The organism is Clostridium fungisolvens (assembly GCF_014193895.1).
Classification (GTDB): Bacteria; Bacillota; Clostridia; order Clostridiales; family Clostridiaceae; genus Clostridium_AR; species Clostridium_AR fungisolvens.
In genome coordinates, this window is record NZ_BLZR01000001.1 from 4,844,396 (window position 1) to 4,959,738 (window position 115,343).

Below are 115,343 nucleotides of genomic sequence, written 5' to 3' on the forward strand. Positions count from 1 at the left end.
TTTTTTTGCAGGAATTAAAGCCACCTCCCCTGACATGAAGAACTCGATGGATCTATACTACGACAAATATAATCTCATGGATATCCGTATAATGTCAACGCTTGGACTTACAAAAGATGATATAAATGCAATCAGTAATACCTCTGAAGTTGAAGCTGTTCAACCTGGTTATTTTACTGATGTGGTTAGTACCATTAATTCTACCGAATTTGTTTTTACAGTGCATAGCCTACCTTCAGATAAAATCTATAATTCAGATAACAATTATATTAATGCAATTAAGTTAACAGAGGGTAGATACCCTGAAAAGTCTGGTGAATGTATAATTGAAGATTCTTCTTCTATAATAGATTCAGGTCTCTCTATTGGGGATACAATTAAGGTAAGCTCCGGAAAATCTAAATCAATTACTGATGGAACCTTAACTACAGATGAATTTAAAATAGTTGGTAAAGCAGTAACTCCTTATTATCTTTCCTTTGAAAAAGGTTCTTCAGAAATCGGCAGTGGAAAAGTTAACTTTTTCATGATGGTTTTAGATAAAGACTTTGCCTTACCAGTTTATACAGAAGCTTTAGTAACAGTTCAAAATGCAAAACAATTAGACTCTTTTAGTACTGAGTACAAAAAGCTTATATCTAAAGTAGTTACACCACTTGAAAACTTAGGCGAAGACAGGAGTATGATCAGACTTGATGAAGTAAAAAAAATGGCAATGGATGAACTGGAAAGAAATAAGAGAGAATTCGATGCCCAAAAGCAACTTTTTACAGATAAAATAAAAAAAGCCGAAGAGGACTTAAATCAAGCTCAAATAAAGTTGGTTGCAGGAAAAGCTAAACTTGAAACCGAAAGAAAAAACTTTCTTAATAACTACACTCAGGCTTCAAAACAAATTTCTGACGGCGAAGTACAGTTAGCTCAAGGCAGACTTAAATATGAACAAGGCCTTGCTGAATATAATAAAGCTATATCAGAACATGGCAAAGATATAGACAATTTAAACAAAGCAACACAAGCGGTAAATGATCTTCGTAGTCAGGCTAATGCTCAAATACAACAACTTAATAAAAGCTTGAGCGACCCTACTCTCTCTGAGGGGGATAAACAATCATTAACACAACTTATTCAATTTTATAAAGCTTTTCTTTCCATTATGGATTTAGGAATAAACCCACTTAATGAACTTAACGATTATACTCAAGGACAAGTAGCCCGATCGAAATCAGAACTGGACAGTGGAAAAAAAGAGTTAGATCAGAAATCTGCTGAACTTGCAGTTGCCAAAAAAAGTCTTGAAACTGGAAAAAAACAAGCTAACGCTCAATTTGCTTCGTCTGAACAACAGTTAAAACAAGGAACAACAGAATATGAAAACGGAAAAACTGAACTTGAAAAAGAAAAAGCCGATGGTCAAAAAAAGCTTGATCAAGGTCAAGAAAAGATCATTCGTGCTGAAGATGAAATAGATAAAATATCAAAACCTCAATGGTATGTACTAGATAGAAACTTCAATTATAGCTATGTAGATTATGAAAAAACAGCTGATAGAATAGATGCTATAGCAAAGATATTTCCTGTATTTTTCTTTTTAGTAGCCAGTTTAGTATGCCTCACTACTATGACAAGAATGGTTGATGAACAAAGAGGTACTATTGGTGCCTATAAAGCGCTTGGCTACGGAAATAAATCAATAGCACTAAAATATGTACTATATGCAGCAATTGCAAGTTTTCTAGGAGGTGTACTAGGGCTTTCCTTAGGAATGAATATTTTCCCATCAGTTATTTATAACGCTTGGTCAATGATGTACACACTTCCTCCTCTTAAAACAGTTACTCAAATTCCATTGATGGTTATCAGTGTTCTTATAGGTGTTTTAGTGACCACACTTTCAGTGCTAGGAGCCTGCTACAAAGAATTAAGAGAAACTCCAGCACTACTTATGCTCCCTAAATCACCAAAGCCAGGAAAAACAATTTTTCTGGAGAAAATTTCTCCTATTTGGAAGAGATTATCCTTCTCTCAAAAAGTTACTGCACGTAATCTATTTAGATATAAAAAACGTTTTTTCATGACCATAATTGGTATTGCAGGTTGTTCCGCTCTACTACTTGCTGGATTCGGTTTAAGTAATTCTATAAGTCAGATTGTAAACAAACAATATAAGGAAATATTTACTTACGACTTGAACATGAACTATAAACCAGGATCCACCGAAGAAGATCAATCTCGTGTGATGGATACTCTTAAGGATAATAGTAATGTGAAATCATATCTTCCTGGCACTGAATTGAATGCTAAGATTAAAAATGGTAAGGACGACATTTCACTTACACTTATTGTTCCAAGTGATAATTACAAATTTAGAAACTATATTACTTTGAGAGAAAGAACTACTCAAAAGCCAATAATAATTCCTGAAAAAGGAGTTGTTATTAATGAAAAGCTGGCAAAAGAGTTAAATGTTCATATAGGGGATGCTATAGAACTAGACAATGGCGATGGTGCTACAAAAAAAGTAGAGATTGCAGCAATTACTGAAAACTATGTATTCCATTATGCATATATGTCAGCAGAATACTATAAAGAAATTTACCGTCTTGCTCCAAAAACAAATAATCTTATGATTAAGCTAAATAAAACTAGTGCCGATGCAGAGAGCACCTTAGGAAGTATACTGATTAAAGATGGCAGCGTTGCATCTGTTGAGTTCTATTCTTCTGCAGCTGACAAATTTAATGATACTGTAAAAATACTAAATAACATTGTTATTGTCATAATTTTATCTGCAGGCCTGTTAGCATTTGTAGTTCTTTACAATCTTACTAATATAAACATTGGTGAAAGAATCAGAGAAATAGCTACCATTAAGGTATTGGGATTTTACAACAAAGAGGTTTCAACTTATGTATACAGAGAGAATATAATACTTTCCATTATAGGTTCTGGTATTGGCCTTCTCATGGGTATAATTCTTCACAGATTCATAATGGTTTCCATTGAACAAGATGGAATAATGTTTGGAAATCACATTGATGGAATCAGTTTTCTATATTCATTCTTGATTACATTAGGTTTTGTTATTCTGGTAAATATCTTTATGTATAGAAAATTAACAAATATCCCAATGGTTGAGTCTCTGAAGTCGATAGAATAAGTTATCATCACAATTTAGACTTGGAGGCAAATATGGAAAGAAAATATTATGACTTAAGCGCAGCTCAAAAAATATTACTTCTTAGCCAAAAATATACTCTTCATAAGCAAGTGAATAATGTCTGCACATCGATATTGATGGATACAGAACTTGATTTTGAAATGTTAAAGAAGGCTATACAAAAAGCATATGAAAGAAATGATTCCTTAAGAGTTAGACTTATAAAGTTAGACAAGGAAATTAAACAATATTTCCTGGAAAATGAAGAGCCCTATATAGGTTATCTAGATTTTAGAGGCAAATCCTTAGAAGAAATGGAAAATAAATTATATAAGCTAGCCAGCAAACCAATAACAGGCTTTGAAAAACAACTTAGTAAGGTATATATGCTTCATTCCTTTGATGGAAGATGTGGAATTTACTTTGCAGTAAGTCATATGATTTTAGATTCTTGGGCAATAACTACATTTTTTAAAGATGTTTTAGCTGTATATGATTCACTAATAAATCATACTGATTTGCCTAAGCCATTATATTCTTATGAAGAACTCCTCATAAAAGATTTAGATTATAAAAATACTGAAGCCTATAAAAAAGATCTTGAATTCTGGGAAAAAACTCTCAATATATCAGAACCAATCTTTACTGATGTAAATGGAGTTTCTGTACTTGAAAAATATCGTGCAAAGCATAAAAATCCTAATTTACGTTATGCACCGATATTTAGCTTGTTTACAAAAGCTAAGAATGTAATGTTGCCAGTCCCTAAAGAATTAGTAGTTTCTATGGAAGCCTTCTGTACCTCAAACAAACTTCCAATGCAATCGTTAGTGCTACTAGCGTATTCCAACTACTTTTCAAAAGTAAATAATAAGGAAAATGATATTAGCATACACACAGTAGTTGCAAGAAGAGGTACCTTAAAAGAAAAAAATTCTGGTGGAACTAGAGTTCATTTTATGCCTTTAAGGATTATTCTTAAGGGAGATCACACTTTTAAAGAAGGCTGCGAAATCATAAGTGAAAAGCAAAATGAAATCTATAGGCACTCATCAATTAGTCCACTTGAAGTTATGGATCTATGGCATAAGTTGTTCAATATTCCCCAAATCGGCACATACCTTTCAACAGCATTAACTTTTCAACCAGTAAAATTGGTAGCTCCTAATGGAGTTAGAATTGAAACAAAATGGTACGGAAATGGTGCTGCTGCAAATCCTTTATATTTGACAGTAATGGATGGTGATGGCACTGGATCACTTAAGTTTTACTATGAATATCAAACCCATAGAATATCTTTTGACACAGTACAGAGACTTCATGCTCACATGATTAAAGTCTTTGAAACTGGAACAAGTAATCCCGAGGTAACCATAGATGCATTGCTAAATATCAATTAAATTAATAAAGGCCAGTAGCTACTTTTGTTTTATCAAATCTAGCTATAGGCCTTTTATACTTATTTATCATTCTGTATTAGTCTTAATCACGTTTTTCCTTTGCTGACCAATAATCCTTCTTATACTTTTATCTGAAAGATAATATTCCTTAGCTAAATCAAAGATTGCCACACCACTTATATACTTCAGATAAATTTCTTCATTTCTTCTTTTTAAAGTACTTCTTGAACCGCTATTTTCTCCCCATTTCTTTTGCTCTTCTTCTCTTCTAGGTATATATAAATATTCACCATTCACATATTCTTGAATAATTTTTACTATATCATCTGGTAAAACATTGTATGCATTACTATATTTCATATCTTTACTCCTCCAAAAATTTATTTTTTGTTGAAGCAAAGACCAAAAAAACTGCTACAAAGCTATGTTTGCAACAGTTTTTATTCTTAATATAAAGGAATAAATGTATGAAATCATCTATTAAATCACCTAATGCTGAATAATTGAACGATAATTAAAGCCCTTTAATGAAAATCAAAAAGAACTTAATAACACCACATAATTCAGCATCAGCTATTTTAACAAATTAATCTCCAAGCAAAGCATAGCCGATTTAGTTTTTATGGCCTTCGCAAGGAGTGTTCCTTAATCCCAATTCATGTTTATAAATCATACTGTTTACACCTTTCATACATAATTGCATCTAATTATTTTAATAAATTACATTTATATTATACAGTTTTTTTATAAGGTTCTCAATTAGAATTTTATGCCTTTATACAAAAGGATACTCTATTTTTTATCATGCTTTGCAAATACCTCTCCATTACTGGCAGGTATCATACAACAAAAATAGTTGAATATAACTTTCTGTGCTCATAATCATTACAGAACTATAAATTAGATTGAGCCCTTATTTTAAATCATGTTATTATTTTATTATAGAAATTCAATGAATATTATCATATTTGTTCAAACTAATGATAAAAAATAATATGTCTTAGAAAAGAGGTACTGAATCTTATGAAAGTTTTTATAAAGAAACATCAATATAATTATATAAAGAGATGCTTAAATGACTTAAGTAATACTTACAAAACTTGTTCAGACAGCAATGTCATTGATGCTTTTAAAGCATATACACAGGACAAAATCTTCAATCTTTTTGCCAATTTAACTGAAGAAGAAAAAGAACTACTAAGCCTTAACAAAATAACTGAACCATCTCATATCAATAATTATTTATCTAATTTAGATGAATACGTGTATGGTATGCCTGTAATCACAAATGCGCAAATCAGTAAATTGTTTAAAAAAGAAAAGAAACTTAAACTGCCAGACTTAAATCAAGAAAATTCAAAGAATGTATACCTAGGTTGGATCGATAAATCCACTAACAAATTATTTGTAGCATACAATATGGGCGAAAAGCTAATAGGCATGGCCTGTAGAATAACAAGCACTGACTCTAAGAAAGCTAATATCTGTTCCTTATGCAATTGTATACACGTAGAAAACGAAGTAGCCTTTGTTTCACCTATCTGTAAGACATCTAATGCTTCAGAAGGTGGCTATAAATCAATAGGATTTACAGTATGTTTGGATAGTGTGAAATGTAATGAGCGAATAGAATCTGTGGAAAAACTTGAGGATATCTTAAAAGAAGTTAACAATATAAAGTTATAATGATATGTACCACTTCATATTGAAACTTATTATTTTTAAATTTTCTCACCTGAACCCGTGAGAGTTTTAAAAATAGATTTCGGATTGAAGTGGTACATCTTTATCAAGACTTGATTTATTGGCATTAACATAGAGCTTAATAGCAAAAAGCACCGTTAAGTAGTTAAAAAGGTATCTTTCTAACTACTATAACGGTGCTATTTTAACTACTCATTACTTTCTGCTATTATTGAACCATTCAATTGTTTCTCTTTCTATATCCTTAGGAAGTTTTTTATTATATACCTCATCATATAACCATGCTAATGTCTTACTATTTAGGTGTTTTCTCATTTCATCTTCTGCTTCTAGCATTACAACTTTTATTAGGCAAGGGCATTTCGTATGTGAATCTGGTAAGTTATCCTTATCTAATAATATATTGTTTTGCCTAATTTCTGCACATTGGAAGAAAGGCTCACTTCCTTCTACAGCTTCAACAACATTCCAAAAGGTTATCTCTTCTGCACTACGAGCTAATGCATAGCCGCCCTTTACACCTGGTATAGATTTTATAATTCCTGCCCTACTCAATTTTGCATATACCTTTGATAGATATGTTTCTGAAACACCTTGAAATGTTGCTAAATCTCGTATACCCACAGATTTACCTTCTTCTAGTTTTACCATATATAATAAACAATGTAGTGCGTATTCTACTCCAATTGAAAATTTCATTCCATTTATACTCCTTTAAACATCTTGTGACCTTCTTTTATAATAGCTTATTATTTATTCTCATTCAAGATATAGCTTTAACAGTAAATATATACATTTTTACAAAACATTTTTATTGACAACATAAAAGAAAAATTATATTATAATTCTAGACAATAGTTGTCGACGATAAATGTTATCCATAATTTTAGGAGGAATATAATATGTTTACAGAAAAATTTCTTGAAGTATTAAATCATGAAGGTGTAGTTTCTATTGTGACTTGTGCAAATAACAAGGCTCATGTTGCTAACACATGGAATAGTTATTTAGTTATCGTAGAGGGTAATAAAATTTTGATTCCTGCAGCTGCTATGCTTAACACAGAAGAAAATATCAATTCTAACCCTGAGGTTAAATTAACTCTTGGTAGTAAAGAAGTAATGGGTTATAACTATATGGGAACTGGTTTTTTACTTGAGGGAACTGCTAAATTCTTAAAAGAAGGCGAACACTTTAAGATGATGAGAGAAAAATACCCATTCCTAACAAGAGTATTAGAAGTTACAGTTAACTCTTGTAAACAAACACTTTAATCAAAGGAAAAAACTATGCCTAGAAGAATTAACAAATCAGATTGTGTTGGTTGTGGAACTTGCCAAAGAGTATGTATTGTTGGATGTATAACAGAAGAAGCTGATAAAAAGAGATTAATTAATGAGTCTGCATGTGTTGACTGCGGAGCTTGCCAGTATGCTTGCCCTAAGAAATGCATATCTCAAAATTAATTAAGATGGTAGCTCTGAAATGAATTAACAAAAGGATAATATATCTAATAAGTTTTGTATAAACTAGTTAAATGACGCTGACTATTTAAAACTCACCACAGAAATCTTATTCCTGTGGTGATTTTTTATCATTAAAAAAATTAATAAACTCACTTACTTGTGGTACGGTTCACCCTTCATTATCCTATAAGCTCTATATACCTGCTCTAGTAGCATAACTCTAAATAATTGATGAGGAAAAGTCATCTTAGAAAAACAAAGCTTGTAATTGGCTCTTTGTATAACTTCCTTTGATAAGCCTAGTGATCCTCCTATCACAAAGCATAACTGACTTTCACCTTTAACTCCTAAGTCACCTATAAGAGTTGAAAATTCTTCTGATGCTATCATATTACCCTTCAAATCTAAAGCCACAACATACATTGTATCCTTTATTGATTTTAGTATAAGCTGCCCTTCCTTTTCCTTTATTTGAAGCTCTTCTTTTTCCGATGCATTATCTGGAGTCTTCTCATCAGGAAGTTCTATGATATCAAGCTTACAATATCTTTTTAATCTCTTTGAATATTCATCTATAGCATCTTTTAAGTATTTTTCTTTTATTTTACCTACTGTTATTAAGGTTATGTTCATAAATCTATATCTCCTAATCTACTTTTATCGCTTAGTTAATAAATCCATACTTAATATTATTTCTTATTCATTATATATTTACTAAGCAAAAGAGTAAACAAACCATTTCATAGTAAAATGTGTTTTTTGAATGGATCTCACCATACTTCCTATACACTAAAAGGATCTTTAACATACTGTTCAGCTATTAAAGATCCTTTTATTATAAGTTATGCTTAAAAACATTATTGAAATTAAGTGGTTATGCCGGAGATGCTATATGAGAGGGCTATTAAAAGCCTAAGCTCTCATTCAGTATTAATACGTGCATTCTTGTACTATCACCTTGTCTTTTTATCACAGTGTATTCATTGCATATTCTATCATTGCTGCTGCAATTCATGCAGTAACCAACCTTAGCACAAGGAGTATTCCTATTAAGCCTTTTTGCATTTATAGGCGCTGATACTCTCTTATTTCTCTCTACAGCTTCTTCAATATTCTTAACAATCTTATTTACTCCACACACAACTATAACTTTATCTGGGCCAAAAAGCATAGCTGCTATTCTGTTTCCTCCACCATCTACATTAAATAGTTCTCCAGCTTCAGTTAAAGCATTAGTACTTGTTAAAAAGGCATCTGCACTAAAGGTTTTTCTATGAACTTCCTTCATTTCTTCCTTTGTTATACCTTTAATTGCTCTATCTAGAAAGTTGTATCTTCCACTTCTAAGATGATCAAGTAATCCTGTCTCAGTAAGGGTTGCAGAACCTCCACAGCTAACAGTTTCACCTTCTGAAACCAAATCGCAAACCTTTTCCAGAAGCTCTTCTCTGCTCTTTATATAATATCCATTGATATTATTCTTGTTTAAAGCTTCAATAGTTCTTTCTATCTTTTTTTCATTTGACCAACACACATTTAAATCCATAGCAAACACCCCCAAATATTATAATTACGTTTAATCTAAAATAATTATATCATAAGTTTATGCTATTCAATGGGGCATACAGGCATTAAATTCATCATTACACCCAAGTTTTGACTTGCAGTTATAAATGCTATAGGAGAATAAAAAAAACACCGAACTGACCTTCTTCATACAGAAAAAAAAATTTAGCATCGATTAATATAATCGATGCTAAACTCTATTATTATATAATTATTCTAATTTAAACTTATCTATCTTTTCTTCTAATGTAACTGATATTTCTTTAAGCACTTCTGCATTCTGATTAAATTCATCCATTGTAGCAGATATTTCTTCTGTAGATGCAGAAACCTCTTCTGTACTTGCTGCTGTTTCTTCAGATATTGCTGACATACTCTGCATGTTTTCCATTATCTGATCCTTGCTCTTGTCTACTACATCTATAGATGCTTTAACACTGTTTATAGACTCAGACAATAGGCCCATGAATTCAGATATAGTTTGAAGATTATTTTTAGTCTGTTCAACCGCTTCTGATTGACTGCTAATTGCCGTTTTTGTATTTTCCATTGCATTAAGTGCATTTCTTGATTTTGAATCTACTAGATCTATTATTGAACCAATTTCCTTAGTTGATTCTGTTACTTGTTCAGCAAGTTTTCTTATTTCATCAGCGACTACTGCAAATCCTCTTCCTGCCTCACCTGCTCTAGCTGCTTCAATCGCTGCATTTAAAGCAAGTAAGTTAGTTTGTTCTGCTATCTCATTTATGATATTAGTGAAAGATTTGATAGTTCCTACTGAACTTGTCATATCATTTACTGCTTCTTCAATGTTTTGCGATGACTTGTTTGTTTCTACGGATTTTTCACTAAGCACATCCATAGTGGTTATTCCATCATTAGTCATATCTTGAGTTACCATTGCTAAGCTCGTCATGTTCTCTATTTGGTCATAAGCAACCTTAAGTTCACTTATAAGCTGTTGAAGCTCATAAACTCCCTCTTCAATATCTTTAGCTTGCTCTGAGCTACCGGCAGCAACCTGATCTACAGTTTTTGCTACATCACCAATTGCAGTGGTTACATCTTCACTCATTGTTGCTATTGTTACAGCTGTATTTTCCATTGTTAAAGATGATTCTTTTACTCCTGATATTAATGTATTCATACCAGTTGTCATCTCATTAAAGCTATCTGCTAATTGGCTAAACTCATCCTTAGTGTTTATAACAACCTTATGTGTTAAATCACCGTTTGCCGCTTTATTTAATCCTAATCTTATCTTATTTATATTTCTTGCTATATATGTACTGATTCCATATGCAACAGCTATATTAATTACTAAAGTTATTAACATATCCATTATAGAAGTATTTATTAAAACTTTAGTGTCTTTAGTAAGCTCACTTTCGTTCATAGATGCGAATATAATCCATCCAGTTACTTTATTCTTATCATAGCTTACATATTTTTTAGCTCCATTAAATGTATAGTCTTCAAATCCATTCTGATTTTTTTCAACATTACTCCAGAAGCTTTGTTTCTTAGCTTCATCAGTTCCAACTAAACTTGCAGTAGGATGAGAAATTAACACCCCTTGATTGTCAGATATGTAAACATAACCTTCTTCTCCTACCTTTACATTTGAAAAAGTTTTAGCTAGGTTTTCTAAACTTAAATCTATAGATACTACCCCTATAACTTGTCCATCTTTTTCAATTGTTTTTGATAGAGAAATAACTAACTTACCTGTAGCTGCATCCTTATAAGGAGAACTAAAGGAAACTTTTCCTTTATTCTTTATAGCATCTGTATACCAAGGTCTTGCAGTAGGATCATACCCACTAGGCATAGTAGTTTGCGGATATATAGTCATCTTTTTATTAGCCAAGCCTACATAATCATTTATTATATCCGGATTCTTGTCCTTAAATCCCTTAAGTATGTTTAATACAGTAGCATCATCATCACTTTTTATATCATCCAATTCAGACATAGTATCTATAGAACTAGAAAATATTGAAAAGTAATTATCAATTATCTTGTTGGTTAAATCAATTTCTTGGGTAGTAGTCACTTTCAACTTACTATATAACGTACTTTTCGACTGATAGTTTGCTATTAAAGCGAACGCTAATAGCGGGATCTGACATATTAAAATAAAAAATATTATTAATCTTACTCTTATACTTCTAAATCCTAAACTATTCTTTTGCTTTTCCTTATTCATATCCTTCCTCCTGACCATTATTTGCAAAATTAAAATAAAACTACAATATGTTTCATCTTTAATTATCGTTATTTTTGATAATTTATTAATACTTTCTTATTATTTTTATTACTATATCACTAATATAAAACATGGAAAAGGTTCAGTAGATGTATCTACCGAACCTCTTTTATCAATACCTAGTTTAAAACTAGTATCTATTCACCTTTGCCACAGCATTTTTTATATTTCTTTCCACTTCCACATGGACATGGATCATTTCTACCAATCTTGTTTTCATTTCTTGCTATTTTTGATTCTCTATACTGAACAGCTATCTCTTTTCTCTTCTCTACTGAGAATATTCCATCCCATTGAGGAAGATCGTAAAGATAGTCAGCTTTAGCGTCTAACATATTAAAATATAGTTGTTCAAAATCTATATCGAACACTAATTCTTGATCAGCAGCTATATTTTCAAGATCATAAGGATTTTTAAGACTCTCGTTTATACCATCAACGAATCCCATTACAAATTCTGATGTTGTGTTATAATCTTTTGCTAACTTTTCAATTGTAGCTTTCTTTACTGTATTGTGACTACCAAGCAGTTCAGTGTATATTCTTCTTTCTATATCACTATATTCTGACCAAAAAGCTGCTTCCCCCTTAGTCTTAACATAATCTACAACCATATCTGTCCATTGACTATATAAACTCATTATATTATCTCCTTCTTAATAGTATTCTATTGAAATTATACTAATTACTTTTATGTTTTTCAAGATTATAATTTATAATTTCCTATTTTTCCCCACTAATCTTATATACAGCCTTAGAATTGCAGTAATCGCAGTTTCCTGTATCAGTATTTTCTAGAGTAGGAAATTTCTCGAATTGATCTATGTACTCATCTATTGCCACATCTACATGGTCTTCACAGCTTAGCTTTTCAATATAATCGCTCATTATATCATACCCTTCCTATGTTAAGTTATTTAAGCTCGATATAACTACTTGGTTTGTGCCTATCTGCTAAAGTTAGATAAACATCCTTACCATCTTTTATATTGTTATCATTCAATACATTTAATACTGTTTGGAACGCTAAATCTGGATGATTATTAGTATTACTTAAATGTCCTAATATTATCTTCTTAGGCTCATCTCCTCTAAGTATATCTACAATTGCTTTACCACAATCTTCATTTGAGAGATGCCCTATCTCACTTAGTATCCTTCTTTTTAAAGGATATGGATACGGTCCATATTTAAGCATCTGTATGTCATGATTACTTTCTAGAAGTATAACCTCAGAGTCTTTAATATTTTCCTTTATTTCTTCGGTGAATGTACCAAAGTCTGTTGCAACACTCACTGATCTTCCTTTAGATCTTATAGTATACCCCATAGGACCTGCAGCATCATGAGGTATATTAAAACACTTAATTTCTAAGTCTTTTACTTCAATTGTACTTCGTTTATCTATAATTCTTATATTCTCTTCTTTTATTTTGCCTACTTGATTCTCCATGGCATTCCAAGTAGCTTCATTTGCATATATAGGGATATTATACTTCCTAGATAAAACTCCTATACCTTTAATATGATCTGAATGCTCATGGGTTATAAATATTCCATCTATTTCGGAAGGATTCTGTCCTATTTCACTTAAAGCTGAATCAATTTTCTTCCCTGGCAGCCCAGCATCTATTAGTACTTTTCCGCTATCTGAACGCACAAATATACTATTGCCACTACTACCACTGTATAATGAGCAAAATATCATGCCTTTTCCCCCATGATTCTATTTTTTATTCCTCTTGTATCCTGTATATATCTGCACCTAATTCTCTAAACTTCGTTTCTATATGAGGATATCCTCTATCAATATGTTCAATACTACATATCTCAGTTTTTCCTTCTGCAACCAAACCTGCAATAACCATTGCTGCTCCAGCTCTAAGATCTGTAGCCTTTACAATTGCTCCAGTCAACTTACTTACGCCTTCTAAAACAGCAACTCTACCTTCAACCTTTACAGATGCACCCATCTTCTTAAGTTCATCAAGGTGTTTTAACCTACTTTCCCATATTGTTTCTGTTATCATACTTCTACCATCAGCTACACAAAGAAGTGTAGACATAGGCTGTTGAACGTCTGTTGGAAATCCAGGATATGGCGCAGTCTTTATACTAACCCCTCTTAATGGTTTATCCACTGCAACTCTAATACTGTCATCGCCTTCTTCAATTATTGCACCCATCTCTAAAAGTTTCGCAGATATTGACTCAAGATGCTTTGGAATAACATTAGTTATTGTTACATCACCCTTAGTCGCAGCAGCAGCTATCATGAAAGTACCCGCTTCAATTTGATCAGGTATAACACTATAGTTATGTCCCTTCATGGACTCTACTCCTCTTATTCTTATTATATCTGTTCCCGCACCTTTTACATCAGCACCCATTGAATTAAGGAAGTTTGCTACATCTACTACATGTGGCTCTTTTGCAACATTCTCTAATACTGTTACACCTTCAGCCATTGTTGCTGCTATCATAACGTTAATAGTAGCACCTACACTTACAACATCAAAGAATATGTTAGCTCCAACTAACCTATCTGCTTTGATATTTACAGCACCATGCTCTATGATCACCTCTGCACCCATAGCCTCGAAGCCCTTTATATGTTGATCTATAGGTCTAACCCCTATAGGACATCCTCCTGGTAGATCTACCTTTGCTCTCTTAAATCTTGAAAGCATAGCTCCTATAAAATAGTAAGAAGCTCTCATAGCTCTAACATCTGCTGTACATGCTTCTACTGTATTAATATCTGATGAATCTATCTCTAAAGTATTATTATCTATCTTATTTACAGTACATCCTAAACCTTTAAGTATTCTCTCTAAGCAGTGAACATCTTCTATATCAGGTATATTGTCTATTATAGATTTTCCTTCACTTGCCAATATAGCTGCAGGTAATATAGCCACAGCCGCATTCTTTGCACCAGCAATTTCTACTACTCCCCTAAGCTTGTAGCCTCCATTTATAACTAACCTTTCCATACTAATTCACCCTTGCTCACTTATTTTATATATATAAATTCCCCTAATTAAAGAACAATTATCCAAATAATGCCTTACAATTTTCAACAAAATAATACACATAACATTGTTAAAAATCACTAAATAAAGCACTTGTCCATAGTTTCCATTATATCATAACGTAATAATAATTAAAGTGATTTTTTATCTTGATACCGTGGAAAAATGTACCTTTACGAATTTTTCAAATAAACTTCTATATTTATGTAATAATTTTAATAAATATTCATTTATTTTACAAATAAAAAATCACTAATACATAATTTTATAATAAAAAAAGGCAATACCAAGTCGCATTGCCTTTTTTTATGATTTCCTATCTTCCTTCTTCTTCGAAACTTCCACAATCTGTACATTCTACATCTTCAGCTTTTGGAGTATGTTTTACAACCATTATTTGATCTAGGCTGCAAAAATTTTTATCCTTAGCATGATATTTGCACTCTGTAACTACACATCCTATGCTATCATTATGTTTCATGGCTTTATCCTCCTAGATAATACTAAATTTAAATTTTTGCAAAATTACAATTTGCATATCTATTTTAAGTATTCACATATTTTTTTATACCTTGTAATATGTTATAATTTATAACAAAGTCTGTATATTATATAATGAGAATTGTATTGAAAGAGGTTAAACATGAGGTATTATTTAGTTGCGCTATTTGATGATGACTCCTATAAATCAATAGAACCTATACAAAAAAATCTTTCTAAAAAATATAGGTTATATAAAAACTTACCAACCTTACACATTACATTAGAAGTAATAGAAAATCCCAATTTAGATAAATTAGATGAAGTAATTTCTAAGATAATTAAGCCTTACAAAAAATTTAAAGTTGAACTTAAAGATATTATTTGTTTTGGCGAACCTCATAAGTCTGTGAATTTAAAAGTAGAAAATAAAGGCTATATAAAAAGACTAGCGAGAAATATAAACGATACCTTAAAACTACATGGTTTTTCAGTAAGAGAAAATATAAGTGATTGGGATCTACATGTTTCACTTGCAAATACTAACTTCGCTCAGAGAGAATGGAAGAAACAAGAGTATGAAATAGCTTGCAGTACTGCAAAAATAGAAGGTTTCTATAATATGGCTAAGATAAATCGGATAGAATTATGGAAGCCAGTGAACAACAAGAAAGACATGGTTATTAAAACTTATAACTTAAAAACTTATTAGTTATGCCTAATCTAGTTTCTTGTACTGTTCAATGATATCGTTTCATAAAAATATTAAATTCAATATATTTATAAAACTCTAAAATCTAAGTTTTAAAAAGCTACATTGTAAACATTGTAGCTTTTTTTGATTATATATCTTATTATTTATAAAAACCTAAACTTTTGGAAAATATAACTTTATAATTTAAAATTAATATACTTGACCTAATCTTAATAGTTTATGATTTATTAGTCTAATTTATATATTTTTTTAGAAAATAAAATATTTTTAAATTGTATTCGTTTACTGAACTTTTCATTTGTCAAAAGATTTTGTACAATATTATCGTGGCATTTGCCCGAGAAGATAGGGGGATATACATATGAATCTTAATAAGTTTTTTACAAAACAAAAAGAACTAAATAAGACATTACTCCTCGACCCAAATTTAAATGACTATAAACTTACTCAAAGAAAGTTTTTAGAACTTCAGATAAAGATAGGCGTATTAGCAGAAGAAACTAAATGTTATAAGTATTGGGTTGAAAAAGATGTAAAGTTAGTAAAATCTTCAGTGTTAGACAATTACATAAATTGTTTAAGCAGTATTCTAACAATTGGAATAGATGAGAAATATGATGAAGTAGAAGAACTAGTAATTAAACCTAATGATTATTGTTTAAGCGACCAATTTTTAAACTTATTCATAGATGTTAATGACTTAATAATCTCTCCGTCAAAAGACCACTATCAAACATTATTAGAAGATTATCTAAGTCTTGGAACAAGCCTTTGTTTCTCAGAAAAACAAATTGAAGAATTATTTATAAATAATAGTTTACGTAAAGTAGCCCTTTAAGGGCTTTTTTTTTATTCTTTAGGAAAATATATCTCAATTATATCTGTGGATAAAGATGTACCACTTCGATCCGAAATCTATTTTCAAAACTCCTCTGGGTTCTGAGAGGAGAATTTGAAAATATAGATTTTATTACGAAGTGGTACATCCATAATTATGCGAACAGACTTAAGACATAGTATAAGTTAAAAAATAAAAAAGTAGTTTGCATATGTTCTATATTTTAATGGTTACAATAATTGCTGAGGTGATTTTTCTATGGGAATTATTTTTTCTATAATAGCTGGAATTGCTATGAGTTTACAAGGAGTCTTTAATACTAGAGTTGAATCAAGGATTGGTACTTGGGAGACAAATGCTATTGTCCAAGGATCTGCCTTTGTGATTACCATTATTTTAGCTTTAACTATAGGGAAAGGAAGTTTTAAAAATATCAAAGATGTTAGCAAAATATATCTCCTTGGCGGTGTTCTAGGTGTAATAATAATATTTACCGTCATAGAAGGTATAAAGAGTCTTGGAGCAACCTACTCTATAGCAACTATATTAGTAGCACAACTTACAGCTGCCGCATTAATAGATGCATTTGGTCTGTTCGAATGCAAAAAAATTTCCTTCGGCCTAAATGAAATACTTGGAGTAATGATAATGATTGCTGGTATAATAATATTTAAATGGAAAAGATAAAAAAGGTAGGATACTTATTATGATATTTTCTAATTTAATATTTTTATCTAAAATGGCTTGGAAAAATATAAAAACCTATTCTAAACCAATGGAGGAAGCTCATAAAGAGCAGATTAAAGAAAACTCTGTACGTTGGTTAGGTCATGCAACTTCACTAATAAACATAAACAATAATATAATTATAACCGATCCATTATTTAACTCATTTTTAGGTCACATAAAAAGACAAGTAAAAGTTCCAGACGACATTAACTATCTAAAAACTGACTACATATTATTATCTCACGGTCATACTGATCATATAAACTTTCCATCTCTAAGAAAACTAAATAAAGATGCTGTTGTTCTCTGCCCTAAAGGGTATAAATATATATTAAAGCTTATAGGTTTTAAAAGAATTTTTACTATAAGCCCTGGTGAAATTTACTCTGATGCCAATATATCTGTAAAGGCATTTGAAGCAAAACATGATGGCAGAAGATTCTATATAGGGAAAAATAGTTATTCTAACTCTTATTTAATAAATTCAGGCAATAAACATGTTTTTTACGCTGGAGATACTGCATTTACAGAGGAATTTAAGAACCTAGATGCTAATATAGCTTTAATGCCTGTAGGTTGCTATAAGCCTGATAGATTTTCACAAATGCATTGCACACCTGAAGAGAGCTATAAAATGTTTAAGATGATGAATTGTTGTAAGATGGTACCAATTCATTACAAGACCTTTATGTTATCCTTAGAAGACTTCAAAGAGACTTATGATAGATTAGTTTCTTTAAATGATACAAATATAAAAATAATTAACGTGGGTCAATGTATAGATTTTTAGAATCTTATATAATTTTTAAACTATATCCTATGTATCGTATAGCAAATTTACACTCCTACATATAATATATTGTATGAGATTTTCAAATTCATAATTTAAACTATTTTGTAAGTCTTATAGACAGTTATGATACGAGAAATCTTTTAACAATATTAAAGGAGTGTATAATGTTTTCTTTAAAAAGCAAGCTTGATACTTCTCTGAGATATTATATGTCAAAAGAATATTTTAAAAAATATAGAGTTATTATAAAATATAAATCTTTTAGCGATACTATCTTAAAAAGAATATCCTCATTTAAAGGTACTATCATAAATAAGATCGATTGGCTAAGCCTTATAACAGCTGAAGTGTCTCCTAGAGCTATAGATAGACTTATTGAATATCCTGAAGTTGAATATGTCAGTTTAGATGGATATTGTTTACTATGTGGAACTAGTGTAGCTTCAGCGAACAACGTAAACTTAAGTGGAAGATATAAATTCACAGGACGAGGAATAGGTGTAGGACTAGTAGATAGCGGTGTATTCCCTCACCCTGATCTTCTAAGCCCAATGAATAAGATACGGGTTTTTGTCGACCTTATAAATGACTTTAAGTACCCATACGATGATAATGGCCATGGAACCTTTATAAGTGGAATATTGTGCGGAAGCGGAGGTAATTCAGACGGTTTATATAAAGGTATTGCTGATAAAGCTAATCTTTATTGTTATAAAGCTTTTAATAGTACTGGAAAAGGATATGTTTCAGACATACTTTTTGCTATTAATTCTTTAATAGCATCGGCTGAAGATGAAAACATAAGACTAATTCTGCTTCCATTTGAACTAGCAAATGATAACATATTTTATTTAGAACAATTTGATAAACTCTTAGGATTGGCAATATCTAAAAATTTAATTCCAATAGTTCCTTCTGGTAGTAATCCAAACAAAGAATATTCAATAAGAGGGTTAGCTACATTAAGTAATTGCTTAACTATAGGAGGCTTAGATACATCTAAAACTATTAAACCTTATTCTTATTCGTCAGCTGGTCCTGTAGGCAAATTACAGAAACCAGAGGTTTCTGCAGGTTGCGTAAATATTCAATCCTTAAACTGTGATAAAAACTATATCTCCGAAAGAAATGGATTAAAAATATATCCATCAAAACTCACAGAACCTTATACAACATATTCTGGAACATCATGTTCTGCGGCATATGTTTGTGGTGTATGTGCCTTAGTACTAGAGAAAAATCCATCACTTACCTTTAATGATATTAGATCATTATTACAAATATCTGCAGACTCGCACGAACTTCCAAGATATGCTGAAGGTGATGGAACATTAAATCTAGATAAATTATTGACATAATTAAAAGCACTAAGTATTTAAAAAGCTTAGTGCTTTTTTACTGCAAAGGAAAATTTAAAACTTTTGAGTTATATAAACCTAATCATTTCAATGTTTTTAGAAGTTTTATATGGCAATACAGTAAAAAATAAAACTTATTCGCCTGCCAAATTTCCCTCATATACATTCGGAAAGGCAGATGCGTAAAAAAACTCACTGAAGAAGGCCACTTCAGCGACTTTTTTACTACTTTATGTACTTATTAGGGTTTATAGCAGTTCCATTAACCCTTAACTCAAAGTGAAGATGTGGTCCAGTACTTCTTCCCGTAGTTCCTACTTTACCTATTATATCTCCTCTTTTTATTTTCTGACCAGGCTTCACTAATACCTTACTGCAGTGCCCATATATAGTTTCTATACCACCCCCATGATCAACTACTATCATATTGCCATATACACTATTATATGAAGTTTCTTTTACCGTACCGTCTAGTGCAGCACCTATTGGGTCTCCTACATTTGAAGCTATATCTATCCCGTGGTGTACTTCCCCCCACCTAGCTCCAAAATTTGAACTAATACTACCTCTTGAAGGCTTTGATAAAAAAGCTATTCCAGATGGTATAGGATTTTTTATTCCTGTATGTATAACAGTATCTATTGGTTTCACTACAATCTTCTCACTTATTTTCTCTGTATTGATTTTCTTACCATTTATATATGTACTTTCTTCTTCTACTTCATTCTTCCCATTAGTGCCTTTATCCACCTTAGATTCACCAATAAATAAATCTTCGCTTGAATTTATTATCGTAGCTGGTTCTACATCTATCATGGTCTTGTCTTTTGTCTTTACTTCAACTTTTACTAATGGTTCTTCACTATCCTTATCTGTTTCAATTATTTTATTTACTACCTCATCTGTAGGCAAAACATTTGATACAGATGTCTTTTCTTCTATATACTCACTATTAGTATCAATGCTTACTGATACTATATCGCTTTTATCTATCTTACCTATATCGATGTATCTATCTGCTACCTTCTCTAATATCTGTTTGCCTTCTTCTTTATTAGCTATATATCCTATATTATTTTTTCCTATAACAAATCTAAATGCAGTTATATTTAAATTTAAATTTTTAACTATGTTCTCTTTTAGTTCATTTAGTGTATATTCAGATACTACATTTCCACTTGATTTTTTAAAAGATATATTATTAGATTTCTCTATAGTAGTGCCAAACCTCTTGTTTATATCACCTTTTACCTGATTGAAGGCTTCCTTTGCTTCCTCCTTATCATTTACACAAGCAATATATACTCCATTTTCATAAAAGCAATAGTAATCTATTTTATTAAGTACATTTATATAAATCGCAGATGGTACTGCTAATAAAATTATTGCTTTTATTAAGAAAAGTTTAATATCTCTACTACCCATTTTATATACCTTCTACCTTTCTTGTAATATATTATTAATGATAAAAAATCAACATTCTTTTTTAATATCTCCTATAGTTAGCTTTCTTATGCATGGCTTTATGTATCATTTAATACCATAACGAGCAAACTAGTATTAGTTATTAATTGGCAGGCTATCATTATTGAGAGAACCTTTCCCCTCTGTTATAATATAATTACATCAAAGTTTATCATTTCATAATGATAACGGCATACAAACTACATTGAATGGAGGGTTATTGCCCTATGAGTACATTTATGCTTAAAAATTCTCCTGTACAATTTACTCCTGTAAGCAATATTTTTCTAGAAAAATATATGCCAAAAGCAAGAGGTGAATTTGTGAAAGTTTACCTAATGATGCTAAAGTATAGTATTTCAGGTGAATTAGGAGTTAGCTCATCCATTATAGCTTCTAACTTAAATCTTTTAGAATCAGATATAATGAATGCCTTAAACTATTGGCATGATGAAGGTATAATACAATTGGTTCCTATAGACAAGATGAATAATTTCAATATAAAGTTTATGGAATTAAGCGGTGATGAAAATACTGAATCTACACTTAACTTATTAGATGAATTAAATAAAAACAATACTAAAGATATGCTTAAGGAAGTTGAAAGGCTGCTAGCTAGACCACTATCCCCTAAGGAAATGTCAACATATCTTGGGTTGCAAAACGATTTTTCTTTCTCATCAGAAATGATATTAATGCTTATAGAATACTGTGTATCTAAAGGAAAGGCTGACTCTAGATATATAGAAAAGGTTGCATTAGCTTGGCATGATAGCGGAATAAAAAATATAGAGGATGTTCATGCTTATATTACTAGAAGTGAAGATAAGTGGGTAAAAATAAGAAAAATACTAGCTTATCTAGGGATAAAAAATGCAGAAGTCATGAAGCCTCAAGAGGAACTTATGGAGAAATGGATGTTTACATACAACTTTTCTAATGAAGTTATACTAAAGGCTTGTGAAATATGTTTTGAGAGGTTAAATAGAGCTGACTTTAGATACATTGATGGAATATTAACCCGCTGGAATAATGACGGTATAAAAACCCTTGAAGATGTAGCAACTAAAAACTTACCTTCAAAAACTAGTAACAATAGATCTAACAATTATGATAACGGCAAAAAAAGTAATTTGAAATTTACAGATTATGAACAAAGAACTTACGATTATGATTCATTAGAAAGAAAGTTATTAGGATGGGATAATAATGATTAACGAATATAAAGGTCAACTGACAGATATTTATGCAAAAATAAGAGAAGAAGAAGCTGCTGCTTTAAAGAAACGTAGAGAAATAATAAAAAATGAACACCCTGAAATATTAGATTTAGATAATGAAATAGGTAAAATGTGTATAAGACTATCTATAAATGCATTAAAATCAAAAGATGAATCTGAACAAAGCTTCGACCAATTAAAAGATGCAATAACTGAATTAAGAGCTAGAAAATACGAATTGCTAGTGTCCCATGGATATAATCCAGAATACTTAAATTTGCATTATAGATGTAGTAAATGTAAAGATACTGGTTATATTGTAACAGAAAGATGCTCATGCTATAAACAAAAATTAGTTAAACTTCAATACAAAGCCTCTGGACTTGAGAACGCTATAAAAGAGGAAAACTTTGATACTTTTAACTTAAACTATTATCCTTCTCATAGGATTGGAGATGAAAAGTTTTCTCCTAGAAAAAACATGGAGACTATACTTAATTCAATTACAGCTGATTATCTCCCTAATTTTTCTAAAAAGGATGATAACTTATTATTTTATGGTACATCAGGAACAGGTAAGACATTCCTTTCTAACTGTATTGCAAAGGAGCTACTAGACCAAGGCTTCCTAGTAGTGTATAGAACTTCTGACGAACTTATCAAAGACTTAAAGGAAATTAGATTCAATAACAATCTATCTGTGGAAGACCTTTTAATTAATTGCGACTTACTTATAATTGATGATTTAGGCGCAGAGCAGATAACTGAGTTTTCTGTTACAGAACTATTCACACTACTAAACAAAAAGTTATTAAATAAAAAGAAAATGCTCATCTCAACAAATTTGTCGCTACAAACATTGACTAAGTACTATGCAGAGAGAATAACTTCTCGTCTTTTTGGAAACTTTAAACTGTTCAAATTCTACTCCGAAGATATACGAGTTAAGAAAAACTTAGCTAGATAAATTAATAGGTACACATTATAATTTTTTAAAGAATGAAAGAAGCAATGATTCTAATATCACTGCTTCTTTTATTTATAGAATATTACTTTTTCTTTATATATTTTCTGATATCAATTGCAACTGCACTTACTATAATTAATCCTTTTACGATGTATTGGTAATAAGGATTAACACCTATAAATGCTAGTCCATAGTTAATAACTTGGAATATTAATACTCCTGTTATTATACCTGGAACTGTACCTATACCACCTGCTGTAGAAACACCACCAACAACGCAGGCTGCTATAGCATCAAGTTCATACATATTACCAGTATTATTTGTAGCACTACCAACACGTCCTGCTTCTAGAGATCCTGCAAATCCATAAAGAGCTCCTGCTAAGAAGTATATTAATAATAGATACTTAACTACATTAACACCAGAAACTGTTGCAGCTTCGGGATTACCACCGATTGCATACATGTTCTTACCAAATCTAGTCTTGTTCCATAAGATCCATACTATAAGTGTTACTATGATAGCATATATAATCAAATAAGGTATTTCAAATTTTGTCCCTGTACCAATACTACCTAAAACAAAATTAGAGAAATCCTTGTCCAAACCACCTATTGGTTGAGCTCCGTATGGAGGACGGTCAAAGTATATTGAGTTAAGTCCATAAACTATGATCATCATACCCAAAGTCGCTATAAAAGGTGGAACTTGAAAAATTGAAACTACAACACCATTTAAAAGACCTATTATACCGCATGCTAGCATAGCTATTAATATAGGCACTACTACCGGTAGTTTTTGTAGATGAGGATACATACGATACGCATAATCAGTTGCTTGAAGCATTGATGCAGAAAGAACTGCTGATAAACCTACCATACGTCCTGCTGATAAATCTGTACCTTGCGTAATTAATATACCACCAACACCTAAAGCTATTATAATACGAGTAGATGCTTGAGCTAATATATTACGAAAATTATTTATGCTTAAAAAATCAGGAGATATAGCTACTATAACTACCAATAATGCAATTAGAACTATATAAATAACATTATTCATTAACCAAGTCTTGTCAAACTTACCTTTTAAAGAAAATTTTTGTTTTTCCATATTCAATTCCCCCTACCCTATAAGTACATTGCTGATAAACGCATAATTTCTTCTTGTGATGTATTTTTTGTTTCGACTATACCTGCAAGTCTTCCATTACTCATTACTAAAATTCTATCTGTTACTCCTAGTAGTTCTGGCATTTCAGAGGATACCATTATAATTCCTTTTCCTTCTTTAGCTAGTTCATTCATTAACTGATATATTTCAAATTTAGCACCAACGTCAATACCTCTAGTTGGTTCATCTAGCATTAGTATTTCTGGTTTTGTAAGCAACCAACGTCCTATTATTACCTTTTGTTGATTTCCTCCAGATAGTTTTCCTATATGTGTCTTCTGCGAAGGTGTTTTTACTCTCATGGAATCTATTACCCACTGAGTATCTTTTTCTATGTTCTTGTCTGATAATATTCCAAACTTGTTTATATAGCTATCAACATTTGCTATTATAGAGTTGAAGCTTATAGGAAGTCTATCAAATATACCTGTAACACGTCTTTCTTCAGTAACTAATGCAAATCCGTTTTGCATGGCCTTCTGAGGAGATTTATTACTTATCTCTTTTCCATGAAGAGTTATCTTTCCTGATTCAATCTTTCTCATCCCAAATAAACTTTCTATAAGTTCTGTTCTTTTTGCTCCAACAAGCCCAGCAACCCCTAGGATTTCTCCTTCTCTAAGATTAAAACTTATATCTCTTAATGATGGTTGCGTTTGTGCAACTAAGTTATTAACTTCTAGTATTACTTTACCTGGCTTGTTCACTTTTTCAGGGAAACGATTCGATAGATCTCTACCTACCATCATTTTTATGATTAAATCCATTGTTAGATCCCTAGCATGCTCTGTTGAAATCCATTGACCATCTCTCATTATGGTAACCTCATCAGAGATCTTTAAAATTTCTTCCATTTTATGTGATATATATATGATAGCAACATTCTTTTCTCTTAATTTATTAATTATTTTAAATAAGTGGTTTACTTCCTTTTCAGTTAGTGATGATGTAGGCTCATCCATAACTATAATTTTTGAATCATAAGATACTGCCTTAGCTATTTCAACCATCTGCATTTGAGATACTGATAAAGTATTTACTTTACTTCTAGGATCAACGTCTATCTCTAATTCATCAAATATCTTCTTTGTATCCTCATACATCTTATTCTCATCTATAAAAGGTCCTTTGTGAGGATATCTGCCAAGCCAAATGTTGTCCATTATATTACGCTGTCTAACCTGATTTAATTCCTGATGAACCATCGAAACTCCATTATCTAAAGCTTGTTTAGAGTTTTGAAATTGAACCCTTTGACCATTAAAAAATATTTCTCCTTCATTAGGATGATAAATACCAAAGAGGCATTTCATTAGAGTTGACTTTCCTGCTCCATTTTCGCCCATCAATGCATGTACCGTTCCTGGTCTAACGTTTAAATTTACTCCCGCTAATGCTTTAACACCAGGAAATTCTTTTACTATATTTCTCATCTCTAGAATAAATTCTTGCTTTGATCCTGCTTCAACCGCATTGCTCATGGTTTACACCTCCATATAATTCATTACTGAAATAAGTATGAGACACACCTTATGTGTGCCTCATACATGGTGTTTTTATTTGTAAGCATCCTGTCCTACAGATATATTATCTTTAGTTACGATAATATAAGGAACACGAACTGCTTTATTATCATCTAATTGCCACTTTGTTCCATCAGTAGGGTTCTTTCCATTTGCTGCATTTATAGCCAAGTCAAGAGTTGCTTGACCTTGGTTCTTAGCATCATTAAGTACTGAACCAACCATCTTACCTTCATTTATCTTTGTTAATGCTTCTGGTATAGCATCAACACCAACTATTGGCATAAATTTGTTAGCATCTTTGAAATATCCTGCTTTTTCTAGTGATGCATAAGCACCTAAAGCCATCGCATCATTATTAGCTATAACAAACTCTATCTTGTCACCGAATTTTGATATCCATGCATCCATCTTGTCAGTAGCCTTTGCAGTATCCCACATAGCAGTATCTATAGCTAATTCTTCAACATCTATACCTTTTTTCTTTATTTCATCAACAACATATTTAGTACGAGCTTCTGCATCTGGATGTCCTGGCTCACCTTTTAATAATACGTATTGAATCTTTCCATCCTTATTCTTGTCCCATTTATCCTTATTCTTTGTCCATTGATCTACTACTAAATCACCTTGTAGTATACCTGATTCTGCTGATTTAGTTCCAACATACCAAGCTTTATCGTAGCTCTTTAATGCAGCTGCTTCTGGTTCTTTATTAAAGAATACTACTGGTAGGTTTGCTTTCTTTGCTTTGTCAATTATAGTTGGAGCAGCCTTTGGATCTACTAAGTTGATTGCTAATGATTTTACTCCCTTAGAAATCAAAGTATCAACTTGCTCATTTTGCTTTGATTGGTCATTTTGTGAGTCATTCATTGATAATGTAGCTTTTCCATTAGCACCTGTATCAATTGATCTTCTTACATATGACATAAAGTTATCGTCATATTTATATATTGTAACTCCGACCTTTGGTAGTCCACTATCCTTGCTTGTCTCAGTCTTTGTTGATGAGCATCCAGCTAAAGTTAGCGAAAGTGCTGCTGTAATAGTTAATAATAATACTTTTTTGTTCATAAATGATCCCCCCATAAACTATTCTCAATTCATACCCGTTTGTAATTGTTTACAAATTTATTTTAGTAAAATTTAGTTATACTGTCAATATAATTTTTTGTATTTTCACACAAATATTTTTTTATTAATTGTTGATATCAATAAAATTATCTGATATCATTACATATTTAATGTATTTTTCTTACAAGTAATCTTTTACATAGTAGTCTTTTTACTAAATCTATCGCATTTATTTACTATTTTTTACGTAAAGTATTATTTAACTATAATAATTGCTATAAATTTTATCTATTTTACTAAACATATAAATCACTTCATAATCTAATTTATATTTTCAAATTGAAGTGTTTCATCTTTATGTAGGAATAAGGATTTATTTTTTATGCTTTGTGAAGTTTTTTCTGATGTTTTATTTGTATACGACAAAAAAGACATCTTACTATCGTAAGATGTCTTTATCTTGGAGCTGGCAATAGGAATCGAACCTACAACCTGCTGATTACAAGTCAGCTGCTCTACCGTTGAGCCATGCCAGCATCAAATTGGCGACTCAGAAGGGGCTCGAACCCTCGACCTCCGGCGTGACAGGCCGGCACTCTAACCAACTGAGCTACTGAGCCATATTTTTGGTGGGCACAACAGGGATCGAACCTGTGACCCTCTGCTTGTAAGGCAGATGCTCTCCCAGCTGAGCTATGCGCCCAAAAATATGATAATGGTGACTCCTAGGGGAATCGAACCCCTGTTACCACCGTGAAAGGGTGGTGTCTTGACCGCTTGACCAAGGAGCCAAATATTTTGTTTTTTAGTGGAGCTGGCAATAGGAATCGAACCTACAACCTGCTGATTACAAGTCAGCTGCTCTACCGTTGAGCCATGCCAGCATTTAAAATGGCGACTCAGAAGGGGCTCGAACCCTCGACCTCCGGCGTGACAGGCCGGCACTCTAACCAACTGAGCTACTGAGCCATATTCTTGGTGGGCACAACAGGGATCGAACCTGTGACCCTCTGCTTGTAAGGCAGATGCTCTCCCAGCTGAGCTATGCGCCCAAAAATATGATAATGGTGACTCCTAGGGGAATCGAACCCCTGTTACCACCGTGAAAGGGTGGTGTCTTGACCGCTTGACCAAGGAGCCAAATATTTTGTTTTTTAGTGGAGCTGGCAATAGGAATCGAACCTACAACCTGCTGATTACAAGTCAGCTGCTCTACCGTTGAGCCATGCCAGCATTTAAAATGGCGACTCAGAAGGGGCTCGAACCCTCGACCTCCGGCGTGACAGGCCGGCACTCTAACCAACTGAGCTACTGAGCCATATTTTTGGTGGGCACAACAGGGATCGAACCTGTGACCCTCTGCTTGTAAGGCAGATGCTCTCCCAGCTGAGCTATGCGCCCAAAAATATGATAATGGTGACTCCTAGGGGAATCGAACCCCTGTTACCACCGTGAAAGGGTGGTGTCTTGACCGCTTGACCAAGGAGCCAAATTAAATTTTATGTTTTAAATTTATGTCGTCTTTACGACCCAACAATAGATATATTACAAAAAATAAGACTCAGTGTCAACACTTTTTTAAAAAAATTTAAATTTATCTTTAAAATTTAGTTATTTGAGGTTATCAAATAATAGCTTCTAATTGCTTTCCAAAGCTTATTTTTATATATAATATAGCAACTTTTACTTCTATTTTTAGATAATAAAGGTGGCTATATTTTTTATATAGCCATATCAATTTATAGAAACTTTTATAGCTTATCCTTCTTTGAAATTATATTCCTAGAATTAAAATAACCTTTATATAATTGATATATATTTTATTAGCCACCTTTAAATATGATTTAATATTGTCCGCTATGATCTTTATGTCTATCCTGGTAATCACCCTTACCTTTATTCTTGTCACCTATATAAGCGCCTTCTTTTGGAAACATTTTTCTGAGTTCTGCATTACTTTTAGGTCTATCTTTTTGTCTGTATTTATTATCATCCATGGATATCCCTCCTCATACTTTACTCATTGTAAAAATAGAATTCCCTTATAAATATCTTTATATACTTATCCTAATTCTACTAACGCACAACCTTCAACAGCTTCTATGCCATGTTCCTTGCAGTAGCTTAATATTTCTTCACTTTCTGCTCCTGGTTGTATTAAGATATGTTTTATTCCAAGTTCATCTGCTTCTTTTACAAGCTCTATACCACTCTTTGGATTTATACACAAATCTACTGCATCAATATGATAAGGAACTTCTTTTATACTCTTATACGCATCCTTAACATTTGCCCTAGGATTTACTCCGCTGACATTATATCCATTAGCACTAAATTTTGCTAATATTTTAGAAGCATATTTTTCATTATTTTCTACATCACCCACAACAATCCAGTTGTCATATTCCATTAAATCTTTTGCACTCATATCATACACTCCTTTATATGCTTATAATATATAGATATACTAATTTAAGCTAAATAGAGATTAAACTATAAAAATATATTAGTTGTAATCTTGCATACCTATCTACTATAGTATGTGAGTTTTAAAATTATATATTACTATGATAATAATTACATAACATATACACAATTTAGATATTTAGTTAACATTAAACTTATTATTTCATCAGATTTTTAATTTTTTTTAATTTGCATTGGGTTTATAACAAAAAGATATAATAATCAATTAATTATTGTTTATATTTAATTGTTATTTAACAAACTTTTATGTTAAAAATATAATTATAGGTTTTTTACAAAAAAACTTAGCCTATGTAAAAACCCTTTTAAACTTATACTCACAAACTATTATAGTTTTAAGAATAGATTTTTCATTAAAATTGTACATTTTTAGATATTCATAATATTAGTTAAAAGGAGATTGTAAGCAAATGAGTAATATACATCATGATATAGTGGTAGTAGGTGGTGGTGCATCAGGTCTATTAGCAGCTATTACAGCAAAAGACTATGGCGCAGACGTGGCAATTATAGAAGGTACTGATAGGGTTGGCAAAAAAATCTTAACCACTGGTAATGGCCGTTGCAATATAAGTAATTCGCTAATTGGTTTTCCATTTGAAAATTATCATAGTGAAAACCCAAACTTTTTTAATTATTGTTTAAATAACTTTTCAGTGGAAGACACAAAAAATCTATTTCTATTGCTGGGTTTACCTATAATAGAATTAGAAAAAGGAAAGATGTATCCACAATCACTTCAAGCTTCTTCAGTTGTGGATATATTAAGATTTGCTATAGAAGATAGAAATATACCTGTGTATAATTCTTTCAAAGTAAAAAATATTGTCCACAATGATGATATTTTTAAGTTATCCACATCAGATTTATCTTTAGGTACTATAAGCTGTGGAAAAGTTATATTAGCTTGTGGAGGAAAATCAGCACATAAAACCGGATCAGATGGTTCAGCATATAACTTGGCTTATCATTTGGGTCATAGTATAATCGAGCCAATTCCAGCGTTAATACAGCTTAAGCTAGAGCATAGAAGTTTAAAAGCTCTTTCTGGCATAAAGTTCGATGGATTTAGTGAAGTAGTAGTAAATGGACTTCCGTTACGAAAAGAATTCGGAGAAATACTTTTTACAGACTATGGCATATCAGGACCTCCAATTTTACAGCTTTCTAGGATAGCGTCCTACTCTCTTTCAAAAAATAAAGAAGTGGTGATTTCTGTAGATATGATGCCTGAAAAGTCTATTGAAGATATACATAACTTTTTTGAATCACATTGGGCTATGGTATCACATAGAACCCTAATGGAATCATTTATAGGCGTAATAAATAAGAAGCTAATTCCAATCTTATTAAAAGAAGCTGGAATACAAGATATCCATAAACCTTGTTATAGCCTAGACTGGAAGGAAAAGAATAATATAATTAATTTATTAAAAAACTGGTCTTTCAAGTGCATTGGTACTAATGGTTTTGATAGTGCTCAAGTAACAGCTGGAGGTGTTAATACCAAAGAGGTAGATTCTAAGACACTTCAATCAAAAATTGTTCCTAACCTATATTTCTGTGGAGAAATCTTAGATGTAGATGGAGATTGTGGTGGTTTTAACTTGCAATGGGCTTGGAGCTCAGGTGTATTAGCTGGAAAAAGTGCATCCAATTAAAATAAAAAATCGCTAATGTGAATATATTAGCGATTTTTTATCCATTTATTTTATTCCCAAACACATCTTACCGTAGCTAGGATTTTTCCTTCTTCATCTTCTATCTTATGAACGCTTTCTACACTATCCTCTAGGTTATTTATGCTACAAGAAGAAGTTATCTCATGTCCAAAAGTTGTTTCTTTTAAGAAGTTAACAACTATTCTTTTAATGCTATTTTCTTTAACAATACCAATTGGTAGACTCTCTACTGCCCATTCTATGTATTTTACATTATTAACATGAAGATTAGAATCTATATCCCCGTACCTTACTCTAAAAGTCTTTATAAAATCATATTCTTTAATTGGCTTAACGTCATCAATATTTATTGAATAATTTAAGTCACCCTCTACTCCATATACCTTATACTGCTGATCAGGTATTCTTATTGCTCGCCTCTTTTCTAAGTCAACAAAGAAAAATATACTTTTTCCCTCAATAATTACATTCCCATCAACATCCAAAACAATATATTTTCTGTAAGCATAAAACTTTCTAAAACCTATTGGTTCAGTAATTACTTTTATCTTTTCTTCTATATCTGGATATCTGTAGACTTCTATATCATATTTATAAAATACCCATGACTGCTTATCTTTCATCATGGCCTTAATTCCTGCTCCAAGGCTTTCAGATTGCCTAAATCCTATATCACATAGGAAATTCACTATAGTGGAAATAGACGCCTTTAGATTCCATGCTACATCGTGATAATTTATTTCGTATTCTTTTTCAAATTTTTTAAGCATAAACCCTCCATCACTACTCATATAGTATAATTTTAACATCAATGTTAAATATTATACCATACTGGCGTTTTATGACCTATTATTATGATATATAATAAAAAACTTTTAAAGCCATTTAGATTCCTAGATTTAACTAGTTTAAAATTTTTACGTTTTTCTAAACATCAAAAACAAGGACGTCTTAACAAAGACGTCCTTAAAAGTTCTTATTTATTACTTATTTAATGCAACTACTAATTCATCAAGGTTTAATCCATGTACTAAAGCAGCTTCTTCAATAGTTTCTGCTTGAGCTGATGGACATCCAACACAACCCATTCCAAAGCTCATCAAAACTTCTGCTTTTTGTGGATATGTTCTAACTACTTCACCTATTGTCATGTCCTTAGTAACCATTACTATCAACCTCACTTTTAAATAATTTTATGTTACAAGCTTACTTTAATTATTATACTAGATTATTTATATAAATTCAACCAAAATGGTCGGATTTAAATGCAAACTTATCTAGTATATTTTTCAAGCTGTTTTTCACTACCTATGAGTCTATTTTACATAAAAAAAATCTTTTTTTCAGTAACCTAAGTTACAATAAAATAAAATCTTAATATTTTTATATAGTAAAAAAGTCGCTGAGGTGATCTTCTTCGGCAAGCTTTTTTTGCGCATCTGTCATTCAGAATGTATATGAGGAAAATTTGGCATACGAATAAATTTCACTTTTTTTACCGTATAACAATAAAAAACTCCAAAAGCATTAAAATATCTAGGCTTAACTGGCATAAAAATTTTATATTTTCCTATACAGTAAAAAAGAACCTACTTTATAAATAGGTCCTTTTTCAATATAAAAATATTAATTATCTTATAGTTCTCTAACTCTCATAGTTTGGTCTCTTCTAGGTCCCACAGAAACTATTGATATCTTTGTATCAGTTATTTCTTCTATTCTAGTTAGGTACTTCTTAGCATTTTCAGGAAGTTCCTCATAGCTTCTAGCATCAGCTACAGATTCATCCCATCCATCAAATTCTTCATAAACAGGTTCGCATTTAGCTAAATCTTCAAGACTTGCTGGGAAGTAATCAATAATAGAACCGTTAAACTTATATCCAACACAAACCTTTATTTTCTCTAGTCCAGCTAAAGTATCAATCTTTGTAACAGCTAAAGAGGTTAATCCACATACTCTTACTGTTGTCTTTAATATAACTAAATCCAACCAACCACATCTTCTAGCTCTACCAGTAGTTACTCCGAATTCATGTCCTTTTTCTCTTATCCATTCTCCTGTTTCATTTTCCAATTCTGTTGGGAATGGACCCTTACCAACTCTTGTTGTGTATGCTTTCGCAATACCAACAGCATTAGTAATCATTGTAGGTCCAATACCTACACCATTAGACACTCCACCAGAAGTAGTATTTGATGATGTTACATATGGGTAAGTTCCATAATCTATGTCAAGCAGCATTCCTTGAGCACCTTCAAATAAAACTTGCTTATTACTCTTTATAGCATCATAAACTTTTACTGATGTATCTTGTATATATGGTCTTAATCTTTCTGCATAAGCTATATAATCATTGTATATCTCTTCAAAACTTAGTGCTTCTCCATTAAGAACATTAGTTATATACTCATTTTTTGCTTCAACATTTATTTTTAACTTTTCTGTAAACACATCTTTATGTAGTAAGTCACAGATTCTTATTCCACTTCTTTCATACTTATCAGTATAACATGGACCTATACCCTTACCAGTAGTTCCTATATCATTCTTTCCTCTTGCTTGTTCCTTTAATCTATCTAATACTCTATGATATGGCATTATAAGATGAGCTCTATCGCTAATCATAAGCTTTTCTGGAGTTACTTTTACTCCTAAATCTTCAAGGTAATCAATTTCTTCAAATAAAGCCTTTGGATCTACAACAACACCATTTCCTATTATGTTCAATTTTGAATCATAAAGTACACCTGATGGTATCAAATGCAACTTATATTGCTTATCTTCAACTTCTACTGTATGACCTGCATTATTTCCACCTTGAAATCTAACTATAACATCAGCTTCTTCAGCTAAGTAATCAGTCATCTTTCCTTTTCCTTCATCGCCCCATTGAGCTCCTAAAACTATAAATGCTGACATAACCCTTCCTCCTTAAATACATCAGTTTGCTTGGTTACACTCATTCATTATTGTCATTACTAATAAGCCTAAAACTTATATAAATTTTAATATCAATAAATTTAATATAATTAAATTCCCACCTAACATAGTATCAAAGTAAATATATTAGGTCAATGGAAGTTACGAATATTTTTTATCACATTTATTTTATAATTCGTATATTATATTCAAAATTATATATTTTCCTATATTTCTACTAACTATATTTAGCATTAATTAAAGATTTTATAATTAAAAAAATATTTTTTTATATCTTTGTAATAAAAAAGGTTATTTATAATTTGAATTTTTAAATTATAAATAACCTTTTTTATTAAATTTTCTAAAACTATTTTAAAGTTCTATATCCTTTATCTTGCTGAAACTATATCCTTAATGCTCATATTTAAATCTTTCTTAAGTTCATCAATCTTCTTAGTTTGTTCATCAACTTGCTTAGCAGTACTATATCCTTTGCAACCTATTATAATACCATCAAAAGTATTTATATACTTGCTGTGGAAAGCGTCTAGATCGCTGCTATGCTTTAAAGCTTGTGCTTTATTTCTTAATTCCGAAAGCTTGTTTATATTTTGAACAATATTCTTATTGTTTTCTATATCATCAACTGTTTGTTTAGCTTCAGACGATATATCTCTTACATCATTAAAATATGCATAGTCAATCTTATATCTATTAATTTCATCACCAACAGATTTTTTTGCAATAAGTATATTGTATGCACTTACACCTAAAGTAAGAATTAAAATAATGGTTATTATAGTTTTTATTATACCTTTTATAAACTTAAACACTAAATATAAAAGTATTAGGGCTACTAATAATAAAATTATATTGTCTGTAGTAATTCCACCCATTAAACCCACCTCCTATTTTTTTATATTATATCATAAATATAGTTGCTAGATTTAAACTTCTATAATCACTACAGCTGACTTAATACTTAATTAACATTTAGCAGTTTATAGAGTATATGTTTTTTACACCTATACCCCCTCACAACCTATATAAAGAATAAATTTGAGGCAGTGTCATAAACATCTGCCCCAATATATTATCTCTTATTTTTGGTACTTTTATTTTCTGGATTTAATCCACTATTTCCTCTATTCTTATATCCAGTTTTGGATGATCTAGATTGCGAGCTCTTATCAGATAAGCCCTCATTTACAGATTTTTCACCACTCATACTATCAACTCCTTTTATATTATTATGAATGTGAATGATCTAATTACAGAAACTTCAGAATAAAATCTTCTAGTCATAATAAAAAAGATTTTTCAATAATATAAAGTTTAGATTAGCCAATCACATATAATAAAAAGTTTCTCCAATAAAAAAATATGTATTCCTTAAATGCAAAAGAGACTATCCTGTCTTGGATAGCCTCTCCGCAGTCATCAAATAATATTAAGAGGAGTCTATTTGGTTAATGCTATGTGTGTGTTTGCCTTCGAAAACCAGTCTCTACTAGTATATAAGTTAGGTGCAATTATTTTGCCCAGTAAAAGCATCTATCTTATTTAAAAGTTTCTTTGAGAATGATTATCACTATCTAAAGTTTATACCTTTTTTTTATTTCTGTCAATAGATATTTTAAATTTTTTTTACTGTTTATATTAATTTTTTAACTATAGTTATATCATTTTAAGCTGAATAATTTTTATCTAATTTATTAATAATCTCCTTGGCTTTTTCATGATTCTGATTATATCTCTTATACATATTAGCTTTTTCTTTAAGTCTTAAACGTGCATCTCTCTCAGGGTGTTCTAGTATATATTGTCTACAGTTATGAGAACAAAAACCTTCTTGTTCCTTTTCACATTTCTCACAGCATATATGCTGCTTATGACAATCATCATTAGTACAATTAATATACCTATCCGACTCTTCTCCGCAGTGAGTGCATTTAGATATAACTATATCTTCATCTGTATTATTTATCTTTACAGAGATTCTTTCATCGAAAACATAACACTTTCCATCCCATAACCTTCCTCTTACTTCAGGATCTTTACCGTAGGTCACTATTCCACCTTCAAGGTGGTATACATCATCAAACCCGTGGTCTAAAAGTACTCCTGTTAACTTCTCACACCTTATTCCACCTGTACAATAGGTAAGTACCTTCTTATTCTTATACTTAGACAGATTATCATCTATCCATTTCGGGAACTCCTTGAAGTTACTTACATTTGGTCTTATAGCGCCTCTAAAGTGACCTATATCATACTCATAATCATTTCTTCCGTCCACTATTACTACATCATCTCTTTGAAGCATTTGATAAAATTCTTTTGGCTTCAGATACTTTCCAACCTTTTTATTTGGATTTACATCATCCTCTGGAAGTAAAGTTATTATACTTTTCTTGTGTCTTACATACATCTTTTTAAAGGCATGATCATTTGCTTCATCAATTTTAAAGATCATATCTATAAACCTGTCGTCTCGCTTTAATTGATTAATATATTTTTCTGTTTGCTCTACTGTACCTGAAACTGTTCCATTTATTCCCTCATCAGCAATTAATATTCTTCCTTTAAGGCCTATATCTTTACATAACTTCAAATGTTCCTTTGAGAATTCTTCACTATTCTCTATATTTATAAATTTGTAATACAGCAATATTCTATATTTATTCAAAACAATCACCTCATTAACAATTTGAAATCTTTCTATATGATTATATAAATCCACCTTAATAAATAATAATTATTTAATCATAATCATTTTCCTAAATATAATAACTCATATACATGATATTGTAAATGATAATTTTTATCATTTACTTCTATTTATTAACTAATCTTGAATTCGCAAAATTTACTTTAAAATCAGCTTGTGTTTAAAACTATTTAATTTCAACACGGTATTTTAACAGTACCTAAAATTATAAAAAAAGAAGTAAATACTTATTGCTTTAAGTACTTACTTCTCTAAATTCACTATTTATTACATATTTTTAGATTTCTCTTCACACTTTTCCATAGCTTTTATTATAGATGATCTCATTCCACCATTTTCTAACTCTATTACAGCTTCTATTGTAGTACCTCTTGGCGAACAAACCATATCCTTAAGTTCTCCAGGATGCTTTTCAGTATCTAATACCATTTTGGCTGAGCCTAATACAGACTGTGCAGCTAATTTATATGCTTTCTTTCTTTGAATCCCCATTTTAACCGCTGCATCTGCCATTGCCTCTATAAACATAAATACATATGCTGGAGAAGATCCACAAAGGGCTATAAATCCGTGAAAGTCTTTCTCATCAAGTATTTCAGTCTTTCCAAAAGAATTGAATATATTTATTACATAATCAAGCTCTTCTTCAGATATATTACTTGAAGGACAGATAGCACTCATTGCTTCGCCAACTAAGGCAGGTGTATTGGGCATAGTTTTAATTAACTTTACATCTCTTTTAAAAGTGCTCTTAACTTTTTCAAGTTCTACACCAGCTGCAATAGTAACAACTATGGTATCAGTACTTATGATATCCCTTATCTCTTCAATTACTGCATCATACATAAATGGTTTAACTGCTAAAAATATTATATCAGCCTCAGAAGCTATTTTCTTATTATCTTGAGTAGTTTTTATTCCAAACTTTCGTTCAAGAGCTTCTGCTGATTGCTTAGTCTTGGTAGAGGCTATAATATTATCATTTGTTACAATTCCTGATGCAATTATACCTCCAACCATAGCCGCTCCCATGTTTCCACAACCTATAAATCCCAAAACTTTTTTCAATTAAATTCACCTCATTAAAATATATAAAATTTCATCGCACTTCAATTAATTAACTATCTTTTCTTTCATCGCTTAAAGCCTTTTTTACAGCCTTATTCCATCCTGACAAAAAGCTATTTCTTCTATCTTCACTCATGCAAGGATTAAATTCTTTACCTACACTCCAGTTGGTCTTTATGTCTTCAATATCCTTCCAATATCCTACTGCTAATCCTGCAAGATATGCAGCTCCAAGTGCTGTAGTTTCTATAACTTTAGGTCTATATACTCTCGTATTTATTAAATCAGCTTGAAACTGCATTAAAAAGTTATTAGCTGCGGCTCCACCATCAACCTTTAAGCTCGTTAACTTTATATCAGAATCATCTTCCATAGCCCTTAGAATATCATAGGTTTGATATGCTATAGATTCTAAAACAGCTCTTACTATATGTTCTTTCTTTGCTCCTCTAGTTAACCCTGTTATCATTCCTCTAGCATATTGATCCCAATAAGGAGCACCAAGTCCTACAAAAGCTGGTATAAAATAAACTCCATTTGTATCTTCTACTAGCCATGCATATTCTTCCGATTCCTTCGATGTATCAATCATCCTCATCTCATCTCTAAGCCATTGTACAGCAGCTCCAGCTACAAATACACTTCCTTCTAATGCATAAGTTATATTACCACCTATTCCCCAGGCAATTGTAGTTAATAGTCCCTTATCTGATTTTACGGGATTATCCCCAGTATTCATCAGCATAAAGCATCCAGTACCATAAGTATTCTTAACTGCTCCTTGCTCATAACATGTTTGTCCAAACAAAGCAGCTTGTTGATCTCCGGCTACACCACATATAGGAATTTCATCACCAAACAATCTACTATTAGTAGTAGCAAATAATCCACTTGAATTCTTAACTTCTGGCATCATACTTTCTGGTATGTTGAAAATCTCCAATAATTCTTTATCCCAACATAAATCATGTATATTATATAATAATGTTCTAGATGCATTGGAATAATCAGTAACATGAACTCTTCCATTGGTTAATTTCCATATAAGCCAGCTATCTACCGTTCCAAAAAGTAGATTTCCATCTTCAGCCTTCTCCCTAGCACCTTCTACATTGTCTAATATCCAAGCAATCTTAGAAGCAGAAAAATAAGAGTCTACCCTAAGCCCAGTCTTAGTCATTATTTTGTTTTCATAACCTTTAGCTTTGATTTCATCACAATATTCAGCTGTTCTCTTGCACTGCCAAACTATAGCATTATAAATAGGTACTCCAGTAGTTTTATCCCAAACTATTGTGGTCTCTCTTTGATTTGTGATTCCTATGGCTGATATCTGAGATGCTTGAATTCCAACCTTAGCCATAGCTTCAATTGCCACACTATATTGAGTAGACCATATCTCCATAGGATCATGCTCAACCCATCCTGCCTTTGGATATATCTGAGAAATTTCCATTTGTCCTATTGATAATATGTTACCCTCCTTATTAAAAAGAATGCATCTAGAACTAGTGGTTCCCTGATCTAATGACATAATGTATCTTTCCATATTAACCTCACACAATAAATTATTCTATACCCAATTCTCATAAAGTTTTATTTTAATAATTATTTATATGGATGTACCACTTCGTAATAAAACTTATATTTTTAAATTCTCTCACCAGAATCCGTGAGAGTTCTAAAAATAGATTTCGGAGCGAAGTGGTACATCTTTAATATAACAATAAATCTTAGGATCTGCTTCTTAAAGTTCTACTATTAGTACCAATAAAGCCTTAATTTTCTATATATGATTTAACTAAAGAGTTCCTGTATCGAAACTTAATTTCTACTTGTTCGAAAATCTCGGCTTCTGGGGATTTTCGTGCATGTATAAATTAATAGTTGAGTTAGGAACTCTATAATCTATCTTTAATTATAACCAAAGTCAAAGTTATAATAAACCAAATTTCACACTATTGTAATAACTTAAATAAAAAATTGCTTAAGAGATTTTCTTATAAAGTAAAAAAGACAATTAATATATTATTGAAATGTTCCTTGTTTCAAGAACATCCCATATACTAATTGTCTTTTAATGTATATTTAAAATTTATCCAGCTTAATCATTTTTGATGTATGACTGTTAAGGTACCGTGTTGAAATTAATTGGTTAGTCATCCTACACTTTAACTAGCTTATGCAAATAATTAATATATATTAATTCACAGTCTAAACCATCTACATTAAGTATTTCAAAAACATTGTGGCTAATCCTAAGAAGAAGAAGAAACCACATACATCTGTAAATGTTGTAACAAAAACTGCTGAAGCAAGTGCAGGATCTATATTTAACTTTTTAAGAATTACTGGTACAAGATACCCCACTACTGTAGCCAAAGACATATTTAGTATCATAGCAACTCCAACCACTAATCCAAATACTGGCTTATTTGCCCATATCAAACCTAGTATAGCCACAACTATTCCAATTGCTATTCCATTAAACAGTCCAGCAATAATTTCTTTTAGGAATACCCTTTTTGCATTTTCTTTGTTTAATTCACCTAAAGCTATTCCCCTTACTATTAGAGTTAAGCTCTGAGTCCCTGCATTGCCACCCATACCAGCTATTATTGGATTGAATGTTGCTAGTATTACTAATTTATCTATTGTGGAACTAAACAATCCTACCGTAGCGCCCGCTATTATAGCTGTAATTAGATTTACTAGAAGCCAAGGAAGCCTACTTCTTACTGAATCCATCACTGAACCATCTACAGCTTCACCTTCACTAAGCCCTCCAAGACGATATATATCCTCATTATCCTCTTGCCTTACTATATCTATGATATCATCAAAAGTTACTACCCCTAACATTTCACCTAAATCATCAATTACAGGCATTGCCTGAAATCCATACTTTTGAAATATGTTAGCAACTTCCTCTTGATCCATATGTACAGGAACACTCTTTACACTAGTTGTCATTATACTACTGATTTTAGTATCGAAAGATGATATTACTAAATCTCTTAATGACAATATGCCGGTTAGTATTCCGCTACTATCTAGAACATATAAATAATAAACAGTCTCTGCTTCTATTCCAGTAGTTTGTAAATAACTTAAAGTCTCTTTTACCGTCATATTCTCTTTTATTGCTATAAATTCAGTGGCCATTATACCACCAGCTGTATCTTCCTCATAAGTAAGCAGTTCTTTAACTTCTTCAGCATCTTCTTTATCTATATTACCTAAGAATCTATCTACTTTATCAGGCTCTAGATTTCCTAAAAGATCTGTTATCTCATCAGAACTCATTTCATTTAATATCTTAAATTGATCTAGTTCTGAAAAAAGATTTAACGCTTCTTGCTGCTCATCTTCATCCATCTCTTCAAATATATCTGCAACAAGCCAGTTAGGAAGTTTCTTTAATATAGAGTACTTTTCATCCTCAAGCTCCCTCAGTACATCCAATATATCTACTGGATGCACCTCTTCCAAAAGTTTCTCTAAACTTTCAAGAGATTGAGTTAGTATCATTTCCTTTATATCTTCTTTACCGAAAGTTTTCATTTTACTTTTCCTCCTCACCATGTAGAAGGAAAGTATATCAAACAATATAAAATGATTAAATATAGTTGCTTCCTTCTACTTCTTAGTATTCAATTTTTCAATGTGTTTTAAGCAACTATGCCCGTCACATTCCATAATTGTTATTCACCTCTCGTTTTTATTTCTTATATAATTTATTATATTTGCAATAAAAATATTAAGCATTAATTAATGAACTACATCCAGATTACCAAACTTACTGTATTGACCAAGCCATGCAAGTTTAACTGTACCAACTTCACCATTTCTGTGTTTCGCAATTATACATTCACCAACATTTTTATCATCAGTTTCTTTGTTATAATATTCATCTCTATATAAAAACATAACTAAGTCAGCATCCTGTTCTATTGAACCAGATTCTCTAAGGTCAGATAACATCGGTCTATGATCTGCTCTTTGTTCAGGTGCACGAGATAACTGGGATAACGCTATAACAGGACATTGCATCTCTTTAGCTAATGCTTTTATACTTCTTGATATTTCAGAAACTTCCTGTTGTCTATTTCCATCTGATGAGCTACTACCACTCATAAGCTGAAGATAGTCTATCATTATTAAATCTATACCATACTCCATCTTAAGCCTTCTACACTTAGACCTCATTTCCATTACAGTTACACCAGCTGTATCATCTATATATATCTTAGCTGAAGATAACGGGCCAGCTGCTCTAGCTATATTCTCCCAATCCTTATCTTCTAAATTACCTGTCCTAAGACTAACCATATCTACATTTGCTTCAGAGCACAAAAGCTTGTAAGCTAATTGCTCCTTAGGCATTTCTAAAGAAAATATAACTACGCTTTTCCCTTCTCTAAGCGCAGCATGTTCACATATATTAAGAGCAAACGTAGTTTTTCCCATTGAAGGTCTTGCTGCTATTAGAACCATGTCTCCTCTCTGGAAACCTGAGGTTTTAGAATCTAGATCAACAAACCCAGAGGCTACTCCAGTTAAAGCACCCTTGTCATTAAAAAGTCTTTCAATTTCTGCAAAACCTCTTTCAAGTATGGCACTTAGGGATTCAAAGTCTCCAGTATTCCTTTTCTCGCCTATTTCGAAGACTCTCTTTTCAGCTGAGTCTACTACCTTTTCAACATTATCCTGACTATTATAGCAATCTTCTATTGTCTCGGTGGAAGACCTTATTAATTTTCTTAATGTAGCCTTCTCAGACACTATTTTTATATAAGAACTCAAGTTAGCAGTAGTTGGTACGGAACCACTTATTTCAGTTACGTAAGTCATACCCCCTGCTTTTTCTAACCTGTCTGTGGCCTTCAAATATTCTAATAGAGTTACCAAATCAATAGGTTGATCTTTTTGAATCATCTCAGATATGCTTAAAAAAATAACCTTATGAGCTTCTCTATAAAAGTCATCAGGTGTTAATGCTTCTGCAGCCTGAGCTATTGCTTGCCTATCGATTATCATAGAGCCAAGTACTGATTGTTCAGCTTCTATGCTCTGTGGTAAACTCCTCATGATAGGTGTATTATCCATATGATTCGCTCCTTCTCCATTATATTTGCATATAATATTATGAATTTGTTTTAATAATTAATCAATACATTTATGAAAATAAATACTTCTTTTATTAGTAAAAATGAGACTGCACATAATGCATCATTATACATTATGGACAGCCTCATAGCTTTATTATACCTCAAAAACTATTTCCATAAGTGATTCTATAGTTTCAACAGCTTTTACTTCTATATCCTTTAAACCTAGAGGTACTTCTTTTTCATTGTCTTTAGGAACTACCACTAGCTTTATTCCTTTTCTTCTAGCTCCATATACCTTTTCAAATATTCCACCTACAGGCTTAACTTTACCTCTAAGTGATATCTCTCCAGTAACAGCTATATCTTGTCTTATAGGCTTGTTAAGCAAAGCACTAATTATACATACAGTTATAGCAGCTCCTGCTGAAGGACCATCAATATTTCCTCCACCAATTACATTTACATGTATGTCGTAATCTTTAATATCTTTATCAGTTATCTTTCTTATAACTGATGCAGCATTAAAAACTGAATCCTTTGCCATAGAACCAGCTGTTTCATTAAACCTAACTTGTCCAGATCCTTTGTCCTTGGCCTCAAAAACAGTCGCTTCAATCTCTATAGTAGATCCAAGGAATCCCGATACACCTAAACCATATATATGTCCTACTTCTGATTTTGTATCACTATCAACTCTTTCATAAGGTATATATCTCCCTATAGATATTACTTCCTCTACATCCTTTAATGTAACAGTCACTTTTTCAGGAACATTATCCTTAAAGTTATATAACGCATATCCATAAGCATCAGCGAGTATATTTACAGCTTTTCTACCTTCGATAGTATATCTTGATATTAATTCATCTACACCTTCTTCAAGTGCAACTTGAAGCTTATCAGCAGCATCTGTTATTATAACCTTAATATCTGAAACAGTAAGAGGTTCAAAATAAACTTCTGTACATCTTGATCTTAAGGCTGGATTTATATCACCAGGATCTCTTGTTGTTGCTCCAATAAGTACAAAGTCTGCTGGTGCTCCATTCTCAAATAGATACTTTATATACTTTGGAGTATTTTCATCATCGGGATCATAGTATGATGAAGAGAATTCTACTCTCTTATCTTCTAAAACTTTTAAAAGTTTATTTTGAAGGATATCATCTAATTCTCCTATTTCGTCTATGAATAAAACTCCTCCATGTGCATCTGTTACTAGGCCTGGCTTTGGCTCTGGAACTCCTACTTCAGCCAAATCTCTTTTACTTCCTTGGTATATAGGGTCATGTACTGAACCTAATAATGGATTTGTTATTTCTCTTGGATCCCATCTTAAAGTTGTACCATCAACCTCAACAAAGTTAGACTTATCATTAAATGGTGTAAAGCTAAGTTTTTTAGCTTCTTCTAATGCTAGTCTAGCTGCAGTTGTTTTACCTACTCCTGGAGGCCCGTACAATATAATATGCTGAGGATATGGTGAAGCTAATTTAGAAATTAATGATTTTATAGCTCTTTCTTGTCCAATAACTTCATCAAACGAAGATGGTCTAACTAAGCTCATTATATTCTTGTTAGGCACCTTTGCATCCAAGGTTTCAAATTGAGCATACTTCTTTAAAGTTTTTGCATTTTCAGGGCCTTTTTGTTTTCTTATAATTCCAAGCTTCATCTCATCGATATACTTATCTTGTTTTTCCATGATAGCATCTTGAACTTGTTCTTCAATTCTACTTTGAATATACTTCCTTGCTAATTCTTCTGAAAGCCATCCATATGTATCTTCTAAAGCCTCATGTAGATTGGCTTCAGATGGTACGGATTTTAATCCCTTACCATCTGAAACTATCTTATTTAATGCATATAATCTATCGTAAACATTCTTTGATTTAACGTATTTATTTAATTTATGTCTTACAGTTCTTGCTCTAACAGCCCCTTCATCGAGAACATTCTTTGCAACCTCAAAAAGGACACTAACTTGTGATTCTAAATTCATTCCGCTCTTAAATATATCTTGTAAAACATCTATATCATTTTGTGATTTCAAACTATGACTCCTCCTTATTATTGTGGAGCAACAACAACCTTCATCTTAGTGCTAACTTCTGGATATAATTTTACTTCTATATCATAAGTTCCAGCTAGCTTCAATGTTTCCATGACTATTTTTTTCTTATCTATTGTCACATTGTATTGTTTTTTAATTAATTCAGCTACATCTTTGCTAGTTATAGCTCCAAATAGTCTTCCACTATCGCCTGTTTTTGCTACAATTTTTATTTCTTTATTTTTAAGTTCATCAGCTAACTTTTGAGCCTCTTCTATTTCAGCAAGTTTCTTTCTTCTTTCTGTTTCTTTCTTAGCATTTAATACGTGAAGATTTGAATCATTTGCTTGTTCTGCTAGATTCCTAGGAAATAAGTAGTTTCTAGCATATCCATCTGATGCCTCTATAACATCACCTTTCTTACCTAACTTCTTAACATCTTGTAATAATATAACTTTCATTTTATTCACCTTCCCTTAAATTTTCTGATATAGCCTTTTGTAAGATTTTTTTCGCATCCTCTATAGCTACATCCGTTAGCTTAGCACCTGCCATAGTCATGTGACCGCCGCCTCCAAGGGATTCTAAAATAACTTGAACATTAACATCACCTAAGGATCTTCCACTTATGTGAATGTCTCTATCTATTTTAACAAAAACAAAGGAGGCTTGAATACCTGTAATATTTAGTAAATCATCCGCAACTTGTGCAGCTATTACAGTTTGTGTTACATTTGGTGGACATACGGCAATTGCTATATTATTTACCACTTCAGCAGATCTTATAGTTTCTGCTTTTTGGATATAACTCTTTAAATCATTACTAAAGAATCTCTTTATATCAACTGTATCCGCTCCAACTCTTCTAAGAAAAGATGCAGCTTCAAAAGTTCTTACACCTGTTTTAAACACAAAATTCTTTGTATCCATAGCTATACCTGCAAGAAGTGCTTCAGCCTCAAGCTGGTGCAACTTTGGTTTTTCAAGCATATATTGAACAATCTCGGTAACTAACTCTGATGTTGATGATGCGTATACTTCAATATAAGTTAGAAGAGCTCCTTCTATAAAATCAGGACTTCTCCTATGATGATCAATTATAACAATTTTCTTACTTTTTTCATATATATTTTTATCTAGAACATAACCCCTGCTATGCACATCAACAATTATAAGCAAGGTATCATCATCTATGCTATTTACTGCAGATTCTGAATTAATAAATACATCTTCATAATCTTTTATTTGCCTTATCTTGTCTAGGAAACCTTCAATAGCTCTGTTATCGTTATTAAGAACAATATTGCATTGCTTTCCTAATTGACGTATCACTGCAGCAATTCCTACTGCTGCACCAAAGCAATCCATATCAGGATTCTTATGTCCCATTATATAAACTTTACTACTTTCATATATTAAATCTTTTAATGCATGCCCAACAACTCTAGCTCTTACCCTTGTTCTTTTTTCTAGCTCTTTTTTATTACCACCAAAGAAAGAAAGTTTCTCTCCTTTCTTTACTACAGCCTGATCTCCACCTCTTCCAAGTGCTAGTTCTTTTGCAGTAATTGCGTATGCATGATTTTGGGCTGGTGAGTTTCCTCCCCTTCCAACTCCAATGCTTAGTGTGACTTCCATCTTATTACCTAAATTTATTTCTCTTACTTTATCTAGTATATCAAACTTTGTGGCAATTTGAGAATCTATATTATAATCAGGAACCGCAAGCACATATTTATTATTATCATATTTTCTTATCATAGCATTAAGGGCTTGAGCATATAAATTTATATTTTTCTCTACCTCTGCTATAAGAAATGGTCCATTATTCTCTTCTGTCATCTTTACAACTTCACTCAAATTATCAACTTCTATAAGCATTACACTTTCTTTAGTGGCTTCTGTTATATTAGTTATATCGTTAAAGTAAACTAAGTGTATATTTTCATTGTCGTCTATCTTTAAGCTCCTTGAATAAATTTCATATATTCGCTTATTCAATTTTACTTTATAGGAAATCCCATTAGACAATTTCATTATTTCATCAAGCTCTAATCCCCTTACTATGGATGAAATAACTTCTCCATTATAATTAATTGATTCAAAGCTATCTTCAAATATTTTATTATGCCAAATCACTTCTCCATTTTCTTTTATAATCACTAATGGATATATCTGTAGCATCATAGTTTCTCTTACAAAATCTTCAACTATATACGTAACATTAATTTCTTTAGATTCTACTGTTTCATCATAAGAATCTTGATCTTTAATTTCTGATTTTATACTATAATTTAAACGATAAATAGTTAATGCTATTGTTATTAGTAAGAGAATATAAGCAAAATACATATAGCCTTGAAATAACATAATCAGAGATAGTATTATACAAATAATTATTGAAATCATATAACCTGATTTAGTTGTCTTAGAATTATTCATATCTTGATCTCCCCCTTAAAAATAATTTTAAGGCTACTTTTTTATAAATTTTTTCCTCAAGGCATTTCCAAGGCTATTTGGATCTAACCCTCTAATATCGAATACCAAATCTACTAGCCCAATATAAAATGCTACGCTTGAAACCCCTGAAAAAGCTATAAATATACATATAGCAATAGCAATTCCATTTTTCACGTTAAGTTTAGTCTTTAAATAGTAGTATACAATAGATGTTCCTATAATTATTAATGTAAACTGCAAGATGGTCATTGAACTAGTAAGTATATAGTCCCCAATCATAAAGCCTCTAGACTTTAAGATTATTCCTAAGCAGACAATAGAAATCATGAGTGCTCCAACTCTATTATCTAGATACCAATTCATAAAATTCCTTATTGGATCAAATTTGTGTCCAAATCTCTTTAGCATCTTTTTTGCTATTATATAATTTAATAATGATATTATTACGGTACAAGTAATTAATACCGCGGGAATCATGAATAAGACAGTATTTACATTAAGTTGTTGTATTTGTTGATATGCAGGGTTTGTGCTCATATCAATTCCAGCATTTTTATATATGTCACTTGCCATTTTCATTTGATCTATCATCTGTTGAATCATTTGCACTAGGCTTATATTTGTTACCAAAAATACTGTTAGATATACGTTTATAATAATACCAATAAAATTAGCTATACTAGTTATAACTAAAGTAAGCGTTGATTTAAATCCCCTTGAGATACAAAAACCTAATGATAAACCAGATACCCCATATAAAATCGCTGAAGCTATCGCTAATAAAGGATTATAAAACATACTAATTAAAATAGTACTAACTATAACAGATAATATAGCAACTACCTTATTATGCCTTAAATATAATAATGTTATTGGCACTGGTAACACAAAGAAGCCAGCCATTCCTATTAACGGAACATATGTAGTAATCATAAGGATTATAAATACAATTACTGACATTAGTCCTGCTTCTACCGTAGATCTTGCCGTATACTTATTTTCTTTCATTGTTTTCCTCCAAAGGTTAATTTCTTTCTTTAAGATGGCTATGCAATCTACTTAAGTTTTTACCATCCTTTTCTATATTATCCCCCTCTACAATACCAATCTTAATTTTTTTCTTCATATCTTCATCTACTTCAATAAATGAATAACCTAATTTGTCTGCCAATAGATATAAAATTATTATTGCCCCGGAAATACATTCTAATATAGCATCATGGGCAACATTACTTCCTTTAGTTAATAGCCTAAAGAATTCTGCTATTATACATAGCAGCTGTGCTTTTAAATCTTCTATAATTTTTATATCAGACATAATATTGAAATTATCTTTTTTCATCATATCAACCTCATATTCCTAACCTTTCATATATAATATATATTTTAATTTTTTTCTCATGGTATTTCAACCAAATATATCTAAAATACATGATTTATATGCTTTTTTCTAAGTTATCTGTATATTATTCTCTAATTAGATGTATGTTTTACTGTTTTCAATTAGAATATTGGTATTTATATAAAGATAAAACACCTCAACCTGAAATCTAGTTTAAACGTATTTTTCAAATAGTTATAATAAGACTATCTAAAGTGATAATTTTTTAAACTGCCTAATCATATTACTACTTTATTAATTTATTAAAGATAAAAAAATCACTAATTTTTTCATTAGTGATTTTTTGTGATTCTAATTTCATAGTTTATATTAAGAAAACTTAACATGATAATAAATTTTATTTTTTACTATAGCTATAAAATATTAAAAAAACAAATGAAACCTCTAAGTTAAAGTTACTTTAGAGTTTTATACTTTCATTAACAGTAAAAAATAAAATCCCACAATTTTCATTGTGGGATTTAACTACTTATTCAGTAGTAAATGGTAATAATGCTATGTTTCTTGATCTCTTTATAGCATCAGTTAATTGTCTTTGGTGCTTAGCACATGTTCCTGAAATTCTTCTTGGAAGTATCTTTCCTCTTTCAGTTACATACTTTCTTAACTTATTGATGTCTTTATAATCTATAGAAGTAGCTTTTTCAACGCAAAATCCACAAACTTTTCTCTTGGATCTTCTCATTTTTCCGCCATTTCTCTTCATTCCACCATTATTATTATCTCTCACGACTTTCCCTCCTTACCTTTTAGAATTAGAATGGGATATCTCCATCATCTACGGGAGTCATATCCTCATCAAAGCTCATACCACCAAATGGATCATTTGACGGAGCTCCATATTCAGAACCGCCACCAAAACTATTGTTTCCTGATTGTGAGTTTCCAGCTCCTTTTCCAAGGAATTGAACCTCATCAGCAACTACTTCAGTGACATATCTTTTTGAACCATCTTTGGCGTCATAACTTCTAGTTTGAATTCTACCACTTATAGCCATTTGGCTACCTTTACTCATGTAATTGGCAGTAGATTCAGCTTGCTTTCCCCATACCACTACAGATATGAAGTCTGCTTCTCTTTGACCTGATTGACGATTAAACTTGTCAACGGCAAGAGTCAGAGTAGTAACCGCAGTTCCTGCTCCAGGTGTAAATCTAAGCTCAGGATCTTTTGTAAGTCTACCTATAAGAATAACTCTATTCATTTCTTATACCACCTCTTACTTTTCTTCCTTTACTATTATGTGTCTTAAAACGCCATCAGTGATTCTGAATATTCTGTCTAACTCTCTTGGTAATTCTGGACCAGCTGTAAAGTTTATTAAAGTGTAGTAACCATCATTAACTTTTGATATTTCGTAAGCAAGCTTTCTCTTACCCCAAAAATCAACGTTATCGATAGTTCCGCCACCATTTTCAATTACACCTTTAAATTTTTCTATTGAAGCCTTAACAGCCTCTTCTTCAAATGTTGGATGTAATATAAATATAGTTTCGTACTTTCTCATCACATTCACCTCCTCCCTTTGGACTAACGGCAATGCATAGCATTGCAGGGATCCACAATGAAAAATTATATCATTAGTTATAAATCTTTGCAAGTTTTTTTATACCAATTAAGATATCTCATTTGATTTTACTACTTTTTTTATTCCCTTTTGAAACTTTTGTCTAGAAAGCATAACTATTCTTTCACAACCTAAACATTTTATTTTTATATCTGCACCTAATCTAATAATTTCCCATTCATAGCTTCCACAAGGGTGTTGTTTTCTCATCTCTACTACATCACCTAAGTTAAATACTTGCATATAATTGTTTCCTCCACTATATATTGTTAATGATTATTATTGCTGTTCTCTTAATTTATTAGTTACAACATTTTGAACATTAAGATGCGGAATTTTTATTCCTCGTCTATCAAATTCTATCTTTATCGCTTTTCTTAGGTCTCTCTCAACAGCCCACTGCATCATTGGCTTAGCTGATCCCGACACTCTTATAACTATTCCAGTTTGACTTAGCGATGTTACTCCCACTACCTGTGGTTTATCAATTAAATCATTATTATCCCTTGAGTAGGTATCACATACTTGATTTATCGTATCGATAGCTCTATCTACATTTTCTTCATAGTCAATTTCTATCTCAAGCATAACCCTCATGTTTCCTCGTGAGTGGTTAGTTACTGTACTTATTGTTCCGTTAGGTATAAGATGTATATCACCTGAGAAATCTCTAAGCTGAGTAGTTCTTATCCCTATACTTTCTACAATGCCGCTAAATGACCCTATAGTGACGTATTCACTTACGGCATACTGATCTTCAAATAATATAAATACGCCGTTTATTAGGTCTTTTACGATGCTCTGAGCACCGAAACCAACTGCAACTCCACCTATACTTGCAAAAGTAAGAGATATTCCATTAAACAAACCTGATAAGATACCTACTATTCCGAAAAAGTATACTGTATACTTTAATATGCTCTTTAATAATTCACCGATAGTGCTAGCCTTTTTTTCATCCATTGTGAATCTATGTTCACTTTCAATCTGCTTCCTTACAAACTTATCAATTATTGCATTTCCTATTCTTATTGAGATGTACATGATAAATATTATAACTATAATAGTAAATGTTTTCCATAGTATATTGTTTATTACTTCAAACTTTATTGCCATATTCGCTAAATTTAGCGTTCCTTTATCATAATCTATAGAGAAAAGTGTATCCATAGCTGACATATATAATCACCTCATTATTTATATAACTTCAAACCTTCGTTTCCTATTAAATATATGCTTTTAAAATTAATCTTGTTATTTAGCTCATTTTCAATTTTGTTGAGCACATTATCATTAAGCCTTATGCATATCCCGCAGCTCTGGGTTATATATGTTGGAGTAGGCATTACAACTACTTCTAATTCATTACTCTTAATAAATTTTTCTGCTCCAATAGCATCATGTGTATTCTTAAAAACCATTATGTATTCTTTCATAAAAATATTAGCTTTATTAATATAAAGCATTCCCCTCCTCTATTTATATAATTTTGTAGGCATAGAATATAAGCATATTAATATTAATCTAATAATATTGCTTAATCAATATGTTTAAATCCTATTTTACTGTTAAAGATATAAATAATAGTGAATTTGTGTTTATGTTCAACTATAATATTTATTATATCTAATTAAATTATTTTTTTCTGCATTTTTAGGAAATTACCATAGGCAGACTTAATATTTAAATATATTAATTTTATAATACTTTTATAATGCTATTTTTACTTAGAGTTTTTTAGAATTGAAGTATTTAAGATAATCTTATAGGTACTTAAGTTATAAATCTTATCTATACAAGAATATTCATATACTTAATGTATATTATACTGTTGTTTTTTATTCATTCAATAATACATATTATTGAAGTTTATTCAAAATTATATTAGTATTATTTAATAACAATTATTATAACAAATCAATTAATTACCTTCTAAGATTGTAATTAATTAATTTATATATTTACAGCAAAGGATGATTATTATGAGTATTTATTTTGATAATGCTTCTACTAGCTTTCCAAAACCAGACACTGTAAGCAAATCAATTTATGATTTTATAGTATATAACGGAGGCAATGCCGGAAGAGGTGCATCAACTTCCTCTTTGAAGAGCAGTGAGTTGGTTTATGAATGTAGAGAAGCTCTATGCAATTTTTTTAATTTCGATAAAACAGAGAATGTTATATTTACACAAAATATAACTCATTCTTTAAATATGTTACTTTTAGGTGCTATAAAAGAGGGTTGGCACGTTATAACTTCATCTATGGAACATAATTCTGTACTAAGGCCACTAACTATGTTAAAAAACCAAGGTAAAATCGAGTTAGATATAGTACAATGTGATGCAAACGGGATTGTTAATGAAACTGATATTAAAAGTCTAATAAAAGAAAATACAAGGCTTATAGTACTTTCTCACGCCTCAAATGTAGTGGGCTCAATACAACCTCTAGAAATAATTGGGAAAATATGTAAAGGGAGCAATATATTTTTCATTGTGGATTCTGCCCAATCTGCCGGAGCCATACCAGTTGATTTTAAATTATTAAACTGCGATGCTCTTGCTTTTACTGGACATAAGGGCTTATTAGGACCTCAAGGAATCGGTGGATTCTTAATTAGTGATGAATTAAATGCAGCTACTCTACCAACATTTACTGGTGGTACTGGCAGTATGTCTAGTTCCTTAATTTACCCAGATTATTTACCAGATAAATTTGAATGTGGAACACTTAATTTACCTGGAATTGTTGGCCTAAAATCAGGACTTGAATTTATACAAAGTGTTGGTTTAGATACAATTGAATATAAAGAGTTAACCCTAACTAAGAGAACTTTAGAAATACTAAATGACTTTAACCAAATTACTGTGTATGGTTTTAAAGATATTGAAAAAGAGAGAACTTCCACTATTTCATTTAATATCTTAAATAGAGATCCATCTGAGATATCATTTATTTTGGACAAACAATATGGAATAATCACGAGAACTGGGCTTCATTGTGCTCCACTTGCTCATAAAACCATCGGCACTTATCCAACAGGAACCATAAGACTAAGCCTTGGTTTTTTTAACAGCTTAGAAGATGCAGAAACTCTTTATAAAGCTATAAAAAATATTTTAGGAGGTTATTAATGCAAGATATTCAACAACGCCTTGAGCGATTAGCCATTTTTTTTGCGGTCTATACTCTATTCTTTTACTTATTTTTTTCTACACTTAAATATACACTTCCTTTTGTGTTAGCAATAATATTTGCTCTAATACTTAGATCACCGACTAGATTTATGATAGAAAAACTTAAGTTAAAATCATGGATAGCATCCATCTTAAGTACATTGGTATTTTTCGGAACAATAATATCCTTAAATGTTATAATACTTACATCCTTAGTTAGTGAATTAATCGGATTAATAAAATACCTTCAGAAACTTATATCAAATAATTCTTCTGACATATATAACTACTTTATGTCATTACAAAATTACCTTAATAATTTAAATATTGATCCAACTATTGTTGATACTATAGAAAAAAATCTATCTTCTTATGCTACTAAGATAGTAAATCTTACAATAGGCGCTGGATCTTCCGTAGTACAAGGAACTCTAACAATTTTAGGTTATGTACCGTACATTGGCATGGTTGTAATTTTTACTCTTATCACAACATATTTCTTTACTAAAAAGGTCTCTACTTCAAATACTTTATCTTTAACCAATGTAATACCTAACAATAGCGACAAATTAATAACTATATTAAATCATGTAAGAAAAATGCTTAAGAATTACTTACTATCTTATCTATTTATAATATTTATTACTTTTATCTTTACTTTTATCGGTTTTACTATATTTAAAGTTCAATACAGTTTAGTTCTTAGTATTCTTTGTGCAGTTTTAGACTTACTCCCTGTAGTAGGTATGCCAATGATTTATTTTCCTCTGGCTTTAATGAATATAGCATCAAGAAATTATATAAATGGAATAGGCATACTAATACTTTATGCAATAGTTTTTGTAGTAAGACAGATAATAGAACCAAAGATAATGTCTTCTTCATTAGGTCTTAACCCTTTAGCAGTTTTAGCTGCTATTTTTATAGGTATACAGGTAGCTGGAATAAGTGGTATAATCTTTTGTATGTTTTTAGTTGTATTTTATGAAATTTTAAAAAAAGTAGACGTTCTATAGTATATGCACCTTCCTTATTGGTAATAATTCCAATATGGGAGGTGTTTTAATGTCAAATAAATTCACAATAGATTCTACAAATATTAGATCTCCATTTCTTATAAGAGATTATTTATATGATGAGCTTACTCCAATCCTTAAGCAAAAAAGACCTATTGTTTTTATATGTATAGGCACCGATAGGTCTACAGGTGATTCTTTAGGGCCTCTTGTTGGAGAAAAATTAAAATATATGATTCAAAGTGAAGTATACATCTATGGCAACTTAAAAGAACCTGTTCACGCAAAAAACCTTAATTCAACCTTAGATGAAATTAACTGTAAATTCAATAACCCTTTTATTATCGCTATAGATGCTTGTCTTGGTGATTTAGATAATGTAGGCAAAATATATATTGATAAAAAGCCTTTGCTTCCTGGGATTGCTGTTAATAAGAATCTTCCACCTGTAGGAGATATCAGTATACTAGGTGTAGTAAACATTTCCGGTAGCTTAGAGTTTATGGTACTACAAAATACTAGACTGTACACTGTTATGACAATTGCAGATGCTATATCTCGTGGTATACATCATTGTATATTAAAATCTATTGGATTTAAAAAGAACCCTGTTGAGGCTGAAATAGAAAGTATACTTTCTAAATAATTACTATAAAATAGCTGAATACACTCTATTTATAAGTATATTCTCAATATCATCCACGTTTTTACTTCCACTATCTATTATGACTATACCTTCTGATTTGTAACTTTTACAAGATGGTAAATGTGAAAGATCAACTTCTTTTAAGTTGCAAATTATAGCATCGTACTGATCATTGCATGTTACTATATTATAACCTCGTTTTTCTAATTGAGATTTTAGACTTTTTAATTCATCAGATATATACAAGTTCATATTTATCCCTCCTTAAATGATAGTTTACCATTACAACTTGTTTTTATTCTTAACGTTTTAAATAATAAAAGGTGGTACTAATTAAATTAGTACCACCTTTTATTATTATAGAAATTTATTCTATACAATATAATATTATTAGTTAATGTATATTTACACGATTAATTGCTTGATTTAATACAGTTAGTTCCTCTTCAGATAAATCATATCTTGATATTCCTTTATCTACTGGTTTTGCATATGTTGTACTGTCATTCCTACTGTATATTCCAGTTAAAATTATTCCATCATTATTATCATCTAAAATAGCAATAGAGAAACTTAAATCACTTCCTACATCTTCAAAAGCTTTATATCTTATCATAGAAACCTTTTGGACACAGCCTTTCATTCTTTCCTCAATCACTGAGCAGTGTTCGAGAGCAGCTTCTGAAGTTTTATTTGCTTCATCAATTTTATCTAAATAACTTATAACATGTTCTTCCAAATTCTTATTATTAACGCCTCTCATTAGTTTTCTATACTTCTTTTCAACCTTTGATAAAGATCTGAATAGAACAATTATTAAGATAAGCAATAACAATATGATTGCTGAAAACGCAATAACTATATATGGCATAAAATCTTGTATGTTACTTATTATAGTATCCATTTCTAAGTCCCTTTCTAAAATGATAATAAATGTTTCACGTGAAACACTTTATATATTTATAATTTCTAATATTCTTTGTAAGTCCTCTTCAGAATAATATTCTATCTCGATCTTACCTTTATTTTTCTTTGAGTTAATATTCACCTTAGTACCAAAGTAATTTTGTAACTGCTCTTGTATATCCTTATAATAAGGTTTTAAAATTTCTTCATCTTTTTTTTCTTCAACCTTATCAAATTTACTCAAGTATGTTTTTATTAGTTTTTCTACATCTCTTACAGAAAGACTTTCATCTATCGCTTTTTGAGCTATTTCATATTGTTTATCTTTATCACTTAAAGCTAATATAGCCCTTCCATGTCCCTCACTTAATACACCTTCTATTATATAACTTTGAACTCTTTTATCTAAATTAAGTAATCTAATAGTATTAGCTATTGCAGTTCTAGACTTCCCAATTCTTTCACTAAGTTTTTCCTGCGTTAATGAAAATTCATGTAAAAGCCTTTCATATGCCTGTGCTTCTTCAATTGCATTAAGATCTTCTCTTTGTATATTTTCTATTAAGGAAATCTCCAATATTTCTTTATCATCAATATCCATAACTATTGCAGGAACTTCTTTTAGCATAAGCTGCTTTGCAGCTCTCCAACGTCTTTCACCCGCTATTATAGTGTAAGTTTCATTTTCTTTTTTCAATATTAGTGGTTGAATTATACCATGATTTTTTATAGACTCTGATAACTCATTAATCTTATCATTATCGAAGTATCTTCTTGGTTGACTCTCATTAGCTTTAATATTATTTAATGGGATCAGAGTAGCTGATTTATTAACCATTTCTTCACTAGTATCATTATCATCCTCAGGAATTAAAGCACTCAACCCTTTACCCAATCCAAATTTCTTGTTCATCTACATCACCCCTTTTGACGTTCGATAAATTCATTAGTTAGTTGTTCATATGCCTCAGCACCTTTGCATTTTTCATCATATAGCATTATAGGAAGGCCAAATGAAGGTGCTTCTGCTAATCTTATGTTTCTCGGTATTGTTACTTTGTATACTTTATCTTTAAAATATTTCTCAACTTCTTTATAAACTTCATTACTTAAATTAGTTCTTGAATCATACATTGTCATTATGACACCTTCAATTTCAAGATTCTTGTTTAATGATTTCTTTACCAATTGTATAGTGTTTATAAGTTGTCCAACTCCTTCTAGAGCATAAAACTCACACTGAATTGGGATTAATACTGAATCACATGAAGTGAGGGAATTTATTGTTAGAAAACCTAAAGAAGGAGGACAATCTATAAAAATGAAGTCAAAATCATCTTCTACTTCTCTTATCTTCTCTTGTAAAATTAATTCCCGTTTTTCTTTTTCTATAATTTCAACTTCTGCTCCTGCTAACTCCATTTTAGCTGGTGCTATGTATAAGTTTGAAACTAACTCACTTTGTTTAATTATCTCTCTTAATGATACATCATTAGTTATTACATCATACATTGATTTTTCTAATTTTCTCTTATCAATCCCAAGCCCACTTGTAGTATTTCCTTGTGGATCTATATCGATAGCTAAAACCTTATACCCCAACATTGCTATGTATGAACAGAGATTTATATTCGTTGTAGTTTTGCCTACCCCACCCTTTTGGTTAAATATACATATCTTTTTCATATTCAACTCTAAGTTATTATAACTTACGAGTCATCCACCTCCTTTCCTTTATATAAACATTATATATTTTAATCAAGAATAATTAAAGTAATTAATTATTAATTTTATTGTTTCACGTGAAACATTTATAAAAAAACTACCAAATTAAATAAATTATCTGAATCATATTAGTTGAAATACCTATTTTTCTCTATACATGAAAAAGGCTGATGCTTATAAACTAAATTAGTTTATTTCACAACAGCCTCTTCTAATCCAACTACATTATTTTGATGCATTTTTAGGTATGTTTACGGTTATTTGGACATATTCGCCACAATCTTTTGATTTATACTCAGCAGGTATCTTAAATTTATCAAACACTTGTTTTATAGAATTAACATATATTTTTGCAGAAAAAACACCTGTCATCCTTTTCTTACCTTCTTTTGATAGACTTTCACCAGCTAATTTTAAAAGTTCCTTATTAATCAAATCTTCGGTATTCTTAACATTAAGACCTTGTTTTATGACTTTATTTATTATTTTTAGCTGTAGTTCTTCGTTAGGTAAAGACAGTAATGCTCTTGCATGTCTTTCTGTTAAATTATTAGATATACAAATATTTCTTACTTCGTTTCCTAACTTAAGAAGTCTTAGTTTATTTGCAATCGTTGATTGTTTTTTCCCTAATCTCTCAGCTAATTGTTCTTGAGTAAAATGATGGTCTTGAATCAAGTTATAATACGCTTCAGCTTCTTCTAAAAAATTTAAATCTTCTCTTTGTAGATTCTCAAGTAGTGCAATTTCAGCTGACTCAGAATCTGTTATATCTACAACAGTACATGGCACTTCTTCAAGGTTAGCAAGCCTTGCTGCTCTCCATCGTCTTTCACCTGCAACTAGTTCAAAAATTTCACCTCTTACTCTAACAGTAAGTGGTTGAATTATACCATGTTCTCTAATAGATTGTGACAATTCCCCAAGAGCTTCTTCATTAAAAAACTTTCTTGGTTGATAAGTATTAGGAATTATTTTATCAATATTGACATGAACAATTTCTTTATGCATTTCCCATCCATCCTTACGAAAAAAGTTAAAATACACGTTATCCCATTATTTAACAAATTCTCTATAAAATACAAATATCCTTCTTTTTATATATAAAAACAGTCCGACAATATACTTTATATTAATCAATTTAATATTATAAAAAAACACATACTACTATTTTATAGGTTTTTTCGATATACTTCCAGCTTTTCTTGGATAAGTTTTTGGTGTTTCTTTAATTTTTTTGACAACAACTAAATTATGTTTTAAATCCGTATCTTCAATATTTACTTGTATCACTTCAACTAACTTTCCACCTAAAGTTGCCACCGCATTTCTAGACTCGTTTAGTTCATCCTCAATTGAAGGTCCCTTAAGAGCTATAAAATGTCCATCAACTTTAACATAAGGTATGCAGAATTCTGAAAGCACACACATATTTGCTACTGCCCTAGATGTAGCTATATCAAACTTTTCTCTTAACTCCTTATTTCTTGCTCCATCTTCTGCTCTCGAATGTATAGTCTTTACATTATTTAAATGAAGCTGTTGTGCAACTTCATTTAGAAAATTTACTCTTTTATTTAAAGAATCCAGTAAAGTAACATTTAATTCGTCTCTGATTATTGCTATAGGTATTCCTGGAAAACCAGCTCCAGTGCCAACATCAATTAGAGATGAAGCACTTTTAAACAATGGAGAATTAAATGCTTTTATCGAATCAACAAAATGTTTCTTTACAATTTGATCATCTTCCGTTATAGCTGTAAGGTTTATCTTCTCATTCCACTCTTTTAGTAGTCTCATATAAATCATAAACTTTTCATATTTTTCTTCATTGAATTCTACACCAACAGAAGTACATGCTTTTTCTAAAATGCTATAGTATATCATACTAAATTTCCTCCGCCTTATTATTTCTCCTATAAAGGCTTTCTAAATGTATAAGTAAGACTGATATATCTGCAGGAGAAACACCAGATATTCTAGAAGCCTGCCCTATACTTATTGGACGTATCTTAGATAACTTTTGTACAGCTTCAATTCTTAAGCTATTAACATTGCTATAGTCAATATCTTCAGGTATTTGCCTATTTTCAAATTTTTTAAACTGTTCAACCTGCTCTAGTTGCTTTTCTATATATCCTTCATATTTAGAGATTATATTAACTTGTTCGCCTATATCATACGGTAAACTTGGTCTTTCTTTATCTAATTCTGCAACTGAAAAGTAATCTAATTCAGGTCTTTTTATAAGCTCATACATGCTTATAGGTTTTTTAAGCTCTGCTGACCCTAATGACTCGATAAATTGATTCACTTCCTGCTTATTAGTTATTTGTAACTTTTTTAGTCTCTCTAACTCAGAATCTATATTATTTTTTCTTTCAGTATATCTTTTATATCTTTCTTCTGTGACTAATCCAACATTATACCCTATTTCAGTCAATCTTAAATCAGCATTATCTTGTCTTAATAATAACCTATACTCAGCTCTTGATGTCATCATTCTATAAGGCTCACTTGTTCCTTTTGTCACTAAGTCATCTATCAAAACACCTATATATCCATCACTTCTAGTTAAAATCATAGGATCTTTTTCCTTAACCTTAAGAGCTGCATTTATTCCAGCTACTATTCCTTGAGATGCAGCTTCTTCATATCCAGAGCTACCATTTAACTGCCCAGCTCCAAAAAGGCCTTGTATATTTTTAAACTCTAAAGATGGCTTAAGTTGAGTTGGATCTATACAATCATATTCAATTGCATATGCAGTTCTCATCATTTCTACATTCTCAAGTCCGCTAATAGTTTTAAGCATCTGTACTTGAACATCTTCTGGTAAAGAGGAACTCATTCCACCTACATACATCTCGGCAGTATCTTCACCTTCTGGTTCTATAAATATTTGATGTTGATGTTTATCTTGGAACCTCATAACCTTATCTTCAATAGAAGGACAATATCTTGGTCCAACACCTTCTATAGAACCATTATACATTGGTGATCTGTGTATATTGTCTTTTATTATGTCGTGAGTCTGACTATTTGTATATGTAAGCCAACAGGAAACTTGTTCTCTATTAATATCATCACTCATGAAAGAAAATGGAACAATTCTTGTATCACCTGGTTGCTCAACCATTTTTGTAAAGTCTACAGATCTCTTATTTATTCTTGCAGGAGTTCCTGTTTTAAATCTTCTTAGTGTAATCCCTAAATCTAGTAAACTTTTAGATAATTCGTTGGCTGGAAAGAGCCCATTTGGACCACCATTATAACTTACATCACCAATAATAATTCTAGACTTTAGGTAAGTACCGGTACAAACAACTACAGCTCTAGTCTTGAAATAAGCACCATTCTTGGTTTGAACTCCGATAACTTTATTATCTTCTACATCTATTTCTACAACTTCAATTTGCTTTATGTATAAGTTCTCTTGATCTTCTAGAATACTCTTCATTCTTTGCTGATACTTCTTTTTATCAGCTTGAGCTCTAAGTGAATGAACTGCAGGTCCCTTAGATGTGTTAAGCATTCTAGATTGAATAAATGTATTGTCTATATTTATTCCCATTTCACCGCCTAACGCATCAACTTCTCTTACTAGATGACCCTTTGCAGTACCTCCAATATTAGGATTACATGGCATTAATGCTATGCTATCAAGATTCATAGTACAAATTAAGGTTTTGCATCCTATTCTAGCGGAAGCAAGCGCTGCTTCACAACCAGCATGGCCTGCACCTATAATAATCACATCATATTCACCAGCTAAATACTTCATTTCCATCTCCTATTTTCCAACACAGAAATCAGAGAAGATTTTATTTACTAAATCTTCTTCAAGTTCTGATCCGGTAATCTCTCCAAGAGCTCTTAAACCAGTGGTGACGTATATAGAAATCAAGTCTAGATATTCATTGTTTCTAACTTGATTTAAAGCCACTTCACAATTTTCTTTAGCTCTATAAAGCGCCTGCTTATGTCTAGTATTAGTTATAATTACACTTTCACTATCTATATGACCCTTAAAAAACATATCCTTTATCTTATCTTTTAAAGAATCAATTCCATAGCCTGTTACTGTAGATACTTCTATTGAATTACTAAGAACATCTAAGTCATTAGCTTCTATGTTCTTATCTAAATCAATCTTATTACATAGAGTTATATACTTTTTATCTTTTATGAAGTCTAATATTTCTCTATCTTCGCTATCCAAACCTCTGCTTGCATCAACCATAAATACTATGATATCAGCTTCATCTATCTTCTCTTTTGATCTTTGTACTCCGATTCTTTCTACTTCATCTTCAGTTTCTCTTATGCCTGCAGTGTCAATAATTCTAATAGGAATTCCATCTAAATTAATATATTCTTCAATTACATCTCTAGTGGTTCCAGGTATATTAGTAACAATAGCTCTTTTTTCTCTTAAAAGAGTGTTTAAAAGGGAAGACTTTCCTACATTGGGTTTTCCAACTATAACCATACTTAACCCTTCTCTTATAATCTTACCCTCATCTGCACTTGATAATAACCTATCAACTTCATTTATTACTAGTTGAAGATTTTCACCAACCCTTATAGGTATAGTTGCATCTGGTTCCTCATCGTCTTCAGTAAAATCCACGGCAAATTCAATAAGTGCCAACACATTTAGTAATTTTTCTCTTAAAGAATTTATTTCCCGGGAAAGCAACCCCTGACTCTGGATCATAGCTGATTTCATAGATAAATCTGTTTTAGCTCGTATTATATCTATAACTGCTTCTGCTTGAGTTAAATCAATTCTACCATTTAAAAATGCCCTTTTTGTGAATTCCCCAGGTTCAGCAAGTCTTGCTCCAGATTTTATAACTTCTTGCAATACCCTATTAGTTGACGTTACTCCACCATGACAATTAATCTCTACAGTGTCCTCAGCAGTAAAACTCTTAGGCCCCTTCATGTAGCTTATAATTACTTCGTCTACTATTTCTTGTTTTGAATCTACTATATTACCGTACCTCATTGTATAAGGCTTCATTTCTAATATACTTAAATTACTTTTTCCTCTAAAAATCTTAGATACTATATCTAGTGATTTATTACCAGAAATTCTTATAATAGAAATCCCACCCTCACCAAGTGCAGTTGCAACAGCAGCAATTGTATCAAATTCTTTCATGCTGTCCTCCTCATTATTAAATTTATAATTATAGTATCTCCTCTAATTTATCCGTTTTACCAAGACTTATTAACTTTTTATAAAATTATCAGATTCTATTGCTTTAGGGCAACTAATAAAATCAATAAAACCTTTATAAATACTATAAATTCTTAACTTTATAAAAATTTATAAATAAAACTTCTTATAAAGTTAAGAACTTTTATTTACGTCTTATTTGAACTAGCATATCTTTAAAACTAATATTCATTTTACAAAAATAAACTTTATTAGTCAAAACATATTAAAAAAAAGTAAATCAAAAAGAAAGCCTAAATGGCTTTCCTATTTTTCTCTTCTTATATCAACTACTATTCTTCTATATGGTTCCTCTCCCTCACTGTATGTATATACAGTTTGGTTGCCTTGAAGAGCAGAATGAATTACTCTTCTCTCATATGGATTCATAGGTTCAAGTTTAAATGGTCTGCCAGACTTCCTAACCTTATAGGCTGTTTTATCTGCTAAGCGTTTTAATGTTTCTTCTCTTTTAACCCTATAATTTTCTGTATCTAGAACTACTCTCTTATATGGGATATCATGTCCTTTATTAACAACTAGACTAACAAGATATTGTAGGGAATCTAATGTCTCCCCCCTATAGCCAATTATAACTCCCATTTTAGGTCCTAAAAGATTGATATTTAAAACATTATCATCTTCTTTTATTCTTATTTCAGCTTTTATATCCATTGAATCTAAAACACTTCTTAAAAATGTCTTTGCCTCAAGAACATAATCACGCTTAACTGTAACAAGAATCTTAGCTGGTTTACTACCTATAAAATTAAATAAACCTCTGCTCCCCTCATCAACAATGTTATACTCAACTTTATCTTCTGTAACATTCAATTCCTTTAGAGCATTCTTTAGAGCTTCCTCTACAGTTTTTCCTGTAATTTCTAAAGTTTTCTGCATACCCTAGTCACCCACCTTATTATACTAAAAGCTTAGTATTAAAATACAATATATATATTAACTTGCTAATGCTTTCTTCTTATTAGCTGGTCTTATAACTAAAAAATAAGTCTGAACTAATTGAATTAAGTTACCCATTATCCAATAAAGAACTAATGCTGATCTAAAGTTTAGTGCCATAAATCCCATCATAAGCGACATACCTATATTCATAGAACCCATATTCATACCGCCTTGCTGGCTAGTATTGGCTGTTGTTTTTGTTGTTAAATATGAGGATAAATATGTTGTTGCAGCAGATAGGATAGGTAATATATAGAATGGATCTTTCGCATATAAATTAGGTATCCATAAGAAAGAAGCACCCTGTACATTTATACTAGTAAATACTCCATATAAAGCAAACAAAATAGGCATTTGAATTAATAATGGTAAACATCCGCTAAAGGGACTTACATTATTCTCTTTATAGATCTTCATCATTTCCATTTGTGCTTTTTGAGGATCATTTTTATATTTCTTTTGCATCTCTTGAACTATTGGTTGAACCTCTTGCATCTTAGCTTGAGATCTAATCTGTTTTATGTTTAGAGGTAATAATATTAACCTAACAATTAGAGTTAATATAAAAATAGCTAAAACATATGATGTACCTACATGTGTAATACCTATGTTAAGTACGAAACTATGTAATGCTGTAAAAATATTAGTTAAGAAATTAACTATTGGTTGTAACAAAATTCTAACCTCCTACACTCTCTTACTTCACGGGGTCATATCCACCTTCGTGAAATGGATGGCATCTTAATATTCTTTTTATAGCCATGAATCCACCTTTTAAGGATCCATACTTTTGTATCGCTTCAATTGCATATTGAGAACAAGTAGGGTAATATATACAAGAAGGTCTTTTTAAAGGTGAAATAAACTTTCTATAGAATCTTATTATTAGAATTAAAATCCTTTTCATTTTTTATTAAACCTGCCTTATTAAATAAGTTGATCATAGCTTTTTGGACATCCCAATAAGTTTTTTCATTGATGGCTACCCTTGCAATGAACACTAAATCATTTCCTCTTTTTATATTCTCATTATTCAATCTATAACTTTCACTTATTAATCTCTTAGCTCGACTTCTAATTACGCTAATTCCGACTTTTTTACTAACAGAAATTCCTACCCTATTGTATGGTATACCTTTTTCATCTCTGTTTCTTCTATTATTATATATATATAATACAAGCAAATCATTAGCAAAGGATTTACCTCGTCTATACACATTTCTAAATTCCATGTTCTTTCTTAGTTTTTGATCTGCCATAGCTTCGATATTCTCCTTTTTTTCTGCAGTTGCAGAAAAAGGCCACTAAAGCGGCCCTTATGCTGTCAATCTCTTTCTACCTTTTTGTCTTCTTCTCTTAAGAACAGTTCTACCTGATGCAGTAGCCATTCTCTTTCTGAAGCCATGTTCTCTTTTTCTTTGTTTCTTTTTAGGTTGGTATGTCATGAACATCTATAATACACCCCCTTCAGTTAATTATGTTTTATAGTAAAAAACTATTCTGTCACTGAATCTTATTGATTTTAAGATTTACTTTTTAATTATATATTTCAAGTGTTCTTATGTCAAGAAAATCAATTGCTGTTGATAATTTTATAATACCATATATTTTTTGTGGATAAGTTATTGAACAGGCTTATTTCTTTATGATATGATTAAGAGGTGGCTGTGTATAAATTGTTAACCCGCTAATACTTATCCACAACTGTTGATAAGTCTGTGTATAACTTACTCATTTGTGTATATAAGTGGTTTATACATTATATATTTTTAGCCCTTTTTCTATTATTATACTGTTGTTGATAGTGTTATTTAATATAAATTAACATATGTTGATAAGTTTTTATGATTAAAATTATTAACATAGTTATCAACATGTGAATAATTTTATTTACATAGTCAATCATCTTAATAGGGTGTATATATTTTTGTGAATAAACTGTTATTATTAGAAATTGCTAATAAAAAATTTTTTGACTGGAGGATAGGAAATGGATGCCCAACTAAACCAAATGTGGGAAAAAACATTGAATATAATGAAGGGTGAGATGTCTGAGGTAAGTTTTAATACTTGGATAAAGAGTTGCGAACCTATATCTATGGATTCTGATTCAATAAAGTTTAGTGTCCCAAATGATTTCACAAAAGATATAATAGAGAAGCGTTACAAAACTCTTTTCGTGCAGGCAATCAAACTTGTTTCTTCTAAAAAATATAATATTGAATTCCTAATCCAGTCTGAGCTTCAAGAAGATAAACCTATTTCAGCTACACCAAGTAAAGAAGAAGCTTCTAATAATACTGTGGTTAGCGTTAATGATGAAATGTCTGCTACTTTAAATCCTAAATATACTTTCGATTCATTCGTAATAGGTAATAGTAATAGATTTGCCCATGCAGCATCTCTTGCAGTAGCGGAATCTCCAGCCAAAGCTTATAACCCTTTATTTATATATGGAGGAGTTGGTCTTGGAAAGACGCACTTAATGCATGCTATTGGCCATTATATTCTGAAGAATAATCCTAAAGCTAAAGTAGTTTATGTGTCTTCTGAAAAATTTACTAATGAATTAATAAATGCAATCAAAGACGACACAAATGAAGAGTTTAGGAATAAATATAGAAATGTAGATGTTCTTCTAATAGATGATATTCAATTCATCGCAGGAAAAGAACGAACTCAAGAAGAGTTTTTCCATACATTTAACACACTTCATGAAGCTAACAAGCAAATTATCTTATCTTCAGATAGACCACCAAAAGAAATTCCTACATTAGAAGATAGATTAAGATCAAGATTTGAATGGGGCCTTATAGCAGATACTCAAGCACCAGATTTTGAAACAAGAATGGCAATATTAAAAAAGAAAGCTGATGTTGAAAAATTAAACGTAGCAAATGAAGTTATGGTCTATATAGCTACAAAAATCAAGTCAAATATAAGGGAACTTGAAGGTGCACTTATAAGAATAGTTGCTTATTCTTCATTAACAAATAGAGAAATAACTGTTGATCTCGCTTCAGAAGCATTAAAAGACATTATATCTAACAAACAAGGAAATCATATTACTATAGAATTGATTCAAGAAACAGTTTCAAATTACTTTAATTTAAGAGTAGAAGATTTAAAATCTCAGAGAAGAACTAGAAATGTAGCTTATCCTAGACAAATCGCAATGTACCTTTCAAGAAAATTGACAGATATGTCTCTTCCTAAAATAGGTGAAGAATTTGGAGGAAGGGATCATACAACTGTAATACATGCATACGAAAAGATATCAGGCGGCTTAAAGTCTGATGAAGTTCTTCAAAATACAGTAAATGACATAACAAAAAAGCTTACTCAAAAATAATTAACATCTGTACATAATAACTTTATAATATACTGTGGATAACTTAAATTTTAATGCTGCTCCGTGAATAATGTGGATAAGTTATAAAATCCATAACAACTTATCCACAGTATTTTTTTACTGTTTTTTGGCTTACTTTAAGGGCTAGAAGTACTTTTCAACAAATCCCCAGCCCCTACTACTATTATTACTGTAATTAATTATTTATTTATATATATCTATACATCATTACTTGTTAATTAATTAAGGAGGTTTTCACTTTGATTTTTATATGTGATAAAAGTAAACTACAAGATTCTATTTCAATAGTTCAAAAGGCTATAACAGGAAGATCAACAATGCCTATATTAGAAGGTGTTTATATTAATGCAAATAGTAGTACTATAACTCTTATTGGATCTGATAAAGATGTAAGTATCGAAACAAAGCTTGAAGCTGATATTATAGAAAAAGGTTCAATTGTTGTAGATGCTAAAATATTTGGAGAAATAATTAGAAAATTACCTAATGATGAGGTTAAGATAGAAACACTTGATAATAGTGTAATTCAGATAACTTGCCAAAAATCAGTATTTAACTTAATTTATATGAGTTCTGATGATTTCCCTAGTTTACCAAATATTAATGAAAATATGATTTTTTCAGTTCCTCAAAACCAATTAAAAAATATGATAAAAGGCACATCTTTTGCAATTGCACAAGATGAAATAAGACCAATACTGCAAGGAATATTGTTTGAAGTTAAGGATAATTATTTAAATTTAGTTGCATTAGATGGATATAGATTAGCACTAAGAAGAGAAGCTATTGATTCGCAAAATACTATAAATGCGGTAATTCCAGGAAAAACATTAAATGAAGTTGCTAAGATACTAGAAGATACTGAAGACTTAGTTAACATAACATTTACTGCAAATCATATATTATTTAACTTAGGTCAGACTAAGATAATATCCAGATTACTTGAAGGAGAGTTTATTCAATATAATTCAATTCTTCCTCAAGAATATAAAATGTGTGTTACTGTAAAGAAACAATCTTTACAAAATAGTATAGAAAGAGCATCTTTAATGGCAAAGGAAGGAAATAGCAATTTAATTAAATTAGATATCCAAGATGATGCCATGGTGATAACATCTAATTCTCAATTGGGAAAAGTAAGAGAAGAGATATCTGTAAATATGCAAGGTGAAGGGATACAAATTGCATTTAATTCAAAATACCTATTAGATGTTCTTAAAAACATGGAAGAAGATGAAGTTATACTTGAACTTACTAGTAGTGTCTCTCCTTGTGTTATAAAAAATAAAATTAATGAAAATAGTAAATACTTAGTAGTACCAGTAAGATTGGTTAAATAAAAAATAAGGAGTAGGTTTTTTCTATAACATATTCATTTGTGAGAAATCACAATGAAAATATGCTGTGGTTAAAATTTTAACAATATAATGAATGAAATTAGAATTGATACCGAATTTATAAAATTGGATGCATTTTTAAAGTGGTGTGGAGCTGCTTCAACTGGAGCAGAGGCTAAAATTTATGTTCAAGAAGGCGATGTACTTGTAAATGGAGAGGTGTGTCTTCAAAGAGGAAAAAAACTTAGAATAAACGATGTGGTTACATTTGATAATGAAGACTATAAAATAATTTAGTAATATTTAAATAAGATATGCTATTAATAAATGTGGTATAATTAAATAGGTGCTTATATGTATATAAAAAAGATTATGTTACTTGAGTACAGAAATTATAGAAATATAACTATTGATCTAGGAAGAAATGTTAATGTTTTTATGGGAGATAATGCTCAAGGAAAAACGAACATATTAGAGGCTATGTATTATTGTGGCTTTGCTAAATCGCACAGGACCAATAGAGATAAGGAACTTGTTAATTGGGATTCAGAAAAATCGTTTATAAGCTTAAGTGTAGGTAAAGAGAGAATAGATAAAAGAATTGATATCAATATATTCAAAGATGGTAAAAAAGCTATTAAGGTTAATTCAATTAAAATAAATAAAATTGGAGAATTAGTAGGTATCTTTAATGTTGTTATGTTTTCACCTGAAGACTTAAAGATTGTAAAAGAAAGTCCTGGAATAAGAAGAAAATTTTTAGATATGGAGCTTTCTCAATTAAATAAAAAGTATTACTATAGTTTAGTTCAATACAACAAGATATTAAATGAGAGAAATACTGTTTTAAAGCAAAAAAAAGTAGATGTATCTATGCTAGACATATATGATTTACAACTTAGTGAATTCGCAGAATACATAGTTAAAGAAAGAATTAAGTATATAGATAAGCTCAACGAGCATGGCAAGATTGTACATAACGAAATAACATCTGGCAAGGAAATAATAGAATTTAAATATTTATCTAGTATTAAAAATTTAGATGATATTAAAAAATCCTTTTTAGAGGGTTTAGAGAAAAATAGAAGTAAGGATATAGAAAAAAGACTTACTTCTATTGGACCACATAGAGATGATTTCTTAATCTTGATTAATGATATAGATGCTAAAAGTTATGGATCTCAAGGGCAACAAAGAACAGCTGTGTTATCAATAAAATTTGCATCACTAAGAATTATAAAAGATATAACTGGAGAATACCCAGTTTTGCTTTTAGATGATGTGCTTTCTGAGCTTGACTTTAATAGAAAAAGATATGTTTTAACTTCTATAGGACAGATACAGACTGTTATAACTTGTACAGGAATAGAAGATTTGACTGAGTACTTAGATGAAAAAGCTAGGGTTTTTAAGGTTCAGGATGGTGTAATTCTAACATAGAGGAGGAGTTTTAATTGTTTTTACACTTAGGGGAAAATGTTGTGGTTCCAATCAAAGATGTTATTGGTATTTTTGATATACAAACTACTATGTATAGTAGTGATACTAGCCAATTCTTAAGGATGGCAGAAGAAGATGGGTTCGTAGAAAGGATAACTAATGACAAACCCAAATCTTTTGTAATTGCTGAAGTGGATAAAAAAAGTAAGATATATCTTTCTCCAATATCCTCATCTACACTTACAAAAAGAACGGATATAGATTATACGCCATAAATCGTCCGATATCTAATTTTGTATTACTTAGTTTATTAAATTTTAGGAGGAATTGAGTGGTGGAACAAAATAAACAGACTTATGATGAAAGTCAAATTCAAGTACTAGAAGGTCTTGAAGCAGTTAGAAAGAGACCAGGAATGTATATCGGTAGTACTAGTTCAAGAGGTCTTCATCACCTTGTGTATGAAATTGTAGACAATAGTATAGACGAAGCTCTTGCTGGTTATTGCAAAAATATAGAAGTTTATATACATGAAGATAATTCAATAACAGTAATTGATGATGGAAGGGGTATGCCTGTAGGGATACATCCTAAGATGGGAAAATCTACTGTTGAGGTAATTATGACAGTTCTTCACGCTGGTGGCAAATTTGGCGGTGGAGGATACAAAGTATCAGGTGGACTACATGGAGTAGGTGCATCCGTAGTTAATGCTTTATCTGAACTATGTGAAGTTACTGTAACCAGAGAAGGAAGCGTATGGAGGCAAACTTACTCAAAGGGAAATGTTACAAGTGAGCTTACTAAGATAGGTGAAGATGACGGTCAGGGAACAAAAACTCACTTCAAGCCTGATCATGAAATTTTTGAGGAAACTGTATATGATTTTGAAATTTTATCTCAAAGATTAAGAGAGTTAGCGTTCTTAAACAAGGGCATAAATATACAACTTACAGATGAAAGAGACGGAAAGAGTGAAAACTACTTTTATGAAGGTGGTATAAAATCATTTGTAAGCTATCTAAACAGAAATAAAGAAGTGCTACATGATGAGCCGATATATGTTGAAGGTGTTAAAGACGGCATAGCTGTAGAAGTATCTTTACAATATCATGATGGATATAATGAAAATATGTTTTCTTTCGCAAACAATATTGATACTGTTGAGGGAGGAACTCATCTTGTAGGTTTTAAAGCTGCTTTAACAAGAGTATTCAATGATTACGGTAAAAAGTTTGGTCATCTTAAGGAAAATGAAAAGAACTTATCTGGTGATGATATAAGAGAAGGTTTAACTGCTGTTGTATCGATTAAGATATCTGAACCACAATTTGAAGGTCAAACTAAAACTAAGCTTGGAAATAGTGAAGTTAGAAGTGTAGTTGATAGTATAGCTGGAGAAGGTATAAGTGAGTTCCTGGAGGAGAATCCTGCAGTTGGAAAAGTTATTATAGAAAAATCATTACTTGCTCAAAGGGCAAGAGAAGCAGCTAGAAAGGCAAGAGAACTTACAAGAAAGTCAGTTCTTGAAAGATCAACTTTGCCAGGTAAACTTGCAGATTGCTCATCTAAGGATCCGTTAGAGTGTGAAATATACATAGTTGAGGGAGATTCTGCAGGGGGGTCTGCTAAGCAAGGAAGAAATAGAAGGTTCCAGGCTATTTTACCTTTAAGAGGTAAGATAATGAATGTTGAAAAGCAAAGATTAGATAAGATATTAGGGTCTGATACTATACGTTCCATGGTAACTGCTTTTGGTGGAGGTATAGGAAAAGATTTTGATGTTGAGAAGTTGAGATACAATAGAATAATAATAATGACAGATGCTGACGTTGATGGTGCTCATATAAGAACATTGCTATTAACATTCTTCTACAGATACATGAGAGAACTTGTAGATCAAGGTCATGTATATATAGCTCAACCACCACTTTTTAAAATCTCTAAAGCCAAAAAAGACTATTATGTATATTCTGATAAGGAATTAGAGGATAAATTAGTGGAGATTGGTGGTAAGGATAATTCTGTAGGTATACAAAGATACAAAGGTCTTGGTGAAATGAATGCTAGTCAGCTTTGGGATACAACTATGGATCCTGATAGAAGAATTCTTCTTAAGGTTTCAATTGAAGATGCAATGGCTGCAGATGAGATATTTACAATACTTATGGGTGATAAGGTTGATCCAAGAAGAGAGTTTATCCAACAAAATGCTAAGTATGTAAGCAATTTAGATGTTTAGTACTAAAAGAGGTGAAGTACATGAATTATAACGAGGGAAAAGTTCTTCCAGTTGACATAAAAAACGAAATGAAGAAGTGTTATATAGACTATGCTATGAGTGTTATAGTAGGTAGAGCACTTCCAGATGTAAGAGATGGTTTAAAACCAGTTCATAGAAGAATTCTTTATTCTATGCATGAACTTGGTTTAGCACCAGACAAAGGTTACAGAAAGTGTGCAAGAATTGTCGGAGAAGTTTTAGGTAAGTACCACCCACATGGTGATTCATCAGTTTATGATGCTCTTGTAAGAATGGCACAAGATTTCTCCATGAGATATATGCTTGTAGATGGCCATGGAAACTTCGGTTCTGTAGACGGAGATTCAGCAGCTGCTATGAGATACACAGAAGCAAAAATGAATAAGATAGCAGTTGAAATGTTAAGGGATATAAATAAGAATACAGTTGATTTTATGGATAACTTTGATGGTGAAGAACAAGAACCTATTGTTATTCCATCTAGATTCCCTAACCTATTGGTAAATGGGTCATCAGGTATAGCAGTTGGTATGGCTACTAACATACCTCCTCATAATCTAGGTGAAGTTATAGATGGTACCATAATGCTTATAGATAACCCAGAAAGCTCTGTACTTGAGCTTATGGGACATATAAAAGGTCCAGATTTTCCTACTGCAGGAACTATAATGGGTTTATCAGGAATAAGGGAAGCTTATGAAACTGGTAAAGGAAAAGTTGTTGTAAGAGCTAAAGCTGCCATAGAAGAAGAAAAAGGCAGACATAAGATTATTGTAACTGAGTTACCTTATCAAGTTAATAAAGCTAAGTTAATAGAGAATATTGCTGACTTAGTAAAAGATAAAAAGATAAATGGTATCTCTGACCTAAGAGACGAATCAGACAGAGATGGTATGAGAATAGTAATAGAACTTAAAAGAGATGCGAATCCAAATGTAGTTCTTAATTTATTATACAAACATACTAAGATGCAAGACACTTTTGGAGTTATAATGTTAGCTCTAGTAGATAATGAACCTCAAGTTTTAAATCTAAAACAAGTACTGGTTCACTATATAGAATTCCAAAAACAAGTTATTACGAGAAGAACAGTATTTGAATTAAACAAGGCTCAAGAAAGAGCTCATGTTTTAGAAGGTTTAAGAATAGCACTTGATCACATAGATGAAGTTATAAGCATAATAAGAAATTCTAAAACTACTGAAATTGCTAGGAATGAATTAAAAGAAAAGTTTGGATTAAGTGATGTTCAAACTCAAGCAATTTTAGATATGAGACTTAGAAGACTTACTGGCTTAGAGCGAGATAAGATTGAAGAAGAGTACAACGAAATAATGAAACTTATTAATTACTTGAACGAGATACTAGGAAGTGAAGAAAAACTTCTAAGTGTTATAAAAGAAGAACTTCTTGAAATAAAAGCTAGATATTCTGACGAAAGAAGAACTGAAATTACTAAGAATCAGAATGAAATAGACTATGAAGATCTAATTCAAGAACAAGAAGTTGTTATTACATTAACTCATAGTGGTTATATTAAGAGAATATTAGCAGATACTTACTCTGCTCAAAGAAGAGGGGGAAAGGGAATACAGGCGATGACTACAAAAGAAGATGACTTTGTGGAGCATGTATTCATAACTTCAACTCATACGAATTTATTATTCTTTACTAACAGAGGTAAAGTATTTAAACTTAAAGCTTATGAGATACCTGATGCAGGAAGAGCTGCTAAGGGAACAAATCTTATAAATATATTACCTTTAGAGCAAGATGAAAGAATTTACACTGTCTTGACTATAAAGGATATGAACCAAGAGGGATTCTTATTTATGGCAACTAAGAAGGGCTTAGTTAAAAAGACACCACTTAGTGAATTCCAAAATATAAGAAAGAATGGTTTGATTGCTATAAGTTTAAGAGAAGAGGATGAGCTTCTAAAGGCAAAAGTAACTTATGGAGATGCTAATATAATGATAATCACCCAAAACGGTTATGCAATAAGATTCAATGAAAAAGATGTAAGACCGATGGGAAGAACAGCTTCAGGTGTAAAGGCTATGAATCTAAGAGAAGATGATATGGCTGTTTGTATGGATATAGCAGTTGATGAAGAAGATGTTCTAGTGATAAGTGAAAATGGATTTGGTAAAAGAACACCTGTATCTGAATATAAGGTTCAAAACAGAGGTGGAATGGGATTAATAACTTATAAACTAGCAGAGAAGACTGGTAAAGTAGTTGGTGCTACTATATGTAAGATTGATGATGAATTAATGCTTATAAATAGTAGTGGTGTTGCAATAAGAATTAATGTTTCTGATATATCAGTTACAAGTAGATCTGCAATGGGTGTTACTCTTATGAGAACCGGAGAAGAGGAAAAGGTAGTTGCTGTAGCAAAAATACCATACACTGAAAAGTCTTCAGATGATGATGCTGATGGAAGTGATGTAGCTGTGGAGCTAGAAGAAGTTCCAGTAGTATCTAGTGAAGATAATAGTTTAAATGAGTTGCTTGAGAGAGCAGAACAAGATCAAAATACTGATGATGAAGAATAAGATTTAATACAACAAAAGTATATTTAAGGACTATCTTATAGAATTATTATTAAGATAGTCCTTTTTACTTTTTACTAAGGTCTATTTTAACCCGCATTTTAGGCGTAAATTTTTAAAAAGTTATCTTTTTATCTTTTTTTAAATTTTAACATTCATGTTTAATAGTTTTTAGTTGAAGTGCACAAGAAGAAAAGTCCGTAGAATTATTTAGAGTTTATATTCAGTTTAGGAATTAAGCTTTATATTTAATCTTAATGCAAAGATAGTATAGTAAACTATTCATCATTAAAACTATTTAAATTTAAATTCTATTTATAATAAAAATTACGCTTATATAAGTTTAATCTCATATATATTTTATAAACTAATCTCCAGATTTGAATAAACTTTATATAAGATAAATTTAGTTATTAAGCTTTATATAAAGGTTAATTAGATTTAAAAAGTGTTTATTTCATGAAAACATAACCAGGTGTGTCAATATAGGATATAGTTAGTAAATAAGAGAAATAAATAGAAAAAGCATATTAGTCTTTTGTAATCACTTTGTAATAATATAAGAATGAACTTTTAAAATGGTAAGATAAACATCGTCACAGCGATGCAAAATCGTAAGCAAACAAAAAAACATTAAAAAAATGTTGACAAGAAAGTTTGCAAGTGATAAGATAAAGAAGTCGCAAATGAGCGATAACAAAAACTTGGTCTTTGAAAATTAAACAGAGAAGATAAACAAAGTCTAAAATTAGACTTAAACTAAACCAGCAATTCTTTTGAAAAAAGACTTACTAAGTAAGTAAGCTATGATTAAACTTTAAATTGAGAGTTTGATCCTGGCTCAGGACGAACGCTGGCGGCGTGCCTAACACATGCAAGTCGAGCGGAGAAAGTTCTTCGGAACTTTCTTAGCGGCGGACGGGTGAGTAACACGTGGGTAACCTGCCTTATAGAGGGGGATAGCCTTCCGAAAGGAAGATTAATACCGCATAACATTTTCGTTTCGCATGAAATGAAAATCAAAGGAGCAATCCGCTATAAGATGGACCCGCGGCGCATTAGCTAGTTGGTGAGGTAATGGCTCACCAAGGCGACGATGCGTAGCCGACCTGAGAGGGTGATCGGCCACATTGGAACTGAGATACGGTCCAGACTCCTACGGGAGGCAGCAGTGGGGAATATTGCACAATGGGGGAAACCCTGATGCAGCAACGCCGCGTGAGTGATGAAGGCCTTCGGGTTGTAAAGCTCTGTCTTTGGGGACGATAATGACGGTACCCAAGGAGGAAGCCACGGCTAACTACGTGCCAGCAGCCGCGGTAATACGTAGGTGGCAAGCGTTGTCCGGATTTACTGGGCGTAAAGGGAGCGTAGGTGGATATTTAAGTGGGATGTGAAATACCTGAGCTTAACTTGGGTGCTGCATTCCAAACTGGATATCTAGAGTGCAGGAGAGGAAAGTGGAATTCCTAGTGTAGCGGTGAAATGCGTAGAGATTAGGAAGAACACCAGTGGCGAAGGCGACTTTCTGGACTGTAACTGACACTGAGGCTCGAAAGCGTGGGGAGCAAACAGGATTAGATACCCTGGTAGTCCACGCCGTAAACGATGGATACTAGGTGTGGGGGTTTCAACACCTCCGTGCCGCCGTTAACACAATAAGTATCCCGCCTGGGGAGTACGGTCGCAAGATTAAAACTCAAAGGAATTGACGGGGGCCCGCACAAGCAGCGGAGCATGTGGTTTAATTCGAAGCAACGCGAAGAACCTTACCTAGACTTGACATCTCCTGAATTACCCTTAACCGGGGAAGTCGGTACCTTTGGTACCGACAGGAAGACAGGTGGTGCATGGTTGTCGTCAGCTCGTGTCGTGAGATGTTGGGTTAAGTCCCGCAACGAGCGCAACCCTTATTGTTAGTTGCTACCATTTAGTTGAGCACTCTAGCGAGACTGCCCGGGTTAACCGGGAGGAAGGTGGGGATGACGTCAAATCATCATGCCCCTTATGTCTAGGGCTACACACGTGCTACAATGGCAAGTACAAAGAGACGCAAGACCGTGAGGTGGAGCAAATCTCAAAAACTTGTCCCAGTTCGGATTGTAGGCTGAAACTCGCCTACATGAAGCCGGAGTTGCTAGTAATCGCGAATCAGCATGTCGCGGTGAATACGTTCCCGGGCCTTGTACACACCGCCCGTCACACCATGAGAGTTGGCAATACCCGAAGTCTGTGAGCTAACCCGTAAGGGAGGCAGCAGCCGAAGGTAGGGTCAGCGATTGGGGTGAAGTCGTAACAAGGTAGCCGTAGGAGAACCTGCGGCTGGATCACCTCCTTTCTATGGAGAAATTATTAAGTACTGATGCATTTCAGGCTTAATATATACGAATTCTGGTTAGAATCTCTCTCTGTTTAATTTTGAGATACCAAGTATCTCAGATTGTTCTTTGAAAATTGCACATAAGTTAAAGTAAAGATATTTACTATTCTTTGTAATAAATTGATTGCTAAAATGCACGCTAGTATTTTAGTAAATCAGCAAATTTGTAACTCAAATTTGATTTGATAGGTCAAGCTACAAAGGGCGCATGGTGAATGCCTTGGCATCAAGAGCCGAAGAAGGACGTGACAAGCTGCGATAAGCTTTGGGTAGGCGCAAATAGCCTGTGATCCAAAGATCTCCGAATGAGGAAACTCACGTAGGTAACCCTACGTATCCTATAGTGAATACATAGCTATAGGAGGGTAAACCTAGGGAACTGAAACATCTAAGTACCTAGAGGAAGAGAAAGAAAAATCGATTCCGTCAGTAGCGGCGAGCGAAATCGGAAGAGCCCAAACCAAAGATTTATCTTTGGGGTTGCGGACAGAACATAACATTGGTGGCTATTGTAATTGAAGATATCTGGAAAGATACACCGTAGAAGGTAATAGTCCTGTAAGTGAAACAAGAAGACCATAGTTCTGCTCCAGAGTACCACGAGACACGTGAAACCTTGTGGGAAGCAGGGAGGACCACCTCCCAAGGCTAAATACTACTTGATGACCGATAGTGAAGAAGTACCGTGAGGGAAAGGTGAAAAGAACCCCGGGAGGGGAGTGAAATAGAACCTGAAACCGTGTGCCTACAACCGATCATAGCACCATATGTGTGTGATGATGTGCTTTTTGTAGAACGAGCCAACGAGTTACGGTATGTAGCGAGGTTAAGTACTTAAGGTACGGAGCCGAAGGGAAACCGAGTCTGAATAGGGCGACTAGTTGCATGCCGTAGACCCGAAACCGGGTGACCTATCCATGGCCAGGTTGAAGCGAAGGTAAAACTTCGTGGAGGACCGAACCACGTTGGTGTTGAAAAACCATGGGATGAGCTGTGGATAGCGGAGAAATTCCAATCGAACTCGGAGATAGCTGGTTCTCCCCGAAATAGCTTTAGGGCTAGCGTCGGATATGACTAATGGAGGTAGAGCACTGAATGGGCTAGGGGGCATATCGCTTACCGAACCTTATCAAACTCCGAATGCCATATAGTATTAGTCCGGCAGTCAGACTGCGAATGATAAGATCCGTAGTCAAAAGGGAAACAGCCCAGATCGTCAGCTAAGGTCCCAAAGTATAAGTTAAGTGGAAAAGGATGTGGGATTTCTAAGACAACTAGGATGTTGGCTTAGAAGCAGCCACTCATTAAAAGAGTGCGTAATAGCTCACTAGTCGAGAGATCCTGCGCCGAAGATGTTCGGGGCTCAAACTTATCACCGAAGCTACGGCTAGCAGATTTATCTGCTGGGGTAGGGGAGCGTCGTAATCGGGCTGAAGTCGTACCGTAAGGAGCGGTGGACTGATTACGAGTGAGTATGTTGGCATCAGTAGCGAGAACTAGGTGAGAATCCTAGTGGCCGAAAACCTAAGGTTTCCTCAGGAAGGCTCGTCCGCTGAGGGTTAGTCGGGACCTAAGCCGAGGCCGAAAGGCGTAGGTGATGGACAATCGGTTGATATTCCGATACTACTGCAAATCGTTATTACCGATGGAGTGACGCAGGAAGATAGAGTGTGCTAGCTATTGGATGCTAGTCTAAGCACTTAGGTATACAGGTAGGCAAATCCGCCTGTATTAGCTGAGGTGTGATGGGGAAGGCCTTTTAGGCTGAAGTACTTGATTCTACGCTGCCAAGAAAAGCTTCTAGGGAGAAATGTAGTACCCGTACCGCAAACCGACACAGGTAGGTGAGGAGAGAATCCTAAGGCCGGCGGAAGAATTACAGTTAAGGAACTCGGCAAATTGACCCCGTAACTTCGGGAGAAGGGGTGCCTACGAGAGTAGGTCGCAGAGAATAGGCCCAAGCAACTGTTTAGCAAAAACACAGGTCTCTGCTAAAGCGAAAGCTGATGTATAGGGGCTGACGCCTGCCCGGTGCTGGAAGGTTAAGGGGAATCGTTAGCGGTAACGCGAAGCGGTGAACTTAAGCCCCAGTAAACGGCGGCCGTAACTATAACGGTCCTAAGGTAGCGAAATTCCTTGTCAGGTAAGTTCTGACCCGCACGAATGGCGTAATGACTTGGGCACTGTCTCAACTGTAAATCCGGCGAAGTTGTAGTGCAAGTGAAGATGCTTGCTACCCGCGATTGGACGGAAAGACCCCGTAGAGCTTTACTGTAGCTTAGCATTGAGTTTCGGTATTGTCTGTACAGGATAGGTGGGAGACTTGGAAGCATCCTCGTTAGGGGATGTGGAGTCGTCCTTGGGATACCACCCTGACAGTACTGGGATTCTAACCGGGCACCATGAAGCTGGTGACGGGACATTGTTAGGTGGGCAGTTTGACTGGGGCGGTCGCCTCCAAAAAAGTAACGGAGGCGCCCAAAGGTTCCCTCAGAACGGTCGGAAATCGTTCGTAGAGTGCAAAGGCAGAAGGGAGCCTGACTGCGACACCCACAAGTGGAGCAGGGACGAAAGTCGGGCTTAGTGATCCGGTGGTACCTCGTGGGAGGGCCATCGCTCAACGGATAAAAGCTACCTCGGGGATAACAGGCTGATCTCCCCCAAGAGTCCACATCGACGGGGAGGTTTGGCACCTCGATGTCGGCTCGTCGCATCCTGGGGCTGAAGTAGGTCCCAAGGGTTGGGCTGTTCGCCCATTAAAGCGGCACGCGAGCTGGGTTCAGAACGTCGTGAGACAGTTCGGTCCCTATCCGTCGCGGGCGTAGGAAATTTGAGAGGAGCTGTCCTTAGTACGAGAGGACCGGGATGGACTGACCTCTGGTGCACCAGTTGTTCCGCCAGGAGCATAGCTGGGTAGCTACGTCGGGAAGGGATAAACGCTGAAAGCATCTAAGCGTGAAGCCCACCTCAAGATTAGATTTCCCATAGCGTAAGCTAGTAAGACCCCTCGAAGAACACGAGGTTGATAGGTCGGAGGTGTAAGCATGGTAACATGTTCAGCTGACCGATACTAATAGGTCGAGGGCTTGACCAATACAAGATATTACAAAGTAAACTTAAGTGCAATTTTGAAAGAATAATCTTTCTTATATTTAGAAAAAATTCTTGTTGACAAGAAGAAAAAGTCTAGATATAATATTCACTGTGGTCAAATTAATGACTACAAACTGAATATCTGGTAATGATGCGTCTTAGGGTTACACCCGTACCCATACCGAACACGAAGGTTAAGACTTAGACGGCTGATGGTACTGCATGGGCGACTGTGTGGGAGAGTAAGTGGTTGCCAGGTTAGTAAGGATCTTTAGCTCAGTTGGTTAGAGCAACCGGCTCATAACCGGTAGGTCCGGGGTTCGAGTCCCTGAAGGTCCACCATATTTGGGGGTATAGCTCAGTTGGGAGAGCACCTGCCTTGCACGCAGGGGGTCAAGAGTTCGAATCTCTTTATCTCCACCAAAGTAAACCATGAACTTAATGTTCATGGTTTTTTTGTATTTAAACTTAAATTTATATTAAGAAAATCTACTTATTATATACATATAAAAATTGGCATATTATAATTATTACTGAAGAATACTCAGTAAAAGATGTAATATAAATTATAAAATGGAGAAGAATTATGATTTTTTATAGAGTAAAACAATTTTGGTGGGCTATAATCTGTAATTTTAAGCAGTTAGATGAAGAATATATAAATAAGTATTTAGAAGACCATGAAAAAAAGCTTTTTGATAAACTAAAGACTGGTGATAAACATCATTGCATAAGAGTATCAAAGGATTCATTAGAAATATATGAAAACATAAAGGAGAACTTAGATGAATATCAATTAGCAAAAGCAGCTTTGCTTCATGATATTGGAAAGAGTGAAAGACCTTTAAACTTTATAGAAAAATCTATTGTTGTCCTGCTGAATAAATTTACCAAGGGAAGCATTAGAAAATATGATAACATAAAAATATTAGATATATACTATAATCATCCTAAAAAGGGAGTTGAGATGCTTCGAAGTTATGGTTATAATGAAGAATTTCTTCAAGTCATAGGAAATCATCATGATAAAAAATACACTGATAATGCTATGCTTAATATAGTAAAAGAAAGTGATAATAAAAATTAGCTAAATTGATATAGGAGGATTTATATGCTCACAGCTAAATTAAGAAAACAAATGATAATTAATAAATTGATAGATTGTTCAGAACCACAAAAGGGATCTTCTTTCGCGAAAGAATTAGGTGTTACAAGACAGGTAATTGTTAAAGATATAGCATTACTAAGAGCAGAAGGCAATAATATAATCGCTACTCCAGATGGTTATATAATTGAAAAAAATGCAGCTAATAGGATTAATAGGGTAATAGCAGTTAATCATCATATAGATGAAATGGAAGATGAATTAGCAACTATTATAAGATATGGTGGTGTTATAGAAGATGTAGTTGTAGAACACCCGTTATATGGTGAAATAAGAGCTATGCTTAAATTAAGAACCTTTAATGATCTTTCAAATTTTATAGATAAGTTTAATAATCTGAAAGCAACTCCTTTATCATCGTTAACTGGAGGGGTACATATACACACAATATCTACAGAAACAGAAGAAAATATGTTATTAATATTAAATGAACTTAAAAATAAAAGATATTTGATAACAGAATAATCATATCTAATTTATAAATTAGGATATTGGAGGCAAAGAAATTTATGAAAAAGATTTATTGGTTATTAGCATCGGTTGTTATAATAGTTATGCTAATTCTGTCCTTTTCAAACTTAATTGTAAATATCCAGTGGTTTAGAGAAGTAGGGTACCTCACTGTATATTTTACTAAACTTATAGCGATATTAAAACTTATGGTACCTATATTTGCGGTTTGTTTTATTGTAGTACATTTTTATTTAAAATCGTTAACTAAAAGTTTGCTTACTCAGCTTGAAGGAAAGAAGAAAAGATATATAAAAGTAGTTAGTATTGTAGGAAACTTAATATTATCTCTTATAATATCATACTATACTGCATCAACTTATTGGTATACAATTTTACAATTTACTAACTCAGTTAATTTCAATGATAAGGATCCTATATTTGGGCATGATATATCTTTTTATATATTTAAATTACCACTTATCCAGTCATTGTATAATGTATTGTTATCATTAATAATAACAATAATTGCTATTACAGTTGTATACTATCTAGTGGTAAAGTTAAAAAGAAATGTTACTGATAAAGGTAATTGGAGAACAAATGGAAGTGAAGTGTTTAAAAACTTTGCAGGTAAGCAATTCGCTATAGTTTCAGCAATATTAATGTTTATGATATCAGGAGGTTATGTTTTAAAATCATATAACTTATTATATAGTGCTAGGGGAACTGTTTTTGGAGCAGGGTATGCTGATATAAGAATAACTTTATTATTTTATAGAGCTATAGCTATAGTTAGCTTAGTATCAGCAATAATAGTATTTGTTAGTATTCTAAGAGCTAAAATTAAGCCCATTATTACTGTTGCAGCTCTTATATTTGTAATGATTATTTGTGAACCTATAGTTGCATCTGTATTTCAGCAGTTTATTGTAAAGTCAAATGAAATGGATTTTGAAAAGCAGTATATAAGTAACAATATAAATGCTACTAGAAAGGCTTTTAATATAGATAAGATTAAGGAAAATGAATTTGAACCGAAGCAAAACTTGAGTGATAAGGTTTTACAAAATAATACGGATATAATAGAAAACCTGAAGGTAAATTCTATAAGTCCTGTATTAAATTTTTATAATCAGGTTCAAGTTATGAAAAACTACTATAAATTTAATGATGGTGATACAGATAGATATAATATAAACGGAAAATATACTCAAGTATTTGTAGCACCTAGAGAACTAGATTATAGCAATATAAACACCTGGCAGAACATGCACCTAAGATATACACATGGATATGGTATTACTATGAGTAAGGTAAATTCAGTTACCTCTGAAGGACAACCGGATTTTGTAATGAAAGATATACCCACAGAGAATTTAACAGATATAAAGTTAGATAACCCTAGGATTTATTTTGGAGAAGGCTCAAATGAATATGTTGTAGTAAATACTGATATTGATGAATTTGATTATCCAAAGGCTGGAGAGACACAAACAAATAGATATGAAGGAAAAGCTGGAATTAAAATGAACTTTTTAAATAAGGTATTATTTTCAGTTAATCAAGGTAATGTTAGAATTCTAATGTCAGGTGATATAAAAGGTGATAGTAAGATAATTCTTAATAGAAATATAATGGATAGAGTTAAGAAAATAGCCCCATTTTTAAGTTACGATAGTGATGCTTATAGTGTAATAAAGGATGGAAGGATATTTTGGGTAGTTGATGCTTATACTACCTCAAATAAATACCCTTACTCCCAACCCTACAATGGATTTAATTATATTCGTAATTCAGTAAAGGTTGTAATAGATGCTTATAATGGAGATACAAATTTTTATATTGTTGATAAGAACGATCCTATAGCTGCTAGTTATTCTAAAATTTTTAAAGGATTATTTAAGGATGGAGATACTCTTCCAAAAGAAATAAGAGAACACTTAAGATATCCAAATGATATATTTAATATTCAATGTGATGTACTTGGTAAATATCATGTTACTGACCCAACTGTGTTTTTTACACAAGATGATCTATGGGAAGTATCCTCAAATATATTGAGTGTTGAAGGAAAAGAAGATGTAAATGAATCATTATATCTTATGACTAGGTTACCTGGAGAAAAGAATCTTGAGATGGTCATGTTTGAATACTTTAATATGAAAGGTAAACAAAACATGGTATCACTTTTAGGTGCTAGAATGGATGGAGAGAATTATGGAAAGTTAGTAATGTATAAGTTTCCTCCACAAAAAACTATTTTGAGTCCATCATTGTTAAAGAACAAGATATTAGCGGATCCAGATATATCTAAGGAAATAAGTTTATGGGAAGGAAAAGGTTCAAAAGTAGAATATGGAGATACAGTTATAATACCTATAAACGACTCATTGTTCTATTTAGAGACCCTATACTTAAAGGCAGATGTACAAAAATCACTGCCAGAAGTGAGAAAGATAATTTTGTCTGATGGAGAAAAAATAGTTGGAGACGAAACGGTAGAAAAGGCATTACAAAAGTTATTCAATTACACAAATCAGTCAAATAGACCTGTAGAAAATAATACAAACAATAATAAGGGTAATGTTGAAAATGGCAACAGTGGTAATGTAAGTAATGATGATATTAGTAAAGCAAATGAGTTATACCAGAAGGCTTTAGATGCTCAGAAGGCAGGAGATTGGTCTGCCTATGGAGAATATATAAAGCAATTAGGTGACATTCTTAAGAATATGAAAAAGTAATATATGGTGTGAATTAAGTTTATTGGTGAACTACTACAATATGTAGTGTTCACCAATAATATAAGCACTTAGGAGGATAATATGGATTATGATGTTTTGATATTAGGTGGTGGGATAATAGGATGTGCTGTTGCCTATGAGTTATCAAAATACAATTTAAATATAGCAGTTATAGAGAAGGATTATGATGTGGCTGATGACATATCATTTGCTAACACAGCGGTAATATATGATGGATCAGAAACTAAAGATGATCTTATGAGTAGCCTTGAGCATATGGGAAATTCAATACTTGCTGAAATAACCAAAAAGTTTAATGTTCCATTTAAGAGGATTGGATCTTTAAGGATAGCAGATACTGATGAGTGTGTAGAGATTATTGAAGATATGTATAAGACTGCAAAGAGTAGGGGAATTGACAATATTTATCTCATAGATGATCAAGGAGTTTATGATATTGAACCAAATCTTAGAGTTGGGTTTAAAAAAGCGTTATACTCTGAAAATACTGCAGTAATATGCCCTTATGATTTGGCAATAGCATACGCAGAAGTTGCTTTTGATAATGGAGTTAACTTTAGATTAGAAGAGGTTGTGCAAGATATTCAAAAAATGGCTAGGGGATTTAAGGTAACTACAAATAAAAATAAGTTTACTTGTAAAGTGGTTATAAATACAATTCCAGGGGATAATTATACAATTGATTTAAATAGAACAATAATTAATGATAGTGAAAGTAAGATGCATTATTTAGTATTGGATGAAACCTTCGAACATAATCTATCTAATTTAGTTATGAAGATTAATTCTGAAGATAAATTCACTTTTCAGACACCAACCTTAAGTGGCAGTACACTGGTTGGAATAAACTCAGAAAAGTTGCTGGACTTTGATGAGATATTAAGGGAAGCAGCTGAGATACTCCCATCTGTCACTAAGGATAATGTAAATAGTATATTTTATGAAGACTACAGAAAAGATGTAATGTTTATTGATGATGATCAATTAATGAAGGGGTATATAAAGGTTACAGGAGATCATTATGCCCATATAACTATTGCACCATCTATAGCTAAGATGATTTGTGAGACTATTGTAGATAATCTAAACTCAACATTAAAAAGAAACTTTGTAGATAAAAGAAGAGAATTTTATAGATTTAGAGATATGAGTAAAGAGCAAAGGAATGAAATTATATCTTTAGATAAAAGATATGGGAAAATAGTATGTCTATGCAATCAAGTTTCAGAAGGTGAAATAATTGATTCAATAAGAAGACCCTTAGGTGCGAGAACTGTAGAGGGTGTTAAGAGAAGAACGGGAGCTACCTTTGGAAATTGCCAAGGTGCATATTGTATAGATAAAATAATAGATATAATCGCAAGAGAAACAGATAAAAAATTAACAGAAATAGTTGAAGACTCTAAAAATTCTAAGGTTCTTGTATCAAGAATAAAGGAATTTGAAGGTATCTAGTGGAGGATTTATTTTGGAGAATCAAGAGATATTTACGAGTGTAGTTAGGGTTAAGGGGTCGAGTAAATATAATTTAGTTTCAGTTAAGAGTAGTGAACCTATAGATAAAAGTTTATGGCTAGAATTATCTAAGGTTTTATCAAGAATATATGTTGGAGCACCAATGTATATGGGAGATATAATATGTAAAAATATATTGAATACTGGAATAGATATAATAAGTACAGCAAATATAACAAAAGATTAATAAATTTAATGTTTATTAGAATAAATGTTGACAATATATCAATAAGTGGAATATAATATATTAAATTATATAAATAAACTGCTGATAAGGCTAGTAGTAATTATCAGATTTTTAGAGAGTCGATGGTTGGTGTAAATCGATAGTTTGTAATTATGAATCCACCTTTGAGGGACTACGATGAGTAGTACGGGTATACCGTTATATAAATTGAGAGGATAAAAAGATTATATTTTTTTATCAACTAGGGTGGCAACGCGGAGCTTTTCGTCCCTATATGGGATGATGGCTCTTTTTTATTTTGTTTAAATATGCCCATGTGTTAAGTAAAGAGCTACTAAAAGTATCACATACTAAAAATATTTTGTATTAATAGAAATGTCAAAGCCCAAGATATTTCTTATAATCAATTTAGTTTTATATGTAGCGTACAGATATTCAAGTTAAAAGATTAATTTATATAAATTTAAAATCACTCAGCCCAGTGCATTAAAAAATTATAAATTATTTTAAACATGAAAATGTTAGTAGCTCATTACTATCAAATATATTATACAAGAAAGATGCGGTTAAATGTAGAGTTATTTCATATTTAACTACATCTTTCTTATTTACCTTAAAGATTATCAAAAATATACTATTAAATAAAATACTTTTTCAATAAAAATAATATTCATAAGAAAAAACTTATAAAATTATTTAAATTAATTTGTATTTTGTGTTGACATAATATATATAGCTTGATATAATATCAAATGTGACACGGAGAGATGGTCGAGTTGGTTTAAGGCACCGGTCTTGAAAACCGGCGTACGGGTGACCGTACCGTGGGTTCGAATCCCACTCTCTCCGCCATTTTTTTTTATAAAAATTTAATTTGTAGGACACATGGAGAAATACTCAAGTGGCCGAAGAGGCGCCCCTGCTAAGGGCGTAGGTCGGGTAACCGGCGCGAGGGTTCAAATCCCTCTTTCTCCGCCAGAAGCATTTAGTTTATACTAAATGTTTTTTTTATTTTTAGCTATTTATAATTCAGTTAGATTTTTGGGTAAATATAGGATTCCTAACTCAACTATTAATTTGTACTTGCCCGAAAATCCCCAGAAGCTGCGATTATCAAACATGTATAACTTAAGTTTTTATATAGGAACTCTTTATTATTAACAGGTTTAAAACTTAATGTAAATTAGGAAGTAAAAACAAGAATATATCTACAGCAAGGTTTTTCTCATATACATCTGTAAGGGCAGATGTCAAAAAACTAAAGCAATTTACTTCAGTAATTTTTTATGAAATTATAATAACGTAAAATTTATAGATAAGTGAATATTATTATATTTATATTTGAATACATAGAATTTATAAAATTAAGTATACTATTATAATGTTGGATCAGTATAATTAAATACATGTAGTTTTATAAAAATATATTTCATAAAAAGTTCCAATAAAAATTCAAATACTATGTTGACATAATAATTCTTAGTTGATATAATAAAAACTGTCGTTGACATGGAGAGATGGTCGAGTTGGTTTAAGGCACCGGTCTTGAAAACCGGCGTACGGGTGACCGTACCGTGGGTTCGAATCCCACTCTCTCCGCCATTTAAATAACTAAAGATTAATTTGTAGGGCATGTGGAGAAATACTCAAGTGGCCGAAGAGGCGCCCCTGCTAAGGGCGTAGGTCGGGTAACCGGCGCGAGGGTTCAAATCCCTCTTTCTCCGCCAGCAACACTCAGTTGAAAAACTGAGTGTTTTTTGTTTTTACAGATATTTTAATACCTAAAGTTTGTAAAAAGTAAGCTATGAATTAGCTGTTTTTAAAATTAAAGTATCCATTTACTTACTGAAGCATATAATGATAAAGCATAATAATATTACATGAAGATTTTTGTATGAAGAAAGATATATTGACAAGGGTAATGAGTAAGTCTCCAGAAATTTACTTCAATAAAGATAATAAAATTGCATTTATTAGTGATTGTCATAGAGGGGATGGGACTTATAAAGATGATCTTATGCCAAATGCTAATATATATATGACAGCATTAAACTATTACTATAGAAACAATTTTACCTATATTGAAATTGGAGACGGAGATGAATTGTGGAAAGTTAAAAATATAGAAGACATATATAATACCTATCCAGATATATTTAAGCTTCTTTTAAAGTTTAAGTATGATAATAGATTATATATGTTATATGGGAATCATGATGAGATAAAGGCTACTAAAAAATTTAAACATATGATAGATAGAATAGATAGAAATGAAGAAGAAAATGATGTGTATAATCTATTTCATGATTTGCCGATATACGAGGGATTAGTATTAAACTATGAAGATTTAAAAAGGTTATTTGTAATACATGGTCACCAAGTTGATAAGATAAATTATAATCTTGAGCCATTTGCTTCATTCATAGTTAGATATGTTTGGTCGTTTTTAGAAGGTCACTTAGGTTTTAAGAATGGAACCAGTCCTGCCAGAAGTAATACTAAAAGAAAAAAAGTAGATAAAAAACTTCAACAATGGGTGAAGTTAAATAACCAACCAATAGTAGCTGGTCATACCCATAGATCAAGACTGCCACAGCCTGATGAAATACCATATTTTAACGATGGATGCTGTATTCATCCTTATTCAGTAAGTTCTATTGAGATAGAAAAGGGAAAGATATCTCTAATTAAGTGGAGTATAAAGTCTTTAGAAAATGGTGTTCTTACAGTTAGGAGAGAAATAATCGGAGGTCCAGAATTATTAGTTAATTATAAAATAATATAAGTGCTTATAAAACTTTTCATAGACTAAACAAGTGTATATATTGAACCAAATATTTACAGGGTATATAATAAAAGAGTATTATTGCTTGCTTAAGAAGGTGTAAGTTTGTTAAAAGGAAAGAAGATATATTTAAGATCAGTGGAAAAAAGAGACGTAAATATATTTTATAATTATTCTACTGATAAAGAGATTCGAAAGTTTGATGGTGGAAATATGATTCTCCCTTCAATAGAATCTGTTATGCAGCATTTTGATGAAATAATGAATATATCTAGAAAAACATTAAGCATAATAAACGAAAAAGGAGTATTGGTTGGATATCTGACATATAAAGAGTTTGAAGATACAAATAATATATACTCCATTGGAATTACTATTGGGAGTCAATTCTGGGGAAGAGGATATGGACAGGATTCTATAAATGTTTTATTGGAATACCTATTCATGTATAGAGGAGCGCAAAGGGCTGAGTTAGAAGTTGTTGATTATAATACTAGAGCTATAAATTGCTATGAGAAGTGCGGATTTATAATTGAAGGAAAGAAGAGAAAAAGATATTTTGCACAAGGTCAATACCATGATACTTTTATAATGGGAATATTAAAAGAAGAATTTGATAATATAAAGAGCAATGATACAAAATAATATTAAAATATAAAGAAACTTTTCAACATGGGTAATAAAAATTATCCATGTTTTTGTTATAGGATAAATTAGTTAGTTAAACTAAAAGTTTTATATATAGGTTATAATTATAATAGAACTTAAGTTTGGTATATCAATAATTAAACTATATTGATAAAAATAGGAGATAGTCTATGGGAATAAAGTTTATATACGGAAGAGCCGGTAGCGGTAAAAGTTACTATTGCATAGAAGAAATTAAAAATAAGATTGAACAGGGAAAAGAAAATAAATTAATACTTTTAGTTCCAGAACAAATTACCTTCCAAACAGAAACAAGGTTATTGAAGCATATTGGAGAGAAAAGTGTACTAAAATCTGAGGTGTTAAGTTTTAAAAGAATGGCTCATAGGGTGTTTAACTTCTGTGGAGGGATAACTCATAAGCGTATGAATGAAGCAGGAAGAAATATGCTCATTTTTAAGGTGCTAGAAGAAGTGAGTGATAAACTAAGTGTATTTTATAGAGCTTCAAAGCAGCAAGGATTTATAGATATAGTTTCTAAAACTATAACAGAATTTAAAAAATACAATATTACCTCGGAAATATTAAAAGTTACAATGCAGGCTATGCGAGAAGATGATGAAGAATTAAAAATGAAATTAAATGACTTATCTATAATATTTGATAAGTTTAATGAAGTACTTCACAAGAATTATATAGATTCAGAAGATGAATTGAATATGTTATCAGATAAACTTGATAATTGTAATATTTTTGATGGAGCAGATATATGGGTAGATGAGTTTACTACCTTTACACCTCAACAATTAAGAGTTCTTGGTAAGCTTATGCAAAAAGCAAATAACGTATATTTTGCTTTAACCTTAGATGAGACTCATGGATTAGATGAAACTGATATTTTTAATGTAATTAAGAATACGGAAAAGAAGCTTATAAGAATAGCTGGTGAAAATAGGGTTCCTTATGATGGATATTTAGATTTGAATAGTAGGGAAAATTTTAGATTTAAAGAAAGCCGCGAATTAAATCATTTAGAAAAACACTTTTTTACATATCCATTTATACCTTATAAGTGGTCTAATGGAGATATAAGAATATATAAGGCTAATAATAATTATGATGAAATAGAAGTTGTAGCAAAAGACATATTAAGATTAGTGAGAGACCAAGGGTATAGATATAAAGATATATCGGTAGTATGTAGAAACTTAGAGGATTATGAAAAGATAACTTCGGTAATATTAAATCAATATGATATTCCATATTTTCTGGATAAGAAACGAGATATAGTTAGCAATCCTCTCATAGTACTTATAACTTCAATATTTGAAATATCATCAAGGAACTGGTCCTACGAGAGTGTATTTAAATATCTGAAAACTGGCCTTACAGGTCTTAATGGTGATTATATAGATATTTTAGAGAACTATGTTTTGGCCAATGGCATAAGGGGAAGAAAGTGGTTTGAAGATTGGTGGGAGTATCCCGTTGATAGATATCATGCAGATAAAGATGAGATGTCAAGTGAAGAAAAACAAAGACTATCTCTTATAAATGATATAAAAGATGAGGTTAAGCAGCCGCTAATAGATTTCTACTCTAATATCAAAGGTAAGTGTACAGTGAGAGATATTTGCATAGCACTATATGACTTTATGGCATCACTTGGTATTATTGAAAGAATGGAGAGCTTATCTAGAGTATTTGAAGAAAAAGGTGTTGGTGATAAGGCAAAGGAGTATGAACAAGTAATAGAGATAATTATGGAAGTACTAGACCAAGCGGTAGATGTAATGGGAGAAGAAATAATAGATCCTAATGATTTTATTAAGATACTTAATGTGGGCTTTGAAAAGTACGAGATTGGTTTGATTCCAGTTGCTTTAGATCAGGTTAATATAGGTGAAATATCAAGAATAAGAAGCAGAGAGTTAAAAGCCTTATACATAGTAGGTACAAATGATGGTGTATTTCCTGCTTCAAATAAGGATGAAGGTATACTTTCAGATCAGGATAGAGAGCTTTTAAGAGATCAAGGTGTAGAACTTGCTTCAGATACTAAAACAAAAGCCTTTGAAGAGCAATTTCTGATTTATTCAACCTTGACTATGTGTAGTAATTATCTAATGATAACTTATCCTTTAGCAGATTTTGAGGGGAAATCTTTAAGACCATCTATTATAATACCTAGACTTAAAAAGATATTTCCAAATGTTAAAGAAGAAAGTGATATCTTTAGAGAAAATAATGATACTTTAGAAAAGGTAGTTGCTCCAGTTCCAACCTTTAATGAGCTTATTGGTGCATTAAGAAGAGATTTTGATAAGAAGGAAGTTGAAGCATACTGGTCAGAAGTTTATTCATGGTACAAGAGAAAGCCTCAGTGGAAGGAAAAAGCGGATAATATTTTTAAAGGTCTCAAATATACCAATCAAGAACAGGATATAGCTAGAGATAAGATAAGAAAGATATACTCTAGTAATGATAAGTTGTTGTTTAATGTATCTAGAATAGAAAAATATGCTCAGTGTCCATTTGCCTATTATGTTCAATATGGATTAAAAGCAAAGGATAGGAAGGTATATGAATTTACACCACCTGATCTTGGAAGCTTTATGCATAACGTTTTAGATGAATTTACTAATCATATAAGAGATAAGAAAATACAGTGGAATGATCTTGATAAAGAAAAATGTAAGAATATAATATCAGAAATAGTAGATAAGCAAGTAGGAGAAAGTTCTGCTTCTATATTAAATAGTTCAAAAAGATATAAGTATTTTACAGATAGATTTAAAAATATATTAACTAAATCTGTAACAGTAATATCTGAACATATGAGAAGGAGTAAATTTGATATATTCAGAAATGAGTTTGAATTTGGTAGCTATAAAGACAGTGAACCAATAAAGCTTAAGCTGGCATCAGGTGATGAGGTTTATTTAACAGGTAGAATAGATAGAGTAGATACAGTTGAACTTGAAGGAGAGACCTATATTAGGATAATAGATTATAAGTCTGGAAGTAAAGAATTTGACCTTAATCAGCTTTACTATGGTCTTCAGATTCAGTTATTAGTTTATTTAGATGCATTGATTAAAAACTCAAAGTACTTTTTAGATAAGCAAGTAGTACCTGGGGCTATACTTTATTTTAGAATTGATGATCCTATAATAAAATCTAAAAGGGATTTAAGTGACGATGAAATCAAGGAACAGATTCTTAAGAAACTAAAGATGGATGGACTTATGCTTAAGGACATAAAGTTAGTTAAAGCTATGGATAAGACTATGGAAACTTATTCTTTGATTATTCCTGCAGCTTTTAAGAAAGATGGAGATTTTACAAAACAAAGTGCTGTGGTTACAGAAGAGCAATTTAACATGCTAAGAAAATATGTTAATGAAAAGATGATAGAGCTATGTGAAGAAATGTTAAGCGGGCGTATAAAGATAGAGCCATCAAAAGATGGTAAGTTTACATATTGTAATTTTTGTAATTATTCTTCAATATGTCAGTTTGATATAAGCTTAAAAGATAATACTCATAAGCTTATAAGAAAACATAGTGATGAAGAATTATGGAAAGAAATATCAAGCACTGTAGAAGAACATCAAGGGGGTGAAAGGTAATGGGAGAAACTAAATGGACTGCAGAACAACTTAGTGCTATAACAACCAGAAGAAGAAATTTACTAGTAGCAGCTGCAGCTGGGTCAGGTAAAACTGCGGTATTGGTTGAGAGGATAATAAGAATGATAACTGAAGGTGAAGAGCCTGTAGATATAGATAGCCTTTTAGTAGTTACCTTTACTTCAGCTGCGGCAGCAGAAATGAGAGAAAGAATAGGTGATGCTATATCAAAGGCTTTAGAACATTCTCCTAATTCAAAGGTTTTACAAAGACAGTTAGCACTATTAAATAGAGCAAATATAACTACGATGCATTCCTTTTGCTTAGATGTTATAAAAAACAATTTTCACCACATAGACCTAGACCCTAATTTTAGAATAGGCGATGATACAGAATGTACTCTAATAAGAAGTGAAGTTGTAAGCGAACTATTCGAAGACAGATATGATCAAGATGATGATAGTTTTAAAAAATTAGTTGATTCATATGGCCAAGGAAAAGATGATAGCAAGCTTCAACAGATGGTTTTAGACCTGTATCAGTTCTCTATGAGTGAACCATGGCCAGAAACTTGGCTTAAAGAAAAATGTGAAGAGCTAAATATATGTAGTGAAGAGGAGCTTAATAACAGCCACTGGGCTAAGATATTAATTAATAATGTAGAAATAGAATTAGAAACTTTTGAAAGGTTACTACATAATGCTAAAGAGCTTTCTGAAACAACTGAAGGTTTAGAACCATACTTAACTAATATAGAAGATGATATAAATCAAATTATTAGTATTAGAGAAGGAATTGCTGGTGGATTAAGTTCTGTATATAACAAAATAGAAGGTTTAAGCTTTTCAAAGCTCAAGTCTGTAAAGAAGAATCAGGTATCAGATGAAGAAGCTCAACAGAGAGTTAAAGATATAAGAGATGACGTTAAGAAAAAGCTGAATAAGATGAAAGAAGATATATTTTCAATACCACCTGAAGAAGCAGTTAAGGATTTTAAGATATTGTATTTTCTTATAAATGAACTAGTAGGCCTAGTATTAGAATTTGATAAAAGATATAAAGGCAAGAAGAGGGATAGAGGTATTTTAGACTTCAATGATTTAGAACATTTATGTCTTAATGTGCTTACTGAAGAAGGTGAAGATGGACAAATAATGCCATCCTCCGTAGCTAAAGAATTTAAAATGAAATTCAGTGAAGTATTAGTTGATGAGTACCAAGATACCAATAACATTCAAGAGACAATAATAAGCATGGTTTCTAGAAAAGAGGAAGAAGATCCTAATGTATTTATGGTAGGTGATGTTAAACAAAGTATATATAGATTTAGGCATGCAAAGCCAGAGTTGTTTTTAAATAAATACAATAGTTATCCTACAGATGGAAGTCATGATATGAAGATAATGCTTTATAAGAACTTCAGAAGCAGAAAAGAAGTTATTGATGGTGTAAACTATATATTCAATATGCTCATGTCAAAATCAGTTGGTGAACTTGAATATGATGAAAATGAGGCATTGAATCTTGGTGCTGATTATAAAGATTTAGATGCAGAAAATGTATATGATATAGAAAATGAAGTTAATACACAGGATATAGAGATAGCTGGAGATATAGAAGTACACATCTTAGATAAATCAGCTCAAAAGGAAGATAGTGAAGAAGCTGAAGTTGTAGAAAGTGATATGCAAGAAGATGTTCAAAACAGCGAAGCAGAAGAGGATTTAGATTCTATACAGATTGAAGCAAGAATAGTTGCTAAAAGGATACATGAACTGATGAATGCTTCTAATGGTAAGAAGTATATGGTTTGGGATAGGAGTTTAGATAAGTATAGAAGGCTTAAATATAAAGACATAGTTATACTTTTAAGAGCAACAAAAAACTGGTCAGAAGTTTTTGTAGATGAGTTAGGACAAAGTGGAATACCTGTTTATGCTGATACTGGCACAGGATATTTTGATACTATTGAAATTAGAACTATTATGTCTCTTCTTCAAGTAATAGATAATCCTATGCAAGATATTCATATACTATCGGTTTTAAGATCACCTATATTCTTATTTTCATCTGAAGAATTAGGAGAGCTAAGGTTGATAGATAAAGAAAAATATTTTTATGAAATATTAAAATCTATAAGTGAAGGTGCGTTAAGTAGTGAAGCTTCAGACATCACTATTAATGATGAACTTAAGAGAAAATGTGTTTATTTTGCTGAAAAGCTTAAGTTATGGAGAGACAAAGCTCTTTATATGCCAATTGATGAATTTATATGGTATTTATATATGGATACTTCATATTATGGATATGCAGGGGCTATGCCTAATGGAGTGCAAAGGCAGGCTAATTTAAGAATATTATTTCAAAGAGCTAAACAATATGAAAAAACAAGCTTTAAAGGCCTATTTAATTTTATAAACTTTATAAATAAACTTAGAAAGTCCTCAGGAGATATGGGAAGTGCTAAAATACTTGGTGAAAATGAAGATGTAGTAAGGATTATGAGTATTCATAAGAGTAAGGGTCTAGAATTCCCAGTAGTATTTTTGTCAGGGTGTGGAAAACAATTTAATCTTATGGATTTAAATAAAGAAATACTATTTCATGATGAATTAGGTTTTGGTCCAGAATATATTGATGTAGATAGAAGAATAAGTTACACCTCTTTGCCTAAGCATGCAATAAAGATGAGATTCAAACTTGAGGCCCTCTCTGAAGAGATGAGAGTGCTATATGTCGCTTTCACTAGAGCAAAAGAAAAACTTATAATAACAGGAGCAGTTTCAAATCTTGAGAAGGTAACTAAAAGATGGTGTTCTGCAGCTGCATTAAGTGATGATAAGATACTATCTTCAGAAGTTTTAAAGGGTAAGAGTTATATGGATTGGATTGGTATGGCACTTGCAAAACATAAGAATGGTGAAGAATTAAGGAAAAGTGGAAATACAATTGTGGACTATATTAAAAGTGACTTTTCCACATGGAATATAAAATACTGGTCCAAGAATGATGTAATTGTGGATGAAAAATTAAAAGCTGTGGATGAAATTGAAGATGAATCACAGGAAAGAAGACTCTTTATATATAAAGATAGTGGTGAAATAAATGAAGATATAGAGAGAAGATTAGATTTTCAATATAAGTTCAAGAGTTCTACCAGTATCGCGGCAAATATATCAGTATCAGATTTAAAACGTGCTGCTTATGAGGAGGATCAGAATGAGATTGAGACTATATATAAAGGTGATAGAATAATTAAACCTCAGTTCTTACAAGAAGAAAAGGGATTATCGGCTGCTGAACGAGGTACAGTAGTACATTTTGTTATGCAGCATATAGAACTTGGAAAGTTAAGAAGCAGAGAAGAGGTTGAGGACCAGCTTGAAGATATGGTACAAGGAGAATTTTTAACTAAGGAGCAAGCTAAAGTAGTGAACATAAGTAAAATATTTAAGTTTTTCCAAAGTAATATAGGAAAAAGAATTATTGAAGCTTATGAAAATGGTAGTATGCTTTATAGAGAGTTACCTTTCTTTACAGAGATACCAGCATACCTTGTGGATAAATCTTTATCAAAGGAAGAGACAAAAGATGAACTAGTAAGACTGCAAGGAGTTGTTGATTGTTTCTTTGAAGAAGAAGATGGATTAGTTTTAGTAGATTATAAAACTGATTATGTTGAGGAAGGTAATGAACAATTGATAAAGGATAGATATGAAGTGCAACTCAATTATTATTCAGATACTCTAGAAAAGATAACAGGAAAGAAAGTTAAAGAAAAATATCTTTACTTATTTGGATTAGATAAAGAGGTTAAATACTAAATGAATATGTACCACTTCAATCTGAAAACTATTTTCAAAACCCTTCTGGGTTCTGAAAGGATACTTTGAAAATATAAATTTAAAAATGAGATGGTACAGCTAAAATATACGAATATAAGAATATATAAGTTTGCACAATGTAAATTTATATATTCTTTTCTTTTACTATATAAGAAATAGAGTCAGTATATAATATCAATTATAATTACAATACTTTTCGTATATAAGATTTATTTATATAGATAAGTGCAGGTGTTCATAATAAGCGATTTATAAGAGGTATTTAAACAAAAAAACATATATAGGTATGAAGACAAAACTTGCTATAAGTGAGGTTGCATTTAATACCGAAGCAAACTTATAGTCTCCATCATACTCTCTGGCAACAATAGCTACTGTATTCATAACAGGCATAGCAGACATTACTATAAATACCTGTTTCATCAATAACGGAAATGAAGTGAAACTTAGAAGTATGAAAGCTGCTATTGGAGATATTATGAATCTACCTATAAGAATTAAAACAGAGTCTTTGTCCACTTTCATTTCGCTATAATTCATACTAGAGAGTATAGAACCTATAAATATTGTAGATAAAGGAGTAGTTAAGTTTCCTAGATACTTACAACTATCTAAAATAAAAATAGGTAGCTTAATTTGTAGAAGTATCAGTATAGTTGAAAATATGAAAGCAACCAAAGGGGCGGAGATAATGTTTTTTAAGTTTTCTTTTGAAAGAAACTTATTATTAACACTTTTACCATCTTGTCTTATATCATAGGCAGCTATGGACCAAAAGAACAAGGTGTTTATTATATAATATATCAATATATAAGGAAGAGCCTTTTCTCCAAAGATAGATATATTTACTGGTAGCCCTACAAATATAGTATTGGATAATCCAAATAAGGCCCTAAAAACACCTTTTCTGTTGCTGGAGATGTTAAAGACCTTATATATAATAGATCCCACTAGATAAGTTAGAGTTATACATAAAAATGCAACTATATATCCACCTAAGGAACCTATAAATTGTTCTTTAGTAAAGCTAGTATTTAGGTTAGCTATCATAAATGCAGGGAGTGATATATTTATTACTAGTTTAGACATTAAGTTGTCTGCATTATCATTAAACCATCCTTTTTTACCTAAGGAAAATCCAACTGTTATTAGAATTACAAGGGTAAATACTCCGTTAAACGCATTAATAATCATAATAAAATCTCCTCTGCAATTACTAAAATTACTTGTTATATATTAGATAATCTTTCGCTAAGTTAAATAAATTCTCCCTAGTATTTAAGGTTGGGTCTTTAAGAACCTTTTCCAATAGATGATTTAATAAGTTACCTAATTCTTTTCCGGGTTTTAAGTTTAGTTCGTTAATTAAGTCATTTCCGTTTATGATCAAGTCTTTTGAAGATAGTGGTGCTTTTGAGTTTAAAATCTCAGTAATTCTATTATCCATGTTATCGACATGTTCAAGGTATAAAAATGGTGGCGCAGAGGATAATATATCAGCTCTTTGAAGCTTAAATAAGTCATAAACTAAATCCTTGCCAACTCTATTTATCATCCTTTTTAAGGCTACATCTGTGGCATTTACTAGCACATTCATATGTTCCTTTACTAATGTGCATGCCATATCAGAAGTTACATTATCAATTCTAAGACGTCTAAATATCTTTCTTGAAAGATACTCACCTTTATTATTATGCCCATAGAAATGGCCAATGTTATTTTCATCTAGAGCAAAGCATACTGGTTTTGCTATATCATGAAACAATGCTGCAAGTCTTAGATGAACTTTTTTTGGTACCTTTTCTACAACTGATAGAGTATGATTGAATATATCTTTATCATGATAAGGGGTATGCTGATCAAAACCAACGCAAGCATCTAGTTCAGGAATTATATGTTTAAGTATTTTTGTATCAGCTAAAAGTTTAAGTCCTAGAGTAGGGTTATCAGACATTATTATTTTTATAAATTCATCTCGTATTCTTTCAAAACTTATATTTTTTATAAGATGACTATTCTTCATAATTGATGAAAGAGTCTCTTTTTCTATATCAAAACCAAGTTGAGAAGCGAACCTGATCGCTCTCATCATCCTTAAAGCATCTTCATTGAATCTCTTATCAGGATCTCCAACTGCTTTTATTAGTTTATTATTTATATCATCAAGACCACCAAAATAATCAATTAGGCCTGAGATGTTATTGTATGCCATTGCATTTATAGTAAAATCCCTTCTAGATAAGTCTTCTTTTATATTAGATACAAACTCAACCGACTCAGGTCTTCTATTATCTATATATTCTCCATCAATTCTATATGTAGTTACTTCAAAGCTATTACCTTGAACAATAACTGTAATGGTTCCATGCTGTATTCCTGTAGGAATTGTTTTATCAAATAAACTTTGTATTTTCTCTGGAAAGGCACTTGTAGTTATATCATAATCATTAGGTGTAATTCCTCGTATGTTATCTCTAACACAGCCACCAACAATAAAGGCTTCAAAACCATTTTCATAAAATTTATCTATTATGAACTGAACTTCCTTTGGTATATTCATATTAAAACCTCCTGTAAATTTTTATAGGTCTATAATAATTATTAGTGTATAACTTATGATCAGTATATGGTTCTAACTTAAGGTATAATTTAAGTATATAATATATTATAAGCATTTAAATAAAAAATTTTACTTGTTTATGTTTATGAATAGTAAACTAAAGATATAATTATTAATAGTATATTGACGAAAGGATGTAAAGCGTATTGGGTATAGAATTAAGAAAGATAAGTGAATTTGAACAAAATGAAAGAGTAGAAGGGTTCTACCTGATTAAATCAGTAAGTTTAAAAACAGCAAATGCTAATGGCAAAAAGTACCTAGATTTTGCATTGGGGGATAGCACTGGTGAGATAGCAGGAAAGCTATGGGAAGTTAATGAGGAAAATGAAAATTTATTTAACGAAAATACAATTGTTAAAATAAGAGGAATGGTGTCTGCTTGGCAAGGAAATCTTCAACTTAAGATTGAGAAGATAAGAAATATAGAGCAAGGAGATAATATAAATATTCAGGACTATGTTCAAAGTGCTCCATTCGATAGTGAATACATGTTTGATAAGATAAAAGAATATATAGAAAAAATGAAAAATGAAGATATAAAGAATATTGTTGGGTATTTATTTAACGATTCTAAAAATAAATTAATGTATTATCCAGCTGCGAAGAAAAATCATCATGCAATAAGAGGCGGGTTACTTTATCATATAATGACAATGCTTAATGTAGCAGAAAACTTAAGCTCAATATATACATTCTTAAATAAAGATCTACTTTATGCTGGGGTGATACTACACGATCTTGCAAAGATGAAGGAAATGAACTCTAATGAGCTTGGTATAGTGGGTGAATATAGTTTAGAGGGTACATTGCTTGGCCATATAACTCAAGGAATAAAAGATGTTGAAGTTGTAGGAGAAAGTTTTAAAGCTGATAGAGAAGTAATAGTATTACTACAACATATGATACTTTCACATCATTATGAGCCAGAGTATGGAAGTCCGGTTAAGCCTATGATAGCAGAAGCTGAAATGCTGCATTATATAGATATAATTGATGCTAGAATGTATGATATAAGAAGAGTAACAGGTGAAACGGAAGAGAAAGAATTCTCCGAGAGATTGTGGTCTCTTGAAAATAGGAGAATATATAATCATAACTTAGATAAATAATAAACTAAAAATAAACTAGATAAAATTTTAAATGCCCTCTGTCTAATTGACAGGGGGCATTTTGTTTTACCTAGTTTATTATTACTTTTGACCCTCTTGTAATATTATCATATATCCATTTAGCATCTTCTACTTTAAGCCTAATACAGCCGTGAGAAGCGGCTTTACCTAATGTATAATCTGTTATTTTGGTTTTGGATTCATTGTAAGGTAATGAGTGAAATAAGTAATTACCATCAAATTGAACCCAGTACTTAGCCCCTTCTTTGTAATCAGTTGAATAGAACCAATCACCTTTCTCTTTTACAGTATACACTCCTGAAGGGGTTTCGCTTCCTTTTATTCCAGTAGAACAGGAATAATTTTTTACCAAACTCCAATCATTCTTTTTGCCCTTAAAAACATAAGTTTTTTGAGCTGATAAGTTTACATAAACCAAATAAGATGTATCAGAAGTAAGGTTAAGTGAATTTATTGTATTTGCATTAATTGTCATTGCTGCAACAGAGGTAGTCTTTGTGGTAGAGTCCGTATTGCTATTTGAATTTGTGGTGTTCTTTGAAGAATCATTTGATAAATTATTAGCTTTTGATTCGTTAGAGCTTGAATTTGAGCTCGTATTCTTAGAGGAATCAGAAGCTGAATTCTTGTTGGTTGAATCTTTATTGAGAAATTTATTTTTTTCATCTTTATATTCATCAATTTTGCTTAATATATCCTTATCATTAGAATAATATTTAGCATTGTCTTCTAGTAAAGAGATAGCTTTAGAAAAATAATTTTCAGAAACTAGTTTCTCAGCTGAGCTTAGTGTTTCCTCTTTTATTGAATTAATTACTTCTTTTTTATATTCCTCTGCTTTTAGAAAGTTATCATCAAAATTACTAACTTTGTCAAAAGCATTATAAGCGTCTAGATAGTTTTTATCTTTATATAACTTCATGCCTAATGAAAAGTTATTAGCGGAGTCGTTAAGGAGAGGGATATTCTTCTTAGCTTCGCTTATCTTATCATTAACTACACCATATCTTTCTACTTCACTTAAAGCTGCTAGTGTAGCTTCATCTGATAAACTATTATTTTTGTAACTAGACATCAGGTCATCTATATATGCTGAGAAATAGTTTTTTAAATCAGTATATAATAATAGCTTTTTTGCAGGATTAAAGTTCCCTTTTGATACCATAAGGGAATTTGCTGTTGAATAATCCTTTTTATCAAAATCAATTTTAAAGTCAGTGATTATGTCATTATAAGCATAAAAAGAATAAGACATTGCTATGCAAAAAAAAGCTAATATAAGCATGGTAATAGTTTTTGATAAAGAAAGTTTCTTTTTTTTCTTTTCCTGTTTTTCTTCCTTTTCTTCTTTTTCCTTCAAACTTCATCCTCCTTCCTATTTTAGTTAGATTATTTCCAACTTTGCATGAATATAAACAACATTCAGTACTAAAAATTTTTTCAATGGCTAAAATACAATAAGGAGGGATAGTATGGATAAGAATGTGCCTTTTTTTATAAAGATATATAATGCAATGGCTAAACCTAAGTTTTATATAAAGTTTAATGAATTGAGTTTTGCTAGTGCAATAATTTATCTATTTACAATATCAATAATTTTTGGATTTATAAGCTATATCAGACCTACATATAATTATTATAAATTCATGGATACAATACATAATGAAGTAGTATATGAATTCCCGGAGTTTACTTTTAATAATGGAATTTTAGAAGTAGATGGAAAACAACCAATCTTACTAAAAAGAAATGATTATAATATAGTAATAGATACTACAGGAAAGACTGGTTTATCAAAAATAGAAGACTATGATAAAGCTGTACTAATTCTTAAGGATAAAGCTTATATAAAGAATGGATCTAGTAGTATAGATGAAACTAGGTATAGTATAATAAAGTTCTTAAAATTTAATAAGGCTGAATTTATTGAAGCGATGTATGATTTTAAGGCAGGAGCTTTTATTATGCTTGCATCTGCTCCAGTATTATTTTTTCTTTCAAATCTATTTACAGCATTTATGGTATCTGCTGTAGGTACACTAATAAACTCGGTGCTTAAAGCTGGAATAAAATATATAAACTTATATAAACTCAGTTTATATGCTATTACAACAGCTGTAATTATAAGTTGTATAAGAAGAGTATTAGCTCTTAATATTGTATTTATAAATTATATTTACTTAATTATAAGCTCAGTATATATGTTTTTAGCTATAAGAAACATATTGATAACTAATACTAAAAATATAGAAGAGTAGATTGGTCTACTCTTCTTTTTAATCAATTAATATAGTATAATTTCTATATAATGGTATAAGGTGGAGGAGTAGTTAATGCAAAAAAAAGATAACTTTTTTAAAAAATTCTTAAAATCTATAGTAGATGTAAAGTATTATATCAACTTTAACAGAGAAACTTTAGGAAGAGCTTTTTTATATCTTTTAATAATGTCAATACTTTTAGGGGGCATTAATAGTATAAAAACAGTTTACACTGCTACAAAAGCAATAAGTTCTGCAGTAAGCGAATTAAATAACAATAATGTAGATTTTAAATTAGAGAACGGAGTTATGAATATATCTTCAAGTCCATTTACTTATAAGGATAATGATACTTTGATTATTGTTGATACAACTAAAAATGCTAGTGAATTTGACATGTCTTCAATTAAAGGTAAAAGCCCAAATATGGTGTATGTGTTTAAAGATAAATTCATAGTAAATGAACAGAATGGACAAAACCAAGATGTAAAGTACTCAGATTTAGGAGCTATTACAGTAACTAAAGATGGTGTTATAAATCTTATCGACAAGCTGAAGTGGTTTTCGCTTTTATTAGTACCATTGTTTATGATAGGAATGTTCATAGGGCATATGTTCTCAGCTTTAGTAGTAGCTGTAATAGGTATACTTATAAATATATTTATTAAAGCTAAGGTTGAGTTTGGAAATTTATATAAGCTTGCAATTTATGCATTAACTTTACCTACAGTAGTAGATATTGTAAGAGGTGCATTTAGTCTTCAAGTTCCTCATTTTTATAAGATATATATTTTAGGAGCATTAATATATCTGGGAGTTGTATTGAAGACAATAAAAGATGATAATAATAATATGGAATTAACTGAACTATAAGAAAAGAGGCGTTAATATGTCACAAGTAATAGACAGATTTCTAAGATATGTAAAGGTAGATACAAAATCAGACACTACAACAGGTACTACACCAAGCAGTAAGGGACAATTAGAGCTAGCTAAATTGATAGTTAAAGAATTACAAGAAATAGGATTAGAGGAAGTCGTGTTAAGTGATACTGGTTATATTTATGCGACTATACCTTCAAATATAGAAAAGCAAGTTCCTACCATTGGTTTTGTAGCACATATGGATACATCTCCTGATATGACAGGTAAAGATGTTAAGCCTAAATTTGTAGAAAATTATGATGGTGGGGATATAGTACTAAATGCTGAAAACAACATAGTGCTTTCACCAAAAGAATTCCCAGATTTGTTAGAGTATAAAGGGAAGAATTTAATAACAACTGATGGAACTACTCTTCTAGGCGCTGATGATAAAGCTGGTCTTGCAGAGATAGTAACTGCAGCAGAATATCTTATAAATCATCCAGAAGTAAAGCATGGAAAGATAAGAATAGGTTTTACTCCAGATGAAGAAATAGGTGAAGGTGCAGATCATTTTGATGTAGAATTTTTTGGAGCTGACCTTGCATATACAATGGATGGTGGGGCTATAGGTGAATTAGAGTATGAAAACTTTAATGCAGCTGGAGCTAAAGTTACTATTAAAGGAAGAAATGTTCATCCTGGTAGTGCTAAAAACAAAATGATAAACTCAATGCTTATTGCAAATGAATTCATAAATCTACTTCCATCTGATGAAGTTCCAGAAAAGACAGAAGGTTATGAAGGATTTATTCATCTTACAGATATGAAAGGTGAAGTTGAAGAAACTCACTTGGGATTTATAATAAGAGATTTCTTTAAAGATGGCTATGAATCTAAAAAGAATAAGTTAAGACAAATAGAGAAATGTTTAAATGATAAATATGGTCAAGGAACTATAAATGTAGAAATCAAAGACCAATATAAAAACATGAAAGAAAAAATAGAGCCTGTTATGTATATAGTTGAAAATGCTATAAAGGCTATGGAAGCAGCAGGTATAAAGCCAAATGTAAGACCTATAAGAGGTGGTACAGATGGTGCTAGACTATCCTTTATGGGGCTTCCTACACCGAATATATTTGCTGGTGGAGAAAACTTCCATGGAAAGTATGAATATGCAGTAGTAGAATCAATAGAAAAAGCTGTTGAGGTTATTTTAAATCTGGTAGATATATATTCAAAATAAACTTAGTTACATGTATTTACATTTTAAATATTGACAACTCTATTAGTACAGAATATTATTAATAGTATGATATAACTAAGGAATAATACGATGAACAAAGACGTTCTATATAAGAGTCAATTAGGCTCTATATAGGCGTCTTTATTATTATCAAGGGTAAAGGAGAGAGGTTTTTATGTCTTATTCAAAAGAAGATATAGTCAGGCTTGTTGAAGAAAATGATGTTAGGTTTATTAGACTACAATTCACAGATATATTCGGTACTATGAAGAATGTAGCTATAACTTCTAGACAGCTAAACAAAGCTCTTAATAATGAATGTTTTTTTGATGGATCATCAATTGAAGGATTTGTTAGGATGGAAGAAGCAGACATGTACTTAGCACCAGACTTGGATACTTTTCAATTAATGCCTTGGTCAACACCTGACGGAAATATAGCAAGACTTATTTGTGATGTTTACACAGGTGATGGAAAGCCATTTGAAGGAGATCCAAGATATATTTTAAAGAAAGTAATAAGTGAAGCAAAAGATTTAGGTTATACCTTTAATGTAGGACCAGAATGTGAATTCTTCTTATTCCACACAAATGATGACGGTTCACCAACTACTAATACTCATGACAATGCAGGTTACTTCGATTTAGGACATATAGATCTTGGTGAAGAAGCTAGAAGGGATATGTGTATAGCTTTAGAACAAATGGGGTTTGAAATAGAAGCATCACATCATGAAGTTGCAAGAGGTCAACATGAGATTGATTTTAAGTATGATAATGCTTTAAAGACTGCAGATAATATAATGACATTTAAATCAGTGGTTAAGACTATAGCACAATCACATGGGTTACATGCAACTTTCATGCCTAAACCTATATTTGGTATAAACGGTTCAGGTATGCATATGAACATGTCATTATCAAAGAATGGAATTAATGCATTCTTTGATGAAAAAGATGATTTTGGTATAAGTGAGGATGCATATAGTTTTATAGCTGGCCTTCTAAATCATATAAAAGGAATAGTTGCAGTTACTAATCCACTTGTTAACTCTTATAAAAGATTAGTTCCAGATTATGAAGCACCTATATATGTTTCATGGTCTCCTAAAAATAGAAGCCCTCTAGTTAGAATACCAATATCAAGAGGAAAATCAACTAGAATTGAACTTAGATGTCCAGATCCATCTTGTAATCCATATCTAGCACTTGCACTTTGCCTAGCAGCTGGATTGGAAGGAATAAAGAAAAAACTTACACCACCAAAGAATATCGAAGCTAATATATTTGCTATGACTGAAGAACAAAGAAAAGAACATGGTATAGATAGCCTTCCTGATAATCTTTATGATGCAATTGTAGAATTTAGTAAAGATGACTTAGTAAAAGATACTTTAGGTGATCATGCATTCCAAGTATATAAGGAAGCAAAGAATTTAGAGTGGGATGACTATAGAGCAAAGGTACATCAGTGGGAGATAGATCAATATTTGAGTAAATTCTAGAAGTAAATGGGGGGAAGTGCATGCTTAACGGTTATAAGATTGTATTAGGAACAAGCACTTTAAAAGCAGGTGGACAGATAAAAAGCCTTCTCCTTCAAAAGGGTTTTAATGTTGATGGCATCTGCACTTCCGGGAGTATGCTCATAAGAAAGTCACGACTTACAAAGCCAGATATAGTTATAATAAATTATGAGCTTACAGATACAAATGGGGCAGAGGTTGCAAAAGTTATTTCAGGGGAAGCAATAAGCAAAGTAATACTTTTATGTACTTCACAGCAATATAATATAATATCTAAATGGACATCACAATTGGGCATAGTATGCATGCAAAAACCAATTAAACCTAGTAGCTTTTTGCATACTGTAAATGATGTTATTGAAGATATTGCTAATAGTAAACATGGTAAGGCTGAAGGAAGTACTAGACCAGTGGGGGATAAACTTATAATAGATAAAGCAAAACAACTATTAATGAAAAAAGAAAACATCGAGGAAAATGAAGCCTACAGACGAATTCAGAAAGAGAGCATGAATAGCAAAAGGCCTATGCTCGATGTTGCAAAGAGAATAATAAATTCCTATAAAGGATAAGCAATGGCGCTTGATTCATACACAGATGAATTTGAGCGTCATTTTTTATAGAAAAATATATAGTATTTCATATAGATTGTGTTTTAGGTTAAAAGGGCATTAATTATATAGATAAATAAGATAGATACAGAGATAAATAAAAAAATAATAGTAGTTATAATACTTAGTTAAATCATATAGAAGGTAGTACTTAGATAAGTTTTAGTAATGGGTGAATATATATATATGCTTAAACTTCACTAATACTATAATCATACATTTAAATGCATTACAATATGTAGCCTCCAATTTTATATTATTTTATAAATGACAAATTATAAGAGATAGCCTGTACTTGGATTTAAGTATAGGCTATTTCTTTTAAATAACGCTATATTCTTTTAGTTTAACTATAAAATAATATATGATATAAATATAAGATTAAATATTAATGAAGAATATCACTACAGCAACCTTTTTATTAGACTGCTTTTTAAATAATTAGTCCATACTTAGATATGGCAGGTAATCCCTGGTTTACACAAAAATACTTTAAGTGAAGTAGAAGGAATAAGAAGGTTAGTATAGAAATTAATGATTAATGAACCATGAAGCTTTGATTTGTCTATTGTTAAGATATGATCATTAAGCTTCGATATAATTTGATAATAGAGTATAACTTTGAGGTGGAATATATATGAAATTTATACATACAGGAGATTGGCATATCGGTAAAATTGTAAATGAAATAAGTATGATAGAAGACCAAGAATTTGTTTTGGAGCAGCTTGTAAAGATAATAGAAGAAGAAAAACCGGATGCATTAGTTATTGCTGGAGACATATATGATAGATCAGTACCTTCTGTGGAAGCTGTATCTTTGTTAGATAAGGTGTTTTCTAGGATATTATTAGAACTTAACACTCCTATAATAGCTATAGCAGGTAATCATGATAGCGCAGAAAGAGTGTCTTTTGCATCAGGAATTTTGACTAAAAATAAACTTTATATACAAGGTAATTTTAATGAGGGAATAAAGAAGGTAGAGCTTGAAGATGGACATGGGAAGGTTAATTTTTTCTTGATACCTTATGCAGAACCAGTAGTTATAAGAGAATTGTACAAAGATACAACGGTTAGAACTCATGAAGATGCCATGAAAAAGCTAATAGAAGAGATAAGAAAAGAAGTTAGTGGAAGAGAAAGAAATGTTATTGTAGCACATGGGTATGTTTCTTTCATGAGCGATATAGAAGAAGTTGCGGTAGATGATTTAGGAGAAGAAAAGAAGAAAAGAGCAGGACTTGAGGTTTCTGATTCAGAGAGACCACTGAATATAGGAGGAACAGATCTTATAGGTGGAGAAGTATTTGATGGATTTACCTATACGGCTTTAGGGCATCTTCATGGACCACAAAAGGTAGGTTCAGATAGGATAAGATATTCTGGGTCCTTACTTAAGTACTCGTTCTCAGAGGCACGTCAGAGAAAAGGCGTAACCTTAGTAGAGATAAATAATGATGGTGAAGTTAAGGTTGATATAAAGGACTTCAAACCTAGAAGAGATATGAGAACTATAAAAGGACCTTTAAAGGAATTAATAAATCCAGAGGTTTATAAGGATACAAATACAGAGGATTATATATTTGCAGTGCTTACTGATGAAGGGGAATTAGTAGACCCTATATCTAAGCTTAGAGCAGTGTACCCAAATATAATGGGACTTAGTAGAGAGAATTCTGCCCAAAGAGAAGGAAGCAAGACTTCTGCGTCCTTAGGGTATAAAACTAAGGGTAAGGATGAGCTTTTTAAGGAATTCTATAAAGCAATTGCAGGAAAAGAAGTAGATGAAGATAAGTTTGGTATAATAGCCGACATCATAAGGGATGTTGAAAGAGAGGTAAAGTAGTATGAGACCTATAAAATTAACTATATGTGCTTTTGGCCCTTATGCAGATGAGCAGACTATAGACTTTGAGGCATTAAAGGATAAAAATATATTCTTGATAACTGGTCCAACTGGAGCAGGTAAAACAACTATATTTGATGCTATAAGCTTTGCACTTTATGGTGAGGCTTCTGGAAGCAGCAGGGATAAGGACAGTCTTAGAAGTGATTTTGCATTAGATGATAATGTAACCTTTGTAGAACTGGAGTTTGAACTTAGAGGAAAGGTCTATAGAATAAAGAGATATCCTCAACAACTAAAAAGAAAGGCTAGAGGAGAAGGGTATACACTAAAAGGTGCTGAGGCTGAACTTATTTTACATAACGGAAATGTAATAACTAAAGTAAATAATGTAGATGAAAAGATAAGCGAAATACTTGGAATAAGTAAACAGCAATTTAAGCAGATTGTGATGCTTCCTCAAGGGGAATTCAGAAAGCTTTTAGAGGCTGAAAGTGTAGAGAGAGAAGCTATATTTAGGAAGATATTTGGTACAGAAGCTTTTTTAGAGATTCAAAATAGATTGGATATTCAAAGAAAGAAGCTTTATGGAGAAATAATGAATGTAAGTAATGAAAGAAAAACTTACATAAGAAATATAGATTGCGGTGATGATGATAAGCTTGTTACCTTAATTAATGCTGAAGATTTAAATATTATAGAAATATTATCTGAAAGTAAGCTAAATGTAGAGCAGGATGAAAATAAGGTAGCTGAAATAAGAGTTACTTTAGAAGAAGCAATAAAAGAGCAAGATAAATTGCAAAAAGAAATGTTTCAAGGACAAGAGATAAATAAAAAACTTGATAATAATAAAACACTTAAAGAAATACTTAATATTGAATTGGATAAAAAAGATATATATATAAGTAAGGAAGCCTCACTTGTGTCAGCTAGAAGTGCAGCTGAAGTTAGACAGGTAGAGGAAGTTCTTGAAGGTAAAATAGTAGATAAAAGATCAAAAGATATTGTAATAAAGCAAAATATATTAAGCCTAGAGAACATTACAAAGATAATGGAAGATGCAAAGTTAAAGCTAGAAAGTGTAGCTAAAAGAGAAGAAGAAAAGAATAAGCTTCTAAGTGACATATCAATCCTTAAAAGTTACGAAATAAAGGTTAAAGATTATGAAGCTAAAAAGAAAAACTTAATTGAATTGGATAATTCTATTAAGTTTAAAGATAAGCTAAGAACTGATTTAAAACAAAAATTAATTATTTTCAAGAAAACTATAGAAGAGAAAAGTCTTTTAGTTAGACAACTTCAAAAAGAGCAGACAGAGTTATCTTCTAGAGAAATTGATTTAACAAATAAGAAAATACAGATTGAAGAGCTCAGAAATCTATATAAATATTATCAGGAATATAGTAAATCATTTTCAATATATGATACTGAAAAGAAGGATTATGCAAGTATAGAGTCAAAGTTTAAAAAAGAAAAACAGGAATATGAGCATCTAGATGAGTTATTTAAAAAAGGTCAAGCAGGACTTTTATCTAAGGAACTTGTGCAAGGAATGCCTTGTCCTGTTTGCGGTTCAACAGAGCATCCAAGTCCCGCCACAATAGTTAAAGAAGTTCCTACTGAAAGTGAACTTAAAATGCTAAAGGAAAGCTTTGATAAGATAAATCAAGAATATCAAAATAAGCTGCAAAGATTATCAGCTTTAAATGCTTCATTGGTTGAATTGGAGAAAAGATATAAGGAACAGGAAGGAAAACTTCAAGGAGTTCTAGGAGAAGATTTCTTAATTTTAAATATAAATAATAAGCTTAAGAATATAGCGGAGGCAGGAAAAACCTTAGCATCTGAATATGACGTTTTAAATAAGCAAATAGAAAAGTTGAAAAACAATTTACTGTTAAAAGAGAAAATTGAGGCTGAAATTGATAAATTAAATAAAGAATATGAGACAGAATCAAGTAATCAGGAAAGGCTTGACAATGAATATACAGAGCTATTTGGTAAGATAAGAGCTGAACAAGAACTGTTAACTAGTATCGAGAATGAAATACCTGAGAGCATAAGATCTTTAAGTGCTCTTCAAAATAGGATAATTAGTAATGAAAAGTTAATAGAAGACATTATAAATTCTTTAAATAGAGCTCAACAGGATTTTAATAAAGCAACTACCAATAAAGCTTCAGCAGAAGCGGAGCTAAAGACTCAAAAGGATAATGCTAAGGAAATAGAAAGTCAGATAGTAATAATACAAGAAAAGTTAAATGCTAAGATAATTGAATGTGGATTTAAGGATTTTGAACACTACAAAGCAGCTTTCTTAACTATGGAAGATATGAAAATCCTAGAGAAGCAACTCAAGGAGTACAATGAGAATCTTAAGTCGTTACAAGATAGATATGATGCTTCAGCAAAAGATATTGAAAATCTAAGTTATGTTAAGTTAGATGATATTAATAACGAGCTAATAGTGTTAAAAGATAGAGAAAAGACAATTAGAGAACAAGAGAAAAAGATATCATTTAGAATTAATACCAATATTAAAGCGTTCAACAAAATAGAAGAACTTACTAATTTGATCAGTGATCAGGAAGAGAAGTATTCTAAGGTAGCAGAACTTGCTAGAGTAGTGAATGGAGATAATGCAGAAAGGGTAACTTTCGAAAGATATGTACTTGCTGCATATTTTGATGAAATAATAGAAGCTGCTAACTCAAGACTTTACAAGATGGCTGGTGGAAGATTTATATTAAGAAGAAAAGAAGAAAAGGGAAAGGGAAGAAAACAAGAAGGCTTAGAGCTTGAAGTGTTTGACAATTACACAGGAAAGGCAAGGCATGTTAAAACATTATCTGGAGGCGAAGGTTTTAAGGCTTCTCTATGTTTAGCTTTAGGCCTTGCAGATGTAATTCAAGCATATGCTGGCGGAATAAATTTAGATACGATGTTTGTTGATGAAGGATTTGGAACTTTAGATCCAGAATCTCTAGATAATGCTATACAGTGTTTAATTGATTTACAACAAGGGGGAAGACTTGTTGGCATAATATCACATGTTCCTGAATTAAAGGAAAGAATAGATGCTAGACTAGAAATTACACCTGCAAGAGAAGGAAGTAAAGCAAAGTTCAACTTTATTTAACATAATATATAAATGTGTGAAAAGACTAGCTAAAAGTAATATGCTTACAATTAGCTAGTCTTTTATATTAAAGTTTAACTTTGCTTCAGGTTAAAAACTTAAGGTTCTCTATGATCTCCTAAGAAGAACAAAGCAATTGTTCCAACTCCAGTATGGCTGCCTATTACAGTTCCGATATAGTTGATTACAATTTCTTTTACCTTATACTTCTCTTTTATCATTTCAGCTAAATTTTCTGCTCCATCTATATAGTCACTATGGGATATAAATACAGTTTGCTCTTCAGGATTCACAACATGTTGCTCAAATTTTTCAAAAAGCATTTTAATAGCTCTTTTACTTCCTTTAGCCTTTGAAAAGTTTTTAAGCTCGCCATCATCATTTACGTAAAGAACAGGTTTTATATTTAGAAGGCTTCCTATAGCTGCTGCAGTAGGAGATATTCTACCACCTCTTTTTAAATGATTAAGGTCATCAACTGTAAATAAGTGACATAGTCTTGATTTGTTTTCTTCAAGCCATTGAACTACTTCATCCTTTGATTTGCCTTGTTCTTTAAGTTTTGCTGCATAATATACTAGAAGTCCATGTCCCATAGAAGCTGCTTTCGTGTCAACAACAGATATATCTGCATTGGGGTATTTTTCAAGTATTTCATTTCTAGCTATTAATCCACTATTAAAAGTACCACTTAGAGCAGATGAGAAGCCAATGTATAATACAGGTACATCATCTTTAACGAATTTTTCAAATTCCTCATAAAATCTGTAGCTGTTTACTTGGCTAGTGGTAGGCATTGAACCATTTCTTATATTATCATAGAACTCTTTATATGTAAGAGTTTTTCCAAAGTCCTCAACAAATTCTTGTCCGTTTAAGTTGCAGACTAGGCCTATATAATTAAGGCTAAATTTATTTATAATTTCTGCTGATAGATCGCATCCAGAGTCAGTGAGTATAACAAAATCTTTCATATTAAAACCGCTCCTTTATCAAGGGTGAATCTCATATAACCTTATATTCAGATGTATAAAAATAATTTAAAAATAAAATATATGAATAAATTTAATAATATAAGGTAAGGATTTCATCCATATTTAATATTAATTTTAGTGTAAAAAATAAATGATTACAATGATTATTGGAAGAATATAGTTGAACATCATTGTATTAGATATGAATTATATTAGTTCATATACATTATACACAAAAATTAACTGATTTTCTAAGAGTGAGTGGAAATTTTACTCTATTATTCTATTTATTAATATAGATGAACCACTTCATCTTTAAATTTATATTTTCAAATTCTCCTCTAAGGACCCAGAGGAGTTTTCAAAATAGATTTCGGATTGAAGTGTTTCATCCTTAGTATGATTACAATTGGCATATTATATTGCATTTATTTATAACTATATTTAGAGAAATTTATTTTTTGTAGCAATTAAATATAGTGAATTGATTTTTCAAGTTGAAGTGTGTATCTTTAATTTCATATAGGTGTATTTTAAAATGTGATATCATTAATACATGATTGCATATAAATAACAGTAAAGTTTGGAAGTTACAAGTTTTAATAGATTATAGACTAAAAAGAGAAAGTGTGATATTGTTTTATTAGATAATAGTTATTATTATATAATAATAACCAGGAGGGATTGTATGAAAATTTTAGATTTTTTAAAAAAAGAAGATCATAAGCCAAAGCATATGGCGCTAGACTTTTTAAAATATATTGGACCAGGAATGCTAGTAACAGTAGGATTTATAGACCCAGGAAATTGGGCTTCAAATATAGCAGCAGGTTCTTCCTATGGATATAAACTATTATGGATGGTTACATTATCTACTATCATGTTAATAGTGCTCCAGCATAATGCTGCACATCTAGGTATAGTTACAGGATTATGTATATCAGAAGCTATAAATAAGCATATAAAACCAGTATTAGCTAGAATGATAACTAGTACAGCAGTATTTGCTGCAGTTGGAACAGCTATGGCAGAAATACTCGGTGCATCCATAGCTTTGAATATGTTATTCCATATACCATTAAAGATTGGAGCTATTATATCAAGCTTAGTGATATTGTGGATGTTATTCTCCAATTCGTACAAGAAGATTGAGAAAATTATAATTGGATTTGTTTCGATAATAGGACTTGCATTTATAATTGAGGTATGCCTTGTAGATGTTAGCTGGGGACAAGCGATAAAAGGATGGGTTACACCATCATTTCCAACGGGTTCTCTTCCTATAATAATGAGTGTTCTTGGAGCAGTAGTAATGCCTCATAACTTGTTCCTACATTCAGAAATAATACAAAGCAGACAATGGAACCTTCAAGATAAGTCTATAATGGAAAAGCAATTGAAATATGAATTTATGGATACATTGTTTTCAATGATTGTTGGATGGGCAATAAATAGTGCTATGATACTTGTTGCAGTATCGTTCTTTGTGAACAATATGCAGGTTACTGAGTTAGAGCAAGCTCAAATACTATTAAAACCACTACTTGGAAATGCTGCCGCTATTATATTTGCAATAG

Annotated in this window: 95 protein-coding genes, 18 tRNA genes, 3 rRNA genes and 1 other annotated feature (2 of these 117 running past the window's edge); of the genes, 50 read left to right on the top strand and 66 right to left on the bottom strand. The window is 31.5% G+C overall.

Features of this window, described 5'->3' with window-relative positions; all coding sequences use genetic code 11:
* Together bsdtw1_RS21430 and bsdtw1_RS21435 are read left to right on the top strand one after the other, a co-directional pair.
* A protein-coding gene (locus tag bsdtw1_RS21430; protein ID WP_183279520.1) for an ABC transporter permease crosses the window boundary here: on the top strand, window positions 1-3,160 show its 3' portion. It extends 95 nt beyond the left edge of the window; 3,160 of the gene's 3,255 nt are visible here — the last part of the coding sequence; its start codon lies beyond the left edge, outside the window; the stop codon is at window positions 3,158-3,160.
* Between the two features lie 32 nt (window positions 3,161-3,192).
* Window positions 3,193-4,560: a condensation domain-containing protein gene (locus bsdtw1_RS21435; RefSeq protein WP_183279521.1), complete on the top strand. Its 1,368-nt coding sequence runs from the start codon at window positions 3,193-3,195 to the stop codon at window positions 4,558-4,560.
* 66 nt (window positions 4,561-4,626) lie between these two features.
* Here bsdtw1_RS21435 and bsdtw1_RS21440 read toward each other — a convergent pair whose 3' ends face one another.
* On the bottom strand, window positions 4,627-4,920 hold the full coding sequence (locus tag bsdtw1_RS21440) for a CD3324 family protein (RefSeq protein WP_183279522.1): 294 nt from the start codon (window positions 4,918-4,920) through the stop codon (window positions 4,627-4,629).
* A 663-nt stretch (window positions 4,921-5,583) separates the two neighbouring features.
* Between bsdtw1_RS21440 and bsdtw1_RS21445 the strand changes: the two genes are divergently transcribed.
* Window positions 5,584-6,246, top strand: a complete 663-nt coding sequence (locus bsdtw1_RS21445; protein WP_183279523.1) for a FusB/FusC family EF-G-binding protein — start codon at window positions 5,584-5,586, stop codon at window positions 6,244-6,246.
* 213 nt (window positions 6,247-6,459) lie between these two features.
* On the opposite strand, the gene bsdtw1_RS21450 is transcribed toward bsdtw1_RS21445, so the two are convergent.
* Window positions 6,460-6,963, bottom strand: coding sequence for an Rrf2 family transcriptional regulator (locus bsdtw1_RS21450; protein WP_183279524.1), 504 nt, complete (start codon window positions 6,961-6,963; stop codon window positions 6,460-6,462).
* Between the two features lie 203 nt (window positions 6,964-7,166).
* Here bsdtw1_RS21450 and bsdtw1_RS21455 point away from each other — a divergent pair, with 203 nt between their 5' ends.
* Together bsdtw1_RS21455 and bsdtw1_RS21460 are read left to right on the top strand one after the other, a co-directional pair.
* A complete protein-coding gene (locus tag bsdtw1_RS21455; RefSeq protein ID WP_183279525.1) occupies window positions 7,167-7,538 on the top strand; it encodes a pyridoxamine 5'-phosphate oxidase family protein in 372 nt (123 codons plus the stop codon).
* Between the two features lie 15 nt (window positions 7,539-7,553).
* The gene (locus tag bsdtw1_RS21460; RefSeq protein WP_183279526.1) at window positions 7,554-7,730 is read left to right on the top strand and encodes a 4Fe-4S binding protein; all 177 of its coding nucleotides are present in this window, start codon (window positions 7,554-7,556) and stop codon (window positions 7,728-7,730) included.
* A 153-nt stretch (window positions 7,731-7,883) separates the two neighbouring features.
* On the opposite strand, the gene rlmH is transcribed toward bsdtw1_RS21460, so the two are convergent.
* From rlmH to bsdtw1_RS21500, 8 genes are all read right to left on the bottom strand, one after another.
* On the bottom strand, window positions 7,884-8,363 hold the full coding sequence (gene rlmH / locus bsdtw1_RS21465; protein WP_183279527.1) for a 23S rRNA (pseudouridine(1915)-N(3))-methyltransferase RlmH: 480 nt from the start codon (window positions 8,361-8,363) through the stop codon (window positions 7,884-7,886).
* A gap of 271 nt (window positions 8,364-8,634) precedes the next feature.
* Window positions 8,635-9,276 (bottom strand): lactate utilization protein, encoded by a 642-nt coding sequence (locus bsdtw1_RS21470; RefSeq protein WP_183279528.1) that lies wholly within the window; start codon window positions 9,274-9,276, stop codon window positions 8,635-8,637.
* Between the two features lie 231 nt (window positions 9,277-9,507).
* Window positions 9,508-11,508, bottom strand: a complete 2,001-nt coding sequence (locus tag bsdtw1_RS21475; protein WP_183279529.1) for a methyl-accepting chemotaxis protein — start codon at window positions 11,506-11,508, stop codon at window positions 9,508-9,510.
* Window positions 11,509-11,705: 197 nt separating this feature from the next.
* On the bottom strand, window positions 11,706-12,209 hold the full coding sequence (locus tag bsdtw1_RS21480) for an SEC-C metal-binding domain-containing protein (RefSeq protein WP_183279530.1): 504 nt from the start codon (window positions 12,207-12,209) through the stop codon (window positions 11,706-11,708).
* 82 nt (window positions 12,210-12,291) lie between these two features.
* On the bottom strand, window positions 12,292-12,456 hold the full coding sequence (locus tag bsdtw1_RS21485) for a CxxH/CxxC protein (protein ID WP_183279531.1): 165 nt from the start codon (window positions 12,454-12,456) through the stop codon (window positions 12,292-12,294).
* 25 nt (window positions 12,457-12,481) lie between these two features.
* Entirely contained in the window at window positions 12,482-13,276 is a 795-nt protein-coding gene (locus bsdtw1_RS21490) for an MBL fold metallo-hydrolase (protein ID WP_183279532.1), read from the bottom strand.
* Between the two features lie 25 nt (window positions 13,277-13,301).
* Entirely contained in the window at window positions 13,302-14,564 is a 1,263-nt protein-coding gene (gene murA, locus bsdtw1_RS21495; RefSeq protein WP_183279533.1) for a UDP-N-acetylglucosamine 1-carboxyvinyltransferase, read from the bottom strand.
* Window positions 14,565-14,919: 355 nt separating this feature from the next.
* A complete protein-coding gene (locus tag bsdtw1_RS21500) occupies window positions 14,920-15,084 on the bottom strand; it encodes a DUF1540 domain-containing protein (RefSeq protein WP_183279534.1) in 165 nt (54 codons plus the stop codon).
* 162 nt (window positions 15,085-15,246) lie between these two features.
* Here bsdtw1_RS21500 and bsdtw1_RS21505 point away from each other — a divergent pair, with 162 nt between their 5' ends.
* From bsdtw1_RS21505 to bsdtw1_RS21525, 5 genes are all read left to right on the top strand, one after another.
* Window positions 15,247-15,795, top strand: a complete 549-nt coding sequence (locus tag bsdtw1_RS21505) for a 2'-5' RNA ligase family protein (protein ID WP_183279535.1) — start codon at window positions 15,247-15,249, stop codon at window positions 15,793-15,795.
* 364 nt (window positions 15,796-16,159) lie between these two features.
* A complete protein-coding gene (locus tag bsdtw1_RS21510; RefSeq protein ID WP_183279536.1) occupies window positions 16,160-16,636 on the top strand; it encodes a dUTP diphosphatase in 477 nt (158 codons plus the stop codon).
* A gap of 258 nt (window positions 16,637-16,894) precedes the next feature.
* Window positions 16,895-17,323 (top strand): DMT family transporter, encoded by a 429-nt coding sequence (locus tag bsdtw1_RS21515; protein WP_183279537.1) that lies wholly within the window; start codon window positions 16,895-16,897, stop codon window positions 17,321-17,323.
* Window positions 17,324-17,339: 16 nt separating this feature from the next.
* Complete coding sequence (locus bsdtw1_RS21520) at window positions 17,340-18,155, top strand: MBL fold metallo-hydrolase (protein WP_183279875.1); 816 nt, start codon at window positions 17,340-17,342, stop codon at window positions 18,153-18,155.
* A 167-nt stretch (window positions 18,156-18,322) separates the two neighbouring features.
* Window positions 18,323-19,516: a S8 family serine peptidase gene (locus tag bsdtw1_RS21525; protein WP_183279538.1), complete on the top strand. Its 1,194-nt coding sequence runs from the start codon at window positions 18,323-18,325 to the stop codon at window positions 19,514-19,516.
* 225 nt (window positions 19,517-19,741) lie between these two features.
* Here bsdtw1_RS21525 and bsdtw1_RS21530 read toward each other — a convergent pair whose 3' ends face one another.
* Window positions 19,742-20,941: a peptidoglycan DD-metalloendopeptidase family protein gene (locus tag bsdtw1_RS21530; protein WP_183279539.1), complete on the bottom strand. Its 1,200-nt coding sequence runs from the start codon at window positions 20,939-20,941 to the stop codon at window positions 19,742-19,744.
* A 266-nt stretch (window positions 20,942-21,207) separates the two neighbouring features.
* Here bsdtw1_RS21530 and bsdtw1_RS21535 point away from each other — a divergent pair, with 266 nt between their 5' ends.
* Both bsdtw1_RS21535 and bsdtw1_RS21540 read left to right on the top strand, forming a co-directional pair.
* Window positions 21,208-22,197 carry a DnaD domain protein gene (locus tag bsdtw1_RS21535; RefSeq protein ID WP_183279540.1) on the top strand — a complete coding sequence of 330 codons (990 nt, stop codon included), beginning with the start codon at window positions 21,208-21,210 and terminating at the stop codon, window positions 22,195-22,197.
* Complete coding sequence (locus bsdtw1_RS21540; RefSeq protein ID WP_183279541.1) at window positions 22,190-23,167, top strand: ATP-binding protein; 978 nt, start codon at window positions 22,190-22,192, stop codon at window positions 23,165-23,167. The genes bsdtw1_RS21535 and bsdtw1_RS21540 overlap by 8 nt, the downstream gene beginning before the upstream one ends.
* 82 nt (window positions 23,168-23,249) lie before the next feature.
* Here bsdtw1_RS21540 and mglC read toward each other — a convergent pair whose 3' ends face one another.
* The 17 genes from mglC to bsdtw1_RS21625 all read right to left on the bottom strand — a co-directional run bounded on the left by mglC (window position 23,250) and on the right by bsdtw1_RS21625 (window position 29,369).
* Entirely contained in the window at window positions 23,250-24,281 is a 1,032-nt protein-coding gene (gene mglC, locus bsdtw1_RS21545; RefSeq protein ID WP_183279542.1) for a galactose/methyl galactoside ABC transporter permease MglC, read from the bottom strand.
* A 17-nt stretch (window positions 24,282-24,298) separates the two neighbouring features.
* On the bottom strand, window positions 24,299-25,822 hold the full coding sequence (mglA, locus tag bsdtw1_RS21550) for a galactose/methyl galactoside ABC transporter ATP-binding protein MglA (RefSeq protein ID WP_183279543.1): 1,524 nt from the start codon (window positions 25,820-25,822) through the stop codon (window positions 24,299-24,301).
* 75 nt (window positions 25,823-25,897) lie between these two features.
* On the bottom strand, window positions 25,898-26,941 hold the full coding sequence (gene mglB, locus bsdtw1_RS21555; protein WP_183279544.1) for a galactose/glucose ABC transporter substrate-binding protein MglB: 1,044 nt from the start codon (window positions 26,939-26,941) through the stop codon (window positions 25,898-25,900).
* Window positions 26,942-27,402: 461 nt separating this feature from the next.
* A tRNA-Thr gene (locus bsdtw1_RS21560) sits at window positions 27,403-27,477 on the bottom strand.
* A gap of 7 nt (window positions 27,478-27,484) precedes the next feature.
* Window positions 27,485-27,561 (bottom strand) — tRNA-Asp (locus bsdtw1_RS21565).
* A 7-nt stretch (window positions 27,562-27,568) separates the two neighbouring features.
* Window positions 27,569-27,644 (bottom strand) — tRNA-Val (locus bsdtw1_RS21570).
* A 13-nt stretch (window positions 27,645-27,657) separates the two neighbouring features.
* Window positions 27,658-27,732: transfer RNA gene (locus tag bsdtw1_RS21575), tRNA-Glu, on the bottom strand.
* Window positions 27,733-27,750: 18 nt separating this feature from the next.
* A tRNA-Thr gene (locus bsdtw1_RS21580) sits at window positions 27,751-27,825 on the bottom strand.
* Between the two features lie 8 nt (window positions 27,826-27,833).
* Window positions 27,834-27,910 (bottom strand) — tRNA-Asp (locus bsdtw1_RS21585).
* A 7-nt stretch (window positions 27,911-27,917) separates the two neighbouring features.
* Window positions 27,918-27,993: transfer RNA gene (locus tag bsdtw1_RS21590), tRNA-Val, on the bottom strand.
* A 13-nt stretch (window positions 27,994-28,006) separates the two neighbouring features.
* Window positions 28,007-28,081 (bottom strand) — tRNA-Glu (locus bsdtw1_RS21595).
* A gap of 18 nt (window positions 28,082-28,099) precedes the next feature.
* Window positions 28,100-28,174: transfer RNA gene (locus bsdtw1_RS21600), tRNA-Thr, on the bottom strand.
* 8 nt (window positions 28,175-28,182) lie between these two features.
* Window positions 28,183-28,259: transfer RNA gene (locus tag bsdtw1_RS21605), tRNA-Asp, on the bottom strand.
* 7 nt (window positions 28,260-28,266) lie between these two features.
* Window positions 28,267-28,342, bottom strand: a tRNA-Val gene (locus tag bsdtw1_RS21610).
* Window positions 28,343-28,355: 13 nt separating this feature from the next.
* Window positions 28,356-28,430: transfer RNA gene (locus tag bsdtw1_RS21615), tRNA-Glu, on the bottom strand.
* A 355-nt stretch (window positions 28,431-28,785) separates the two neighbouring features.
* Entirely contained in the window at window positions 28,786-28,938 is a 153-nt protein-coding gene (locus bsdtw1_RS21620; RefSeq protein ID WP_183279545.1) for a hypothetical protein, read from the bottom strand.
* A gap of 65 nt (window positions 28,939-29,003) precedes the next feature.
* Window positions 29,004-29,369: a CoA-binding protein gene (locus tag bsdtw1_RS21625; protein ID WP_183279546.1), complete on the bottom strand. Its 366-nt coding sequence runs from the start codon at window positions 29,367-29,369 to the stop codon at window positions 29,004-29,006.
* Window positions 29,370-29,838: 469 nt separating this feature from the next.
* On the opposite strand from bsdtw1_RS21625, the gene bsdtw1_RS21630 reads away from it, so the two are divergent.
* Window positions 29,839-31,089, top strand: a complete 1,251-nt coding sequence (locus tag bsdtw1_RS21630; RefSeq protein WP_183279547.1) for a BaiN/RdsA family NAD(P)/FAD-dependent oxidoreductase — start codon at window positions 29,839-29,841, stop codon at window positions 31,087-31,089.
* Window positions 31,090-31,139: 50 nt separating this feature from the next.
* Here the strand turns inward: bsdtw1_RS21630 and bsdtw1_RS21635 are convergent, their stop codons facing one another.
* The 21 genes from bsdtw1_RS21635 to bsdtw1_RS21730 form a co-directional block, all read right to left on the bottom strand.
* Window positions 31,140-31,880: an acyl-[acyl-carrier-protein] thioesterase gene (locus tag bsdtw1_RS21635; RefSeq protein WP_183279548.1), complete on the bottom strand. Its 741-nt coding sequence runs from the start codon at window positions 31,878-31,880 to the stop codon at window positions 31,140-31,142.
* Between the two features lie 213 nt (window positions 31,881-32,093).
* Window positions 32,094-32,276 (bottom strand): DUF1858 domain-containing protein, encoded by a 183-nt coding sequence (locus bsdtw1_RS21640; protein ID WP_183279549.1) that lies wholly within the window; start codon window positions 32,274-32,276, stop codon window positions 32,094-32,096.
* 469 nt (window positions 32,277-32,745) lie between these two features.
* On the bottom strand, window positions 32,746-34,032 hold the full coding sequence (locus bsdtw1_RS21645; RefSeq protein ID WP_183279550.1) for an adenylosuccinate synthase: 1,287 nt from the start codon (window positions 34,030-34,032) through the stop codon (window positions 32,746-32,748).
* A 392-nt stretch (window positions 34,033-34,424) separates the two neighbouring features.
* Window positions 34,425-34,931, bottom strand: coding sequence for a hypothetical protein (locus tag bsdtw1_RS21650; protein ID WP_183279551.1), 507 nt, complete (start codon window positions 34,929-34,931; stop codon window positions 34,425-34,427).
* Window positions 34,932-35,128: 197 nt separating this feature from the next.
* Entirely contained in the window at window positions 35,129-35,263 is a 135-nt protein-coding gene (locus bsdtw1_RS23670) for a hypothetical protein (protein WP_261852794.1), read from the bottom strand.
* A gap of 459 nt (window positions 35,264-35,722) precedes the next feature.
* Window positions 35,723-36,724, bottom strand: coding sequence for an oxygen-dependent tRNA uridine(34) hydroxylase TrhO (gene trhO / locus bsdtw1_RS21655; RefSeq protein WP_205245293.1), 1,002 nt, complete (start codon window positions 36,722-36,724; stop codon window positions 35,723-35,725).
* A gap of 309 nt (window positions 36,725-37,033) precedes the next feature.
* Window positions 37,034-37,834, bottom strand: coding sequence for a pyrroline-5-carboxylate reductase (proC, locus tag bsdtw1_RS21660; protein ID WP_183279552.1), 801 nt, complete (start codon window positions 37,832-37,834; stop codon window positions 37,034-37,036).
* A gap of 49 nt (window positions 37,835-37,883) precedes the next feature.
* Entirely contained in the window at window positions 37,884-39,383 is a 1,500-nt protein-coding gene (gene glpK, locus bsdtw1_RS21665) for a glycerol kinase GlpK (protein ID WP_183279553.1), read from the bottom strand.
* Between the two features lie 674 nt (window positions 39,384-40,057).
* Window positions 40,058-41,398, bottom strand: a complete 1,341-nt coding sequence (gene mgtE, locus bsdtw1_RS21670; RefSeq protein WP_183279554.1) for a magnesium transporter — start codon at window positions 41,396-41,398, stop codon at window positions 40,058-40,060.
* A 207-nt stretch (window positions 41,399-41,605) separates the two neighbouring features.
* The gene (locus tag bsdtw1_RS21675) at window positions 41,606-42,943 is read right to left on the bottom strand and encodes a replicative DNA helicase (protein ID WP_183279555.1); all 1,338 of its coding nucleotides are present in this window, start codon (window positions 42,941-42,943) and stop codon (window positions 41,606-41,608) included.
* A gap of 156 nt (window positions 42,944-43,099) precedes the next feature.
* On the bottom strand, window positions 43,100-45,001 hold the full coding sequence (gene lonC / locus bsdtw1_RS21680; protein WP_183279556.1) for a Lon family ATP-dependent protease: 1,902 nt from the start codon (window positions 44,999-45,001) through the stop codon (window positions 43,100-43,102).
* 17 nt (window positions 45,002-45,018) lie between these two features.
* A complete protein-coding gene (gene rplI / locus bsdtw1_RS21685; protein ID WP_183279557.1) occupies window positions 45,019-45,462 on the bottom strand; it encodes a 50S ribosomal protein L9 in 444 nt (147 codons plus the stop codon).
* A gap of 1 nt (window position 45,463) precedes the next feature.
* Window positions 45,464-47,443, bottom strand: a complete 1,980-nt coding sequence (locus bsdtw1_RS21690) for a DHH family phosphoesterase (RefSeq protein WP_244638203.1) — start codon at window positions 47,441-47,443, stop codon at window positions 45,464-45,466.
* Window positions 47,444-47,476: 33 nt separating this feature from the next.
* On the bottom strand, window positions 47,477-48,472 hold the full coding sequence (locus tag bsdtw1_RS21695; RefSeq protein ID WP_183279558.1) for a YybS family protein: 996 nt from the start codon (window positions 48,470-48,472) through the stop codon (window positions 47,477-47,479).
* A 16-nt stretch (window positions 48,473-48,488) separates the two neighbouring features.
* Entirely contained in the window at window positions 48,489-48,806 is a 318-nt protein-coding gene (locus bsdtw1_RS21700; protein WP_183279559.1) for a MazG-like family protein, read from the bottom strand.
* A 529-nt stretch (window positions 48,807-49,335) separates the two neighbouring features.
* Entirely contained in the window at window positions 49,336-49,572 is a 237-nt protein-coding gene (rpsR, locus tag bsdtw1_RS21705; RefSeq protein ID WP_183279878.1) for a 30S ribosomal protein S18, read from the bottom strand.
* A gap of 49 nt (window positions 49,573-49,621) precedes the next feature.
* Window positions 49,622-50,071: a single-stranded DNA-binding protein gene (locus bsdtw1_RS21710; protein WP_183279560.1), complete on the bottom strand. Its 450-nt coding sequence runs from the start codon at window positions 50,069-50,071 to the stop codon at window positions 49,622-49,624.
* A gap of 15 nt (window positions 50,072-50,086) precedes the next feature.
* Window positions 50,087-50,374, bottom strand: coding sequence for a 30S ribosomal protein S6 (gene rpsF, locus bsdtw1_RS21715; RefSeq protein ID WP_183279561.1), 288 nt, complete (start codon window positions 50,372-50,374; stop codon window positions 50,087-50,089).
* Between the two features lie 108 nt (window positions 50,375-50,482).
* Window positions 50,483-50,677: a DUF951 domain-containing protein gene (locus bsdtw1_RS21720; RefSeq protein WP_183279562.1), complete on the bottom strand. Its 195-nt coding sequence runs from the start codon at window positions 50,675-50,677 to the stop codon at window positions 50,483-50,485.
* A gap of 36 nt (window positions 50,678-50,713) precedes the next feature.
* On the bottom strand, window positions 50,714-51,613 hold the full coding sequence (locus bsdtw1_RS21725; protein ID WP_244638204.1) for a mechanosensitive ion channel family protein: 900 nt from the start codon (window positions 51,611-51,613) through the stop codon (window positions 50,714-50,716).
* Window positions 51,614-51,627: 14 nt separating this feature from the next.
* Window positions 51,628-51,900, bottom strand: a complete 273-nt coding sequence (locus bsdtw1_RS21730; protein WP_371874743.1) for a putative Se/S carrier protein — start codon at window positions 51,898-51,900, stop codon at window positions 51,628-51,630.
* 516 nt (window positions 51,901-52,416) lie between these two features.
* Between bsdtw1_RS21730 and bsdtw1_RS21735 the strand changes: the two genes are divergently transcribed.
* From bsdtw1_RS21735 to yyaC, 3 genes are read left to right on the top strand one after another with little or no spacing between them, the layout of a single operon-like run.
* Window positions 52,417-53,574, top strand: coding sequence for an aminotransferase class V-fold PLP-dependent enzyme (locus bsdtw1_RS21735; RefSeq protein ID WP_183279563.1), 1,158 nt, complete (start codon window positions 52,417-52,419; stop codon window positions 53,572-53,574).
* Entirely contained in the window at window positions 53,574-54,632 is a 1,059-nt protein-coding gene (ytvI, locus tag bsdtw1_RS21740) for a sporulation integral membrane protein YtvI (RefSeq protein WP_183279564.1), read from the top strand. The genes bsdtw1_RS21735 and ytvI overlap by 1 nt, the downstream gene beginning before the upstream one ends.
* 49 nt (window positions 54,633-54,681) lie before the next feature.
* Window positions 54,682-55,278, top strand: coding sequence for a spore protease YyaC (gene yyaC / locus bsdtw1_RS21745; protein ID WP_183279565.1), 597 nt, complete (start codon window positions 54,682-54,684; stop codon window positions 55,276-55,278).
* 3 nt (window positions 55,279-55,281) lie between these two features.
* On the opposite strand, the gene bsdtw1_RS21750 is transcribed toward yyaC, so the two are convergent.
* From bsdtw1_RS21750 to rpmH, 13 genes are all read right to left on the bottom strand, one after another.
* On the bottom strand, window positions 55,282-55,530 hold the full coding sequence (locus bsdtw1_RS21750) for a YkuS family protein (RefSeq protein WP_183279566.1): 249 nt from the start codon (window positions 55,528-55,530) through the stop codon (window positions 55,282-55,284).
* Between the two features lie 142 nt (window positions 55,531-55,672).
* Window positions 55,673-56,182: a DUF4446 family protein gene (locus tag bsdtw1_RS21755; protein ID WP_183279567.1), complete on the bottom strand. Its 510-nt coding sequence runs from the start codon at window positions 56,180-56,182 to the stop codon at window positions 55,673-55,675.
* Between the two features lie 48 nt (window positions 56,183-56,230).
* Window positions 56,231-57,097, bottom strand: a complete 867-nt coding sequence (locus tag bsdtw1_RS21760) for a ParB/RepB/Spo0J family partition protein (RefSeq protein WP_183279568.1) — start codon at window positions 57,095-57,097, stop codon at window positions 56,231-56,233.
* 5 nt (window positions 57,098-57,102) lie between these two features.
* Complete coding sequence (locus bsdtw1_RS21765; protein ID WP_183279569.1) at window positions 57,103-57,870, bottom strand: ParA family protein; 768 nt, start codon at window positions 57,868-57,870, stop codon at window positions 57,103-57,105.
* A gap of 264 nt (window positions 57,871-58,134) precedes the next feature.
* On the bottom strand, window positions 58,135-58,920 hold the full coding sequence (noc, locus tag bsdtw1_RS21770) for a nucleoid occlusion protein (protein ID WP_183279570.1): 786 nt from the start codon (window positions 58,918-58,920) through the stop codon (window positions 58,135-58,137).
* 156 nt (window positions 58,921-59,076) lie between these two features.
* Entirely contained in the window at window positions 59,077-59,796 is a 720-nt protein-coding gene (gene rsmG / locus bsdtw1_RS21775) for a 16S rRNA (guanine(527)-N(7))-methyltransferase RsmG (protein WP_183279571.1), read from the bottom strand.
* A 1-nt stretch (window position 59,797) separates the two neighbouring features.
* Complete coding sequence (gene mnmG / locus bsdtw1_RS21780) at window positions 59,798-61,693, bottom strand: tRNA uridine-5-carboxymethylaminomethyl(34) synthesis enzyme MnmG (protein WP_183279572.1); 1,896 nt, start codon at window positions 61,691-61,693, stop codon at window positions 59,798-59,800.
* A 9-nt stretch (window positions 61,694-61,702) separates the two neighbouring features.
* Window positions 61,703-63,079 carry a tRNA uridine-5-carboxymethylaminomethyl(34) synthesis GTPase MnmE gene (gene mnmE, locus bsdtw1_RS21785; RefSeq protein ID WP_183279573.1) on the bottom strand — a complete coding sequence of 459 codons (1,377 nt, stop codon included), beginning with the start codon at window positions 63,077-63,079 and terminating at the stop codon, window positions 61,703-61,705.
* A 324-nt stretch (window positions 63,080-63,403) separates the two neighbouring features.
* Window positions 63,404-64,036, bottom strand: a complete 633-nt coding sequence (gene jag / locus bsdtw1_RS21790) for an RNA-binding cell elongation regulator Jag/EloR (protein ID WP_183279574.1) — start codon at window positions 64,034-64,036, stop codon at window positions 63,404-63,406.
* A 57-nt stretch (window positions 64,037-64,093) separates the two neighbouring features.
* Entirely contained in the window at window positions 64,094-64,774 is a 681-nt protein-coding gene (gene yidC, locus bsdtw1_RS21795; RefSeq protein ID WP_244638205.1) for a membrane protein insertase YidC, read from the bottom strand.
* Window positions 64,775-64,796: 22 nt separating this feature from the next.
* Window positions 64,797-65,006: a membrane protein insertion efficiency factor YidD gene (gene yidD, locus bsdtw1_RS21800; protein WP_183279575.1), complete on the bottom strand. Its 210-nt coding sequence runs from the start codon at window positions 65,004-65,006 to the stop codon at window positions 64,797-64,799.
* Window positions 64,969-65,358 (bottom strand): ribonuclease P protein component, encoded by a 390-nt coding sequence (rnpA, locus tag bsdtw1_RS21805; protein ID WP_183279576.1) that lies wholly within the window; start codon window positions 65,356-65,358, stop codon window positions 64,969-64,971. Before rnpA ends, yidD begins: the two co-directional genes overlap by 38 nt.
* 57 nt (window positions 65,359-65,415) lie before the next feature.
* On the bottom strand, window positions 65,416-65,550 hold the full coding sequence (rpmH, locus tag bsdtw1_RS21810) for a 50S ribosomal protein L34 (protein ID WP_128210855.1): 135 nt from the start codon (window positions 65,548-65,550) through the stop codon (window positions 65,416-65,418).
* A gap of 539 nt (window positions 65,551-66,089) precedes the next feature.
* Here rpmH and dnaA point away from each other — a divergent pair.
* The 25 genes from dnaA to addA all read left to right on the top strand — a co-directional run bounded on the left by dnaA (window position 66,090) and on the right by addA (window position 97,517).
* A complete protein-coding gene (gene dnaA, locus bsdtw1_RS21815) occupies window positions 66,090-67,451 on the top strand; it encodes a chromosomal replication initiator protein DnaA (protein ID WP_183279577.1) in 1,362 nt (453 codons plus the stop codon).
* A gap of 260 nt (window positions 67,452-67,711) precedes the next feature.
* On the top strand, window positions 67,712-68,812 hold the full coding sequence (gene dnaN, locus bsdtw1_RS21820) for a DNA polymerase III subunit beta (protein ID WP_183279578.1): 1,101 nt from the start codon (window positions 67,712-67,714) through the stop codon (window positions 68,810-68,812).
* A gap of 87 nt (window positions 68,813-68,899) precedes the next feature.
* Window positions 68,900-69,106, top strand: coding sequence for a S4 domain-containing protein YaaA (gene yaaA, locus bsdtw1_RS21825; RefSeq protein ID WP_183279579.1), 207 nt, complete (start codon window positions 68,900-68,902; stop codon window positions 69,104-69,106).
* Between the two features lie 57 nt (window positions 69,107-69,163).
* Complete coding sequence (gene recF, locus bsdtw1_RS21830) at window positions 69,164-70,249, top strand: DNA replication/repair protein RecF (RefSeq protein WP_183279580.1); 1,086 nt, start codon at window positions 69,164-69,166, stop codon at window positions 70,247-70,249.
* Window positions 70,250-70,263: 14 nt separating this feature from the next.
* Window positions 70,264-70,524 (top strand): extracellular matrix regulator RemB, encoded by a 261-nt coding sequence (gene remB, locus bsdtw1_RS21835; protein ID WP_128210850.1) that lies wholly within the window; start codon window positions 70,264-70,266, stop codon window positions 70,522-70,524.
* A gap of 59 nt (window positions 70,525-70,583) precedes the next feature.
* Window positions 70,584-72,491: a DNA topoisomerase (ATP-hydrolyzing) subunit B gene (gyrB, locus tag bsdtw1_RS21840; protein WP_183279581.1), complete on the top strand. Its 1,908-nt coding sequence runs from the start codon at window positions 70,584-70,586 to the stop codon at window positions 72,489-72,491.
* A gap of 20 nt (window positions 72,492-72,511) precedes the next feature.
* Entirely contained in the window at window positions 72,512-75,073 is a 2,562-nt protein-coding gene (gene gyrA, locus bsdtw1_RS21845) for a DNA gyrase subunit A (protein WP_183279582.1), read from the top strand.
* Between the two features lie 815 nt (window positions 75,074-75,888).
* A 16S ribosomal RNA gene (locus bsdtw1_RS21850) occupies window positions 75,889-77,408 on the top strand.
* A gap of 230 nt (window positions 77,409-77,638) precedes the next feature.
* A 23S ribosomal RNA gene (locus tag bsdtw1_RS21855) occupies window positions 77,639-80,544 on the top strand.
* 140 nt (window positions 80,545-80,684) lie between these two features.
* A 5S ribosomal RNA gene (gene rrf / locus bsdtw1_RS21860) occupies window positions 80,685-80,802 on the top strand.
* Together the 16S, 23S and 5S rRNA genes with 2 tRNA genes alongside form the textbook arrangement of a ribosomal RNA operon.
* 6 nt (window positions 80,803-80,808) lie before the next feature.
* Window positions 80,809-80,885 (top strand) — tRNA-Ile (locus tag bsdtw1_RS21865).
* Window positions 80,886-80,890: 5 nt separating this feature from the next.
* Window positions 80,891-80,966: transfer RNA gene (locus tag bsdtw1_RS21870), tRNA-Ala, on the top strand.
* Window positions 80,967-81,129: 163 nt separating this feature from the next.
* Entirely contained in the window at window positions 81,130-81,630 is a 501-nt protein-coding gene (locus tag bsdtw1_RS21875) for an HDIG domain-containing metalloprotein (protein ID WP_183279583.1), read from the top strand.
* 24 nt (window positions 81,631-81,654) lie between these two features.
* Window positions 81,655-82,173, top strand: a complete 519-nt coding sequence (locus bsdtw1_RS21880) for a transcription repressor NadR (protein ID WP_183279584.1) — start codon at window positions 81,655-81,657, stop codon at window positions 82,171-82,173.
* 44 nt (window positions 82,174-82,217) lie between these two features.
* Complete coding sequence (locus bsdtw1_RS21885) at window positions 82,218-84,905, top strand: UPF0182 family protein (RefSeq protein WP_183279585.1); 2,688 nt, start codon at window positions 82,218-82,220, stop codon at window positions 84,903-84,905.
* A gap of 81 nt (window positions 84,906-84,986) precedes the next feature.
* Complete coding sequence (locus bsdtw1_RS21890; RefSeq protein ID WP_183279586.1) at window positions 84,987-86,381, top strand: NAD(P)/FAD-dependent oxidoreductase; 1,395 nt, start codon at window positions 84,987-84,989, stop codon at window positions 86,379-86,381.
* A gap of 13 nt (window positions 86,382-86,394) precedes the next feature.
* The gene (locus tag bsdtw1_RS21895) at window positions 86,395-86,628 is read left to right on the top strand and encodes a DUF1667 domain-containing protein (RefSeq protein ID WP_183279587.1); all 234 of its coding nucleotides are present in this window, start codon (window positions 86,395-86,397) and stop codon (window positions 86,626-86,628) included.
* 72 nt (window positions 86,629-86,700) lie between these two features.
* Window positions 86,701-86,903 (top strand) — a binding site (T-box leader).
* A gap of 486 nt (window positions 86,904-87,389) precedes the next feature.
* Window positions 87,390-87,480: transfer RNA gene (locus tag bsdtw1_RS21900), tRNA-Ser, on the top strand.
* 35 nt (window positions 87,481-87,515) lie between these two features.
* Window positions 87,516-87,606: transfer RNA gene (locus tag bsdtw1_RS21905), tRNA-Ser, on the top strand.
* A gap of 533 nt (window positions 87,607-88,139) precedes the next feature.
* Window positions 88,140-88,230, top strand: a tRNA-Ser gene (locus tag bsdtw1_RS21910).
* A 34-nt stretch (window positions 88,231-88,264) separates the two neighbouring features.
* Window positions 88,265-88,355 (top strand) — tRNA-Ser (locus tag bsdtw1_RS21915).
* Between the two features lie 167 nt (window positions 88,356-88,522).
* The gene (locus bsdtw1_RS21920) at window positions 88,523-89,413 is read left to right on the top strand and encodes a metallophosphoesterase (protein ID WP_183279588.1); all 891 of its coding nucleotides are present in this window, start codon (window positions 88,523-88,525) and stop codon (window positions 89,411-89,413) included.
* A gap of 105 nt (window positions 89,414-89,518) precedes the next feature.
* Window positions 89,519-90,058, top strand: a complete 540-nt coding sequence (locus bsdtw1_RS21925; RefSeq protein WP_183279589.1) for a GNAT family N-acetyltransferase — start codon at window positions 89,519-89,521, stop codon at window positions 90,056-90,058.
* Window positions 90,059-90,231: 173 nt separating this feature from the next.
* On the top strand, window positions 90,232-93,693 hold the full coding sequence (gene addB / locus bsdtw1_RS21930) for a helicase-exonuclease AddAB subunit AddB (protein WP_183279590.1): 3,462 nt from the start codon (window positions 90,232-90,234) through the stop codon (window positions 93,691-93,693).
* Window positions 93,693-97,517, top strand: a complete 3,825-nt coding sequence (gene addA / locus bsdtw1_RS21935) for a helicase-exonuclease AddAB subunit AddA (protein ID WP_183279591.1) — start codon at window positions 93,693-93,695, stop codon at window positions 97,515-97,517. Before addB ends, addA begins: the two co-directional genes overlap by 1 nt.
* A 270-nt stretch (window positions 97,518-97,787) precedes the next feature.
* Here the strand turns inward: addA and bsdtw1_RS21940 are convergent, their stop codons facing one another.
* Together bsdtw1_RS21940 and bsdtw1_RS21945 are read right to left on the bottom strand one after the other, a co-directional pair.
* On the bottom strand, window positions 97,788-98,732 hold the full coding sequence (locus bsdtw1_RS21940; RefSeq protein WP_183279592.1) for an AEC family transporter: 945 nt from the start codon (window positions 98,730-98,732) through the stop codon (window positions 97,788-97,790).
* Between the two features lie 28 nt (window positions 98,733-98,760).
* Window positions 98,761-100,098: a CCA tRNA nucleotidyltransferase gene (locus bsdtw1_RS21945; protein WP_183279593.1), complete on the bottom strand. Its 1,338-nt coding sequence runs from the start codon at window positions 100,096-100,098 to the stop codon at window positions 98,761-98,763.
* A gap of 206 nt (window positions 100,099-100,304) precedes the next feature.
* On the opposite strand from bsdtw1_RS21945, the gene bsdtw1_RS21950 reads away from it, so the two are divergent.
* The gene (locus tag bsdtw1_RS21950; protein WP_183279594.1) at window positions 100,305-101,270 is read left to right on the top strand and encodes a 3'-5' exoribonuclease YhaM family protein; all 966 of its coding nucleotides are present in this window, start codon (window positions 100,305-100,307) and stop codon (window positions 101,268-101,270) included.
* 70 nt (window positions 101,271-101,340) lie between these two features.
* On the opposite strand, the gene bsdtw1_RS21955 is transcribed toward bsdtw1_RS21950, so the two are convergent.
* Window positions 101,341-102,651, bottom strand: coding sequence for a L,D-transpeptidase (locus bsdtw1_RS21955; protein ID WP_183279595.1), 1,311 nt, complete (start codon window positions 102,649-102,651; stop codon window positions 101,341-101,343).
* A 112-nt stretch (window positions 102,652-102,763) separates the two neighbouring features.
* Here bsdtw1_RS21955 and bsdtw1_RS21960 point away from each other — a divergent pair, with 112 nt between their 5' ends.
* The 7 genes from bsdtw1_RS21960 (at window position 102,764) to bsdtw1_RS21990 (ending at window position 112,792) form a co-directional block, all read left to right on the top strand.
* Entirely contained in the window at window positions 102,764-103,549 is a 786-nt protein-coding gene (locus bsdtw1_RS21960; RefSeq protein ID WP_183279596.1) for a DUF1189 domain-containing protein, read from the top strand.
* Window positions 103,550-103,624: 75 nt separating this feature from the next.
* A complete protein-coding gene (locus bsdtw1_RS21965) occupies window positions 103,625-104,425 on the top strand; it encodes a DUF1189 domain-containing protein (protein WP_183279597.1) in 801 nt (266 codons plus the stop codon).
* 16 nt (window positions 104,426-104,441) lie between these two features.
* Window positions 104,442-105,665, top strand: coding sequence for a peptidase T (pepT, locus tag bsdtw1_RS21970; protein ID WP_183279598.1), 1,224 nt, complete (start codon window positions 104,442-104,444; stop codon window positions 105,663-105,665).
* Window positions 105,666-105,840: 175 nt separating this feature from the next.
* A complete protein-coding gene (gene glnA, locus bsdtw1_RS21975; RefSeq protein WP_183279599.1) occupies window positions 105,841-107,169 on the top strand; it encodes a type I glutamate--ammonia ligase in 1,329 nt (442 codons plus the stop codon).
* Between the two features lie 20 nt (window positions 107,170-107,189).
* On the top strand, window positions 107,190-107,762 hold the full coding sequence (locus bsdtw1_RS21980; protein ID WP_183279600.1) for an ANTAR domain-containing response regulator: 573 nt from the start codon (window positions 107,190-107,192) through the stop codon (window positions 107,760-107,762).
* A 676-nt stretch (window positions 107,763-108,438) separates the two neighbouring features.
* Window positions 108,439-109,650: an exonuclease SbcCD subunit D gene (locus bsdtw1_RS21985; RefSeq protein WP_183279601.1), complete on the top strand. Its 1,212-nt coding sequence runs from the start codon at window positions 108,439-108,441 to the stop codon at window positions 109,648-109,650.
* 1 nt (window position 109,651) lies between these two features.
* On the top strand, window positions 109,652-112,792 hold the full coding sequence (locus bsdtw1_RS21990) for an AAA family ATPase (protein ID WP_183279602.1): 3,141 nt from the start codon (window positions 109,652-109,654) through the stop codon (window positions 112,790-112,792).
* Between the two features lie 98 nt (window positions 112,793-112,890).
* On the opposite strand, the gene bsdtw1_RS21995 is transcribed toward bsdtw1_RS21990, so the two are convergent.
* Window positions 112,891-113,766: a DegV family protein gene (locus tag bsdtw1_RS21995; RefSeq protein ID WP_183279603.1), complete on the bottom strand. Its 876-nt coding sequence runs from the start codon at window positions 113,764-113,766 to the stop codon at window positions 112,891-112,893.
* Window positions 113,767-114,454: 688 nt separating this feature from the next.
* On the opposite strand from bsdtw1_RS21995, the gene bsdtw1_RS22000 reads away from it, so the two are divergent.
* Window positions 114,455-115,343, top strand: partial view of an Nramp family divalent metal transporter gene (locus tag bsdtw1_RS22000; protein ID WP_183279604.1) — the 5' portion only. The gene runs 371 nt beyond the window's last position; the window shows 889 of its 1,260 coding nt (coding positions 1-889); it begins with the start codon at window positions 114,455-114,457; its stop codon lies off the right edge, out of view.

What these genes read in the sequence shown, in the direction of transcription:
- mgtE (WP_183279554.1), bottom strand. Translation starts at nt 41,398, where the DNA reads ATGAAAACTTTCGGTAAAGAAGATATAAAGGAAATGATACTAACTCAA.
- bsdtw1_RS21920 (WP_183279588.1), top strand. Translation starts at nt 88,523, where the DNA reads ATGAAGAAAGATATATTGACAAGGGTAATGAGTAAGTCTCCAGAAATT.
- bsdtw1_RS21980 (WP_183279600.1), top strand. Translation starts at nt 107,190, where the DNA reads ATGCTTAACGGTTATAAGATTGTATTAGGAACAAGCACTTTAAAAGCA.
- bsdtw1_RS21735 (WP_183279563.1), top strand. Translation starts at nt 52,417, where the DNA reads ATGAGTATTTATTTTGATAATGCTTCTACTAGCTTTCCAAAACCAGAC.
- rpsR (WP_183279878.1), bottom strand. Translation starts at nt 49,572, where the DNA reads ATGAAGAGAAATGGCGGAAAAATGAGAAGATCCAAGAGAAAAGTTTGT.
- rpmH (WP_128210855.1), bottom strand. Translation starts at nt 65,550, where the DNA reads ATGTTCATGACATACCAACCTAAAAAGAAACAAAGAAAAAGAGAACAT.
- jag (WP_183279574.1), bottom strand. Translation starts at nt 64,036, where the DNA reads ATGCAGAAAACTTTAGAAATTACAGGAAAAACTGTAGAGGAAGCTCTA.
- bsdtw1_RS21530 (WP_183279539.1), bottom strand. Translation starts at nt 20,941, where the DNA reads ATGGGTAGTAGAGATATTAAACTTTTCTTAATAAAAGCAATAATTTTA.
- bsdtw1_RS21675 (WP_183279555.1), bottom strand. Translation starts at nt 42,943, where the DNA reads ATGGATAATACACCTATCATGAGGAGTTTACCACAGAGCATAGAAGCT.
- bsdtw1_RS21885 (WP_183279585.1), top strand. Translation starts at nt 82,218, where the DNA reads ATGAAAAAGATTTATTGGTTATTAGCATCGGTTGTTATAATAGTTATG.
- glpK (WP_183279553.1), bottom strand. Translation starts at nt 39,383, where the DNA reads ATGGAAAGATACATTATGTCATTAGATCAGGGAACCACTAGTTCTAGA.
- bsdtw1_RS21455 (WP_183279525.1), top strand. Translation starts at nt 7,167, where the DNA reads ATGTTTACAGAAAAATTTCTTGAAGTATTAAATCATGAAGGTGTAGTT.
- bsdtw1_RS21470 (WP_183279528.1), bottom strand. Translation starts at nt 9,276, where the DNA reads ATGGATTTAAATGTGTGTTGGTCAAATGAAAAAAAGATAGAAAGAACT.
- bsdtw1_RS21940 (WP_183279592.1), bottom strand. Translation starts at nt 98,732, where the DNA reads ATGATTATTAATGCGTTTAACGGAGTATTTACCCTTGTAATTCTAATA.
- rnpA (WP_183279576.1), bottom strand. Translation starts at nt 65,358, where the DNA reads ATGGCAGATCAAAAACTAAGAAAGAACATGGAATTTAGAAATGTGTAT.
- bsdtw1_RS21535 (WP_183279540.1), top strand. Translation starts at nt 21,208, where the DNA reads ATGAGTACATTTATGCTTAAAAATTCTCCTGTACAATTTACTCCTGTA.
- bsdtw1_RS21635 (WP_183279548.1), bottom strand. Translation starts at nt 31,880, where the DNA reads ATGCTTAAAAAATTTGAAAAAGAATACGAAATAAATTATCACGATGTA.
- bsdtw1_RS21630 (WP_183279547.1), top strand. Translation starts at nt 29,839, where the DNA reads ATGAGTAATATACATCATGATATAGTGGTAGTAGGTGGTGGTGCATCA.
- bsdtw1_RS21890 (WP_183279586.1), top strand. Translation starts at nt 84,987, where the DNA reads ATGGATTATGATGTTTTGATATTAGGTGGTGGGATAATAGGATGTGCT.
- bsdtw1_RS21995 (WP_183279603.1), bottom strand. Translation starts at nt 113,766, where the DNA reads ATGAAAGATTTTGTTATACTCACTGACTCTGGATGCGATCTATCAGCA.
- yaaA (WP_183279579.1), top strand. Translation starts at nt 68,900, where the DNA reads ATGAATGAAATTAGAATTGATACCGAATTTATAAAATTGGATGCATTT.
- noc (WP_183279570.1), bottom strand. Translation starts at nt 58,920, where the DNA reads ATGCATAAAGAAATTGTTCATGTCAATATTGATAAAATAATTCCTAAT.
- bsdtw1_RS21440 (WP_183279522.1), bottom strand. Translation starts at nt 4,920, where the DNA reads ATGAAATATAGTAATGCATACAATGTTTTACCAGATGATATAGTAAAA.
- bsdtw1_RS21725 (WP_244638204.1), bottom strand. Translation starts at nt 51,613, where the DNA reads ATGTCAGCTATGGATACACTTTTCTCTATAGATTATGATAAAGGAACG.
- bsdtw1_RS21720 (WP_183279562.1), bottom strand. Translation starts at nt 50,677, where the DNA reads ATGCAAGTATTTAACTTAGGTGATGTAGTAGAGATGAGAAAACAACAC.
- bsdtw1_RS21480 (WP_183279530.1), bottom strand. Translation starts at nt 12,209, where the DNA reads ATGAGTTTATATAGTCAATGGACAGATATGGTTGTAGATTATGTTAAG.
- recF (WP_183279580.1), top strand. Translation starts at nt 69,164, where the DNA reads ATGTATATAAAAAAGATTATGTTACTTGAGTACAGAAATTATAGAAAT.
- glnA (WP_183279599.1), top strand. Translation starts at nt 105,841, where the DNA reads ATGTCTTATTCAAAAGAAGATATAGTCAGGCTTGTTGAAGAAAATGAT.
- bsdtw1_RS21525 (WP_183279538.1), top strand. Translation starts at nt 18,323, where the DNA reads ATGTTTTCTTTAAAAAGCAAGCTTGATACTTCTCTGAGATATTATATG.
- bsdtw1_RS21760 (WP_183279568.1), bottom strand. Translation starts at nt 57,097, where the DNA reads ATGAACAAGAAATTTGGATTGGGTAAAGGGTTGAGTGCTTTAATTCCT.
- murA (WP_183279533.1), bottom strand. Translation starts at nt 14,564, where the DNA reads ATGGAAAGGTTAGTTATAAATGGAGGCTACAAGCTTAGGGGAGTAGTA.
- bsdtw1_RS21540 (WP_183279541.1), top strand. Translation starts at nt 22,190, where the DNA reads ATGATTAACGAATATAAAGGTCAACTGACAGATATTTATGCAAAAATA.
- pepT (WP_183279598.1), top strand. Translation starts at nt 104,442, where the DNA reads ATGTCACAAGTAATAGACAGATTTCTAAGATATGTAAAGGTAGATACA.
- yyaC (WP_183279565.1), top strand. Translation starts at nt 54,682, where the DNA reads ATGTCAAATAAATTCACAATAGATTCTACAAATATTAGATCTCCATTT.
- bsdtw1_RS21990 (WP_183279602.1), top strand. Translation starts at nt 109,652, where the DNA reads ATGAGACCTATAAAATTAACTATATGTGCTTTTGGCCCTTATGCAGAT.
- bsdtw1_RS21690 (WP_244638203.1), bottom strand. Translation starts at nt 47,443, where the DNA reads ATGAATAATTCTAAGACAACTAAATCAGGTTATATGATTTCAATAATT.
- bsdtw1_RS21475 (WP_183279529.1), bottom strand. Translation starts at nt 11,508, where the DNA reads ATGAATAAGGAAAAGCAAAAGAATAGTTTAGGATTTAGAAGTATAAGA.
- rsmG (WP_183279571.1), bottom strand. Translation starts at nt 59,796, where the DNA reads ATGATATACTATAGCATTTTAGAAAAAGCATGTACTTCTGTTGGTGTA.
- bsdtw1_RS21730 (WP_371874743.1), bottom strand. Translation starts at nt 51,900, where the DNA reads ATGCTTTATATTAATAAAGCTAATATTTTTATGAAAGAATACATAATG.
- bsdtw1_RS21490 (WP_183279532.1), bottom strand. Translation starts at nt 13,276, where the DNA reads ATGATATTTTGCTCATTATACAGTGGTAGTAGTGGCAATAGTATATTT.
- bsdtw1_RS21510 (WP_183279536.1), top strand. Translation starts at nt 16,160, where the DNA reads ATGAATCTTAATAAGTTTTTTACAAAACAAAAAGAACTAAATAAGACA.
- yidD (WP_183279575.1), bottom strand. Translation starts at nt 65,006, where the DNA reads ATGAAAAGGATTTTAATTCTAATAATAAGATTCTATAGAAAGTTTATT.
- rlmH (WP_183279527.1), bottom strand. Translation starts at nt 8,363, where the DNA reads ATGAACATAACCTTAATAACAGTAGGTAAAATAAAAGAAAAATACTTA.
- bsdtw1_RS21875 (WP_183279583.1), top strand. Translation starts at nt 81,130, where the DNA reads ATGATTTTTTATAGAGTAAAACAATTTTGGTGGGCTATAATCTGTAAT.
- dnaA (WP_183279577.1), top strand. Translation starts at nt 66,090, where the DNA reads ATGGATGCCCAACTAAACCAAATGTGGGAAAAAACATTGAATATAATG.
- bsdtw1_RS21965 (WP_183279597.1), top strand. Translation starts at nt 103,625, where the DNA reads ATGCAAAAAAAAGATAACTTTTTTAAAAAATTCTTAAAATCTATAGTA.
- bsdtw1_RS21460 (WP_183279526.1), top strand. Translation starts at nt 7,554, where the DNA reads ATGCCTAGAAGAATTAACAAATCAGATTGTGTTGGTTGTGGAACTTGC.
- bsdtw1_RS21625 (WP_183279546.1), bottom strand. Translation starts at nt 29,369, where the DNA reads ATGAGTGCAAAAGATTTAATGGAATATGACAACTGGATTGTTGTGGGT.
- bsdtw1_RS21445 (WP_183279523.1), top strand. Translation starts at nt 5,584, where the DNA reads ATGAAAGTTTTTATAAAGAAACATCAATATAATTATATAAAGAGATGC.
- mglC (WP_183279542.1), bottom strand. Translation starts at nt 24,281, where the DNA reads ATGGAAAAACAAAAATTTTCTTTAAAAGGTAAGTTTGACAAGACTTGG.
- bsdtw1_RS21645 (WP_183279550.1), bottom strand. Translation starts at nt 34,032, where the DNA reads ATGTCAGCATTTATAGTTTTAGGAGCTCAATGGGGCGATGAAGGAAAA.
- bsdtw1_RS21750 (WP_183279566.1), bottom strand. Translation starts at nt 55,530, where the DNA reads ATGAACTTGTATATATCTGATGAATTAAAAAGTCTAAAATCTCAATTA.
- mnmG (WP_183279572.1), bottom strand. Translation starts at nt 61,693, where the DNA reads ATGAAGTATTTAGCTGGTGAATATGATGTGATTATTATAGGTGCAGGC.
- bsdtw1_RS21695 (WP_183279558.1), bottom strand. Translation starts at nt 48,472, where the DNA reads ATGAAAGAAAATAAGTATACGGCAAGATCTACGGTAGAAGCAGGACTA.
- bsdtw1_RS21620 (WP_183279545.1), bottom strand. Translation starts at nt 28,938, where the DNA reads ATGGATGATAATAAATACAGACAAAAAGATAGACCTAAAAGTAATGCA.
- mglA (WP_183279543.1), bottom strand. Translation starts at nt 25,822, where the DNA reads ATGAGCAATGCGGTTGAAGCAGGATCAAAGCAAGAATTTATTCTAGAG.
- bsdtw1_RS21945 (WP_183279593.1), bottom strand. Translation starts at nt 100,098, where the DNA reads ATGAATATACCAAAGGAAGTTCAGTTCATAATAGATAAATTTTATGAA.
- mnmE (WP_183279573.1), bottom strand. Translation starts at nt 63,079, where the DNA reads ATGAAAGAATTTGATACAATTGCTGCTGTTGCAACTGCACTTGGTGAG.
- bsdtw1_RS21765 (WP_183279569.1), bottom strand. Translation starts at nt 57,870, where the DNA reads ATGAAAAAGATATGTATATTTAACCAAAAGGGTGGGGTAGGCAAAACT.
- rpsF (WP_183279561.1), bottom strand. Translation starts at nt 50,374, where the DNA reads ATGAGAAAGTACGAAACTATATTTATATTACATCCAACATTTGAAGAA.
- bsdtw1_RS23670 (WP_261852794.1), bottom strand. Translation starts at nt 35,263, where the DNA reads ATGAGTGGTGAAAAATCTGTAAATGAGGGCTTATCTGATAAGAGCTCG.
- bsdtw1_RS21700 (WP_183279559.1), bottom strand. Translation starts at nt 48,806, where the DNA reads ATGAAAAAAGATAATTTCAATATTATGTCTGATATAAAAATTATAGAA.
- addA (WP_183279591.1), top strand. Translation starts at nt 93,693, where the DNA reads ATGGGAGAAACTAAATGGACTGCAGAACAACTTAGTGCTATAACAACC.
- bsdtw1_RS21450 (WP_183279524.1), bottom strand. Translation starts at nt 6,963, where the DNA reads ATGAAATTTTCAATTGGAGTAGAATACGCACTACATTGTTTATTATAT.
- bsdtw1_RS21640 (WP_183279549.1), bottom strand. Translation starts at nt 32,276, where the DNA reads ATGGTTACTAAGGACATGACAATAGGTGAAGTAGTTAGAACATATCCA.
- bsdtw1_RS21500 (WP_183279534.1), bottom strand. Translation starts at nt 15,084, where the DNA reads ATGAAACATAATGATAGCATAGGATGTGTAGTTACAGAGTGCAAATAT.
- bsdtw1_RS21650 (WP_183279551.1), bottom strand. Translation starts at nt 34,931, where the DNA reads ATGGGTGGAATTACTACAGACAATATAATTTTATTATTAGTAGCCCTA.
- bsdtw1_RS21880 (WP_183279584.1), top strand. Translation starts at nt 81,655, where the DNA reads ATGCTCACAGCTAAATTAAGAAAACAAATGATAATTAATAAATTGATA.
- rplI (WP_183279557.1), bottom strand. Translation starts at nt 45,462, where the DNA reads ATGAAAGTTATATTATTACAAGATGTTAAGAAGTTAGGTAAGAAAGGT.
- bsdtw1_RS21960 (WP_183279596.1), top strand. Translation starts at nt 102,764, where the DNA reads ATGGATAAGAATGTGCCTTTTTTTATAAAGATATATAATGCAATGGCT.
- addB (WP_183279590.1), top strand. Translation starts at nt 90,232, where the DNA reads ATGGGAATAAAGTTTATATACGGAAGAGCCGGTAGCGGTAAAAGTTAC.
- bsdtw1_RS21485 (WP_183279531.1), bottom strand. Translation starts at nt 12,456, where the DNA reads ATGAGCGATTATATTGAAAAGCTAAGCTGTGAAGACCATGTAGATGTG.
- bsdtw1_RS21985 (WP_183279601.1), top strand. Translation starts at nt 108,439, where the DNA reads ATGAAATTTATACATACAGGAGATTGGCATATCGGTAAAATTGTAAAT.
- bsdtw1_RS21755 (WP_183279567.1), bottom strand. Translation starts at nt 56,182, where the DNA reads ATGGATACTATAATAAGTAACATACAAGATTTTATGCCATATATAGTT.
- gyrA (WP_183279582.1), top strand. Translation starts at nt 72,512, where the DNA reads ATGAATTATAACGAGGGAAAAGTTCTTCCAGTTGACATAAAAAACGAA.
- bsdtw1_RS21505 (WP_183279535.1), top strand. Translation starts at nt 15,247, where the DNA reads ATGAGGTATTATTTAGTTGCGCTATTTGATGATGACTCCTATAAATCA.
- ytvI (WP_183279564.1), top strand. Translation starts at nt 53,574, where the DNA reads ATGCAAGATATTCAACAACGCCTTGAGCGATTAGCCATTTTTTTTGCG.
- bsdtw1_RS21710 (WP_183279560.1), bottom strand. Translation starts at nt 50,071, where the DNA reads ATGAATAGAGTTATTCTTATAGGTAGACTTACAAAAGATCCTGAGCTT.
- mglB (WP_183279544.1), bottom strand. Translation starts at nt 26,941, where the DNA reads ATGAACAAAAAAGTATTATTATTAACTATTACAGCAGCACTTTCGCTA.
- bsdtw1_RS21435 (WP_183279521.1), top strand. Translation starts at nt 3,193, where the DNA reads ATGGAAAGAAAATATTATGACTTAAGCGCAGCTCAAAAAATATTACTT.
- bsdtw1_RS21515 (WP_183279537.1), top strand. Translation starts at nt 16,895, where the DNA reads ATGGGAATTATTTTTTCTATAATAGCTGGAATTGCTATGAGTTTACAA.